Annotated in this window: 119 protein-coding genes (2 of these 119 only partly in view); 45 read left to right on the forward strand and 74 right to left on the reverse strand. The window is 40.8% G+C overall.

All coding sequences use genetic code 11. The features are described 5' to 3' along the window. Positions 1–268, forward strand: the 3' end of a protein-coding gene (locus K348_RS0101245; RefSeq protein WP_029902138.1) for a hypothetical protein. Its footprint begins 554 nt before the window's first position; the window shows 268 of its 822 coding nt (coding positions 555–822); the start codon falls outside the window, past its left edge; the stop codon is at positions 266–268. A 55-nt stretch (positions 269–323) separates the two neighbouring features. On the opposite strand, the gene K348_RS0101250 is transcribed toward K348_RS0101245, so the two are convergent. The 3 genes from K348_RS0101250 to K348_RS0101260 form a co-directional block, all read right to left on the reverse strand. Continuing rightward, the gene (locus K348_RS0101250) at positions 324–1,649 is read right to left on the reverse strand and encodes an FISUMP domain-containing protein (protein WP_156032689.1); all 1,326 of its coding nucleotides are present in this window, start codon (positions 1,647–1,649) and stop codon (positions 324–326) included. Between the two features lie 280 nt (positions 1,650–1,929). Continuing rightward, positions 1,930–2,556, reverse strand: a complete 627-nt coding sequence (locus K348_RS18675) for a DUF6146 family protein (protein WP_051697479.1) — start codon at positions 2,554–2,556, stop codon at positions 1,930–1,932. A 25-nt stretch (positions 2,557–2,581) separates the two neighbouring features. Beyond that, on the reverse strand, positions 2,582–3,097 hold the full coding sequence (locus K348_RS0101260) for a 5'-nucleotidase (RefSeq protein ID WP_029902145.1): 516 nt from the start codon (positions 3,095–3,097) through the stop codon (positions 2,582–2,584). 316 nt (positions 3,098–3,413) lie between these two features. On the opposite strand from K348_RS0101260, the gene K348_RS0101265 reads away from it, so the two are divergent. Both K348_RS0101265 and K348_RS0101270 read left to right on the forward strand, forming a co-directional pair. Next, entirely contained in the window at positions 3,414–4,112 is a 699-nt protein-coding gene (locus K348_RS0101265; protein WP_051697481.1) for a peroxiredoxin, read from the forward strand. Positions 4,113–4,136: 24 nt separating this feature from the next. Then, positions 4,137–5,018 (forward strand): tetratricopeptide repeat protein, encoded by an 882-nt coding sequence (locus tag K348_RS0101270; protein ID WP_156032691.1) that lies wholly within the window; start codon positions 4,137–4,139, stop codon positions 5,016–5,018. 28 nt (positions 5,019–5,046) lie between these two features. On the opposite strand, the gene K348_RS0101275 is transcribed toward K348_RS0101270, so the two are convergent. The 6 genes from K348_RS0101275 to K348_RS0101300 all read right to left on the reverse strand — a co-directional run bounded on the left by K348_RS0101275 (position 5,047) and on the right by K348_RS0101300 (position 9,169). Continuing rightward, a complete protein-coding gene (locus K348_RS0101275; protein ID WP_029902151.1) occupies positions 5,047–6,138 on the reverse strand; it encodes a Gfo/Idh/MocA family protein in 1,092 nt (363 codons plus the stop codon). 87 nt (positions 6,139–6,225) lie between these two features. Then, positions 6,226–6,606: a hypothetical protein gene (locus K348_RS0101280; RefSeq protein WP_029902153.1), complete on the reverse strand. Its 381-nt coding sequence runs from the start codon at positions 6,604–6,606 to the stop codon at positions 6,226–6,228. 35 nt (positions 6,607–6,641) lie between these two features. Then, positions 6,642–7,097, reverse strand: coding sequence for a hypothetical protein (locus tag K348_RS0101285; protein WP_029902155.1), 456 nt, complete (start codon positions 7,095–7,097; stop codon positions 6,642–6,644). 248 nt (positions 7,098–7,345) lie between these two features. Beyond that, entirely contained in the window at positions 7,346–8,113 is a 768-nt protein-coding gene (locus K348_RS0101290) for a YgcG family protein (RefSeq protein ID WP_029902157.1), read from the reverse strand. Positions 8,114–8,142: 29 nt separating this feature from the next. Further along, on the reverse strand, positions 8,143–8,739 hold the full coding sequence (locus K348_RS0101295) for a LemA family protein (RefSeq protein WP_029902159.1): 597 nt from the start codon (positions 8,737–8,739) through the stop codon (positions 8,143–8,145). A gap of 220 nt (positions 8,740–8,959) precedes the next feature. Beyond that, the gene (locus K348_RS0101300) at positions 8,960–9,169 is read right to left on the reverse strand and encodes a hypothetical protein (RefSeq protein WP_029902161.1); all 210 of its coding nucleotides are present in this window, start codon (positions 9,167–9,169) and stop codon (positions 8,960–8,962) included. A 205-nt stretch (positions 9,170–9,374) separates the two neighbouring features. Here K348_RS0101300 and K348_RS0101305 point away from each other — a divergent pair, with 205 nt between their 5' ends. Beyond that, complete coding sequence (locus K348_RS0101305) at positions 9,375–10,232, forward strand: immunoglobulin-like domain-containing protein (protein WP_029902164.1); 858 nt, start codon at positions 9,375–9,377, stop codon at positions 10,230–10,232. Between the two features lie 54 nt (positions 10,233–10,286). Continuing rightward, positions 10,287–11,240 (forward strand): alpha/beta hydrolase, encoded by a 954-nt coding sequence (locus tag K348_RS0101310; protein WP_029902166.1) that lies wholly within the window; start codon positions 10,287–10,289, stop codon positions 11,238–11,240. A 4-nt stretch (positions 11,241–11,244) separates the two neighbouring features. Here the strand turns inward: K348_RS0101310 and K348_RS0101315 are convergent, their stop codons facing one another. Together K348_RS0101315 and K348_RS0101320 are read right to left on the reverse strand one after the other, a co-directional pair. Beyond that, a complete protein-coding gene (locus K348_RS0101315; protein WP_051697483.1) occupies positions 11,245–12,249 on the reverse strand; it encodes a M28 family peptidase in 1,005 nt (334 codons plus the stop codon). Between the two features lie 379 nt (positions 12,250–12,628). Continuing rightward, positions 12,629–13,783, reverse strand: coding sequence for a DUF4185 domain-containing protein (locus tag K348_RS0101320; RefSeq protein ID WP_051697485.1), 1,155 nt, complete (start codon positions 13,781–13,783; stop codon positions 12,629–12,631). Between the two features lie 276 nt (positions 13,784–14,059). Between K348_RS0101320 and K348_RS0101325 the strand changes: the two genes are divergently transcribed. After that, positions 14,060–14,287 (forward strand): hypothetical protein, encoded by a 228-nt coding sequence (locus K348_RS0101325; protein WP_029902172.1) that lies wholly within the window; start codon positions 14,060–14,062, stop codon positions 14,285–14,287. A gap of 14 nt (positions 14,288–14,301) precedes the next feature. Then, positions 14,302–14,598: a hypothetical protein gene (locus tag K348_RS0101330; RefSeq protein ID WP_029902174.1), complete on the forward strand. Its 297-nt coding sequence runs from the start codon at positions 14,302–14,304 to the stop codon at positions 14,596–14,598. A gap of 14 nt (positions 14,599–14,612) precedes the next feature. Here K348_RS0101330 and K348_RS0101335 read toward each other — a convergent pair whose 3' ends face one another. The 4 genes from K348_RS0101335 to K348_RS0101345 form a co-directional block, all read right to left on the reverse strand. After that, positions 14,613–14,924 carry a hypothetical protein gene (locus tag K348_RS0101335; protein WP_029902176.1) on the reverse strand — a complete coding sequence of 104 codons (312 nt, stop codon included), beginning with the start codon at positions 14,922–14,924 and terminating at the stop codon, positions 14,613–14,615. A 42-nt stretch (positions 14,925–14,966) separates the two neighbouring features. After that, positions 14,967–15,857, reverse strand: coding sequence for an AraC family transcriptional regulator (locus K348_RS0101340; protein WP_029902177.1), 891 nt, complete (start codon positions 15,855–15,857; stop codon positions 14,967–14,969). A gap of 436 nt (positions 15,858–16,293) precedes the next feature. After that, positions 16,294–16,422: a hypothetical protein gene (locus K348_RS19485; protein ID WP_255359395.1), complete on the reverse strand. Its 129-nt coding sequence runs from the start codon at positions 16,420–16,422 to the stop codon at positions 16,294–16,296. 112 nt (positions 16,423–16,534) lie between these two features. Next, entirely contained in the window at positions 16,535–18,082 is a 1,548-nt protein-coding gene (locus K348_RS0101345; RefSeq protein WP_029902180.1) for a family 43 glycosylhydrolase, read from the reverse strand. 218 nt (positions 18,083–18,300) lie between these two features. On the opposite strand from K348_RS0101345, the gene K348_RS0101350 reads away from it, so the two are divergent. Beyond that, the gene (locus K348_RS0101350; RefSeq protein ID WP_029902182.1) at positions 18,301–18,735 is read left to right on the forward strand and encodes a thioesterase family protein; all 435 of its coding nucleotides are present in this window, start codon (positions 18,301–18,303) and stop codon (positions 18,733–18,735) included. Positions 18,736–18,803: 68 nt separating this feature from the next. Here K348_RS0101350 and K348_RS0101355 read toward each other — a convergent pair whose 3' ends face one another. From K348_RS0101355 to K348_RS0101365, 3 genes are all read right to left on the reverse strand, one after another. After that, positions 18,804–19,586 (reverse strand): hypothetical protein, encoded by a 783-nt coding sequence (locus K348_RS0101355; protein ID WP_029902183.1) that lies wholly within the window; start codon positions 19,584–19,586, stop codon positions 18,804–18,806. A gap of 65 nt (positions 19,587–19,651) precedes the next feature. Next, positions 19,652–20,146, reverse strand: coding sequence for a DUF2269 family protein (locus K348_RS0101360; protein WP_029902185.1), 495 nt, complete (start codon positions 20,144–20,146; stop codon positions 19,652–19,654). A 31-nt stretch (positions 20,147–20,177) separates the two neighbouring features. Next, the gene (locus K348_RS0101365; protein ID WP_029902187.1) at positions 20,178–22,754 is read right to left on the reverse strand and encodes a hypothetical protein; all 2,577 of its coding nucleotides are present in this window, start codon (positions 22,752–22,754) and stop codon (positions 20,178–20,180) included. A 374-nt stretch (positions 22,755–23,128) separates the two neighbouring features. Here K348_RS0101365 and K348_RS0101370 point away from each other — a divergent pair, with 374 nt between their 5' ends. From K348_RS0101370 to K348_RS0101380, 3 genes are all read left to right on the forward strand, one after another. Then, positions 23,129–23,638 carry an RNA polymerase sigma factor gene (locus K348_RS0101370; RefSeq protein WP_029902188.1) on the forward strand — a complete coding sequence of 170 codons (510 nt, stop codon included), beginning with the start codon at positions 23,129–23,131 and terminating at the stop codon, positions 23,636–23,638. Between the two features lie 280 nt (positions 23,639–23,918). Next, complete coding sequence (locus K348_RS0101375; protein ID WP_029902190.1) at positions 23,919–24,944, forward strand: helix-turn-helix domain-containing protein; 1,026 nt, start codon at positions 23,919–23,921, stop codon at positions 24,942–24,944. 58 nt (positions 24,945–25,002) lie between these two features. Then, positions 25,003–25,563: a hypothetical protein gene (locus K348_RS0101380; protein WP_029902192.1), complete on the forward strand. Its 561-nt coding sequence runs from the start codon at positions 25,003–25,005 to the stop codon at positions 25,561–25,563. 256 nt (positions 25,564–25,819) lie between these two features. Here K348_RS0101380 and K348_RS0101385 read toward each other — a convergent pair whose 3' ends face one another. From K348_RS0101385 to K348_RS0101395, 3 genes are all read right to left on the reverse strand, one after another. After that, a complete protein-coding gene (locus tag K348_RS0101385; protein WP_029902195.1) occupies positions 25,820–26,842 on the reverse strand; it encodes a low specificity L-threonine aldolase in 1,023 nt (340 codons plus the stop codon). Positions 26,843–26,913: 71 nt separating this feature from the next. Further along, positions 26,914–27,843 carry a TIGR01777 family oxidoreductase gene (locus tag K348_RS0101390; protein ID WP_029902197.1) on the reverse strand — a complete coding sequence of 310 codons (930 nt, stop codon included), beginning with the start codon at positions 27,841–27,843 and terminating at the stop codon, positions 26,914–26,916. Positions 27,844–28,160: 317 nt separating this feature from the next. After that, on the reverse strand, positions 28,161–28,730 hold the full coding sequence (locus K348_RS0101395; protein WP_029902199.1) for a hypothetical protein: 570 nt from the start codon (positions 28,728–28,730) through the stop codon (positions 28,161–28,163). A 214-nt stretch (positions 28,731–28,944) separates the two neighbouring features. On the opposite strand from K348_RS0101395, the gene K348_RS0101400 reads away from it, so the two are divergent. The 3 genes from K348_RS0101400 to K348_RS0101410 are packed head-to-tail and all read left to right on the forward strand — an operon-like array spanning position 28,945 to position 31,382. After that, positions 28,945–29,541 carry an NAD(P)H-dependent oxidoreductase gene (locus tag K348_RS0101400; protein WP_029902201.1) on the forward strand — a complete coding sequence of 199 codons (597 nt, stop codon included), beginning with the start codon at positions 28,945–28,947 and terminating at the stop codon, positions 29,539–29,541. 9 nt (positions 29,542–29,550) lie between these two features. Continuing rightward, positions 29,551–30,693, forward strand: a complete 1,143-nt coding sequence (locus K348_RS0101405) for a DUF4932 domain-containing protein (RefSeq protein WP_029902202.1) — start codon at positions 29,551–29,553, stop codon at positions 30,691–30,693. Positions 30,694–30,716: 23 nt separating this feature from the next. Continuing rightward, on the forward strand, positions 30,717–31,382 hold the full coding sequence (locus K348_RS0101410) for a DUF2461 domain-containing protein (RefSeq protein ID WP_029902205.1): 666 nt from the start codon (positions 30,717–30,719) through the stop codon (positions 31,380–31,382). A 147-nt stretch (positions 31,383–31,529) separates the two neighbouring features. Here K348_RS0101410 and K348_RS0101415 read toward each other — a convergent pair whose 3' ends face one another. Beyond that, positions 31,530–32,681: a WG repeat-containing protein gene (locus K348_RS0101415; protein WP_029902206.1), complete on the reverse strand. Its 1,152-nt coding sequence runs from the start codon at positions 32,679–32,681 to the stop codon at positions 31,530–31,532. A 39-nt stretch (positions 32,682–32,720) separates the two neighbouring features. Next, positions 32,721–33,377, reverse strand: a complete 657-nt coding sequence (locus K348_RS0101420) for a hypothetical protein (RefSeq protein WP_156032695.1) — start codon at positions 33,375–33,377, stop codon at positions 32,721–32,723. Positions 33,378–33,919: 542 nt separating this feature from the next. Between K348_RS0101420 and K348_RS0101425 the strand changes: the two genes are divergently transcribed. The 5 genes from K348_RS0101425 (at position 33,920) to K348_RS19135 (ending at position 36,397) form a co-directional block, all read left to right on the forward strand. Continuing rightward, a complete protein-coding gene (locus K348_RS0101425; protein WP_029902210.1) occupies positions 33,920–34,252 on the forward strand; it encodes a hypothetical protein in 333 nt (110 codons plus the stop codon). Between the two features lie 35 nt (positions 34,253–34,287). Next, positions 34,288–34,944 (forward strand): hypothetical protein, encoded by a 657-nt coding sequence (locus K348_RS18680; RefSeq protein ID WP_029902212.1) that lies wholly within the window; start codon positions 34,288–34,290, stop codon positions 34,942–34,944. Beyond that, the gene (locus K348_RS0101435) at positions 34,931–35,515 is read left to right on the forward strand and encodes a hypothetical protein (protein WP_029902214.1); all 585 of its coding nucleotides are present in this window, start codon (positions 34,931–34,933) and stop codon (positions 35,513–35,515) included. Before K348_RS18680 ends, K348_RS0101435 begins: the two co-directional genes overlap by 14 nt. 101 nt (positions 35,516–35,616) lie before the next feature. Continuing rightward, a complete protein-coding gene (locus K348_RS0101440; RefSeq protein ID WP_029902215.1) occupies positions 35,617–36,225 on the forward strand; it encodes a hypothetical protein in 609 nt (202 codons plus the stop codon). 19 nt (positions 36,226–36,244) lie between these two features. After that, positions 36,245–36,397 carry a hypothetical protein gene (locus K348_RS19135; RefSeq protein WP_156032697.1) on the forward strand — a complete coding sequence of 51 codons (153 nt, stop codon included), beginning with the start codon at positions 36,245–36,247 and terminating at the stop codon, positions 36,395–36,397. Between the two features lie 137 nt (positions 36,398–36,534). Here K348_RS19135 and K348_RS19140 read toward each other — a convergent pair whose 3' ends face one another. Continuing rightward, positions 36,535–36,684: a hypothetical protein gene (locus K348_RS19140; protein WP_156032699.1), complete on the reverse strand. Its 150-nt coding sequence runs from the start codon at positions 36,682–36,684 to the stop codon at positions 36,535–36,537. A 1,452-nt stretch (positions 36,685–38,136) separates the two neighbouring features. Here K348_RS19140 and K348_RS0101465 point away from each other — a divergent pair. From K348_RS0101465 to K348_RS0101480, 3 genes are all read left to right on the forward strand, one after another. After that, positions 38,137–39,429 carry a hypothetical protein gene (locus K348_RS0101465; RefSeq protein ID WP_156032701.1) on the forward strand — a complete coding sequence of 431 codons (1,293 nt, stop codon included), beginning with the start codon at positions 38,137–38,139 and terminating at the stop codon, positions 39,427–39,429. A gap of 4 nt (positions 39,430–39,433) precedes the next feature. Continuing rightward, positions 39,434–39,973: a signal peptidase I gene (gene lepB / locus K348_RS0101470; RefSeq protein WP_081852479.1), complete on the forward strand. Its 540-nt coding sequence runs from the start codon at positions 39,434–39,436 to the stop codon at positions 39,971–39,973. Between the two features lie 237 nt (positions 39,974–40,210). Then, a complete protein-coding gene (locus K348_RS0101480; protein ID WP_029902221.1) occupies positions 40,211–41,515 on the forward strand; it encodes an MATE family efflux transporter in 1,305 nt (434 codons plus the stop codon). Positions 41,516–41,586: 71 nt separating this feature from the next. On the opposite strand, the gene K348_RS0101485 is transcribed toward K348_RS0101480, so the two are convergent. Beyond that, complete coding sequence (locus tag K348_RS0101485; protein WP_029902223.1) at positions 41,587–43,122, reverse strand: BACON domain-containing protein; 1,536 nt, start codon at positions 43,120–43,122, stop codon at positions 41,587–41,589. A gap of 265 nt (positions 43,123–43,387) precedes the next feature. Between K348_RS0101485 and K348_RS0101490 the strand changes: the two genes are divergently transcribed. Further along, positions 43,388–43,855 carry a MaoC family dehydratase gene (locus tag K348_RS0101490; RefSeq protein WP_029902225.1) on the forward strand — a complete coding sequence of 156 codons (468 nt, stop codon included), beginning with the start codon at positions 43,388–43,390 and terminating at the stop codon, positions 43,853–43,855. 75 nt (positions 43,856–43,930) lie between these two features. On the opposite strand, the gene K348_RS0101495 is transcribed toward K348_RS0101490, so the two are convergent. Together K348_RS0101495 and K348_RS0101500 are read right to left on the reverse strand one after the other, a co-directional pair. Continuing rightward, positions 43,931–44,644: a LexA family transcriptional regulator gene (locus K348_RS0101495; RefSeq protein ID WP_029902226.1), complete on the reverse strand. Its 714-nt coding sequence runs from the start codon at positions 44,642–44,644 to the stop codon at positions 43,931–43,933. A 558-nt stretch (positions 44,645–45,202) separates the two neighbouring features. After that, the gene (locus K348_RS0101500) at positions 45,203–46,099 is read right to left on the reverse strand and encodes an AraC family transcriptional regulator (RefSeq protein WP_029902228.1); all 897 of its coding nucleotides are present in this window, start codon (positions 46,097–46,099) and stop codon (positions 45,203–45,205) included. Positions 46,100–46,917: 818 nt separating this feature from the next. Here K348_RS0101500 and K348_RS0101505 point away from each other — a divergent pair. Next, entirely contained in the window at positions 46,918–48,060 is a 1,143-nt protein-coding gene (locus tag K348_RS0101505) for an adenylyltransferase/cytidyltransferase family protein (protein WP_029902230.1), read from the forward strand. Between the two features lie 89 nt (positions 48,061–48,149). After that, on the forward strand, positions 48,150–48,881 hold the full coding sequence (locus K348_RS0101510) for a bifunctional 2-polyprenyl-6-hydroxyphenol methylase/3-demethylubiquinol 3-O-methyltransferase UbiG (protein ID WP_029902232.1): 732 nt from the start codon (positions 48,150–48,152) through the stop codon (positions 48,879–48,881). A 5-nt stretch (positions 48,882–48,886) separates the two neighbouring features. Here the strand turns inward: K348_RS0101510 and K348_RS0101515 are convergent, their stop codons facing one another. Together K348_RS0101515 and K348_RS0101520 are read right to left on the reverse strand one after the other, a co-directional pair. Further along, positions 48,887–50,041 carry a metallophosphoesterase gene (locus K348_RS0101515; RefSeq protein ID WP_029902234.1) on the reverse strand — a complete coding sequence of 385 codons (1,155 nt, stop codon included), beginning with the start codon at positions 50,039–50,041 and terminating at the stop codon, positions 48,887–48,889. Positions 50,042–50,147: 106 nt separating this feature from the next. Next, entirely contained in the window at positions 50,148–51,257 is a 1,110-nt protein-coding gene (locus tag K348_RS0101520) for a universal stress protein (RefSeq protein ID WP_029902236.1), read from the reverse strand. Positions 51,258–51,670: 413 nt separating this feature from the next. Here K348_RS0101520 and K348_RS0101525 point away from each other — a divergent pair, with 413 nt between their 5' ends. Further along, complete coding sequence (locus tag K348_RS0101525; protein ID WP_029902238.1) at positions 51,671–52,561, forward strand: PHP domain-containing protein; 891 nt, start codon at positions 51,671–51,673, stop codon at positions 52,559–52,561. A 2-nt stretch (positions 52,562–52,563) separates the two neighbouring features. Here K348_RS0101525 and K348_RS0101530 read toward each other — a convergent pair whose 3' ends face one another. Further along, a complete protein-coding gene (locus K348_RS0101530; protein WP_029902240.1) occupies positions 52,564–54,075 on the reverse strand; it encodes an acetyl-CoA hydrolase/transferase family protein in 1,512 nt (503 codons plus the stop codon). Positions 54,076–54,808: 733 nt separating this feature from the next. Between K348_RS0101530 and K348_RS0101535 the strand changes: the two genes are divergently transcribed. Continuing rightward, positions 54,809–55,801, forward strand: coding sequence for a GlxA family transcriptional regulator (locus K348_RS0101535; RefSeq protein ID WP_029902242.1), 993 nt, complete (start codon positions 54,809–54,811; stop codon positions 55,799–55,801). 390 nt (positions 55,802–56,191) lie between these two features. Here the strand turns inward: K348_RS0101535 and K348_RS0101540 are convergent, their stop codons facing one another. Beyond that, complete coding sequence (locus K348_RS0101540; RefSeq protein ID WP_029902245.1) at positions 56,192–56,932, reverse strand: alpha/beta hydrolase; 741 nt, start codon at positions 56,930–56,932, stop codon at positions 56,192–56,194. A 212-nt stretch (positions 56,933–57,144) separates the two neighbouring features. On the opposite strand from K348_RS0101540, the gene K348_RS0101545 reads away from it, so the two are divergent. Together K348_RS0101545 and K348_RS0101550 are read left to right on the forward strand one after the other, a co-directional pair. Further along, positions 57,145–57,750 (forward strand): hypothetical protein, encoded by a 606-nt coding sequence (locus K348_RS0101545; RefSeq protein ID WP_029902247.1) that lies wholly within the window; start codon positions 57,145–57,147, stop codon positions 57,748–57,750. Continuing rightward, positions 57,675–59,186, forward strand: coding sequence for a DUF5723 family protein (locus tag K348_RS0101550; RefSeq protein ID WP_156032703.1), 1,512 nt, complete (start codon positions 57,675–57,677; stop codon positions 59,184–59,186). Before K348_RS0101545 ends, K348_RS0101550 begins: the two co-directional genes overlap by 76 nt. Before the next feature lie 4 nt (positions 59,187–59,190). Here K348_RS0101550 and K348_RS0101555 read toward each other — a convergent pair whose 3' ends face one another. Together K348_RS0101555 and K348_RS0101560 are read right to left on the reverse strand one after the other, a co-directional pair. Further along, complete coding sequence (locus tag K348_RS0101555; protein ID WP_029902250.1) at positions 59,191–60,201, reverse strand: L,D-transpeptidase; 1,011 nt, start codon at positions 60,199–60,201, stop codon at positions 59,191–59,193. A 591-nt stretch (positions 60,202–60,792) separates the two neighbouring features. Then, positions 60,793–61,410: a hypothetical protein gene (locus K348_RS0101560; RefSeq protein WP_156032705.1), complete on the reverse strand. Its 618-nt coding sequence runs from the start codon at positions 61,408–61,410 to the stop codon at positions 60,793–60,795. Positions 61,411–61,426: 16 nt separating this feature from the next. Between K348_RS0101560 and K348_RS19145 the strand changes: the two genes are divergently transcribed. After that, positions 61,427–61,612, forward strand: coding sequence for a hypothetical protein (locus K348_RS19145; RefSeq protein ID WP_231496723.1), 186 nt, complete (start codon positions 61,427–61,429; stop codon positions 61,610–61,612). 55 nt (positions 61,613–61,667) lie between these two features. Here the strand turns inward: K348_RS19145 and K348_RS0101565 are convergent, their stop codons facing one another. From K348_RS0101565 to K348_RS0101695, 26 genes are all read right to left on the reverse strand, one after another. Then, a complete protein-coding gene (locus K348_RS0101565) occupies positions 61,668–62,708 on the reverse strand; it encodes a carboxypeptidase-like regulatory domain-containing protein (RefSeq protein WP_029902255.1) in 1,041 nt (346 codons plus the stop codon). A 107-nt stretch (positions 62,709–62,815) separates the two neighbouring features. Continuing rightward, complete coding sequence (locus K348_RS0101570; protein WP_156032707.1) at positions 62,816–63,811, reverse strand: hypothetical protein; 996 nt, start codon at positions 63,809–63,811, stop codon at positions 62,816–62,818. A gap of 17 nt (positions 63,812–63,828) precedes the next feature. Further along, positions 63,829–64,818 (reverse strand): hypothetical protein, encoded by a 990-nt coding sequence (locus K348_RS0101575; protein WP_029902258.1) that lies wholly within the window; start codon positions 64,816–64,818, stop codon positions 63,829–63,831. 193 nt (positions 64,819–65,011) lie between these two features. Then, on the reverse strand, positions 65,012–66,034 hold the full coding sequence (locus K348_RS0101580; RefSeq protein WP_029902260.1) for a hypothetical protein: 1,023 nt from the start codon (positions 66,032–66,034) through the stop codon (positions 65,012–65,014). An 83-nt stretch (positions 66,035–66,117) separates the two neighbouring features. Then, positions 66,118–67,128 carry a hypothetical protein gene (locus K348_RS0101585; protein ID WP_029902262.1) on the reverse strand — a complete coding sequence of 337 codons (1,011 nt, stop codon included), beginning with the start codon at positions 67,126–67,128 and terminating at the stop codon, positions 66,118–66,120. Positions 67,129–67,174: 46 nt separating this feature from the next. Further along, positions 67,175–67,795, reverse strand: coding sequence for a hypothetical protein (locus K348_RS0101590; RefSeq protein WP_029902264.1), 621 nt, complete (start codon positions 67,793–67,795; stop codon positions 67,175–67,177). Positions 67,796–67,956: 161 nt separating this feature from the next. Next, the gene (locus K348_RS18685) at positions 67,957–68,784 is read right to left on the reverse strand and encodes a hypothetical protein (protein WP_156032709.1); all 828 of its coding nucleotides are present in this window, start codon (positions 68,782–68,784) and stop codon (positions 67,957–67,959) included. 102 nt (positions 68,785–68,886) lie between these two features. Further along, entirely contained in the window at positions 68,887–69,474 is a 588-nt protein-coding gene (locus K348_RS0101600; RefSeq protein ID WP_029902268.1) for a sugar O-acetyltransferase, read from the reverse strand. Between the two features lie 158 nt (positions 69,475–69,632). Next, positions 69,633–70,142: a hypothetical protein gene (locus K348_RS0101605; RefSeq protein WP_029902270.1), complete on the reverse strand. Its 510-nt coding sequence runs from the start codon at positions 70,140–70,142 to the stop codon at positions 69,633–69,635. A gap of 410 nt (positions 70,143–70,552) precedes the next feature. Next, positions 70,553–70,984 (reverse strand): SRPBCC domain-containing protein, encoded by a 432-nt coding sequence (locus K348_RS0101610; protein ID WP_029902272.1) that lies wholly within the window; start codon positions 70,982–70,984, stop codon positions 70,553–70,555. A 12-nt stretch (positions 70,985–70,996) separates the two neighbouring features. Continuing rightward, positions 70,997–71,389 (reverse strand): VOC family protein, encoded by a 393-nt coding sequence (locus tag K348_RS0101615; RefSeq protein WP_029902275.1) that lies wholly within the window; start codon positions 71,387–71,389, stop codon positions 70,997–70,999. A 33-nt stretch (positions 71,390–71,422) separates the two neighbouring features. Beyond that, positions 71,423–71,851: an SRPBCC domain-containing protein gene (locus tag K348_RS0101620; RefSeq protein WP_029902277.1), complete on the reverse strand. Its 429-nt coding sequence runs from the start codon at positions 71,849–71,851 to the stop codon at positions 71,423–71,425. A gap of 247 nt (positions 71,852–72,098) precedes the next feature. Continuing rightward, on the reverse strand, positions 72,099–72,503 hold the full coding sequence (locus tag K348_RS0101630; RefSeq protein WP_029902278.1) for a hypothetical protein: 405 nt from the start codon (positions 72,501–72,503) through the stop codon (positions 72,099–72,101). Then, positions 72,500–72,808, reverse strand: a complete 309-nt coding sequence (locus tag K348_RS0101635) for a hypothetical protein (protein WP_029902280.1) — start codon at positions 72,806–72,808, stop codon at positions 72,500–72,502. Before K348_RS0101635 ends, K348_RS0101630 begins: the two co-directional genes overlap by 4 nt. Positions 72,809–72,810: 2 nt before the next feature. Then, positions 72,811–73,770 carry a hypothetical protein gene (locus K348_RS0101640; RefSeq protein WP_029902282.1) on the reverse strand — a complete coding sequence of 320 codons (960 nt, stop codon included), beginning with the start codon at positions 73,768–73,770 and terminating at the stop codon, positions 72,811–72,813. Positions 73,771–73,811: 41 nt separating this feature from the next. Beyond that, positions 73,812–74,048 carry a hypothetical protein gene (locus tag K348_RS0101645; protein WP_029902284.1) on the reverse strand — a complete coding sequence of 79 codons (237 nt, stop codon included), beginning with the start codon at positions 74,046–74,048 and terminating at the stop codon, positions 73,812–73,814. Positions 74,049–74,067: 19 nt separating this feature from the next. Continuing rightward, complete coding sequence (locus tag K348_RS0101650; RefSeq protein WP_029902286.1) at positions 74,068–74,472, reverse strand: N-acetylmuramoyl-L-alanine amidase; 405 nt, start codon at positions 74,470–74,472, stop codon at positions 74,068–74,070. After that, on the reverse strand, positions 74,459–74,929 hold the full coding sequence (locus K348_RS0101655) for a phage holin family protein (protein ID WP_156032711.1): 471 nt from the start codon (positions 74,927–74,929) through the stop codon (positions 74,459–74,461). The genes K348_RS0101650 and K348_RS0101655 overlap by 14 nt, the downstream gene beginning before the upstream one ends. Before the next feature lie 93 nt (positions 74,930–75,022). Further along, positions 75,023–75,247: a hypothetical protein gene (locus tag K348_RS0101660; protein WP_029902289.1), complete on the reverse strand. Its 225-nt coding sequence runs from the start codon at positions 75,245–75,247 to the stop codon at positions 75,023–75,025. Continuing rightward, positions 75,247–77,157, reverse strand: coding sequence for a hypothetical protein (locus tag K348_RS0101665; RefSeq protein ID WP_051697492.1), 1,911 nt, complete (start codon positions 77,155–77,157; stop codon positions 75,247–75,249). Before K348_RS0101665 ends, K348_RS0101660 begins: the two co-directional genes overlap by 1 nt. Further along, positions 77,135–77,392, reverse strand: a complete 258-nt coding sequence (locus K348_RS0101670; protein WP_029902291.1) for a hypothetical protein — start codon at positions 77,390–77,392, stop codon at positions 77,135–77,137. The genes K348_RS0101665 and K348_RS0101670 overlap by 23 nt, the downstream gene beginning before the upstream one ends. Continuing rightward, on the reverse strand, positions 77,389–77,793 hold the full coding sequence (locus K348_RS0101675; RefSeq protein WP_029902292.1) for a hypothetical protein: 405 nt from the start codon (positions 77,791–77,793) through the stop codon (positions 77,389–77,391). Before K348_RS0101675 ends, K348_RS0101670 begins: the two co-directional genes overlap by 4 nt. 25 nt (positions 77,794–77,818) lie before the next feature. Then, positions 77,819–78,394 (reverse strand): hypothetical protein, encoded by a 576-nt coding sequence (locus K348_RS0101680; protein ID WP_029902293.1) that lies wholly within the window; start codon positions 78,392–78,394, stop codon positions 77,819–77,821. A gap of 116 nt (positions 78,395–78,510) precedes the next feature. After that, positions 78,511–79,050, reverse strand: coding sequence for a hypothetical protein (locus K348_RS0101685; protein ID WP_029902294.1), 540 nt, complete (start codon positions 79,048–79,050; stop codon positions 78,511–78,513). Between the two features lie 111 nt (positions 79,051–79,161). After that, positions 79,162–80,103 carry a hypothetical protein gene (locus K348_RS0101690; protein WP_029902295.1) on the reverse strand — a complete coding sequence of 314 codons (942 nt, stop codon included), beginning with the start codon at positions 80,101–80,103 and terminating at the stop codon, positions 79,162–79,164. Positions 80,104–80,203: 100 nt separating this feature from the next. Next, entirely contained in the window at positions 80,204–81,379 is a 1,176-nt protein-coding gene (locus tag K348_RS0101695) for an XkdF-like putative serine protease domain-containing protein (RefSeq protein WP_029902296.1), read from the reverse strand. A gap of 305 nt (positions 81,380–81,684) precedes the next feature. Between K348_RS0101695 and K348_RS0101700 the strand changes: the two genes are divergently transcribed. The 5 genes from K348_RS0101700 (at position 81,685) to K348_RS0101720 (ending at position 86,355) form a co-directional block, all read left to right on the forward strand. Then, on the forward strand, positions 81,685–82,899 hold the full coding sequence (locus K348_RS0101700) for an ATP-binding protein (RefSeq protein ID WP_197027612.1): 1,215 nt from the start codon (positions 81,685–81,687) through the stop codon (positions 82,897–82,899). Between the two features lie 10 nt (positions 82,900–82,909). Further along, positions 82,910–83,749, forward strand: a complete 840-nt coding sequence (locus tag K348_RS0101705; RefSeq protein ID WP_029902299.1) for an RloB family protein — start codon at positions 82,910–82,912, stop codon at positions 83,747–83,749. Positions 83,750–83,829: 80 nt separating this feature from the next. Continuing rightward, entirely contained in the window at positions 83,830–84,573 is a 744-nt protein-coding gene (locus tag K348_RS0101710; protein ID WP_029902301.1) for a hypothetical protein, read from the forward strand. Positions 84,574–84,743: 170 nt separating this feature from the next. Beyond that, the gene (locus K348_RS0101715; protein ID WP_029902303.1) at positions 84,744–85,580 is read left to right on the forward strand and encodes a hypothetical protein; all 837 of its coding nucleotides are present in this window, start codon (positions 84,744–84,746) and stop codon (positions 85,578–85,580) included. A 1-nt stretch (position 85,581) separates the two neighbouring features. Continuing rightward, entirely contained in the window at positions 85,582–86,355 is a 774-nt protein-coding gene (locus tag K348_RS0101720) for a hypothetical protein (RefSeq protein WP_029902305.1), read from the forward strand. On the opposite strand, the gene K348_RS0101725 is transcribed toward K348_RS0101720, so the two are convergent. The 3 genes from K348_RS0101725 to K348_RS0101735 all read right to left on the reverse strand — a co-directional run bounded on the left by K348_RS0101725 (position 86,352) and on the right by K348_RS0101735 (position 90,872). Continuing rightward, positions 86,352–88,766 (reverse strand): outer membrane beta-barrel family protein, encoded by a 2,415-nt coding sequence (locus K348_RS0101725; RefSeq protein ID WP_029902307.1) that lies wholly within the window; start codon positions 88,764–88,766, stop codon positions 86,352–86,354. The two genes, K348_RS0101720 and K348_RS0101725, sit on opposite strands and share 4 nt — an antisense overlap. Before the next feature lie 235 nt (positions 88,767–89,001). Continuing rightward, positions 89,002–90,108: a DUF4932 domain-containing protein gene (locus tag K348_RS0101730; RefSeq protein WP_051697494.1), complete on the reverse strand. Its 1,107-nt coding sequence runs from the start codon at positions 90,106–90,108 to the stop codon at positions 89,002–89,004. 32 nt (positions 90,109–90,140) lie between these two features. Beyond that, positions 90,141–90,872, reverse strand: a complete 732-nt coding sequence (locus tag K348_RS0101735; protein ID WP_029902310.1) for a TlpA disulfide reductase family protein — start codon at positions 90,870–90,872, stop codon at positions 90,141–90,143. Positions 90,873–91,053: 181 nt separating this feature from the next. Between K348_RS0101735 and K348_RS0101740 the strand changes: the two genes are divergently transcribed. Beyond that, entirely contained in the window at positions 91,054–92,823 is a 1,770-nt protein-coding gene (locus tag K348_RS0101740) for a WG repeat-containing protein (protein WP_029902312.1), read from the forward strand. Positions 92,824–94,472: 1,649 nt separating this feature from the next. Continuing rightward, a complete protein-coding gene (locus tag K348_RS0101755) occupies positions 94,473–95,141 on the forward strand; it encodes a hypothetical protein (RefSeq protein ID WP_156032713.1) in 669 nt (222 codons plus the stop codon). Between the two features lie 47 nt (positions 95,142–95,188). Here the strand turns inward: K348_RS0101755 and K348_RS0101760 are convergent, their stop codons facing one another. Then, positions 95,189–97,282 carry a hypothetical protein gene (locus tag K348_RS0101760; RefSeq protein ID WP_029902320.1) on the reverse strand — a complete coding sequence of 698 codons (2,094 nt, stop codon included), beginning with the start codon at positions 97,280–97,282 and terminating at the stop codon, positions 95,189–95,191. 107 nt (positions 97,283–97,389) lie between these two features. Here K348_RS0101760 and K348_RS0101765 point away from each other — a divergent pair, with 107 nt between their 5' ends. Continuing rightward, a complete protein-coding gene (locus K348_RS0101765; RefSeq protein WP_029902322.1) occupies positions 97,390–97,581 on the forward strand; it encodes a hypothetical protein in 192 nt (63 codons plus the stop codon). 9 nt (positions 97,582–97,590) lie between these two features. Here the strand turns inward: K348_RS0101765 and K348_RS0101770 are convergent, their stop codons facing one another. The 3 genes from K348_RS0101770 to K348_RS0101780 all read right to left on the reverse strand — a co-directional run bounded on the left by K348_RS0101770 (position 97,591) and on the right by K348_RS0101780 (position 98,897). Continuing rightward, positions 97,591–98,004, reverse strand: a complete 414-nt coding sequence (locus K348_RS0101770) for a hypothetical protein (RefSeq protein WP_029902324.1) — start codon at positions 98,002–98,004, stop codon at positions 97,591–97,593. Positions 98,005–98,094: 90 nt separating this feature from the next. Then, positions 98,095–98,424 carry a hypothetical protein gene (locus K348_RS0101775; RefSeq protein ID WP_029902325.1) on the reverse strand — a complete coding sequence of 110 codons (330 nt, stop codon included), beginning with the start codon at positions 98,422–98,424 and terminating at the stop codon, positions 98,095–98,097. 143 nt (positions 98,425–98,567) lie between these two features. Next, positions 98,568–98,897: a hypothetical protein gene (locus K348_RS0101780; RefSeq protein ID WP_029902327.1), complete on the reverse strand. Its 330-nt coding sequence runs from the start codon at positions 98,895–98,897 to the stop codon at positions 98,568–98,570. Positions 98,898–99,644: 747 nt separating this feature from the next. On the opposite strand from K348_RS0101780, the gene K348_RS0101785 reads away from it, so the two are divergent. Together K348_RS0101785 and K348_RS0101790 are read left to right on the forward strand one after the other, a co-directional pair. Next, complete coding sequence (locus K348_RS0101785) at positions 99,645–99,911, forward strand: hypothetical protein (RefSeq protein WP_029902329.1); 267 nt, start codon at positions 99,645–99,647, stop codon at positions 99,909–99,911. 193 nt (positions 99,912–100,104) lie between these two features. Next, positions 100,105–100,716 (forward strand): DUF4230 domain-containing protein, encoded by a 612-nt coding sequence (locus tag K348_RS0101790; protein ID WP_029902331.1) that lies wholly within the window; start codon positions 100,105–100,107, stop codon positions 100,714–100,716. A gap of 354 nt (positions 100,717–101,070) precedes the next feature. Here the strand turns inward: K348_RS0101790 and K348_RS0101795 are convergent, their stop codons facing one another. Continuing rightward, positions 101,071–101,577, reverse strand: a complete 507-nt coding sequence (locus tag K348_RS0101795) for a DUF6712 family protein (RefSeq protein WP_029902334.1) — start codon at positions 101,575–101,577, stop codon at positions 101,071–101,073. A 115-nt stretch (positions 101,578–101,692) separates the two neighbouring features. Next, positions 101,693–102,547 (reverse strand): hypothetical protein, encoded by an 855-nt coding sequence (locus tag K348_RS0101800; protein ID WP_029902336.1) that lies wholly within the window; start codon positions 102,545–102,547, stop codon positions 101,693–101,695. Between the two features lie 145 nt (positions 102,548–102,692). On the opposite strand from K348_RS0101800, the gene K348_RS0101805 reads away from it, so the two are divergent. Together K348_RS0101805 and K348_RS0101810 are read left to right on the forward strand one after the other, a co-directional pair. Continuing rightward, complete coding sequence (locus tag K348_RS0101805; protein ID WP_036930015.1) at positions 102,693–103,826, forward strand: MBL fold metallo-hydrolase; 1,134 nt, start codon at positions 102,693–102,695, stop codon at positions 103,824–103,826. A 238-nt stretch (positions 103,827–104,064) separates the two neighbouring features. Next, positions 104,065–104,280, forward strand: a complete 216-nt coding sequence (locus K348_RS0101810; protein WP_029902340.1) for a hypothetical protein — start codon at positions 104,065–104,067, stop codon at positions 104,278–104,280. Between the two features lie 73 nt (positions 104,281–104,353). On the opposite strand, the gene K348_RS0101815 is transcribed toward K348_RS0101810, so the two are convergent. Beyond that, positions 104,354–105,460, reverse strand: a complete 1,107-nt coding sequence (locus tag K348_RS0101815; RefSeq protein WP_029902342.1) for a phage portal protein — start codon at positions 105,458–105,460, stop codon at positions 104,354–104,356. A 290-nt stretch (positions 105,461–105,750) separates the two neighbouring features. Here K348_RS0101815 and K348_RS0101820 point away from each other — a divergent pair, with 290 nt between their 5' ends. Continuing rightward, the gene (locus K348_RS0101820) at positions 105,751–106,509 is read left to right on the forward strand and encodes a hypothetical protein (protein ID WP_156032715.1); all 759 of its coding nucleotides are present in this window, start codon (positions 105,751–105,753) and stop codon (positions 106,507–106,509) included. Here the strand turns inward: K348_RS0101820 and K348_RS0101825 are convergent, their stop codons facing one another. The 4 genes from K348_RS0101825 to K348_RS0101840 form a co-directional block, all read right to left on the reverse strand. Then, complete coding sequence (locus tag K348_RS0101825; RefSeq protein WP_029902346.1) at positions 106,510–108,114, reverse strand: lipopolysaccharide assembly protein LapB; 1,605 nt, start codon at positions 108,112–108,114, stop codon at positions 106,510–106,512. A gap of 179 nt (positions 108,115–108,293) precedes the next feature. Further along, positions 108,294–108,710, reverse strand: a complete 417-nt coding sequence (locus K348_RS0101830; protein ID WP_029902348.1) for a DUF3244 domain-containing protein — start codon at positions 108,708–108,710, stop codon at positions 108,294–108,296. 295 nt (positions 108,711–109,005) lie between these two features. Further along, on the reverse strand, positions 109,006–110,304 hold the full coding sequence (locus K348_RS0101835) for an FISUMP domain-containing protein (protein ID WP_029902350.1): 1,299 nt from the start codon (positions 110,302–110,304) through the stop codon (positions 109,006–109,008). Between the two features lie 829 nt (positions 110,305–111,133). Continuing rightward, a complete protein-coding gene (locus tag K348_RS0101840; protein ID WP_029902352.1) occupies positions 111,134–112,093 on the reverse strand; it encodes a hypothetical protein in 960 nt (319 codons plus the stop codon). A 475-nt stretch (positions 112,094–112,568) separates the two neighbouring features. Here K348_RS0101840 and K348_RS0101845 point away from each other — a divergent pair, with 475 nt between their 5' ends. Next, the gene (locus tag K348_RS0101845) at positions 112,569–112,778 is read left to right on the forward strand and encodes a hypothetical protein (RefSeq protein WP_029902354.1); all 210 of its coding nucleotides are present in this window, start codon (positions 112,569–112,571) and stop codon (positions 112,776–112,778) included. Between the two features lie 123 nt (positions 112,779–112,901). Here the strand turns inward: K348_RS0101845 and K348_RS0101850 are convergent, their stop codons facing one another. Beyond that, entirely contained in the window at positions 112,902–114,545 is a 1,644-nt protein-coding gene (locus tag K348_RS0101850; protein WP_081852481.1) for a fimbrillin family protein, read from the reverse strand. 698 nt (positions 114,546–115,243) lie between these two features. Here K348_RS0101850 and K348_RS0101855 point away from each other — a divergent pair. Then, positions 115,244–115,343: the start of a TonB-dependent receptor plug domain-containing protein gene (locus tag K348_RS0101855; RefSeq protein ID WP_197027613.1), read on the forward strand. Its footprint extends 2,522 nt past the window's final position; 100 of the gene's 2,622 nt are visible here — the first part of the coding sequence; it begins with the start codon at positions 115,244–115,246; its stop codon lies beyond the right edge, outside the window.

Consider the following 115,343-nt stretch of genomic DNA (forward strand, 5'->3'; position numbering starts at 1 on the left):
CCACAGATCTTTGATATCACTACCATATAAATCAAATGAGGCAAATAATCCGTTAGAATCATCCTTTCATTCCCACGTAGTATCAGATATCATTGATCCTACCGATATTTGCACATTACTACTATACAAAGATTTCACAGAATGGAAAAAGCACATCGTACTCGGAAAAAAATATGTATCAATATTCGATATGGAAAATGAAAGCCTTAACATAATAACCCGAAAAGAATGGGACAAACTAGAAAAGAATAAAAAAAATAGTGATTAAATAGACAGCCTCATCGATACTACTCAATGAGGCTGTACTTTTATCTTTTATATACTTAATCTTTCTTGCAGCGGACACTTACCAGATGCGTTCTGGTATTCTGGTAGCGCAAGACTTTTACTCCCCTTTCGAAATTGTGAACATTCCGATACCATGCCGATTTATGAACACTAACCTTCGGATCGATAGCAGAACTGCTGGTCCAGAAAAGTGTGCCTTCAGCCCAATACAGAGGGCTCGCAGATTTGACAATGCCTACCAAGAGTGCAAAAAATCCGCCCTGCGATGCCGATTTGCTCACTCCAAGTGTTCGTCCTTTTGGAGAGCATGGCGCCATCATAGCATAACCATGACCGTTAGGATCTCCTTCCGGTACGCCACGCCAGTTGAATCCCGGCAACGGATTACCGAAGCCGTCTTCCATACCGAAATCCCAAGCAGGTTGCCATGGGGTTTTTGTATTCCATGCCTGTACCTCTTCGGCAGTATAGTCGCTGTATAACTGGGCGTTCTCATAGATATGCTTTTCCAGTTCGTTCCATTCCCTGTCGCTAGGTAGATGCCAACCGTCGGGGCAAATGCCTTTCACGAATTTATACGGATTGCCGGGGCTTGAATCCGGCCCTGTAATTTCTACTTCTTCATTACCGGGAGTAGCATTGGCTGACAGCTGCCCCTGATCGATGTTTCCCGGAGCAGTTGCTTCTGTGGTATTGGTTGCCGCATACCAATTGTACAGCATACCCATTTTAGGATTTTCATCATAACTGGTCGAGAGTGTCCAGTCAGTTTCAGACGGATATCCCATCGCAGGTTCTTCAGGATTAAACAAACCTGTATGGAACGGGATATCGGTATTGGAACCGGGAAGCCTTTTTGTACGCAGGTTTTCTACCATCCATGTCCCTGCCGTGCCAAAACGTGCATAACGGTATATTTCCCCGTCTCTGGGATCGACAAAAGTACTTACCAACGGCGAATCGTTATTCATTGTTCTCACCCATTCGCCGCCGTCCCATACATAGAGGCCTTCGCTGCCGCCCATCTGGTTGAGACAAACATTCATATTGTATACCCACAAGCCGATATGCTTTTTATCTATATCGCCTTTTTTCGTTGAGCTATTGTACAGATCATTTGCGGTACCGCTTCCGGGAGTAGTTTCGAACATAGGAAAGAGATTTTTCGTATCCGTCAGGTTGACTCTTGGCATACCGAGCCCACGGTGTGAATTGGATTCCTTATCGCCGTTTTCTTTCAGTTGGAGCAATGCGCCTTTTTCGGGAGCAATATCGGCCCCTAATGTTACCTGTGCCTGTAAATAGTTTTGTATTAAGGTCATTAATAGAAATGACATTAATAAAGATAGTTTTGTCTTCATTGCAGATCGTGTTTTGTGCCGTTTCTAACTCCTTTAAAACCATTATTATCAGTACCTAATGCTGTCAATCCCTATTCAGTCATCTATGTATGATTGGCCGGAGTAGTTTGTTTATATGTTTTTAGAATGTGAAATATGTGTATGTTTATCTGTCTGTATTAACAGTCTTTATCTTTATATAAATCTTATTATGTGCAGCAAATATAATTATTATTTTTTATTTAAAACTATTCAGTATTAAATAAATAGGTTATTATTTTTAGATTTTAATTAAGGAAAACTATCTTCTTTCCAGCCCCAAATCATATTTTTTGTCCATGAAACGGAAAAACATATAAAGCCGGTATTCAGTTTCCAACCCATACTCGTTTTTCGGGTCGTAGTCCACTTTTGCTTCATATACCTGCGGACTGTAGCGCATCGGGTTGTCGCAACGGTAATTCCATTCGCTGACAAGAAAAGTATTTTTTGTCTTTAATGTCGATTCGGAGAAGAAGTTCATCGACTGTTGGGTTGCCAGAAAGGTTTCATAGCCGGGTTCGAGGACAATGGCTTCGTATTCCTGTCCAGAATTTAAACCATCAAAATTTACAGGATCCGGCTCTGTTAATATAAAACAATCCAAATCAAATATAATATCATGAATATTTTTTTCTACAATTATCTTTTTTGTCACATAGCCGACAAGAGAAAATTTTAATGTATCTCCCTTATTTGCCTTAAGTGAATATTTTCCATTTTCATCTGTCCAATATATTATATTTGTATTTTGGTTTAATATAGGTACCCTTTCAACAGCTTGCATGTCTTCTGCATCTACCACTGTTCCCGTCACTGTCAAAGACTGCCCATACATCACCTGCATCAACAGCAATAACAATATAAATATGACACTACCCTTTTTCATGACGCTTATTTAATAGATTATTTCTCTATAACAAATTAATTACCTCCTGCCAGTTATTCGCCCTGATATGCTTTCCATTATCCATTTTTGCATTATGTGGCTGGGTAAACATAATCGTTTTCCCGTCGAAATAGTCGAGATTCTTCGGGTGATCATCGATCATAATATCGCCCTTTACCGAATCCTTTTTGCCGCAGAATATCATTTGCTGCCATGTGATAAACGGATAATGCTCATTGAGCCAATACAGCTTCTCGCTGAGGCTGTCCGGAAATTCCGTTGCCGACGATACTATCAGCACATTATATTTATCGTTGAGATACCTCAATCCCTCTATGCTTCCTTCTATAACGGGCGCAGTACGGAAGAAGCCTTTCGACCTTACATATTTCTCTGCATTGGCAAAGACTTCCATTTCCAATATGCCCTCCAAATCTTTCAGCGAGCGTTTTATTCCCAGTTCTTCGTATTCCATTCTGAGAAACTGAGCATATACATCCGCCAATACGCCGTCCATGTCTACTAGTAATTGTTGTTTCATTTTATTGTCCCGATTTGAAAAGTATAATTTATGAAGATTGTGAAATTCTCTCCTATGTATTATATTCTTTAACAAATATAACTAGAATCCCGCAAAGATAGGCAAAATCTGGAAGAATAGAGTAAGTGTTTGGTGGTGAAAGAATAACTTTTCTTTAGGCTACAAACCGATCATTTTACTCAACGATTGTTGGACGGGTTAAAAACATTTCGTTATTTTTGCCACTGTTGTGCTTAATTTGGTGGTACAACAAAAACAATACATAGGGCGAAATCTTAAAGGGATATCATCATAGATTAATATAATAAAGGCCAAAATGAAAAAAGTAATTTTCCTCTTAATATGTATCTGCGTAATAGGCACTTTTATAGTGGCATGTAAAAAGAAAGAGAGCGCCTCGGAAAGAAACCAAAAACATATTAAACAAATTGAGGCTAATCCTGACAGCCTTGCAAGTGCAAATACACTTGCAGGTATGGCTACTACATTTGGCAAAGAAAAAACTACTGAATTATTTAACAAACTTACTCCCAGAGTCAGGAATTCTGATGATGGCAAAGTTGTGGAACAATATTTACTATTAAACAAAGATTTAAAAATAGGAGATAAATTTGTCGATTTTGAGATGATGGATTCGAATGGACAGCAAAGAAAGCTTTCAGAATTACAAGGGAAAATAGTATTACTTGAATTTTGGGCTTCTTGGTGTGGACCTTGTTTAAAGGATATACCTTCCCTTAAAAATACGTATGAAAAATATCATAAATATGGATTTGAGATATTTGCCGTATCATTCGATATTAAGAAAGAAGATTGGTTGAGAGCTATAGAACAAAATAATTTAAATTGGACTCATGTAACCGAATTAAAAAGTTCCGGTAATACAGCCGGATTTATATATGGTGTGTCCGGTATTCCGGATAACTTCCTGATTGATGAAAATGGAATTATCCAGGGAAGGGACTTAAAAAGTGAGGGACTGGATAAAGCATTAAAAAAAATGATTAAGAAGTAAACAATTAAGATACAATAATAAATTATGAAACAACTTACTCTCATCCTTCTCCTAATTTATTCTATTTCATCCTATTCACAGGAAAATAAAGTCCGCGCCGAATCATTGTCAGCCATGGCAATAGGCAAGGAAGAGGAAGGCGGAAGCATGGAAGAAATAGCGGCGATAATGGAAGAGGCCGTAAAAGCAGCGCCCTCACATGCCGACCTTTACACCATATGGGGATTTCTCGCAATGAGGCGCGCCGAAAAAAAATCAGACACGGCATTATACGAACTCAGCTTCGAAAAGTTTGCCAAAGCAACGGAGATGAAACCCGATTCGCCCGAAATATACGGGCTATGGGCGGGTGCGCTGATATTCTATGCCAACCTGAAAAAAGACGACAGCATATACCAGCAGTCTTTCGACAAGCTGCAAAAGGCAATCGATGCCGATCCGCAATTTATACAGGCTTATCTGGTATGGGCACAAACATTACTGAAACAGGCCATGGATAAAAACGATTCGACATTATACAAAGAATCCATAGCCAAATACAATAAAGTGCTTGAGTTGGATTCTAACTCAATCGATGCCCTTCACGGCAGGGGATTTGCCTGCCTCAGCCTAGGCAAGATAGAAAAAGATTTCAGTAGGTACGGGAAAGATCTTGTGGCATCTTACACAAAGGCCGAGCAGCAGGGCAGCCAGTCTGCAGCCTACAATCTGGCCTGTTACTATTCCCTTACCAAAGAAAAGGATAAGGCTCTGAAATGGCTCGAAAAGAGCATTATCAACCCATATGAAATAAAAATGGGTGTATTGGATAAGAAACGCATCGAGGATGACGACGATTTCGATAACATCCGCCGCGACAAGAAATATAAAGAAATACTGACAGCCTACTTCAGCAAAAAGAAGTAAACTGCCAGTATCACATTTTCTTTTATAATTATAGTTTCACAGCTTTGCCTGTGCGGTTGCTTTCGATAGCAGCATTGAGTATTTCAACTACGATCAGGTTGTTTTCGAGCGATGATAAATCCGTCGGCTTCACCTCTATCTCGCCTCTTACTGCGGCCTTAAGGTAATAGAACGAATCGTTGTAAGGCGCTTTCAGCGCTTCTGCTTTCATCTTCTCTTCTTTCTTATCCCTGTAAATGCGCATATCGGTTCCGTTATCCTGATAGATATAACCCTTTTCGCCGTATATATGCATATCCTTACGGTTCATAGGCCAGTTCCACGATGCCATAATGAGCACGGTAGTATTCGGATATTCGAGCATAATAGTTGCATCATCGTCCACCTTAGGATATACTTGCGGCTTTTGTTGCTTCAGTGTAGCCGATACTTTCAGAGGTTTTTGCCCGTTCATCAGCCATGTGGAAAGATTAGCGCCATAGCAGCCGAAATCGATGACCGCACCTCCCCCGTTCAATACAGGATCGGTAAGCCAGCGCAGGAATTCAGGGCCGCAACCTATCTCTTTCGGCCCCTGATGCCCGTCGTATACATTTATGCGCGATATGCGGCCTACGGCATTTTCGTTTTTCACAAGGTCATATGCCTTGTGATTGGATGCATACCATGTGGTTTCGTAATTTGTCAATACCATTATTTTGTGCTTTCGGGCAAGCTCTGCAATGCGGTTTGCCTGTTTCACGGTAGTGGCAAGCGGTTTCTCAACCATTACATGCACTCCGCGCGGGGCACAGGCTTCTACTACGCCCAGATGGTCATAGATGCTTCCGTATGCAATAACGGCTTCAGGCTTGGTCTTGTCCAGCATCTCGCCCGTATCCTTGAAGAAGAGGCTTTTATCTACTTTGGCAAGCAGTCTTTTGTTGTTCCACAGTGAAGTATCCGGTTCGGATATTCCAACTATCACGAAGTCACCCCTGTCGAGGCGCGAGATTACTTCCCACAGATGCCCGTGCGAAAGTCCGGCAACTGCCAGTCGCAGCGGCTTAGTATTTTGTGCAAAGGAAAGGGATGCAACGGATGCAAGAATGATTACGAGAGCAAATTTTATTGATTTCATGGTATGATGTTTTTTGATGATGATTTACTTTTGATAAATGCACATCAAAGTTAAAGTATTATAAGGAAAAATGTTACTGTTTTTCTTTTAACTTTTCAGAAATTCTTTTGCTTCTTCAATACTAAAAAAAGCTTTCACCTCAAAATATTTTTTTAGTTCAACAGATTGCCCTTCAAGCTCCTCCTTTAAGTTATTGTTCTCACCTATAATAAAGATGATATATTTACATCCCGTTGTTGCCGCAAGAGGAATAAATTCATTAAAAACCCAAAGTGTATCGGCTTCTTCATTTTCAAAGCCATGACGGGTATCTGCCATATAATGACAATCTTTATTTGCTCTCATCACTTCTATTGCATACAGAAGCGGTTGACGATAATCATTGCCTTTGCAAAAATTTTTCCATTCTACAAAAACAACATTCGAATCGGATAAGTAAGAAACATCACAAAATTCTGAGCTGTACATAAAAGTCTATTTTTAATTGCCGAGATCGTTTTCCCTTAATCCAAAAAGGCCATATTATCTCCGGAAAGAAGTTTTTTGTGCCGTTTCTGCCAGTCTTCGAGTGGATATACTTTACCCGACTGCTGATGAAAGGCCGATATATTATAAGTCTTTCTATCGATGTGGAAAACATAAGATGTTTCAAACTTTTCTTCACCATTGAACCCTACATTAACGATATAGATAGAATCGCTGTCTTCAGGAAGCATGTATGCTGCTGCCCCATGTTTTCCTCCGGTTTTCTTCTCTATCTGCTTAGAAAACTCTTTCATCTCGGGCAGGTCGAGTATGACGTCCAAAAGTGAATCTTCGAGGTGGGTAGACAATGTATCGCTCTTAGGAAGTTTCGTAAAATCGTAAACAATAGCTTTGTTTACATCGTTTTTATCTTTTTTACAGGAAAATGTTACCAGAAGTAATCCGACGGATAGGAAAAATAAAATGCTCTTCATAATTCTTTTTGATTATTTGTAATATCTGATTTCTGTCGACAGGCATTATCAGATCAATAGGTTAAGGAATAAAATATGATTTTATAAATAGCAAAAGGAGGCTGTTTTATATGTTTATGTTAATCTTCTTTATTATATTCCGGCGTCCTCCGCATACAAAAATAACTTATTATGACGGTATTTAAAACAAAAACAGGCACAAATTAGCTTATTTGTACCTGTTTTTATGTCTTATATGCGAAAAATAATCAGAAACTGCGTCCTGCTCCGCCACCGCCAAAGCTTCCGCCTCCACCTCCGCCGAAGCCGCCTCCGCTACTCCAGCCACCACCGGAACGACCGCCGCCCCAGCCGCCGAAGCCACCAAAACCGCCTCCGCGCGAGCGTCCGCCGGATGAAGGACCGTTACGGCCGTTTTTGAATGAGATGTATAGGATTATGAGTATGATAATAGCCAATATAATATTCGATATCAGCGAACCCGCCATATCTCCCCCGTCATCTTCATCCGCCTGGAATTCTCCGGCCAGATACTTGATTATTGCCATTACTGCGCTCTTTGCTGCATTATAGTAATCTCCTGTCTGCAGGTAAGGCATCATATACTGGTCGATAATACGTCCTGTGCGTGCATCGGTAAGTATATGCTCCACCCCGTAGCCTGTTGCTATAAATACCTGTCCGCGCTCGTTGCCTATACGCGGCTTTATAAGTATCAGCACGCCGTTATTCTTATCTTTCTGGCCTATGCCCCACTTTTCGCCTAGACGGGCGGCATAGTCAGATACGGCATAGCCCTGCAGGTCTTTTACGGTAACGACAAACACCTGTGTTGAAGTACTGTCGTTATATGCGCGTAGTATCTGTTCCAGTTCGTTGCTCTGTGAAGCATTGAAGGTCTGCGCAAAATCGTTTACCAGCCTCGGTGGCGACATAGGGGATGGCAGATCGTCCTGTGCCTGTAAGGAAAAACTTACAAGGAAACAGATAAATAATATAACGGCTACTCTTTTCAAGAGATGAATTATTAATTCTTAATTATTCATTAGAACTCAACTTTCGGCGCACTCTGAGCCGCTGCATCAGCTTCGAAATATCCTTTCTTCTCGAATCCGAACATACCCGCAAAAATATTCTTAGGGAACATGCGGATGTATGAATTATATTCCCTTACACGCTCGTTAAACTTGTTACGCTCGGTAGATATACGGTTTTCTGTTCCCGTAAGCTCATCCTGCAAAGCTAGGAAATTCGTATTGGCTTTCAGGTCGGGATAGTTTTCCTGCACCATCAGCAAACGCCCGAGCGCTGCGCCCAGTTGTCCCTGAGCCTGTTGGTATTTCTGAATATTTTCTTCTGTAAGTTGGTCGGCCGAAACATTCATCTGGGTAGCCTTTGCACGAGCTTCTACTACTGCCTGCAGTGTTTCCTGTTCGTGTGTGGCATACCCTTTCACTGTAGCCACAAGGTTCGGTACAAGGTCTGCACGACGCTGATAAGCATTCTGAACCTGCGCCCATTGCGAGGTCACCCCTTCTTCTTTTCCTACCATATTGTTCTGCAGCGACTTGCCATACATAAATAATATAAGTCCGAGAACTACAATTACGATAACGGCGATAATACCTTTCGATAATTTCATCTTTCTATCTTTTTTAGTTAAGTATCAATATATTTTATGAGTAAAACAACGATAGTTTATGTTTTGTTGCGACAAAGCAATACAAACCGTAAAAGTATTAAAATATGTTCGTATTGTTTTTATAACGAAGCAGGAAAACGCGCGTGTATAAAAAGAAAAAGACTATCTTACAGATAGTCAGCAAAATGAAAAGATGCGATAATAACCGCAATGAGCCGCTCTAGTTTGCAGTTGGCAACGGAAGTGTGATACTGCCTACTACCAATACAGATATAGTCAGTAAAGCAATGAGGGAAAGGATAATACCTTTTCTGAAATATACATCGAGGTTATTCAGTCCCCTGCGCTTCGAACTCATGTGCCCTACTACCGACACCGACAGCGCCAGTATAACGAGAATAAGCGGAATAGAAAAAAACAGGGCTTCCATTGTTAGTACGTTTTTATTTACAAATTTATGAAATTCGGTTTTATATAAAAAATGTTCTTAATTAAGAATTTGTTTAAACTTTTTTAAAAATACATTCTTTTTATTAGTTTTTACTATCATCGGGCATGTATATGTGAAAATTCATGATTTTTAAGCATTTATTAGTACATTTGTGTGACAACATTAACTCAAAAATCCATTGCTTATGAAACAATGCCCCGTATATAATCAACATATTATCTGGCTTATTGTTCTCCTTTTATTAACGTTTAACAGTTGCAAAAAAGAGGCCGGAAAAGGGAGTCCAAAAGCTGTATTGACAGATACCATAGCCGCAGTGATGCCCTTTACTATGACTATGTCGCCCGATACTTATACACAGAACGATACGATAATTAAAGGGCTCATAACCAACAATACGGCCAGTGAATCCCATTTTGGTGCACAGTATACGTTAGAGGCTCTTAAAGACGGAAAATGGCAGGAAGTAATATATGACTCACAATACCCGATTGCGTTCAACAGTTTAGCATACATAGTGCCTCCGCTAGGTACCGCCACATGCGACACCTACCTGCTGAAGGAATTCTACAACTTCGAATCCGGGAAATACAGGATAAAGAAAGATATAAGGCCTATACTAACAGCCGAATTTATTATCACCGACGGCGAAACAGCAACATCAGACATACAGTTGCAACATTCCGACGGCGATTATGTGATGACTATCGAGCCCGAAATATGCAATATGTCCACCGATTCGGTCACGGTAACCATTACCAATAATTCGCCGATGGAGATTACACCCTATAACCATTACTACATAGAAACCGTAGGCGAAATGGGTTGGGAACGCTACTATTATCCGTCGATGAGAGATCCTATTATGGCAGATAATCCTGTGGTTAAAGGTACTTCAATCACTTTCCGCATACCACTTATTGCGACCAGATTCCATAAATCACTGATTGTACAGGGGTTTAAGCCGGGCAAGTACCGCGTATGCAAGTATGCTAAAATCGACGTCTCGGCAGAATTTACTATTACTGATGATATGAAATAGCAATATGAACAAAGCCTGTATGTTAGAAGTTTATCATAAAATAAGTGGAACGATATGACCACTCAACTATACACAGCGGATATACTCGGCAACGGATTCGAACAGCGCACCCTCCCACTCAAAAACGATTACGAAGGGGAAACTGTGGCAACCCTCGTCCGCAGGCTGGCAGAAGACAAGGCGCAGAAAGCCGTATTCTATGTGCATGGCTTCAACGATTATTTCTTTCAGGCAGAAATGGCAGAGCAATTCAATGTTAACGGGTTTAACTTTTATGCTGTAGACCTGCGAAAATACGGGCGATCGCACTTGCCGAACCAGAAGCTGAACGACATCCGCAATCTGAAGGACTATTACGAAGAGATACTTCTCTCACTTAATATTATCCGTACGGAAGGTAATAATGAAATTGTACTTTTAGGACATTCTACAGGGGGACTTATACTCACCCTTTTTGCCAAAGACCATGCCGATAGTAATTTGTTCGATGCGCTTATACTCAACAGCCCCTTCTTCGACTTCAACCAGAGCAAGCTGGAGAAGTTTTTTATACCTATCGCCGCCTTTTTTGGGAGATTGATGCCAAATGTGACCATTGCAGGCGGATTTAGTGAAGAGTACGGAAAAAGCATCCATAAATCATACAGGGGCGAATGGAACTACGATCTGAAATGGAAACCAAATGTCGCCCCCAAGATAAACCTCGGGTGGCTGCGTGCCATTCATCTTGGACAAAAACAACTAAGAAAGGTATTTCATATTCCTAGACCCATACTGGTACTTCATTCCGCACATTCGGTGGATAATATGAAAGATGAAAAACAAGTATCGACACGAGACGCCATACTCAATGTAAAGGATATAGACCGCATAGCGCGCAATATAAATGGTAAAGTGCAGATTTCGACTATAGACGGCGGATTGCACGATCTTATGCTATCGGGAAAAAGCGTCAGGAAAAATGTGTATGATACTATATTCGGCTGGCTGAAAAAGAAACGGTTATAGAAGTTTATTTCTTACCTTTCTTCATTCTGCTTATCTTGGACGGGCGCACATTATCAATATTCATCAATGCAAAGTAAACGGCATCGATAACACCCGACATCTTTTGTATATCCAGTGTAGCCATTATATCGGTGGTCTGATGATAGTTTTTGTTGCGGTAGAAAGCCGTATTAGTCACCATAAGCGCGTCGAATCCCATTTTCCAGTAATTAAGGTGATCGGAGAAGTCAACGCCCTCTAACTTTGCAGGGGCTTTCAATCCTCTGGTATTAACTGTTTCAGAATCATCGAACCACGATGAAAAATTGTTCACAAACTCCCCCGAACCGCTCCGCCTGAGCAAAAGTATATAATTCCCCTTACTGCCATAAAAAAGTTTCATAGGCTTTACCGGATAGTCCTGCGATCCGCCTTCTTCACTGAAATAGCCTATCATCTCCAAAGCCACCATTCCATAAACAGGGATATTATTCTTTTTGAGGTTATGTGCGTGTATATAACTGCCCATTTGCGGCGTGCGGAAAAACGGAGGTTCTTCCAGTGTATAAGCGACCAGTTCCACGGGCCGGCTCAATTGCTTGCCGTGAAGCATACGCGCCAGCTCGAGGATGCCGACAACACCAGAAGCATTATCGTCTGCACCTTCTTGTTCGCCGCAAACATCATAATGTGCTCCGGCAACTATCAACGGCTTCTGAATTTCCGAGCCGAAGCGGCAGACCACATTCTTATACTCCACGCCTTCGACTTTGTATGTCTGAAAATAAGTGGTATCAGCATAGCGGCTGAAAACAGAATGAATATAGTCGGCAACCTGATGCAATACAGGAAGATTTTCATAATTTCTGAAACCGTCCGTCTTGGTTATAGCGGTCAGATGCTTCTCAATTAACAAAGTATCCGACTGTGAAAAGGAATTATTTACATTAATCATACAAACAGCTATAATAAAGCATTTTAAACTATTGCGAATATCAGCATTTTTATCTTTAAGATTCTTTATTCTCATATATTTTGTGTATAAAATCCTCATCCCTATTATTTCTTTTTGAAATGGTAGTTATCTTGCTGCTGATTTTTTTAATATCCGTCGTGTTAATTATTTGCTAAAGATCTGTACGAACAAATAATATAAAACCAAAAACACATTCAATTCGTATAGTTATAAAGCAAAGTAATACAATTTGTTATACAGCTTTTGAGAACTATTACTTTTATTGATGCAATATCCTCAATTTTGGATGCATAGATGTACAAATATATGATAAATATTGATATGTCCACTGTCCGAAAGAATTTCCCGCAAAAACTCAAAGACGCAGAGATATACTACAAACTTCCAGCGTCTTCACTTCTTGCGAGAAAATATATTATTGAATAAATACATCCTACACCCCAATATCCTCCAACTCGATATCAGCCGACAACAAAAATACATTATACGGATGCCACATCGACATCAGGAAATACAGCTTGTCACCGTTATTTTTTAGCGGGTGCATATAAGCGCAATAAAGCTTAGGATACTCCTTATCGGTAGCAATCACCTTTACATCCGACCACTCTTTCAGGTCCTTCGATTCGCGGTAGACAAGCGTATGCGCTTTGCGCGGTGCTTTCTTGTCAAATGCATGATCGAGCAGGTAAGTTATAATCCATCTCCTTTGCTTCTCCAGATACATGAGAGATGTTTCACCGACAGGCGCTTCGATAACAGGCGTGGCAGCAGCTTCATCACCTTTCACCCATTTATTGTTTTCACCGTTCCAGTACTCATATTTAGTCATGTCTAGAATATCCTTTTCTTTGAATCGTGCCAGATAAGCAGCATCTCCCCTGCCCGACTGCGTTCCTATCATATACACATAACCGTCTTTCTTAGCATAGGCAACCTGCGAAAAATGGCTGTCAGAGTGGAACTCTACTTCCTTTTTCCGTTCCCATGTCTGTCCGCCGTCTTTCGATGCATACAGAGAAGAAAAGTTAGTGAGCCAGCGGCCTGCACCTCCCGCCCATTCGTATATATTCATATAATGAACATAGTCCACACCATCGGCACGGATAGCCCCCGTAGGTATCGATGTATTATACTTGTCACTTCCGCCTGTCTTTGCTCCGGCGCAAATCTCGCGGGCTTTGCCCTCCTCATCCAATGCCATGCTGCTGATTGTCAGACCGTCTTCGAGATCGGTATCTTCAGAGAAAGCGACGAAGTTTGAACGCCAGTTGCCACCATTGCCGCCGCCGTTAGTCAACACCCGAAATCCTTCACCGTTGGTATCACCAAAGAATATACCTATCTTATTGCCTTCCATGTGCCACATGATACCCAGATCGGTACCGTACACATCGTACTGGATGGTATTGTTAGGTGCGGGTATTATCTCATTCGGTAAAGGCTCTCCTGTAAGACGCGCCAGCATCTTGAGATTTGTCAGTTTCATAGGTTTCTTTGCGTCTGCATCTTCGGTGCAGGAAATTAAAGAAAGAATAAAAGTCGCAATAAATAAAGGACTTAATACAATCAGAATGTGTTTTTTCATAGATATAGTAAATTATAATTTAGTGTTTCGGGCTATCGGTAACAAATATAATATTTATCAGTTAAACGTTTAACTCATAAATATTATATTAACAAATTTTATGTTAGAAGTATATTTTTGTCTGTAATCTTTCACCTGTCAGCTCACTCTCCTTTTTTCCTGAAACCGTTAAATCCGACTTTCAGAACATTTAATCCTCTCTATAGGGCTTTTCACAACCGAATTCATTGATGAACTTTACATTTGTATAGTAAAAACAAGTGAAAGTAAGGTGGTATGAAAACAACATTGATCCCTAAGAACGAAAAGATCGACGATGTTACCAGTGGTACAATACCGATCGTCGTGATGCAAAGACGCAACCGGCCGATGCTAAGAAACAATGATGTAGTGAATGCAGGTGTCCGTATAGACCGGCGTGCCATTATGGTGTTGACCGAGCATATCAAAACTGCTATAGAAATGTATTCGGACAGTAAGGGCCAGAAAGGAAATTATTCATAAAAATAATAAAAGCCATGAAAATAGCTCTATTACTCAAAGACGATAAGATTGACGATGCCTACTCGGACACGATACCGATTATCGTACTGCATGTAGACAACAAATCGGTGATGGAAGTAGAAAAAGACATCATCGTAAAAAAAGACGTCAATTACCTTGCGCTATGGCTGCTGACCAAGCGCATCAATGAAGTATATGTGAACGATATAGACCCTATGGTGAGAAAATTGTTCGAAAAACTGGGCGTTACTGTCAGAAGATATGAGGATATAGAAAAGAATCCCATACTAAAACAGTTTATCGCCGTATGAAATGCAACCTACGCTCAATATTCTTTCTCCTTAGGTATGAAGAACTCCACTTTTCCGCATTTAGGGCAAACGTAGAGGTCGAAACTCTCCTTGTTTCCAACCGACTCGAAAATATTGCCTAAAAATCCTACGCGCATCCCCTCATGAAACTTGTAATTTCCCGAAAGGAATAGTTTCACATTACACCGCAGGCATTTCAATTCATTTTTTTCAGCATACATTTCATCGTAGCGTATCACCCGCCCCTCGTGAAGGCTGTAATTGCAGTAGCCGCATACACCCAGATTGTCTGTTAGTTCCCTGTCGCAATTCGGACACTTGTTCATAGTTGTTGTAGTTTTATAGTTTTCAATATCTTAAAGTTCTGTTTACCAGTCTTCCCTGTACTGTACAGGCGTCATTCCCGTATGCTTCTTAAAGAAGCGCCCGAAAAACGAGGCATTGGGAAAATTCAGTTCTTCCGATATCTGCAGAATAGTCATGTCGGTAGTTTTCAGCAGATATTTGGTCGATGTAATCAGTATTTCGTTTATCCAAGAGAATGCTGTGCGCCCCGTTCGTTCCTTTATGATCGTAGATAGGTATTTGGGCGTCAGGCACATTTTATCAGCATAGAATTGCAGTGTTTTCTCATTTTTGTGATGATGAAGCAAGAGCTTGAAAAAAGAAAAGACTTGTTCTTTCTGATACGAATTGGCTTCGCTCTTCATGTCTTTTTCCATTTCGGGTACTTTCAGTTTATTGTAATAAATCGCCCCTACTTCGGTAAGTAAGGCGTATAAGAGCCCCTTTGCCATCTGTATACGGAAAGGATGATCCTTTCGTTTATATTGTGCTACTATGAATGAGTGGAATTCGAGCAACTTAGCTATTTCTTCGTCTGAAAGCGTCAAGCACGGGCACTGGATAATGCTCATCGAAATATCGAAATTGGTAGTCGATGGCATCTCGGTAAGAAAGTCAGGAGAGAAAATCAGGAACTCGGTCATTGTATCTTCGTCCTGCTCGGTGATTTCCAGCACATAATTCGGCAGGATAGTAAGAATGGTATTTTTCCCCATATCGTACTCCTTGAAGTTTATCTTTATCTTCGCCTTACCGCTGATGCAAATGGCGAAGACAATGCCGTCTATGACTACCGGAAAATTGGACGACATAGGCGGTATGTACACCGATTTGTCGGAGACAATAAAATTTTTGATGGCAGACGGATCTACATTATCCGTGATATCTTTCATCTGTATTTTGGATAGTTTCATAGGGGACAGTTATATGTATTCTTGTTCTCTTACAGCATATATAGCGTGTGCTATCCGTATTTCTCAGGTCAAAATCTCTTCTATTTCACAAATATAGGAATATAAGTGTTAGTTTAAATTTTATTTATTCTGTTTTTTTATGCTATGTGCAATTGAAGATTATTGCCCTTTCTTTTATGTTCATTTTGGCATTGGCTCCGCTTCGCTCTGCCGAACGTTGTTTGCCCAAAAACGAACCAAAAGGCTAGCGCTTCGTTGCTCGCCTATCCGAAATCGTCTTATTGCCTAAAACAAATAAACTTGCCTATCGGCAAAATTTGGTTTCACGGCAATTTCACCGTTCGGATAACGGCTGCACAACTAATGCGCGAGAAGCTGACGCACGACGAGAGCTTACAAAAGGGGTTGCTCCACTAGCGCGTCAGCCCTCCGTGCATTAGTTCCCTAGGCGGGCACCTGTCCGGTGAAGACGGCGAAGAAAGGGACGGGGCGATAGCCCGTGTGTCACTTTCAGCCGGCAAGATGTTGACAGGTCGCCGGGGAACGGAGCACTAGCCTTTTGCATCCTTTTGGGCAATGCCAAAAGGATGGACAAGCCCGGGAGGGCGCGTCAGCCAATAATTCAAGATTGATTATTTTACACAAGATGAGGCTCTGATGAAAACAAAATATTAACTTCAATACTTATTCTTTACCTCAAAATTCGAAAACACTCCATTCTTATCTGCTCCATTATTCTCTACGAGCAAACCGATGCGCAAACCACGTCCCCACTTTGGCAGGCCGCTGATATCCACATGCTGTCCGTTTTGCGGAAATATGTGCCACTCGCTGTTGTCGGTTGACCAGTAGAAACGGTACAGACGGGCATTGATAGCCTCAACACGCAGGTATATATCCGTAGCATTTCCCGCGGTAGTAGAGAACAGTTCGGTTTTCTTTCCGTCGTCAAGTCTGAACAGTTTTACCTCGTTACCCGATACGCCCCATGCATACAGTTTTTCCATGCCGGCATATACGGTCAGGCCTTTAAAATTGGAGCCTTTTGCCGATACCTTCACCGACATATTATAATTACCCGTCTGCGAATTGATACCGCGGAAAGTATAGCCTTCTTTTGTATTGGTAACAGTCAGATTACCATTTGCTTTTGTCAGCAGTGGTTTTGTAGAATACATATCCCATTGCCAGAATTTGTCTTTATCTGCCGAAGTGAAATCGTCTGCAAAATCTATATTCCTTTTCTGCACCGTACCTTTAAACGGAACAGGCGCCTGCGTAGTCGGGTTCGTACCATGCCTGAAATACGGCCAGCCTGTGGCATCGTTCCACATCAGTTCGTCGAGTAATACCTGACGTCCCACATATTCGAAATCGTTAGCATTGTACGCATGATAGAGGTAGAAGTAACGGTCGTCGGGGGTCTGTACCAGCGTACCATGCCCCGAGCATCTCCATGCGCTGCCTCCCTCTAGCAGGGCATTTGGCTCGTATTGTTCCCATTCGCCACGCAGGCTCTTTGCACGGGCTAGATGCACGCGATAGTCGCAACGGTTGTCGCAGCATCCGCCAATGGAGTAGAAATGGTAGTAATAGCCGTTGCGCTTGATAATGACCTGACCCTCGTCGCCGCGTCCTATCCAGCCTTTGGTGTGGTCGGTGAGGGTGAAGTGCTCACCCACGAGCGAAAGGCCGTCGGCAGACAGTTCAGATGCTAATATTTCGATCGGGCGCTTGTCCAGCCCGTATGCTTTCCATGTAATATACAGTTTGCTGTCGTCATCCTTGAATATGTATGCGTCGATAGCTTCGTTTCCCCATTCGATGAGCGGCCCGTGGTCGGTAAATCCTTTCCGGATGTCTTTAGTACTGGCTACGCCAATGCACGAAATATTGTCGCTTTTCTTGCGTGCAGTGTAATAGACAAAGAAAGTACCGTTGTTGTAATAGAGTTCGGGCGCCCAGCAGTCGCCTTTTATCCATGCCGGCGGATCGGTAAATACGCCGCCGATGCGTTCCCAGTTGATAAGGTCTTTACTATGGTAAAGCGGATAGCTGGGTACAAATTCGGAAGTCGTTCCCACTGCATAATAATCGTCGCCCACACGTATAAGAGATGGGTCGGGCATATCGCCTGCAATAACAGGATTACGGTATGTTTGTTCTACGTTCTGCGCAGCCAGCGATGCCGATACGAAAAGAAAGATAAGGATTAGTCTGTACATAATTCTTGATTCGTTTAATGTATTTTTTATTCAGGGTATTTATTTTCAGCATGTGAAGATAGAAATTAATCATTAACGGAAAGGAAAACGACTGTTCAAAAATTAACATTATCTGTTCAAGGATAGAAAGTACAGGCAAGAAAAAAATTATTCTAATACCCGAAAATTATTTTTAAATATTATACATTTGCATCGGGTTTAAAATCAATGATGAGAGTATGGAAGAGATAACATTCAGGCATACTTTGCCGTTGCAAATACGCTTTAATGATGTTGATAAATTCGGGCATGTCAACAATGCGGTCTATCTGAACTTTTATGATACGGGTAAGACAAAGTATATCGCTTCGGTTTGCCCCGATGTTAATTGGGAAAAGGATGCGATAGTGGTTGCCCGTCTCGAGGTTATTTTCCATTCACAGATACACGACCTCGACAATATAGCCGTGCAAACTGCCGTAACGGGAATCGGAACTAAAAGCTTCGACCTTGCCCAGCGTGTGATAGACACCAAGACAAACGAGGTGAAATGCAGCTGCAATTCTACCATGGTAACTTACAGTCTGGAATTGCAAAAGACCATTCCGATAAAGGAGGAATGGGTAAAAGCTATTTGTGAGTTTGAGGGAAAGGATGTGAGGAAGAAAAAGTAGAAGCGGTAAGGATAAAAAATAAAGGGAGAATTTTTGTTCTCCCTTTATTTTTATAATAGAATCTCTATTTAGTAATAAACAGTCTCAAACTGTACACGCTGCATTCTGGTTGCCCGCTTGATTCCCTTATCAGGATATTTTTCTTTATTCTCTTTCGTTAAATCTTCCATAAGATAAAAACCGGGAGGCGGGGGCGGTGTCGACTTTTCAGACGCAGAAGCGATGCTCGGTAAATAATATTCATGTACCTTATTATTGTAATTGAATCTGAACATTTTGTCTTCACCTTTTGGTAAAGAAAATGTACCCTCGTATTTCTCCTTGCCTTCTTCATCGGCCATAAATACAAGCTTACCTTCATAAGGATTATCATACATCATCAGATATTCCGCTTTGGGTTTTACCGGGGATGTTCTGATAATTTCCTCTTCAAGTTGCTTTTTCAGTTCGGCATCCTCTACATCAACAGCTGATAATATTTCTTTTACTGCAAGTACCTGATATAGTTTGCTCACAGTAATGTATACTGTGGCTGAGTTGCCCTCGCTATCCGTTACAACAATATTGGCTGTACCCTCTTTCTTGGTATCGAATTTCAGATAGTTATTCTGTAATTCTTCAGCATCGACCACAAGTATTTCCTGATCGCTGCTTTTAGCACTGTAATTACCTTTACCACCTACCAGACGTAAGTAATATGTACCGATGTGAACGTTGAATTTAGTATCGCTGATCTCGCCGCCGTCAATCGTTTGATAGAATCTTATTTCATTATCGTCGTCGCTGCAGGACGAATATATGAAAACAAATAATACGGGGAAAAGCAGGCAGAATAAAGTCGTCTTTTTCATAATAATAAAATATTAATGTGTTCTTTAGGCTTCACAAATATGATAACGGACAAAAAGAAAGAATATTATGCCTTCTTCTTCCATGGCTTCAATACCGAAATAACAATAAAGCTGAACAGGATAATTGTCTGCACTGTTCCCCATGTCTGCGTCATTTTCAGATTGTGGAAATAGTCGGCGCTCGATATCACTTCTTGTCCCAGTGTTTGCGCAAGTTCCACATTGCCGTTTATCCATGGGCCAAGAACGAAAGTGCCGAAAAGTACCTGCACAATAGTAATTATCCACTTCACAGTGAGCCAGTTTTGCTTAAAAAAGCCCCATTTTGTCCATACGCCGTAAACAACGCCTATCAGAATATTGCCCATAGCTCCGGGAATGATCAGGTAATCGTCGATAATCTGCAGTATACGCGAAAACATATACAGTTCGTCACCCGTCTTCGGCTTGCCTGTGAAAGCCAGTATCGTCATCGCCATTGCCCCTCCTATCCACATAATGGCAAGGAAAAGATGTAGCATCTTGAGGTTCTTAAGACCTTTTGCGCCCAGTGTTTTCATAGTAATATATTTTTAGTTCATCGAAAGTTTCTTAAAATCCCATGCCCAGACCGAACATAAACCGGAAATCGTCGCCCGAACCGAACCATGAATATTTGGTCGTAATCTTGTTTATTATAGTTACCCATGCTCCGCCCCCGTAAGACACATGCCATTTCTTCGACGACTCGTAAGGATACCACACCCGCCCGAAGTCGAATCCGGCAAACAGGCCGTATTTCAGCGGGCTGAAAGGATTCTTTATCTTACCCATATCGAAACGCAGGTCGGATATCTGATAGTACGACTGACGGCCTATGAAACGGCTTTCGCGGTAGCCTCGCAGTTCGGTAGATGCCGACTGGTAAAACTCATATTTGTCATTGAATATAGCCTTTCCGTTCATCTGTGTGGCAAGCGTGATGCGGTCGGTGAACTTGAAATTGAACGATACTTTTGCCTGCGCATAAGGGTAATTCCGTTTCGACTGGCCGAGATTCATTTTATATCCGGCAGTCAACGTAGTGGTAAATACAGGAATAAAATCGGACAATTTCTTATTTACATCGTAGGTCAGATTCAGATCGAGGAAATATCGGGTATCGAAAATAGAATCGTTTCCGGCGTAATATTCATTTAGATATCTGTGGTCGGTTTCCCTTATCTTGAATATTTCGAGCCCTGCCGCCCCTATTATCTGCTGGTCGGGTTTGAAACTGTAGTGGAAAGATGGAGAAACGGAGTATTGGTTCACTTTCACACGGTTATACGACTTCTTTTCGTCCTTGAACCCGTCGGTATTGTTACCGAAACCGAAGAAGTTGGAAAAGTTATTAGGTGAACCCACAAAAGCATCTATATAAAAGCTTTTTCGCTCATCATACATCGGGAATATCCCTTTGTACATAAATCCTTTCAGATAGTTGAAGCCGAAGCGGTGCTGATAAGAGAAAGGCGAACGCTTCAATCCGTACTGTGTATAGGTGACAAAACTGCCGAGGCTCAGCCCCCAGTCACTGTCGTATACTCCCCACGGACTGAATGAGATACTGCTGTATTTCGTTTTCGTATAATCGTATTCCATTATTTTATCGTTGTCGGTCACTATTACCCTTGCATTGTTGACGGTATCCAGCACATTCTTTTGCGACGGGTATCCGAATACCTTCGCCTTGCTGTGCGAGGCTATATTATAGTCGTTATCGCCTTTACTAGATAGTATATACACAGGAATCTTATTATGCTCCTGCCCCTGCGATACGAAGCTGTCGTTGCCCTCCATACCATAGAGCCATATTTCTTTTGTATTCTTTTTTGTATAATTATGGGTGAATACAAGGCTGTCGCTACGCTTGTCGTAAATATCGAGACGAATGCTGTCGCGGTGATATTTATCGATAACAAAGCGGTCGTCACTGTCACTACCCGGTATCACAGGATTGAACTGCAATTCTTCGTAATAACGCAGAGCTGTTCCTTCCAGATTATCGCGTCTTACTTTCAGCTTCCTTTTCACTTCATCAGTTTCTTCGCTCTGTATTTCTTTCGGCAGGCGGGCAAAAGCGTCGTCTATCACTTGGTCGGTCAGCGTTGTTTTCAGATAACGCGCCTGTGTGATCCAGTCGCTTTGTGTGCTTCGTGCAGTGAGGGCTACATCGAGCGTGAAACCCAGTTTGTTGAATTTCTTTACATTCTTTATTTTGTCCTTATAGTCGGTAATAAACCCGAGCGAAAGCACGCTCAGCATCTGTCCCGTCAGTTTTCCGTCCACTTTCATAAAGGCGTGGCTTCGGTCGAGCACGATAGGATAATATTGCGTGCGGCCTTCAGCTGTCTGCATCCGCCAGTTCCAGTTTTCGGGCGTTTTGTTCCAGTCGCCTATCAGCATATCGAATATGCGTTCGCGAATGTATATTTCCTGATTTACCGACGATGATTTATCGTCCTGCAAACGCTTGAGCATATCTTCGGTGCTCAGGATATTCTTTTGGTCATTGAGGTCGGGAATATGAGTGATACTCACCAGCTTGTCTTCCAGTTTAATACCGTTTGCTATGGTATCCTGTGTCGCATTTTGCGCTATATAATATATATGCGGGTCGTTCCAGTTGAGCCCCGCCATCCTTGCCAGATAGTCCGAAGCAATGAATGTATAAGGGTTTACAATGGTATAGGCGTCACCTATAAACTCATCCAGATATGTATCCTTAAAGTCTGCCTGATTATACATTTCCTGAAAAAACTCGGACTGTATGAAGCTCGACGAACCGCCCAGCGGCTTTACAAGGAAATTGCGGCCGTTCTTGTCCGTCATATATAATCCGTGAAATTCATCTGCCTTGCCTGTCTCCTCCAGTACGTCGTATAGCGAATTGATAGTGGACGAACTTACGGTGATAGGTATTGTATATAGTTCGCGGTAGTGCTTACCCCAGAAATAATCGTATCCGCGGCTTCGCTTTTTCATCTGCTGCGAATATATGGATTTTCGGATTGTACTGCCCGAATACAACGGAATAGTATCCGTATCCGGTCCTTTTTTCTGGGCATTGGATGAATCGGGCAACAGCACGAGGAGCGTAATCAACAGGGCTGTGTATATTCTAATATTCTTTGACAAACAGTTCACTGCTTATATTTTCTTTTTGTTAAACAATCAAAGTTACTATTAATACCGGTAATTTGTGCGATATTTTTTTCTGTTATATAGAACAAAAATAGAGGTCAGGTTGTTTATAATACTTGAGTAAAAATTAAAATATATTTATTTTAAGGACAAGTATAACGTGTGTTAAATAATAAATAATGCTTTATAACATATTTCAAATGTTAATCATTTTATTTATATTTGCACAATATTGATAGACAACCACATAACAAATTCCCCCCATTAACAATTGTGAAATAATTTTAGTTGCATATGCAATTATTTAAAAAATTATTATATCTTTGCAGTGGTAAGACTAGATAAAATTTGGAAGATAACTATTAAATTGAAGAGTAATGAAGACTAGCAAACAAACACTAGAACGCGACTTGGTATTGATGCAAGGTAATATGTTAAATTATGCGTTGACCCTTACAACAAATCGAGACGAAGCTAAGGACCTTACTCAAGAAACTACACTGAAAGCCTTGAGTAACATTGACAAATATTACGACAATGTTAACTTTAAGGGCTGGGTATTCACAATCATGCATAACTTGTTTGTAAACAATTATCGACGCGTGATGCGCACGCAGACGGTCATTGACCATTCCGACAATCTCTATCAGCTGAATATGCCGCAGGATTCGGGTTTCGATACTCCTGAGGGTGCTTATACATATTCGGAAATAATGAATGTGTTAAATAACTTCGCCGACGAGTACAGAACTCCGTTTACGATGTATTTCACAGGATACAAGTATGAAGAGATTGCCAAAACTTTAGGCCTGCCGTTGGGAACAGTAAAGAGCCGCATCTTCTTCGCACGTAAGAGGTTGCAGGAAATACTGAAAGACTACAGGTAATCAAAGTAGGATTAAAGTAAGTTTAAGCAATAAATTGTAATGGCCTTCCGGTATTTCCGGAAGGCTTTTTTGTATCTAAAGGCCTAAGCCACGTATGACAATATGTATCGATTACACACATTAGGCTTGCAAAATGAAATATAAATAACAATTTTTGACACACGACCGTCAGTTAACATTTAAGTGTAATAATAGTTTATTATATGGGAATAATTTTGTAAATTTGTAAACACGAAGAACTAAGTTGTAATAATGCCTGAAAGGAAAGACAATTGGATTTATGAAAAATGATTTTAATAAGAAGATAGTAACTATACTTAATTCTTATTTTCCTCAAACTAAAGAACTTGCACACTATTTAATGGACATACTCGATCTCAGCAGGGAATCTGCATACCGCCGTTTGCGGAGCGAAGTTCCCTTCACTTTCGAAGAAGTCTGTACAGTGGCGCTTGATCTGGATTTGTCGGTCGACAAGCTTATCGGTATGAAAAATAACGATATAGCCTATTTTGTGCTTAAAATGTATAATGCAACCGAACCGGACGATATCTATCTGGAAATTATTCAGGATAATATAGATTTAATGGAAAAGTTCGGTAAAAATGCAAACTTTAAGATGCTCTCGGTACTGAACAGGCTCCCGTTCGGCTTTACTCTCCGGTATCCGGAGCTTGCAAAATTCTATTATTACAAATTCTGCTTCCATTTAAAGAACGGTACTATGGATGAAGATTTCAGCAGCCTGCAAGTGCCGAAAAAAATCGAAGAGTGTGTGCAGAGATACATGAAAGTGAGCGACAGCATGAGGGGCGATATGACTATGATAATGGACGAGAATGTGTTCACCTACATGCTGAAGGAAATCGATTATTTCAAGCGCAGGGGATTGATCAATGGTGAAGGTTTGGCAAAGCTGCGCGATGCGCTAATGGAAATCGTAGATCTGATGGAGGCCTTGGCAAAGAAAGCAACAAATACGGTCGGGGCCGATATTAAGCTATACCTGTCTTCGATAGATGTAGAGCCAAGCTATGTGTACACCGAATATGGCGACAAAACGGCAATACAGTTCTACTCCCCGTCGGCCGAAGCCGCTACATGCTATAACCCGAAGTTCTGTGCCCGCAAAAAGGAATGGATCGATTCACTGATCAGGTACACCACCCTTATTACGCAATGCAACGAAATGGAACAGATTTCGTTCTTCAATAACCAGCGCAACCTTATCAGGGAAATGGCAGAAGTAAAAGTTGCCGGAGCAAATGTAAAAGAAGAAATATTGTTTTACAAAATAACAGAATAAGCATTATTATAGCACGAAAATAAAACATTTGCCTTATATTTGGAGTTCATAAAAGAATATGGCAATAGAAAAGAAAAATACCGATATTGTATTTTATTCTCACAAGAGGTATAACTACATTATCGGTATTATCTTTCTCATTATAGCCATTGCACTCTTTGTTTCTTCTGTTCTTTTTATCAAAAACAGCATCATGGAGATAATAGATAAAAAGCAGGACGAAGAAATTTCCGGCACTATCGTCGGGCTTATACTCACCTCTCTACTCTTTATAGCTATTACTTGCTTGTTCGTATTAAGGTCGTATGCCAACCTGTTTAATAAAAGGGAAGTAGCACGTCTGGCAGACGACGGGCTGTTCTTTTCCGAAATGAACGGGCGGATGCAGATACATCAGAACTATATAAAATACAGCAATATAGGAAAGGTATACATTGAAAGAACACTACTTCCGGGAACAAAGGTTGTAATAGAAAGCAATGATGAACCGCCTGTCATATTGGCGACAATAAACGGACTACTCCGCACTGCAAGTAAAACCGAGCTTACCGAGCAACTGAATGAACGTCTGATCCAAAGTAAAAAAGCCATTTCAGGCGACTTGAACGATATCATATAGACTTTAGAAAGATTAACAGTGTTAAACTACCTGTCAGTAAGAACTTTATTAACCTGATAGAAGTTTATACTATGTGTAGTTTTGTAAAGTTTGTGTTAAGGTTTGGGAAAGTCAGCGATGTGATGTCGCGGACTTTTCTTTTTTATATATACTCGTCCTCTCGCAAAGAAGCAAAGTCGCTGTTTTTTTTGAAAACTAAAAGCACTTTACTTGCGTCTTCACGCCTTAGCGAGTAAAAAAATTATAAGTATTGCGGTTATTCTCCCGATAATTTCTTTACAAATTCGTCCACCACATCTTCCGGTGTAGCCCACGATGTAATGAACCGCATCACGCTATGGTCTTCATCTGCAATACTCCATACAAGGCATCCGTAATCTTCCTGCATCTGAGGAATGATTGAATTGGATAATACAGGGAAAATCTGATTAGTATCCGAATCTATCGACAAGGCATATCCCTTTGCTGCAAAAGCATTAGCCATTTTAGCTGCCATACGGTTGGCATGACCGGCAAGGTCGAAAATAAGATTGTTGCGCAGCAATTGGTCGAACTGTATTCCCATGGCACGCCCTTTGGCAGTGAGGGCGCCACGTTGTTTCAGATGATATTTGAAGTCTCTTTTCAGTCCGGGGTTGGTGATAACTACAGCCTCACCTAGCAGTGCACCGCATTTTGTTCCTCCGATATAAAATACATCGGTCAGGGCTGCTATATCCGCCAGCGTGAGATCGTTCGATGGGGCGGTAAGCGCCATAGGCAGGCGTGCGCCGTCCATAAATAAGATCAGATCGTTTTCTTTACAGAAAGTATAAAGGTCGGTCAGTTCCTGCTTTGTATATACCGTGCCCAGTTCGGTAGAATTGGAAATGTAAACCATCCTTGTGCGCACCACATGATGTCCGCGTACTTTATTCAGAAAGGGCTTTATATCGGCAGGGCGCAACTTACCGTCGGCAGAGGGAGCGGCTTCCACTTTGTGTCCGGTTGCCTCAATAGCCCCGGTTTCGTTCACATAGATATGCCCTGTAGATGCAGCCACCACCGACTCGAACGGACGCAGTACCGACCCGATAACGGTAAGATTTGCCAATGTTCCTCCGGCTATCATATGTACGTCGGCATCGCTATTGGTCAGTTCCCTGATTATCTTTTCGGCATTTTTAGTATATGCATCGTCGCCATATCCGGCCTGCTGTATGAGGTTAGTTTCGGCTAATGCTCTTAGTATAGACGGGTGGCAGCCTTCGGCATAGTCGTTTGCAAAACTGTATATCATCTTTTTGTAGTTTTTATTCTCTACAAAAGTAATATCTTAAAGAAGAAAAATATGAAGTAGCTGTTTAAATTTTATCCGGCAATTTCTTTAGTACCTTTCGTCCCCCCTTTCAGCAGATTTTCCAATGCATCATCGAGCCTCTCGTATGCAAACCTGTAGTGTAGATCGAGCAGATGTTGCGGCATTACCCGTTGCCCGTCTACAACCATTGTAGCAGCTTCGCCCATTACTGCTTTTACTAAAAACGCAGGTACACGCAGCAGTCGCGGACGATATAGCGTAGTAGACAGTATATTAGAGAAACGTTTATTAGTAACGGGATTAGGTGCCGAAAGGTTAAATACGCCCTGCGCTTCGGGCATTTCCAGCAGGTAAGTCAGCGCATTTACCATATCTTGCAGATGTATCCACGAAATATACTGGCATCCCTTACCCAGAACACTTCCCAATCCCCACCTGAACGGCAGAGCCAGCAGCGGAAGCATGCCTCCGTAACGGTCAAGCACGATTCCCGTACGCGATATGCATACGCGGGTATCTTCGCTTTGAGCAGCCAGAGCAAGGTCTTCCCATTTCCGGCACAGGCGGTGAGTAAATTCATCGTGAGGTGTAGAAGATTCTGTAAGTATATTGTCGCCCTGATCTCCGTAATATCCTACTGCCGAACCCGAAATGAATACTTTGGGCGGAACCTCGCTGGCTTTTATCAGGTCGGTAAGTCGGCGGGTAATCTCCCAACGGCTGTTGCACAGGCGTTCTTTTTGTTTCTTCGTCCAGCGTTTACCGATAATAGGCTCTCCGGCGAGGTTGATAACAGCGTCATACCCGTCGAGGGATTTCATTGCCTGCAACGATGTGCAGAACTTCGCCATATTACCTGTTTTCTTTTCAGCTTTAACGGGATTTCGGCTCAGCACCATGATTTCGTGCCCCTGCCGGTATAAGTTCTTTATTAGTGCGGTACCTACAAGGCCAGTACCTCCTGTAATAAAAATGCGCATAATTACAGATTTAATTTTTTGGACTATCTGTATTATTGAACAGCGGAAAGGGAGGTAATGTTTAGTGGGAAAATGTTAAGAATGAGATTTGTAGTGAAAGATTTTTATTTAACCACAGAGTAAAAGTAGTAGCACGGAGTTTTTTATAAGATAGTGTCAATCGGCAATTCAGAATATAAAAACGGTTTTCTCGCAAAGACGCCGGATTGTTATATATAAAGATTATTTCTCTCAAGGATAACATGAGAAAATAAAAAATGGGGGCAAAAAACAGATATCTTTTGCGTCTTAACGACTTAGCGTGAGCAAATTAAAGCTTACTTATCATACGCATAATCTTTCAACTCGCCCAATTCGTATGCAATCTGGTCTTCCCATTCTTTTTGCTTCACTGGGTCGCTTGCCGAGTTGGTTTCCTGCGTATATTTGCTGCGGCGGTCGAGGAATTCCGACATTACTTTCCAGTTCAGTTCGTCGGCAACCTTTGTGCCCGATATCAATAGCTTACGGTTTTCTTTCAATGCTTTACGCAGTTCGCGGGCATAAACTTCGCTCAGGTCGAAAAGGGTTTGCTGGTAAAGGAGATATTGCTGCACGTTTCCGGTCGTATCTATCTGCGAAGTCGATTTCACCATGTAGTTGCGCACATTCTTATTGAAGTTTTTGCTCAGGAAATTGAAGCGGCTCACATCGTAGTCGATAGCGAACTCGGCCGAAGTAGCTCCGCTTTCCATGCTGCCAGTCTTGATGCCGAAATCGTCGACAATCAGTTTTTGCCTGTCGCTCCAATACATCTTGTTTTCGTCTTTCTTCTGCGAAAAGGCAGTACCTGCAACAAACAGTAAAAGGAATGACGTAAGCAGTATTTTATGTCTGATAGTTTTCATATGAATGCTCTTTAGAGTTCTGCGTATAAATGTATTTAAAATGCTTTTACAGTAAAGGACAAGAGGCCGATTTCTCGGGGCTGCTAACAAAATAAAACTAATTTTATCTTAGTTTAACGAAATCCTTATTTATATCTTCCCGCCTAATCATTTTAACAAAAAATGAGTATCTTGCATCCTTGTTTCACAACTAATCATACAAGCAAATACATATATGAAAGTATCGGTCATACTGGCGCATCCTTATAATAAAAGTCTAAATAATGCCATTGCCGCAACAGTGGCACAGAGATTAAAAGAAAATAATCACACCGTATATTTCCACGACCTTTATGCCGAAGGTTTCAATCCGCTGATTACACCCGACGAACTGATTTCGGACAACTCGCGCGACGAACTGGTGATAAAACATACCCGTGAAATAAGAGAAGCCGAAGGACTTGTCATCGTTCACCCCAACTGGTGGGGACAACCGCCTGCCATTCTGAAAGGCTGGGTAGACAGAGTTTTGCGGCAAGGTATCGCTTACGATTTCCCCGAAGGCGACAACGGCGGCGGTCTGCCTGTAGGCTTGCTGAATGTGCAGGCAGGCATCGTATTCAATACATCGAACACGCCGCAGGAAAGAGAAGATTCTGTCTTCGGCGACCCGCTCGAAAATATATGGAAAGAATGTATATTCGGATTTTGCGGCATACATACTTACGAAAGGCGTATGTACAGGGTGGTTGCAGACAGCACCGACGAAGAACGCAAAACGTGGCTGGAAGATGCGGCAAGTCTTATCAATAAATACTTCCCAAAAATCTAAACTATAAAAATGAAGACAAGAATCCTACTCTCTCTCCTATTATTTGCCCTATCGGTAAATAACATATGTGCCCAGAATAATATTAAATCGCAAGTGGAAGAAAGCGCCGAAATACTGAGTATCATATGGCGGCTAATAGGCTCGCCCGAATATGCCAAACGGGACAATTCCACAGGATTGATAAAAAAATACGACGAGCTGATCGATTCGCATTTTTCCGCATTCAAAGATCATGATGCCCTGCGTATTGCAAAAGAATGCAGGAATAACGGCATAGGTTACGGCGACCTGATGGTATTGGCAATTCATCTCAATAAAGAAAATGGCCGCTTCGTCCTTAATAACGAAATCGATATTTATCTGAAAAAGACAGATAATAAAAGGTGGAACGGGCAACTGGAAGCTTTTGTCGGAAAACTAAACGGCTTTTATAAAGACACCAACTTCAGCGACTTTTTCAATAGCTGTAAATATATTTACACTCCCGCCGAGGAATCCATGAGACAGATTCTGCAAAATTACATGAATCTCTCATGGTTCACCGATTTCTACGGAGTTGCTATCAAAGACGGTACTTTCAACGTAGTAATAAGCATGGTGAACGGCCCTCAGAATTATGGGTTGAAAGTAATACACAACGATAAAACGGAAACGCTGTATGCCGTACTCGGCTGCCATGATATCGACAGCGACGGCAATCCTTGTTTCTTCCCTGTGATAAAACCGATATTCCTCAGTGTACACGAATTTTCACATTCGTTCTGCAATCCGCTGATTTATGACAACGATGAAGTTTATAAGGAATTTGAGAAATCCGGAGAGATTATCTTTCCTTTGATCGAGGAAAAAATAAAAGCGCAGGGCTACAGCAGCTGGCGCGATGTGCAGGGCGAAGCCATAGTGAGGGCATGCGTTATCAATTATTTTAAGAAGTCACCCGAATTGTCAAAGATGATTGCTATTTTCGGTTTGGATCTTATCGGCGAAGAGGTCAAAGCCGGTTACTTCTGGATGGAAGATCTGGTGAAGAAACTCGATGAGTATGACCAAAACAGGGATATATATCCTACACTGGAAAGCTTTATACCTCAAATTGTCGACTTTTACAATAAGCTGGCAGCAGATACGCAGAAAAAGAATCAAAATAAATAATATATAAAAATAAACCCCTCATTATGATAAAACAGGATACACTCGATTTTCTCAGTGCACTCAGCGAAAACAACTACCGTGAATGGTTCCTCGAAAATAAAAAGTGGTACGACCGCGCCCGTGCCGATTTTGAAAAACTGGTAGGCGAAGTGATACAGGCTATCGCTACTTTCGATTCTGAGATAGGCTTGCTGCAACCGAAAAAATGTATTTTCCGCATCTACAGGGATGTACGCTTTTCGCCTGACAAGTCACCGTATAAAACGCACTTCGGCGCAGTGATGCGGCACCACGGATTGGATAAGACATCGGGTTATTACCTGCATATTTCGCCTGAAGAGAGTTTTGTGTCCTGCGGCCATTATATGCTTATGCCCGACCAGCTGAAGAAAGTGAGAAGAGGCATATATGAAGATTTCGAGCATTTTCAGGAGATAATCGGCGAAAAACATTTCAAGAAAGAAATCGGCGACCTGTTCAGGGATGAAGACGCTCTGCAGCGTGTACCTAACGGTTTCGATAAAAATCATCCGGCAGCGGAATATCTCAAGTTGAAACATTTCTATGCTTACAAGCCGCTTCCTGAGGATAAATTATTTAGTGACGCGCTTGTTCCTTATATTAGGGATATGTATAAACTGATGCAGCCGTTGAGCAATTTTCTTAACGATTTGCTATTGGAAGATTAAATAAATATTATTTTCTCGCAAAGGCTCAGAGACGCGAAGAAATGCATTTATTTAAACACGGAGTAAAAGGAGTCGCACGGAGTTTTTATTTCAAACTAAGTTGCCTCTGCGCCTTTGCGAGAGTCCACATTATTAAATTATTAAAACTTATTCAGCCGGAGACAACAGAAGCTGGTGCACACTTTGCTGTTCTTTTGCATCAGCTTTAGGCAAGGGCTGCGCAGTCCAGTGGCGCCGCGATTCGTAGTTGATTTTCGAACCGCTCCACAGGTCGTTTTTGAACTCGTATAAGTAACCGTCTTCATCAATCATATACGATTTATCGCCTATAACGACTTCGCCCAGATAGCCCGACAGCTTTTTCCTCATTTCGCGGAAGTATTTCGAATCGGTATTTATATAAGCATCGGCTTTGTCGAACATCGGAGGAAAGATCACCCTGTTAGGGCTCACAATGCCGTATTTGCCATCGAGTTCGCTCACAGCTATGCTGTCGCCCTCATAGAGGTAACCGATTTTGTCATATATCACCGGCACTACCTCTTTACCCTCGCGGTTGATAAAGCCTTCCTTAAATCCTAGATATGCGCGTGTAGACGACGCACCGTTGAAAGGGGCTATCTTTTTATATTTCGGCGGCACTATTTCGGTTCCGTTACGGTCTATCAGCCCCCACTTACCGTCGAGGCGCACGCAGGCCACATCGCCGTCGAATAGGCGTACAAATTCGTATTTTGGTTCTATGACAACATTATCCCTGTTGTCCGTATATCCCCATTTGTAGTCTACACGTACAGGTATCAGCATATTGTCCTCTACTCTGTCTATGCTTTCGCCGAAATCGTAGTCATAGCCGCCGGGAAGTATGAAAAAGTTTCCCCACGAATCTTCTATTTTGTTAACCAGCAATTTGCCGTCCATATCTTTTCCTAGCCTTACCTTATCGTTCGATACATTATTCATAACGATAAATATCTTCCGCGACCGTTCGAAAACCAGCTCGAAGTAATTCTTTTTATAATCTACTTTTCCCCTGCGTGAGATATAATGCACATATCCCGAATCGGTCAGGCAATACATATTCAGCGAATCGGCGCCTGCAAATTCGATCTTCACAAGGTCTATTTCATTGTTGCGGATATTGAATGCGCGTGTAATGTAATTTTCTTTATTCACATATGTGCCGTTGAGCGACTGCAACGAGCCTAACTCTCCAAAAACATATTTTTTGTGAGAAATACAGGACTGCATCAGGGCAATAGAGCATAGCAAAGCTGCGGTAAATATAAGTTTTTTCATGTTTTTCCGCTTCTGGTTTCCGGTATATTTTAAGATACACTAGTGTTTCAAAGTATTGTCGGCAGAAAGTATCGCTTTTATCTTTGGGCCGGCTTCTGCATCTTTATAGTCCGCAATATAATCATTTTTCATTTTATGACCAACAAATTTCGAATAACAACTATCCGCAGATATAACATATACGCTCGCTCCATACTCCGATCGTGACGACGGCTGGTTGAAAACCACAATCTCATCCGAATCGTAGCGTGCGCCGAATGCACAGTCGCTAAACAGGGCGCTGCTACCCTCCATACGCGCGACAAAATGTATAGCATTATCTTTCACCCGATAAGCATACAATCCCAGCATAGGATAATACGGCAAGGCGATGATAATGGCGGATTTCGTTGCGGCCAGCCATGTAGCAGAAAGCTTTCCGTCGCTGCCTATATAATATAATGAATTGCCGAATTCCATATTCCAGTATTCGTCGAGGGTGATCACACTTTCCAAGTCGTTGTGATTGACAAAGAGGCGGCACTTTTGCAGTACTTGGTCATAGTCTACCTGTAGTATGATGCGGTTTCCGTTAATGATAGTGTCGGCCAGCTGACGGCTGTCTATAGCTGCGGCATAGTTATCTTGCATGGTGTTTTGGCGTCCTGTGCAGGCGGTAAATAATAAAATTGCCAGTATAGTTGTGAAATTTCTCATAATTGTCTCTCTTTAATATATGAGTGTAGTTAAACATGTGTTTTCGCATAGTTTTTGTGTATCAGACTGAATTTCATAGTTGTTACGTGAAGATAATGTTTTTTTTACACATTGGGAAATTTGAATGTTAAAATTTTAGTTTTCTACTATTTTTTTATATTTCTACAATGGAAAATTACAAACGTTCATTTTATTAATAAAAAAAATTGCTTAAACTCAATAATCTAATATTGAACCATTCACTTTAACAATAATAATTCGAAAAAATTTTTATTACCTATATAAAAATTAAGACAAAATACTCATGGAACCAGTATATTATGTATAATCCTTATTTATATTCAATCTAAATATAATTCAAAAATAAACTATTATGGTTTAATATTTTATTTATTCATAAATTTAGTGTAATTTTGAACTAATAAGTAATATAAATATTTAACAAAGGCAATAAACCTTTCATCAAAATTAAAATCAATTATCTATAGGGTACGGAGCAAACTCTGAAAAATTAAATTATCAATATATAAAATACACTAAACATGGGGGCATTAAAAATTGACTGCTATTGCGACGAACAGCAAATGGAAAATATCCTGAAACGCATTGTTTGCCATTTGAACGATGCAAGTGTGAATGAAGTCAGCGACTTCGACGATATGATAGGGAATGTGCGTGTCTGCATCGAATTCGAAACCCATATGGACACCGTACAGATAAAGTTTTCGGAAGTTCTCGACAGTGATTGGAATATTTTATTCGAAGATTCGGCCGTACTCACTTCACGCCTCAAACCCTTGCTGAAAGAGCATAATCGCAATCACCGCGAAGCGTTTGCACAGGCGCACCACATAATCGGCGACCGACGATTTTAAATTTCTCATTGTCAACTATTAATTATTAATTGTAAATGTCTTACATACATCTCATAAATGCCGCTTGGGAGCTGAGAGAACAAGGTATTATTTCGGCGCACGAGCACGATCTGTACAACTATCTTTTGCATAGGTGTAACAGGCTCAACTGGAAAAATCCTTTTAATCAATCCACGGAGGTTGTATGTGCTGTTTTGGGAATCAACCGAAATGCACTGACCAATCGCAGAAACCGGCTATTGCAGGCAGGGCTTATAACCTTCAAGGAGGGAGTTGCCAAAGGCAGGCCTGCCGAATATACTATCAACGGTATCGAAAACGATACACTCGGCGATACTCTGACCAATACGCTCACCGAGGCAGTTGCAGTGACACTTATACCTGCACTCCCCTATACCATTAATAAAGACAAGAAAAGACATGACCAGACAAGACAAAAAGAGAAACCTGCCGGCACTTGTTCTTTTTCTAAACCACTGGTAAAAGAAGTTATCGATTACTGCCGCCAGCGACGCAACAGCATAGATGCCTGTGCATTCTACGACTTTTACGAATCGAAAGGCTGGATGATAGGCCGCAACAAGATGCGCGACTGGCGGGCTGCCGTAAGGACTTGGGAAAAGAAAACGGATGCAGAACTAAACCACGGATCGGCTAAGCATGACAACAGCAGGCGGTATGAAGAGTTTTGAAGATATCGCCGTGGAGATGAGGCGCTTGCAAATGCCTCTCCCGGTAGAAAGAATCGAAATAAAAGTACCCGGTGCGCGGGAGTGGCTAAGCGAAGCATTCAACTACTTCTTGCGGGTAGAGAAACGTGAAATGCAGTGGCTGCCCGAATACGATAAAGTGGCAGACTGGCTGACGGATAACAAGGGTAAAGGCATTTTCCTCTATGGAAACTGCGGACGGGGCAAGAGCATCCTCTGCCGCTACGTGCTGCCTGCTATCCTGCTCGGGTGCTGCCGCCGCGTGGCATCGGTATACGATACGTACGGCATGAACAGCAATATCGACCATGTATTGTCGAAGCATATAATCAGCCTCGACGATGTAGGCACCGAAGAGGTGAGCAACATCTACGGCAACAAGCGCCTTGCCTTTGCCGAGATAATGGACGCCGCCGAAAAGTATAGTAAACTGATGATTGTATCTACCAACCTTTCGGTAGACGATATCCGCAAACGCTATGGCGACCGTGTGCTCGACCGCATAAAGTCGACGACTGTGCGGGTACTGTTTGAGGGGGAAAGCCTAAGATAATTGACAGTAGACAATTGATAGTGCACAGCGAAACTAGTAATTAACAATATCGCAAAATGTAACTCGTAACTAGTAACTCGTAACTCAAAAATAAAAATAACATGAAATTAGGTAACAGCAACGGAAACAACACAGGTAAAAAGTATTTCATCCGCGGGCGCGACGATCAGAAGGAACCCAAGCCCGAGAACCGCAGAAAAGCTGACAAGTTCAATGAATGGTTTGCCTGCAACCAGCAAAAGCTGGCCAACTTCCTGATTGGGAAATACTCGTACGACGAAGATGTATTTTACAATACATTCATGCGCATCAGCGAAAAGATTTTATACACAGGCATGTCGATAAGCGACTATAAGGCATACTTTCACCGCTCCTACTTCACCAATTATATACAGGACAGCGAAAAGGAAAGCCGTTACATCGCCATGCCTGCATACAGCAATCTTGAGGCTCACCACAGCAACCCTTACGAAAAGGAACGCATGCAGGCACAGTTGGAGTCGGACATTTTCGACTATGTATATCATCGCTACGAGCTGCGCGAATTCGAACTATTTAAGATGTATATCAGCCTGAAGCCTGCGATCAATTATCATACCCTGGCCGACATCACCAAGATACAGGCGCATAATATACAGCGCATCGTTTCTAAAATACTGACCGATATACGGGGGAATAAGGTACTGGTGAACAGGTACAGGGATATATAACACATTAAACACGAATGCTATGTACATAATCAGGGAAATAATAATAACAGGTATCACCCGCCTGCGCGTAAACCTCGAAACGAACGACATCGAAGTTATCCGCAGCGAATGCGCCCGCACCTATAAAGTAGCTAAAAGCAGGGTGAAATTCGTATACGACGAAAAGGAATAAAAAAATAAAGGTTTTAGACTGATACCAGCGCTAAAACCTTTATCTGATTACTGAATTTTTAACTAGTCCGGCCGCAACCGGGAAATAAAATCAAAATGAACAAGATTTTGACTCATTTTTTATGTTTTGTGTTTGTTTTAGTTGCTTAAGGCCCTCAATTCCTTTGACATAACTTCCAGTTCTTCGAGCAACATATCCATGTCTTCTTCTGACATAAATTTGTGTGCATCTTCGAACCGCTTTCTGGCCATGTGAATTTCGTTAATCAGTTCTTCATGTCGGCTCATAGCTGTCATTTTTTGTTAATAATTCGGGTTAGCACCTGCAATAAAAAGCAAAAATAGCCTCAATTGCAATGTAAAGTTAGCAAAATTTGCTAAGTCAACATTACAAATATACATATTTTTTAATATGTTTTTTAGCATATTTTTATTAACAAACTAATAATCAGCACATTTAAAAAGGTGTTAGCTTATCCTATTATACTATATTCGTCAATAGATAACCAAGGATAAAGAAGGCAAAAACGGTATTTATCTCCAAAATCATTTAAATGAAAAAAAATTACACATTGTAATTCGTTTAGTTCGAGGATATTAAAAAATAATTAAAAAATAATTTAAATATCTGAAAACTTTTTCATTTCAGAAATGTTTATTATCTTGACGACGAATATCAGAATTAAATTGGTGCAAACATTATTTCTCAGAAAAGTAATATTTGCCGATTATATACACACAATAATAAATGAGAGTTGAACTTGATCTGTCGCCCGGAGATGGACTTGTCCTTATACCGGTTGTACACTTCACAAAGACATATATACTTGCTGAAAAGGATATATTAGGAATGCGTTCTTAATATGTCCATCGAAGGCTTGTTGTAATTTTTATAACAGGAAGCTGAATTAAAAAGCAGACTTTTCAACCTTTTGATAGATAGCACAAAAACTTTTGCTCCGTATCCTCTAAATAATTTTATGAAAGGATACGGAGCCTTTTATGATATAAAGTGAGAGGCCACTTCCATCCCGGGAGCGGCCTCTCTGTGTTTTGAAGAGATTTTTGAGTAATTTAGAGTAATGTATTGTAACAATTAGAACACAAATAAACTTTTATTATATCGTTTTTATATTAACCTAAAAAATTAAATCTTTATGTAGATTGTATTTGTATTGACGGATGCGCCGGGCTATTATTCCCACTTTACATCTATATTATTATCCGAAGACCTGACTTACTATAACCATTACAAATTATATCCGGCGCTTCCATCAACATACTTACTACAATATTATACTACCGTCAAGTTTAAGAAACAGGAAAAATGAAACTAACCTTAACAAACCCGCAGGAAATCTTATCACATACTACGTATTCCTGTTTCATTTTTTTACACCTTAGCTGATAACCTCACATCTTTATTTACTTTTATCCCAAACCTTATTTTTACTTTTAACTACATTTCCTAATCACATAACAAAGGTCGCTCAAAACATAAGGCAAAAAAAGCCCTGTAAGACGGTAATAATGTCCTAAAATTCCTTTTTTGCATAAAAGCGATTAAAATGCAGACATGTAACATGTTCTGTTTTTCGGGTCATCTGTTCTGATATTCCTTTCATTAACTTTCTTGATAAAAAAGTTACAAAAAGATCAAGGCAAAATGAAGAACAAGCCGATAGATGCGTTAGTAAAAATATTTCACTACCTTAACACACAAAACCGAAGCTATAAACTATGAAGATTATTCTCCACTACATATTATTATTTTTCACACTCCTATGTTGTAGTCCTGCAATGGCACAGTCGGCACGAAAAACCCCACCCTATATATCTGTGAATGAAACATTGCAAGGCACAACAACACTCAACGCTATGGTTTCCCAAAACGAAACCATATATGCAAATATAATATGGGTGGACGATACCCTGCGATACTTCAACTATGCCAATATGCTGGAACCGTACGAAATCCCCATACGTAAAGGCAAGCACACTATACGGCTCAGAAATAATGCTTTCGAAATACTGCTGAAAGATTTCGAGATAAGTGATATGATGCGGACAAATCTCACAATATTTCCACGACGGATTACAAAAGATAAATCCCTGTATACCCGCAAACCGTCGAAGCTGAAAGACGAAGAGGTGCAGGCAATGATTCCCTTCCTCAGCGTAGTATACGCATCCGGCTTTGAAGATATACTCACCTATAAAGGGAAACGCTATACAAACTCTACCTGCGAATTATTCATACCCGAAGCAGACGACAGCATCACTATCACCCCCAAAGGCAAAGCGCCCTATACCGTAGCTTTACGAAAGGGTATGGTCTACCATATGTCTGACGGCACTTATAAGCCGATAGAGGATATCCCGCGCATATTGAGGACATTGACTCTCTCGCGGATTAGGTCGCCACAATTATATAATGACAGATATGTACAGAAAATCCCGTACTACAATACCTATAATCCGAGTAGTGTACGATTGAGAATATCTTCATTCTACCAAAAATGGAATACCACTCCGCAATACATTATGCTGATAGACAAAACCGGAAATAATTCACAGGTATTCAGAGGCGACCAGACAATACAGGCATATCTACCCGAGGGAGAAACCAAGGGAATGTTCGATATATATTTTCTTTTTGGCGACCGTTCTCTGTATAAAGAGGCGGTGACAATAGAAGCAGGCAAAGAAAAAACATTGGAGCTTGAAGGTGATGCTAAACGCTTTACCGACGAAAAAGAATTTGCCTACATCTTCGATAGGCTGGCACAAGGCAAACGCAAGGTGAAGGTACTCCTGCTGCACAAATCGGGCAATGAGGGAATGGAAAACATCGTGGTAGAATCTCAGCTTGCAAGAGACATGCAAACAACAAATTACGACGGGGTAGCCATGTTGGAAGTCAACCCAAACAATGTAGACGAAAAGATTATCGTACACGACAAACGGGCCGGAGACCTTCAGCAAATGGATTATTTCGGCCAAAAAGAAATCACTATAAAATTCCGCGAATAATAATATGAAAAAATCAGCACTTTATTTTGTGATAATCATTGCTCTTACTTGTTGCAACCTTATCAATCCCCGTTACAAGATGATGACGGACATCATGCTGCCCAACATAAACCCGGGCGATTATGTGAAGCTGGACAAGGAAGCCGACTCCTTTACCTATGGCGACATCGTACTATATGAATTCGGCATGGATGACGATTCGCAGCCGATGACGGGAATATACCGCATTGTCGGCCTGCCGAACGACAGCTTTGCCATAAAGAACAATATCTGCATCATTAACGGTGTAGAGAATAAAAACAGGCTGGTAAGGAAAGGCAACGCTGCCGACCAGCACGAAGAAGTTTTTCCCAACGGGGTAAAGGTTTCTACGCTCTTTCATCAATTGGATACGGTATACGGCACAATGAAAGCTATAAAGATACCCGAAGGACATTATTTCGTAATGGGCGACTACCGCAGCAATTCGGGCGACAGCCGCCTGCATGGCCCTGCTCCTGAAGGCAAAATATGGGGAAAAGTGACCGAAATAATAAGAAATTAAGACCTATCTGTTATCCTTTTATTACGGAATGAGTATATTTGTTCCGTAATATAAGATTCTTATCAGATGAAATGCCAAGTCTGCATATAGCTTATTACTATTGAAATAACTGCCGGAAAAACCTTTCCGACATATCCTGTATTTTCTTTACAGGGCGAAAAAACGTACATTTTATAAATCAGCAATTATCCCGCATTCCTTTCTATGCGGCAATATGGCTATTTCAATAGTAATAAAATGAATTTTACATATAAGCAGATCTGGCTCATCAACTTTCCTGTAATGATGAGCATCCTTGTCGAACAACTGATAAACATAACGGATGCAATTTTTCTCGGCCATGTAGGCGAGGTTGAACTCGGCGCATCGGCTATTGCCAGTATTTACTATCTGGCTGTGTATATGCTCGGATTCGGCTTTGGCATTGGACTGCAGGTAATGATTGCCCGCAGGAACGGAGAAAAGAATTACGAAAGTACAGGCAGGGTATTTTTTCAGGGATTGTATTTTTTGGCTCTGTTGGCTGTCTTTCTTTTCATCCTTAGCAAAGCCCTCTCCCCTCTCCTGCTTCATCGCCTGATCAGTTCGGGTGAGGTATACGATGCTGTGATGAAATATATCGACTGGCGTTGCTTCGGCTTGCTGTTTGCCTTTCCGGCACTGGCTTTCCGCGCATTTTTTGTAGGGACTACCAATACAAAGATGCTGACATTGAATGCGCTGGCAATGGTATCTGTTAATATTCTTTTCAACTACCTGCTGATATTCGGCAAAGGCGGCTTTCCTGCACTGGGAATCACAGGGGCTGCAATGGCATCGTCACTGTCGGAACTTGTCTCGCTGCTTATATTCCTTATATATATTGCCTGTATGAGCAACAGGCAGAGATACGGGATCCGCCCTGCTTTCGACTGGCAACTATTGCGGCAATTGCTGCGTCTGTCGGTATGGAGCATGCTGCAATCGTTTATCAGTGTGGCGCCGTGGTTTCTGTTCTTCGTCACTATCGAGCATTTGGGCAAGAGCCAGCTGGCAATCGCAAATATAGTGAGAAGTATTTCTACACTGTTTTTTGTTATTGTCAATTCATTTGCCACTACTACAGGGTCACTTATCAGCAACCTGATCGGCGCAGAACAGAGTGATTATATACATATGGTCTGCCGTAAAGTCTTAAAATCGGGATATTTATCGGGAGTACCGATTATACTATTAGCTGCGGTTTTTCACAATCAGGCAATAGGTATATATACGGAAGATGTAGCATTAACAGAAGCAGCATTCCCCACATTTATGGTTATGCTGGGTAATTATTTTATGGCGCTGCCCGCATATATTTATTGCAATGCCGTTACGGGAACAGGAAACACAAGGGCTGCTTTTCTTTTCCAATGCATAACGATTGTTTTTTACCTGCTTTACCTGTGGATGATAAGCAATTTTGAGGATGTTTCGCTGACGATGTACTGGCTGGCGGAGTATATTTTTGTGATATTATTGTTTGTGTTTTCGTATGGGTTTATGAGGTGGAAGTATTTTTGATGTTATTCTATAATGAAACAGTTCGATAATTGATTATCGAACTGTTTCATTATAATTGATTCTAATTCATCCTACTTCGGCACCTGAAATGAAAATTTTATCACACTCAACTCATGGCTGTCGAAATCCAACAAGGTGAATTCGAGCGGATGAATGTATTCGCTTCCCTCTTTCTTAGCTTTCTTATATGCCTTCACAACATCGAGATGACCTCTCTTTATCTGTTCTTCCACATTATTATTGAAATAAACATAGCTGATATCGGCAGCATCGAGAAGAGCCTTTTCTTCCGCTGTGGGTTCGTATCCCGTGTTTACCACCTTGTCTATTATTGCTTGCAGATCGCGCGAATCAGTATCGGATTCCACTATCAGTAATCCGAGATTGCCATAATCTACACTCGCTACATAAGATACTCCTTTTGCCCGGTCGGCAGCTTTCAATTCCTCTTTGATAAGTTTGTCGGGCAAATCCACATCAAGTCCGAAAACTTTCCGTTTGAAAGAATAAATCATACCGTATTTCCTCTTCATTTCCTGTTCCTTGTACGATTTTCCCGAAATTAAAACATCGAGCTCCACTCCCAGATTGGCAATACCCACAGCGCGCAATTGCCTGTAATCATAAAATTCGGTCACATCGTTGTACTCACTAACAGACTTTTGCGTAGATATTTTTTTGATAATTTCCTGTGCAAATGCATCCTGTGCCGCCCATGACGGTTCGAAGGTATCTGACGTTCCACCCACGGAAACACTTGTGGAAACAGTTACCGGATTGAATGTATAGCCTGTGAATACAGGTATGTTTAAGTGCGATCCGGCATTGTGGCTTATCAGGTTGCCCAAATATATCTTGTCTTTTATAGATGGATTTACCAACAGGGACTTTGCTTCTATACTATAATCGTCTCTTGCCGAAGTAAATGTCAACCTGCTGTATTTAAAAATCGGCAGTGTAGGACCTTGTATATAATCTTTGAGCCCGGACTGGTAAACAAACAACTTTTGTTCTATATCATTACCCCCTTTTATAAGAAGTTCAAAAGCTCTAGCCTCGGGGCTGCGGTTTTCCTTGATGGTAAGGACAACCTCCGCCGATTTGATACCTTCGGTAGGATTCACAGTTATCCAGGCGGGTATATTAGTTATCTGCCATGCACAATTGCTGGTTATCTTTACAATTTCCTGCTTACCGGACTGAGATATCTCCAGCCTGTCCTTATCCAGTTCGATGAACGGGTCGCCGTCCATCCTGCTCAATTGTTCAACTTCGAGTGTACGGGTTATTTTGCCTCGGGTAAATACAAGAGAAGTATTTCGTTTCGAATCGCCGTTGTTTTGTTTTGCCGAAATATTGACTGTTGTAGACTTGTCGCCAAAGGCAGGATCTATGACAAGCCATTCGGGTATGCTTTCAATTTCCCATAACCCGTTGGCGGTGAGTGCGATTTTTTGCTCATCGCCTGTAGCAGTAAGAGTTATAGCGGTTTTGTCAATTTCTAAGTTTTCTTTTTCTTCCTCTATCTCATTATCATTATCACATGAGATAAACATTGCCGCAAATAATAGGGCCAACAGCGGCAATAGGATTTTATTCTTCATCATCTTTCAGGTTTAGTGTGTTAGTTCTCAGATCGTCAAATTTACATATATTATAAGAGACAGTACTACACTTTTTGCTTAATTTATTTAATTATAAAGAAAAATACAGCACAATTAACGAATGATTTGATATAATACTTTGAAACGATGACAGTTTTATTATTTTTGCAGTTAAAATATGACTAAGATCAAGTTTTAGCAACGATCTTTATTTGGTAATATCAGTAAATATCAATATTTTTATACTGTATTTGTTAATTAACTTTCTATGGCAAAATTAATTATTAATTCCTACAGCGAATTTGAGCAATATGTAGGCAAAGAACTGGGAACTTCGGAATGGTTGAAAATCACACAAGACCGCATAAATAAATTTGCGGAAGCAACCCTCGACTACCAGTGGATACACACCGATCCTGAAAAGGCGAAGGCAGAGAGTCCATTCAAGAACACTATTGCCCATGGCTACCTGACAGTATCTATACTTCCCTACCTGTGGGATCAGATAATGGAAGTGCGCAACATAAGGATGCTGATAAATTATGGTATAGAAAAGCTGAAATTTAACCAGCCCGTAGTTGTCGACAGCGAAGTGAGGATGAAAGTAAAACTGGCATCGCTGGTCAATCTGAGGGGAATTGCCAAAGCTGAACTAAAGGTTGTCCTTGAAATAAAGGATTGTCCTAAAAACGCATTCGAAGCTACAGTTGTATTCCTTTATCATTTCAATAATTAAGCATTAAAAAGCATTAAAATATAGATACCCTGCGCTTTACAGTGCAGGGTATTATATTTTTACAGTTGACTGTAATTATAATACCGAATTGTAATTTATAGATGCTTTAATGATAGCTTTCCACTGAATAGCCTCTACAGGCACGTCCTTTGGCTGGTATTTTGTATTGTAGCCCGTAAGGCGCACATAGTCCTTGCCCAATTCGGAACGCTCGATATTTTTTATTGTGAGGTAATCCTCCCCGTCGATAACGATGTATACGATATACATCTCTCCCCAGTGAATATTTTTGGTATTGTTCGCCGACTTGAAGCAGACGATATCGCCCGGCTTTATCATCGGATACATGCTGTCGGTCTTCACAAAGCTGGCACCGTCGCATGCCTCTACATTCGGGATGGAAAGGTAGCCGTTGAATTTTCGCTTGTCGTTATACGAAAATATAGGCACGAATTCGGAAGGTGATTCCACTTCCAGAAAAGTCTTTTCTGATACCATCGACGGATCTATATTCATCGCCGAAGCATATTTGTCCATAAACGACTTCATATTGCCGTAGAGAGAAAACACCGACGATTTCGTCATATCGCCCTCGCCTGTTATCAGCCACTCGAGATTGAGGTCGGGATATGCGGCATATATCTTGGCTATGGTATCTCCTGTTATACCGCTTTTCTTATCGAGCGTACCGTTGGAGACTCCGGTTTGATTATAGAATTTGTTTTTACTAATACCTTGCTTTTCAATAAATTGAATGACTCTTTCCTTTTGGGTTGTATTTACGTTCATTATGTGTATTGATGTTCTATTGCAACTAAATGCAGGGCGTTTTTATCCCTGATGGCAGCCTGTAAGATTTGGTACAAAATTAGAGTTATTTATTGACATATCAAACAAGAATTTACTTAACGGCATCTTAAAACTGAGAGCAAAAAACTTAAAATATAGAAATTATACAGCATGCTATTTCGTGATGAGGAATATTTCTTTATATTTGTAGAAATTTTAATCATAGATAACAAAACAACGCGGTTATATATTGTTGTTTAAGCAAACAAAGATTGGCTTTGAGTAGTAGGATAAGGAGACAAATTGAGCAATTTTTCTATAAAAAAAATCTAACGAAAATCATTCCGATCATTATTGAGCCGCCATACAAACTATGATAAATTAGTGGTAACGATTTAGAACCGAATCCCGGGAGAATTTGATCCCTCCCCGATACGGATGTTATCACGAAATATACAGATTACATATATACAAAATAAACGAGCCCTGCGAATCTCACGACTCACAGGACCCAACCTTAACACAAACTTTACAAAACTACATATATACTTCTTTATTTCATTTTATCATCCTGTATTGAGTAGGTGATAAACCTGTATGCTTCTTGAAGAACCGGCTCAGTGAAGCCTGATTCGAAAAATTGGTCTTTACCGTAATCTCCTGTATATTCAGGGCGGGATTTTTCAACAGCGTTTTTATTTCCATGATACTGTACTCTACAAGCCAGTCTTTGGCCGGCCGGCCGCTGATATCTCTCACTACCGATGTCAGATATTTGGGCGTGATGTGCAGCTTCTGAGCATAAAAAGCTATTTCCCTGTTTTCCCTGAAGAATTGCATTATCAGCAGGAAGAAGTCGTAAGTGATCTTTTCTTTACGCGTCTCTCCGTCCGAGTTTGCATCTACCTCAATCAGGTTGTTTTTATAATTATGATAAAGATCGAGATAGAAAAGCCTCAGCAGATTAGCGATGTATTCCCTCTGGAACAGATCGTCCGTAGGCTTCACCCAGCTGTGTATAAGGCGGTAATACTCCGAAAAGCGGTAATACTCATCCTCTGACAGTGTATAGTGATGTTTTCTTCTCATGTGTATGAAGAACAAGGGTGAAAGACGTGATATACTGCTTAAGACCTCATTTATCAATGCTTGCGATACTGTGAAGTAGTCGATTGAAAAATCATCGCTCTTCTCTTTTATCGACACCAGCTGCCCCGGCAATATTACCAGCAGTTCGCCTTTCGACAAAAGTTGCTCTTGCATATATATATCAACTTTCGCTGAGCCCTCCTGGCACAGCCCTAAGATACCTATCGGAAGGTACGTTTGGGTATATGATACAGGAAGTGTTGTCTCTCCCATGCAAATATTGAAATCATTCCCAAATGAATGTACAGATCTCCCTTTGCCCTCCGACAGAGTTTTACCTCCATACATTTTTACTTTTTCTCCCATCTTGATCCTAGCTCGCCTCCATTACGGGTGCAAATATATAACTTCATTTCTTACGATTTTCATGTTGTGGAAATATGGTATAACTTTTCGGAAGTATGGTATCCATTTTTCCTCTTTTTGTGTAAAAATTCTGTGATAATTGACAGGGAGTCCCCTGATTTTGTGTATAACTCAACTCTTTATTGTGTATTGTGAAAATTATATTGTCTCCGTTTGTAATTCTATTACAAGTACAAAATTAGTGAAAGAAATACTCAGATTATACTTTTGATAAGATATATTAGCTAAACCATACAGGTTTTATCTAATATAAACAATAAAGAAAAAATCTTTACATTTAATAAGTAAAGATTCCCGATATTCTAAAACAATAATTGGAAGTTTTCTGAGTCCGATTGTATAGAGGCTACATTTATATCATGGTCACAAGTAGCACCACCCCCTTGTTTTCCACTCTGTAGCCTTATACAATACTTACATCTGTAATATCGCAGGTATTATCAGTGTTCTTTTATTATGATATATCATGGTGTAAATCCGCCGCGGATAATATTGTTTATCCGTTATAACCTGTTATTTTCAATTAATAAGAAGTTGTGAATAACCGTTTCATGATATTATAATGCCCAATTTGTGATTGTCGATACAAATATAAATAATATTTAGAAAAACCCATACTAATATATATAAAAACTATATGGTATTTACAACTTTGATGACCTGGAATACTAATTTTCTTTCCTGTAAACACCTGCTAAAGAGATAAACATAAATAAAAGTCCTATATTTACAATCTCAAACCATATAGTAATCAACGGATGAAAAAAGTTTTTGTCAGCGGATGCTACGACATGCTCCACAGCGGGCATGTTGCATTTTTTGAAGAGGCTGCCACCTATGGCGACCTTTATGTAGGCATAGGCTCCGACAAAACGGTGAACGAGCTTAAAGCCCGCAAAACCGTCAACAATGAACAGGAGCGGCTCTACATGGTCAGTTCGCTCAAGTCGGTAAAAGAAGCGTGGATAAACAGCGGTAGCGGACTTATCGACTTCATGGACGACATCAAAGCGCTGAAACCCGATATATTTTTCGTAAACAGCGACGGGCACAGCGCCCTCAAAGAGCAATTGTGTAAGGAGTTGGGTATAGAATACATAGTCAGCAAACGTGTTCCGCACGGGGATCTTCCTATTCGCTCGACTACCGCACTGCGTGAAGAATGCCATATACCCTACCGTATCGATCTGTCAGGCGGATGGCTCGACCAACCCAATGTAAGCAGCCTCTGCGCAGGCCCTGTACTCACAATCTCCATAGAGCCGGATTATGAGTTCAATGACCGTAGCGGCATGTCTACCAGTTCGCGCAAAAAGGCTATAGAACTCTGGCAGGTGGATATCCCCGCCGGAGATAAAAAGAAACTGGCAATGACACTTTTTTGCTTCGAGAATCCTCCCGGCACGAAGTATGTAAGCGGTTCGCAGGATTCGCTGGGCATAGTTATGCCGGGGCTGAACAGGCTGCATTACGACGGTAGCTTCTGGCCGTCCGAAATAGAGAGTATATTGGATGAAGATATTTTAGGCTGGCTCGAAAAACGGCTTTGGCTGGTACCGTTATATCCGCGTCACGACGATTACGATGTGCTGTCCGATACGAATATTACTGCCGAAAAGGCGAAGAAACTCAGTGACGCTGCCATAAATGCATGGGATGCACTCAAACGAAAAGATACCGAATCCTTCGGTAAGGCTGTACGCGAAAGTTTCGAAGCACAGATAACAATGTATCCGCATATGGTAAGCGAAGATATATTTAAGGTATTAAATGAATATAAAGACAAAGCGCTGGGCTGGAAACTCAGCGGCGCAGGCGGTGGCGGATACCTTATATTTGTAAGCGAAACGCCCTTGGAAAACGCAATTCAGATAAGGATACGCAGGGGCGATAGTTATTGAAATTCTGTGCTACTCCCTTAATTCTGTGTTTGATTTTAAAAACTTTTTTGCGCCTTTGCACCTTTGTGAGAATCAATAAAAAAAACATTATGAAAGAAAATAAATACGATAACGACGAATTCTTCAAACAATACAGCCTCATGTCCCGCTCTGTCAACGGACTCGACGGTGCCGGTGAATGGCATATACTTCGCAACATGATGCCCTCTTTCGAGGGGAAGCGAGTACTCGATCTCGGCTGCGGGTTTGGCTGGCACTGCATATATGCCGCAGAAAAAGGCGCAGCATCCGTTGTAGGCATCGATATATCCGAAAAGATGATTGCCGTAGCAAAGGAGAAGAACGCCTCTCCCGTTATCGAATATAAATGCATGGCTATAGAAGATTTCGAATACAAACCGGAATCATTCGATATAGTCATCAGTTCGCTGGCATTCCATTATTTGGAATCATTTGACGACATCAGTAATAAGGTATCCCGTTGCCTGACGGCAGGCGGCACATTTATCTTCTCGGTAGAGCATCCCATATTTACGGCATACGGAACGCAGGACTGGTATTACGATGATAAGGGGGAACGCCTGCACTGGCCTGTCGACAGGTACTTTACAGAGGGAAGGCGCGTAGCGAATTTTCTGGGCGAAGATGTTATCAAATATCACAAAACCCTGACTACCTATCTCAACGGACTGCTAAAATCGGGCTTCACCATAAAAGAAATAGTAGAACCCGAACCCGACAAGAATATGCTCCATATCCCCGGCATGCGCGACGAACTGCGCCGCCCTATTTTCCTGATAGTATCTGCCGTAAAGGGTTAGCCTGCTTACTTCTTCCGTAGGGTAATCACCGTGATTTCCGGCCATGCGCCATAGCGGAACGACAGTATAGCCGTGCCTATACCGCCGTTTACATACAAGGCCTGCTTGCCCTCTTTGTACATTCCCCACCATTCCTTATATACAAAGGATGCAGGAGAAAGTCCGAATAGTGCAAACTGGGTAGCATGCGTATGTCCGGCAAGCATCAGGTCGACATCCGTTTTCAGCACCTCGCGGCGCCAGTGTGTAGGGTCGTGGCTGAGCAGTATCTTAAAGTCCTGCTTCGTTGTGCCCTGCATAGCCTTTTTCAGATTGCCGTAGCGGGGAAAAGGCGGTGCGCCGTCGTTCTCCACGCCGATAAGGGCTATTTTATCTTCTCCTTTCGTGAGATATGTGTGATGATTATTCAGTAGTTTCCAACCGAAAGAAGCCTGCCGCCGTTTCAGGTCTTGCAGATTCTTTTTCTGGTCGTCTTTGGTTTTCCATCCGCGGTAAAGCCCGTAGTCATGGTTACCGAGTACCGAATACACGCCGCCCGGCGCTTTTATGCCCGACAGCACCTTATCGAATCCGTTCAGTTCGGTGGCAACATTATGTACAAGGTCGCCCGTTACCATTACAGCATCAGGTTTCTGCGCATTAACCAAAGACACTACCTTTGCCAACGGCTTCGTATCGCCTTTCCATTTGCCAGTGTGCAGGTCTGATATTTGCACAATGCGGTAACCGTCGAACGATGCAGGCAGATCGGGCGAAGAATATTCTACTTCGCGCACTTCGAATCGCGTTTGTCCGGCCGTACTTCCGTAAATAACGATATATAATACTCCCAGACTGGCAAGTACTCCCACAACAGTAAAAGGATATACTTTCCATTTGAAGAAGTATCGCAACGGTAAATCGAGCAAACTGATAACGAAAAAGATGATCTTCGGCAATGATAGGGCCATGAATACCATTGAAAATACTTCCCTGTGACTACTGCCGCGCCCACTGGAAAAGAAGAAATAATACATGCCTGCCAGCAATACGACAGAAGGTATGAACCAAAGTATGCGCAAGAGCATATTTTTAGTCAGCTTCCTTATATATAATATGAAAATATAGATATCAGCAAGCAGAAGAGCCACAAAGCAATAGGTAAATATCCGTCCCAGCATGTATTGTTTTTAATTTAATCCGCAAGATAAGCATTTATCCAGAAAAAAATCCGGTAAGTCATTGCAACCTGCCGGATTTTCACGGTTAATTAATGATTTAAAAGAATTAACCCCTAAATATAAGGAGGTTAACATCAAAATTCGTTAAAAGTTTGCGGGAAACGCTCGGCAGGAAGATACGCCCGAAAAGGTTTCTCCGTTTCGTATTCAGAGCCACAATGTTCACCTGCTCTTCCTTGATGAAAGAACTCATTGCCAGCACCATATCGGGTGCATCAATCACTTTATATCCGACCTGCACTTCGGGATATTTCTTCCTGAAATAATCCTCCATACCGGCCATCTCGCTTTGCGTCCATTTAGCCCCGCTCTTATCTTTTGCATTCACATGAACAAAGGTAATCTTCACCGACGGGAATGCCTTTAGTTTTGTAACGAAATAGTCGAACGACTCCAGATCGCGTTTTTGAAAATTAGTAAGGAAGGCTATGTGCTTGATATCCTCCATTTTTGCAAACTGTGAGTTTTCGGGAACTACCATTACCGGCACGTTCGTCATCTCGATAATATCGGCCGTCACATTACCTAATATACTGTGCTGGCTGTTGCTTTTTCCCTTTGTTCCTAAGACAAGCAGGAACGGCTTGTATTCGTCGATAAAGTTTTCAATTTCTTCCTCCACGGGACCCTCACGCAACGAATAGGAGTAATTCACCGACGGGAAATCTTTTTCCGAAATCTTCTTATCTATTTCGTAGCAAAAATCCAGCATCTCCCTGCGCGCACTGTCGAGCATATTTTCGCCATCGCTCGTATGCACCGCATCGGCAAAAGGAAAAGTAATTGGAAAACGCATTTTGTATACATGCAGAATCTTCACCTTGGCATTCGCCTGATGAGCTATTGCAAATGCAATCCGGCAGGCTTTGAGTGAATAAGGGGAAAAGTCGATAGGAACAAGTATGCGTTTACGTCCGTCGTCTATTTTCTGTATACGATCGTCATTGTAACGAAAGAGATGCGCGCTTTCTATAATCGTTAGCGCCTTTGTCAAGTCCGAAGCACTTATCCTTACAGCGATCGCACATGAGCCGTCAGCCTCTTTGTCGCTCAAGTCGACGAGAATAGAGTCTACGCCCATGTCTTCGAGGGTGTATTTCAGTATACGTGCTTTTTCGGGGGTATGGATAGCCAGAGTTATCAGTTTGTCGTCCATATCTTTTTACCTTTAGTTTTTCAGATTATTGCCTGACAGATCACGGTTGCAATCCCACATTAACCGATGATACCGTCTTCTCTAACAAATTTACTAAAAACTATTGAAAATAAAAAGGGATATTTATATGCTTTTTAACAAAAAGAAACAAGCTTTTACTTAGTTTTACCGTTGGTCAAAATAGTTATGTATTTCTCGTCGTCGCATTGCGGTTCCGGCCTCTGTTCCGAAGGCGGGGTACCCGTTCGGCGAAATAGCCTCCCCAACCTCTCCTAGGAAAGGGTTCTTTCCTCTCCTTGGGGAGGCTAGGAGGGGCTGGTCGCCGAGGAATGAAGCTTTGATTTTGTAACTTTTTTATCAAGAAAAAAGTTTATAGAACCTTTAATCCTATATTTGCATTAAACATCCACAACATGAAAAAAGCCGACTTACACATCCACACCCTATACAGCAGCGACGGAGAACATACAGTATCCGACATATTAAATATGTGCCTGAATGCCGACATCGGCACATTCTCCATAACAGACCACAATACAGTTGGTGCTACAACAGAAGCGGCAGCATTAGCATCAGAGAAAGACATCCTTTTCATCTCAGGCATCGAAATCGACTGTAACTATAAAGGAAACGACCTTCATCTCCTCGGATACGGCATCGACTGGGAAAGTGAGGATTTTGCCCGCCTCGAAGCATCTGTGTCGAAACTCGTTCTGGATTCGTTTTCACAAATGGTAGATAATCTGCTCGGGCTGGGATTCAATGTTGATGCCGAAGCCGTAATGAACAAAGCCGACGGCAAACTGCCCTCGCCCGAACTGATAGCCGAAGTGATGCTGTCGGACAAAAAATATGAAACTCCTCTTCTCAAACCTTACATGGCGGGTGGCGAACGCAGCGATATGCCGTATATCAATTTCTATCTCGACTATTTTGCACAGGGAAAATCTGCCTATGTGCCCATCACATATATGGACTATAGCGATGCCCTGCAACTGGTAACCGACAACGGCGGCATCCCCATCGTAGCCCACCCGGGACTGAACTTTAGAGGGAAGGAAGAAGTAATTCCCGAACTTCTCGACAAAGGTGCGAGAGGTCTGGAAGTATTTAATAATTACCACGATACGCAGCAAATACACTATTTTGCCTCATTGGTAACGGAGCGTAAGGCATTAATGACCTGCGGCAGCGACTTCCACGGTAAGACAAAGCCACTGATACAGATAGGACAATACAAATTCGACGATAAGTATAAAGAATATCTTGATATTTCGGTTACCACAATAGCAGAGCGGAAATAAGATTACTTCCGCACAGTTTCTTCACATATATTTTCGCCTATCTCCGCATTGCGCATATCGCCCGTTTTCATAAAAGCCTGATGAAACGAAAAAGCATAATCGAGATTGACAGGTGTTTGCCCCACAGCCCCGCTTGCCAGATAGCTGCGCAACAGCGGGCGATAATCGGGATGCGCACAGTTTTCGATAATACATTCCGCACGTTCTTCAGGCGATTTTCCGCGCAGGTCGGCCACTCCGTATTCAGACACAATTACCTTTACCGAATGCTCACTGTGATCCTGATGTGATACCATCGGCACAAAGGCGCTGATATTACCGTCCTTGGCAGTAGACGGCGTCAGGAATATGGAAATATAGGCATTGCGGGCAAAATCTCCCGAACCGCCGATACCGTTCATCATACGGCTACCCATGACATGCGTAGAATTGATATTGCCGAAAATATCTGCTTCGAGAGCTGTATTCATGGCAATTACGCCCAAACGACGGGCAATTTCAGGGTTATTGGAAATCTCAGATGTGCGGAATACTATCCGCTCTTTAAAAAATGGCAGGTTGCTGTAGATACGTTCGATACACGGATTGCTGACCGTAAGTGTTCCGCCGCTGGCAAAAGTGACGCGTCCCGCTTCCATCAACCCGATAACGGCATCCTGTATCACCTCGGTATATACTTCAAAATCGGGAATATCTTTACTCTCTCCCATGGCTGCCAGTACGGCATTGGCGATATTACCCACTCCCGACTGTATCGGCAGGAAAGTATCGGGAATTCGCCCCTTAGCCATTTCTTCTACTAAGAAACCGACTACATTACGCCCTATCTGCGCCGTTATTTCATCCACAGGAGCGAAACCTCCGCCCTCGTTGGGCTTGTTTGTATGCACTACTACAATCTTATCGGGATCGATTTTAATATGGTCTTTTCCTATGCGGTCACGTACGGAATAGACAGGAATTTCTCTGCGGTGCGGCGGGTCGGATAATTCAATCAGGTCGTGCATACCGCGTAATTCTTTAGGATGCCAGCTGTTAAGCTCCACAATCACAATCCTTGCCATGCGCGCAATCGTCGGGCTGATACCTACGCCACAGGTAGGAACTATTTCGCCGTCTTCGGTCACATCGCTGGCCTCTATGATAGCGATGTCTACAGGGCCGTAAAAGCCATAGCGCAGGTCTTGAGCCATAGTAGACAGGTGCAGGTCGAAGTACTTCACTTCTTCACTGTTTATGGCATTCCTCAAATCCTTGTTGGTCTGGTATGGTGTGCGGAATTTGATAGCATGGGCGCGGGCGAGCGCACCGTCGATACTGTCGCCTGTGGATGCTCCGGTAAACATCCCTATTTTGAAGGGGTTGCCTTTTGCATGCTCTTCTTCGGCACGCTTGGCAAGTGCCACGGGCACTACTTTGGGGCAGCCTGCATGTGTGAAACCGCTGAATCCGACATTGTCATCGTTATTGATAAGGGTTGCTGCCTGTTCGGCAGTCATGAATTTTAGTGGCATATTGTATTCTGTTTTAAATATTCTTTCTGTTTATTGTTCATTTTGGCATTAGCCAGTACAAAATTACATTAAATACTTCTTGTCCTAAATGACAATAATCAAGCAGATTCTGCCATATATATTTGTTACAAATGTTTTATTAGAGTTTCTTTTTTGTATGATTTTTTAAATTTGTTCATGTCTGCCGCGCCCTCCCGGGCTTGGCTTTCATTTTGGCATTGCCCAAAACGAAACAAAAGGCTAGCGCTTCGTTCCTCGGCGACCCAAAACTGTTTTACCGGCTGAAAGTGACAAACGGGCTATCGCCCCGTCCCTTTCCATGCCGCTTTCAACGGATTGGGTGCCCCGCCTGCGTCACTAATGCGCGGGAAGCTGACGCACTAATCAGCAATACCATCAAAAGCTTATTTGTGTGTCTCGTCGTGCTTTAGCCTGCGCCGTTAGCTTTAAGTACGGGGTACCCGTAGGGTGAAAAAGGCGTAAAACGAAAACGTGTTTGAGCTTATCTTTCAATTCGGATTTAACACGCTTTAGAGCGAGTTTTTTCGTTTAGCCTTTAAGCCCGTGGCGGGTCGGACATTGAAGCGGGGCGCTAAAGCGTTTTTGGTTCCTTTTGGGGATTAGGCCAAAAGGAACGCAAGTAATCTCCGATTGCGCGCAGTATAAAGAAAATAGAACATTTTATTTCAACTCTTGATTTACTTATTATTACATTTGTAAAAAGACCGAAAATATGACCGAAAACAAACATATAGCATTCCTTGTAATACCTGATGCCACCCTGCTCGATATCACAGGGCCTTACGAAGTATTTACCCAAGCCAATGAGTGCCTGCACAAAAGAGATTTGTCAGACGCATATATACTCCATACATTATCAGCCGGAAAGAGCAAGGCAGTGCGGACAGCTTCGGGAATGACCCTACAATGTGAAGATTACTACAATAAAACAGATTATGAAATTGACACCTTCTTCATACCCGGTATGCCTAATTCGATGCAGCACCGTTATTCTCTGGATAAGAAAGTATTGCAATGGATAAATAAACAATCAAAAAAGGTACGTCGTATCTGTTCGGTATGTACAGGCACTTTCTTCCTTGCCGAAGCGGGAGTGCTGAACGGAAAGAATGCGACAACGCACTGGGAATTGTGCGACAAGCTGCAGCACGACTATCCGGATATAAAAGTAAATGCAGAGCCTATTTTCGTAAAAGACGGGAATACATATACTTCGGCAGGAATCTCCGCCGGAATGGACTTGGCGCTTGCACTTGTGGAAGAAGATTTCGGACGGGCGCTTGCTCTCGAAGTGGCAAGACAAATGGTACTCTATCTGAAACGGCCGGGCAGCCAGTCGCAATACAGTTCGGTACTGACGCATCAGGCCGTAGATTACCGCCCTATACAGGATATTGAAAGCTGGATAATGGAGCATCTGACCGATGACCTGAATGTGGAACGTCTGGCGGAACAGGCATCAATGAGCCCCCGGAATTTCGCCCGTGTTTTTACCCGCGAAACGGGAATCACTCCCGCCCGATATATAGACAAGTTACGTATCGAAACCGCCTGTCGCTATCTGGTTGAGACCCAGCTTTCGCTAAAGGAAATAAGCGATGCCTGCGGTTTAGGCAGTCCGGATAATATGAGGCGTGTGTTTTTGAAGTATCTGCAGATATCGCCTGCCGATTACAGGAGGAATTTCGGGACTACGGTTAGTTGATTTATCAGTCTCGTAAAGGCGCTAAGACGCAACATAATTAAATTTTATAATGTCAATCAAAAATTAAAGTAGAACTATCTTATTCAATCAACTCTTGTAGTGCGTCAGCCCGCGCCATTAGCTTTAAGTACGGGGTACCCGTAGGGCGAAAAAGGGTGAAAAACAAAAACGTGTTTGAACTTATTGTCTAATTCGGATTTTACAATTTATTGAGCGAGTTTTTTTGTTTAGCCTTTAAGCCCGTTACGGGTCGGACATTGAAGCGGGGCGCTAAAGCGTTTTTGGTTACTTTTGGGGATTTGGCCAAAAGTGACGCAAGCAATCTTCGATTGTGCGCAGCATAAAAAAAGGTGTTCACATCAATTAAATAACCAGAATAGAAAGATACCCCTACTCCATTTCCTTTATCAACAATATCCCACTCAGAATAGAACTCACCACATCCGCCTTTTTCAGCACCATCAGGTGGTCGCCGTCTTCAACGGGAAAAGCATTGCGGATGTTTTCGTATGGGAAAATCTGATCCAGTGTGCCATGTATGTGATAGAGATGCTTGCAATTTTCGGCAGGTATCCATTCGGTGATCTGTTTTGTCGCCCACTTGACATATACGGGGTCTACATAGGTCATTACCGAAGCCAGTTCACTAGTAGGCATATTGTATACCAGCCTGTTGAATGCGCTGGTAACGAAGTCGGTAGACGAATACAGGCGGTTGGGCACCCTCTCCACCAGATTAGTCATTCTTACCGCCCTGAACAGTGCGGGGATTTCCGTCCGGCTCTTGAATGAAGAGATAATAACACTTTTGACAGGCGACAGGAATTTGTTCATCTCCTGCATGATCACCGCCCCGAAGGAATAACCGACAATAACAAACGGACGGCTGGTATCTATCGCCTTAGCCATTTCGCGGGCATACTCTTCCAGCGATTCATCGGGGCGCGGGATATGCCATTCTATACATTTCTTGTTGAAGCCTTTAGGCAGTTTCAGTTTATCGAAGACACTACAGTTGTAGCACATGCCCGAAATGAAATACACATCCGTTGCGGTATCTTTTTTCCAGATACTCCTGATGCTTTTCCAAAGGTTTTTCAGCGGATTGGGTTTCTTACTCTCTTGTGCCATATTTCAGTATGTAGTGTTACGTTAGGGCATATAAAGATACAGTTTTTTACCGGATGATAATCATCTCGCCTGCAATCATTTTTGTAAAAACTTTATGTTAAAAATGATAATCTTTTATAAACATCAGCCGTGCTTTTACGTTAAAATATAGGTTTATAGTTTTATAAACTTTAAATTTGTTATACAAACTGAGAATAGTAAACTCATTGAAGATGAAACTCCTGCGCAGCTTTATACTCCTTGTTCTCATACTTCTTCTCCCGATGCAGGCATGCGTTGAGAAAGAATATAACTGGAGCGAACTGGATACTTCCGGCATCATCAGTATACCCCCTATCCCGCTCGGCAGCATGGATACCTTATATATAGAAGGCCTGCCGCAGGGCGATGAATCGTGGGGCATACCTATTCCCGACGGCTCTGTCATCATTCGCTATACGATGTACAATCTTTTCGACCCCAATGCCATTAAGAAATTTTTCTATGAGGGAAACCACGATGTGGAGATTTCGGCAAAGATCGATTTTATGATAGCTGTAAAAGGTATTTATCTGGATATGTATTTCAATATTCTGGATGAGAACCAAAATAAAATAAAAGAGATAATTATACCCTCGCAAAGGGTAACTCTCGGAGAAAGTCAGAGCTTTACGGTAAAAATAGCTCCCGAATATATGAAATACATGACCGATTCTTCCGACCTACGGATATATTTCGTCCTGAGTTCGAAAGATGCGACCGTATGGATAAGCGACAAGGACTATATTTATATATGGGATGCCATAATCAAGACAGGCGGCTTTTATTACGAACTCTGACGCAAGGAATAATCAATGACATGCATATTTCTGTAAAATTACATATAGTCCTCATCCTATCCTTAATGATATTTTCTGTAAAAACAGGGCGGGCACAGGTTACCCAGTCGGATTATTTTATGGAAACGTCTTACCTGAGAAACAGCCTCAATCCGGCACTACAACCCGAACAGGGGTATCTCGTGGTGCCCGTAATGCCGAATATAGGCGCCAACCTGCAGACGAACAGAATAATGCTGGATAACTTTACATTCAAAGGTCCTGACGGCAGGCGTGTAACCTTTATGCACCAGAGTGTAGGTGTAGATCAGTTCCTCTCGAAGCTGACACGCAACAATTACATGAATGTGGATGCAAATGTGAAGCTGTTCGGCTACGGATTCTTCAAAGGCGACCACTACTGGAATATAGACTTAGGTGTGAGGGCACATGCCGATATTAATATACCTAAACCGTTCTTCGAACTTCTGAAAAGAGGCTTTACACAAAACGAACAATCGCGATACGACCTTTCCGATCTGAAATCGACAGGCTATAGTTTCATAGAACTTGGTGTATCACATTCGCGCCCATTTCTCAATAAAATGCTGATACTGGGTGCAAAAGCAAAACTGCTGGGCGGACTGGCCGACTACAGGCTGAATGCCGAAAGTCTCAGCATAGATGCAGGTCCCGACTTCTGGAGGGCAAAATCCAAAGCTACCCTTATCGGGTCGGCGCCGGGTGTGGAACCGCGCTACGATGAAAAAGGCAACCTGGACGGGTTCCGCTTCGGGCACTTCAATATTCCCGGCTTCGGTCTGGCTGTCGATCTCGGTGCGGAATATGATGTAAAGAATATATTTCCTGCACTGGAAGGATTGAAAATATCGGGTTCGATAAATGATATAGGCTTTATCACGTGGTCGAAAAACAACTCCATTAGCCTGCAATCGCCCGAAACGGAAGTTACTGTATCGCCAAGCGATTATTCGATATACGAGAGAGACGGTTCGTCGGTGTTCGATGTATTCGAGGATGCGCTCGACGATATAAAGCAGGCCATAAACCTGAAAGGAGATAAAAGGCGTGCCAGGACTTCGATGCTGCGCATGAGCATAAAAATGGGTGTCGAATATGAAATAATAAAAGATAAGTTATCGGCAGGAATTCTTTATACAAAACACTTCCGTAACTATTCGGATATATCGGAATTTACGCTATCGACTAATTATCGCCCATGCCAATGGTTTGCAGGCAGCCTGACTTATTCGGTCAACCATAGCCGGTTCGATACATTCGGGTTAGCCATGCATTTTGTACCGTCACGCGGAGTGAATGTCTTTATAGCAAGCGACTATGCCGTGCCGCATATATCTTCCGACTTCCTGCCTACTACCAGCCGCGCCCTGAATATACAGCTTGGCATCAGCATACCGATAGGGCAAAGGCGCTAACCCCCTACTCTATTATAAATACGATTGTAGCCTCTACCGGAAAGTTATCATAGACAAATTTAGCATGTGAAGTGGCATTGCGGACACACATATGCGAGCGGGGCGTCGTACCCAGCGATGCGCTGTATTCTATCAAAGCCGTGCGCGGTGCATTCACGGGTACACCGTGTATATAGCCGCCATTGGTAAAGCGGTTGGCATAAGGGGCAAAGCCGCCGTTGCGCGTAGTACCGTCGACAAGAAAATACATCTTGCTTTTCTTTTCCTGTATAACAAACATACCGAGCGGTGTTTCCTGCTGGTAAGGCGGGTTATGAAGTCCTGTGGTAGCGGGATTCATGCTGCGGACAAGCCATTTATCGTCTTTCTTTTCCAGCGTCATAATGTTTTCATTCACGCGGTCGACAAATATGGCATGGGTGAACGAAAGGCTGTCGTGTATTTCTTTTACATATTTCTTCGGCACGAACCATTCGCCTGATATATATACTGTTTCCAGCTTAACGAACTTATCCGTACTGTCGGCCTGCTGCGTAATCTTCACCAGAGAGCCGTCTCGGCCGTATCGTTCTGCGGTAATGGTATCTTCCAATGCAAAAAGAGGCACTCCCTGAAAACGTTCTACGCCGTAATTGTCGGCAATACGTTTATACACATTGCGCTTGTATTCTTTTACCAGAGATGCTTCGCCGTTGTTGTTCCTGTAGTTTTGCAGGACGCCCCACATAGCGGGTTGCTGCTGTACTGAATCGAGGAGCCTGAGTCCGGCGCGTATCTTTTCCCATTTGAATGAACGGGTAGTATCTTTATAGGGATATGTATCTTCGAGGGTATATTTGTCGTAAAGCAAATCCTTTTCTACGATAACCGTGTCGATTTTCTTTACTTCTTCTTTTTCAACTTTAACCGAATCTTGTTGCTGAATGTCGTTTGTTGCTGTTTCGGCGGGCTTTTTGTTGCACGCATGTAAAATAAGGAACCCAATAATTAAAAGAGCCGTAGTAATTCTTGTCATATGTATTTGTTTCGTTGTGAAATATCAGTCTGTATCAGGTAAAGGTAATATTATATGCTCTCCTTTAATAACCTTTCAATCCGATACAAAGATAATCTTTAGTATTGAAACAACAAGAGGGGGTTTTTGTTCTTTTATGAGTTTATTTTGGCTACAAGCCATACTGCCGGATATTAGTTTTCAAGTATCTTCTAATTAAAATATTTTTTAGTATAGTTCAAAACCTACTTTATATTTAGAAGACTTGATTCATAACTGCCGCGCCCTCCCGGGCTTGTCCTTCATTTTGGCATTGCCCAAAACGAAGCAAAAAGCTAGCGCTTCGTTCCTCGGCGACCCAAAACCGTTTGCCGTCTGAATCAAACATATGGGCTATCGCCCCGTTTGATTCTAAGCCGCCTTCAACGGATTGGGTACCCCGCCTGTGTCACTAATGCGCGGGAAGCTGACGCACGACTGGGCATAGTTTTGATTATTTAAAACTCGGCAGCATCTTCGCGTCTTTGCGATAAAATCTTTTTTATATCCTTATCTGCATCTGCTGATTAGCATTGTCTAAGCTAACCAAAATAAATCAGAAACTTAACAAACTTACAACTTTGGAGAGGAAATAGCCCCTCCCTTGGAGGGGTTGGGGAGGCCAACCCGCTTCCATTCCTTTACTTTCAGTATAAATTTATCGCTGTCCAGTATTTTCACCACATTCTCAACCTTTGCCGTGGCGCCGTTTCGCAACAGATATATATTGCCTGTGACTCCTACCTGATTGCCTGCGGCTTTATTCCATTCCACATAGTTTTTTATCTCTTTCAGGTGATAAGTGCGGTCGGAAGTAATCAGTACCGGGTTTCCGTCGCGGAATTCCGCTGTGCCTTTCAGTGTTGCCTGTTCGTCCGCAGGAGCATTGTCCAGTCTCCACTGCGCATTCCTGATAAGGCGGTGGACTCCCATATAAGTGCCGGGAGGTATATTACTGACGGGGGCGTTGCTCCAGTCAGTTTCATGCAGATAGCCACTGACAACGACTTCGCGCTCGAGCAGGGAATCGGGCCAATGCGTTATTCCGTCGATAAGGTAAGGTGTATCATCAGCTATTTTTAATTCGGCTCCGGCTTTGGCATTGATTGCCTTTCCTGATAGTATTACTCTCTGGCTATATAGAGTGGTATAGCCTGATAGAAGGAGAATTATTAAGATGATATATTTCATTATCCTATTGATTTTTATGCTCATTCTTTTACTGCGCGAATTACTTCTTTTCATTTTGGCATCGCCCAAAACGAAACAAAAGGCTAGTGCTTCGTTCCCCGCCGACCTGTCAACGGCTTGCCGACTGAAAGTGACAAACGGGCTATCGCCCCGTCCCTTTCTACGCCGCCTGTACCGGACAGGTGCCCGCCTTGGGAACTAATGCACGGGAAGCTGACGCACGACAAGAAATAATAATTTATAAAAATACAAATCCCCTACCAGCGACGGCCGCCCCATTGCACAGGCTCTTCTTCGAGTTCGACACTCATTACTTCATAATCAATTTTTACGGCCTTTTTCTTATATCCCAAATAAGTGAATATAAGTGTATCGCCATAACGGGCATCTATCGTAAACATGCCGTCTATATCGGTATATGCCTGCGTCTTCGTTCCCATAACACTTACTACTACACCGATTAAAGGCTCTGTATTATCGCGCACACTACCTGTGACGCACGTAAACTCGGGCGTAATAAGTTGTATATCCGCTACAGGCCCGTCTGCTATGTGTATACGAGGAAAAGCACCGGGCTTGGAAAACAGAATTTCGTCACCTTTGGATGCTTTTATGCAGTAGCGTCCGGCAGCATCGGAGACAGTGCTTTCGCCTGCCGTCTTATTTACAATATAAATATTGGCGTATGGCTTCCCTTCAGGATTAGTAACGGTTCCCTCTACAAAGAAACTTGTACGGGCAATTACCACTGTGCGATAGGCGAAACCGCCCGATTCCAGTCTGTTGCGGGTGCTTTTCTGTATATCGAGGGAGGCTATATCTGAGGGAGTAAGGCGGACAAAGGTATCATAAGGTACCGTATCGCTGTCTATGACGTATATGGCATCGAACGGCTTATGCTGTACCAGATGCAGGTCGCTGGCAGGCAGGACGTATTCCCTTACGTTGCGCATCGAACTGATTACTTTTTGGTAATATGTATCGTTAGGAACCTGCGCGTCTGTTTCTTCTTCGGGCTTTACGATCCTTACATCGGGCATCTTCTTAATGGCAGTAATACGCTGTTCGGGATAGTCGCGATAGGTAAATAAGAGCTGGTCACCTTTAGATGCACGTATCTCATAGTTCCCGTCGAGGTCACTGGCTGTTCCTAGCCCCGAATTCTTATTCACGACGGATACTCCCACAAGGCTGAAACCGAGTTCGTCCGACACCGTGCCTTTCACAGCGAATGTTTGCGCATGGCTGCACAGGGCGAAAACGAAGAATAGTATTGTCAGGGGGAAGCGCCTTCTCATATTGTTGGTTTTGTATTTGTGTAAAGATATAACTTTTTGCAGAATATTATAAAAGCGCACGGAAATGAATTCGGTGCGCTTCTGTTTATTAATATGTATGTAATCCTTTATTTTTCTTTCACCAGATATGTCGGATACATCTTTTTTATTTTTGTGCCGCTATCGTCTGTGTTATTGGCCGAATTGCTGTAGTCTGTAAATACGCTCCTACTCTTAAAAGTTTCTATTACTTCAACCGGAAAATTATTTTCATCGTTATATTTATATGTATATTCGAACACATTGGTGTTCACATTCTCCCACTGCTGAACCGAGCCGTCAGCAGTTGCACCCGGATACTTTTTCGATACCTGCCTGTATTCCATAGAGGTGATCTCAGTGCTCATCTGGTGGCGCATTACGTCGGCAGGGAAAAAAGAAAGGAAGAGCAAAGAATATTCGAGAGGTATGAGAGAATAAATATTCGATATTTTCGACTGGTTAACCACAGGTGTGAAAACGGTATATAGTTCCAGATAACCGTCTGGTATTTGCATCGACTGATCTATAGTGAAAGTCTGCACATTACCTTTATCGTCGTATTTTAAATCATAGGAAAGATCACTCGCACTTTCGCCTTGCACGCTAACCTTCACGATATGTCCCGATGCCCATTCGTATGACTGCGTACGGTTTGTTCCGTTGCCTGCCGAAGCATATTTTATAAGTTCTGTTACCTGACCACTGTCATCATATACAAATTTAAATTGGTATGTCCGTTCTTCCTCGTCCTCGTCATAATCATAGATATCTATGCATTCAGTAACCGCGGTATTCCCACTACGGGTGAGAGTAAAAGAAACTCTGGAATCTAATTCCCCCTCATCGTCATAAGTCTGTCTTACGGCCTTGGTCAGCCTGTCATTCTCATCATAGGTAAATTCAAGATAAGGGAGCTTCTTGTTTTTTATCTCCGTTTCTATTTTTGTAAGCAGAACGTTCTTGGTAGTTCCCGGCTTGGGATCGGGTTCAGGATCGGGTTTCGGCTGTGTGTCATCGTCACTGCAGGCTGCAAAAAAGATTGCTACGAAGAGCAAACAGAATAAATTTCTTAATTGTTTCATAAATTTTGTGTAGTTAATTATTTCATCTCTTTTACCAGATATGTCGGATACAATTTCATGACTGTAATTACATTATCCTCTTCAAAGTCTTCGTCCGGATTTAGATAATCTTTAAATTTAGTTGTAGTAGTCAGGGTCTGGGTTACTTCCGACGGCAGGCCGTTATCCTCATATACGTATGTATATTTATAGTTATTCAGCTTGTCTTTTTCACCCAAAATATCCAAATCCTCGTAATTTTCATTCGGATAGGTTTTTTCTGAATATTTATAATCGAATGATGTTATCTCGTTACTGATCTGGCTGCGCATAAGGTCGCCCGGATACTGAGCGAGGAAAAGCAATGTCACTTCGAGAGGTATATGCGAAAAGAAATTCGTTAGCTTCGACTCGTTTATTGTCGGTGTGTAGGTTTCTGTATTATAATTATAACGGTCATATTCTCCTTTTACTAATGCTGAAATACTAAGCGGTTGCGGAATACCCTTATCGTCGTATTTTATTTCATAAATATTAGCCTTGTTACTTAAAGCATCCATATTCACCTCTGTTATCTGTCCATAGGCCCACTTGTACGTCTGCGACTCGCTTTTTGTTGTTCCGTCCGAAGCGTATCGAATCTTCTCTGTTATCTGACCGTTTTCGTCGTATACAAATCCGAATTTGTTATGCACCTGATTGTCGGGCGCGGTAGCCAAAACAAAGGAAGCATCGGCAACAGCATTGTTTTTCCCGTTGCGGGTAAGGGTAAAAGACTCGGTAGATACCAGCACCCCGTCTTCGTAATTCTTTTTTACGGCTGCTGTAAGCAGGTCATTGTCATCGTATGTAAATTCCATATACGGTACTTTCTGGTTATTTACCTGCAATTCTATTTTTGTGACCAGTATTCTTTTTGCAGGATCGGGGTCGGGATCAGGGTCGGGTTTCGTATCATCGCTGTCGCTGCATGCTGCGAAAATGACTGCAAAAGCCAGCACCCAAAAGAGGTTCGTTGATTGTTTCATAATTTTTGTGCAGTTAATTTGGTTAATTAAATGGTATCATAACCGATACTCCGGACATATGGATACAAACTTAATAAAAAAAGATATATTGTGGATAAATGTTAAATTATAAAATTCATTTTGGATTATGTATATAAAAAAAGCGCACGGTAGGTTGTGAGCCCGTACGCTTTTTCAGATAGATTAAGTTGTTTTATTTTTTGTCTTTTTCTACAAAAACCGGATATAGTTTGGCAAAATAAGGCTCATGATTTGTTTCTGAATCATGATCAGAATTCTCATAGTCGATAGTTATATGCCTCGATGAATATGCACGTATAACTTCTGAAGGCAAACCACCATCGTCGTATTTATATGTAGTCTCGTAGAATAATTCGGTTGAATATTCCGAGAGCAAAATTTCTTTCGACGAGTTATTATAGTTTTTATATTCAGATTTAAAAATCTCCTTCGATATTTCATTTACACATTGGCTTTCTATTACCTGATAATCGAAATCCTCTTCGCCATCACCATCTACAATAAAAACATATTCTTTTGGCCATAATGAGAAGAAATTCGTTTTCTTAGAAGTATTAACGAAAAAGCTGAAACTGCTGTTATGCGTGTTATCGGATGGGATATCCTCGGGAAGTCTCGAAATTGTAATGAGTTTTGCATTACCTGCCGCGTCAAATTCTACTTCTGCACTTTCCGAATCATCTTCAAGTAAAAGCTGTTTATCTATTCTGATCACCTTACCGTCAGCCCATGTATACGTGAATACAAACTTTTTTGTTTTATCATCCGAAGCATAAACTATTTTTTCGATAATGTTATTCTTATCATCGTATATAAGCTCCATTTTGATTCTGCTTTGAGCATCCTCATCGTCATCCTCACTTTCATCATACTGCATGATAGCGGTAACCGTATTTCCATTCCTTGTCAATGTTGTTGTTGCAGAATAATCTAATTCTCCATTAGAATTATAACCATTTTCCACAGCTTTACTTAATTGATTATTATCATCATAAGTAAATACTCTGTAAGGAAGCTTTTTATCACCTATCAATATATTGATTTCGGTCATCAGTGTTACTTTCTCTGTCGGGGTTTCTCCACCGCCGTTATTTCCACCATTCTTGCCTCCGTTACCATTGTTGTCATCGTCGTCTCCACATGCAACAAACAGGCACACACATAGTGCCCAAAGCGTTGTTTTAATAAATTTCATAAATTAAGTTTTGATTAATAGTAATTCTCTTATTTGTCTTATTATTTTAAATATAAACACTTAAATGCCAGAACTATGACATATTATTTTTTGTCTTTTTCTACATATGTAGGATAAAGTTTTGTTACTTCAGGCCCTTTGGTTGAGCTGCTATTATTCGTATCATCTATATAATCTTCTATGCTGTATGTACTTAATTCACTCTCGGTGAATTCTGTAGATAAATCGTTTGCATCATATGTATAATTATACTCGTTGGTATGTTCGGAAACAGTTTTACCTATCAGGTTAGTCATATCCGAATCCGAATATTTTTTTCTCTCCCATGTACTAACAAATTTAGTAACTTCATTTGCCGACTGCGCTTTTAAAAATCCTTCTCCATCATCTCCCGATACGATTAACGAATATTCGATAGGCATTAGAGAATAAAGCCTTTCCGGCTTCACTTTATTCACAGAGAGAGTATATGTATCTGTATCTATGTTCAGGAAGCTCTGTCCTGATTCCGTATATACTACTGTTATTGGCAAGGCATTCCCGTCGGCATCGCGTTTCACTTCGTACAAGTCCGCAATTGGTTTGCCTTCTTCCGATTTACTTACTTTCACTATCTTTCCGTTAGCCCAAGTATATTGAAATACCTCATCTTCTGTACCGTCCGAATTATAGATTTTCTTTTCGATTATGTTGCCGTTATCATCATATTTCATTTCAATCTTTTCTGCTTCATCCTCGTCTTCTTCTCCGGCAACAGTTTTGGATACAGAAGTTATAGTCAGTAATTTTCCGCTTCTCACGAAAGTCATAGTAGTAGCGCCTTCGAGAGTGCCATTTTCAAAATGCTCATATTCCACTACTTTTGTCAGTTGATTGTTGTCATCGTAAGTGAATTCAAGATAAGGAAGCTTTTTATCACTATCCATTTCCATTACCTGAAGTTCTGTTATCAGTGTTACTTTCTCTGTCGGGGTCTCTCCACCGCCGTTATCTCCACCATTGTTGCCTCCGTTACCATTGTTGTCATCGTCGTCTCCACATGCAACAAACAGGCACACACATAGTGCCCAAAGCGTTGTTTTAATAAATTTCATAAGTTAAGTTTTGATTAATAGTAATTCTCTTATTTGTCTTATTATTTTAGATATAAGTAATGGAAGATGTATAGCTATCAGAAGCTGTCTGTTCTTCAATACTTATAGGCAAGACATTCCCGTTTGTATCCCATTTTAGTTCATATAAATCTTCAAACGGTGTCTCATCCTTTGCTTTGATTATCTTTACTATCTTACCTTTAGCCCATGTATATTGATATACTTCTTGGAGCCTGCCGTACGAGTTATATCTTTTCTTTTCAATGATGTTGCCGTTGTCGTCGTATTTCATTTCATACTTTTCGGATTCATACAGGTCTTCCTCTCCGGCAACATCCCTGAATACTGAATTCACAGTCAGCAGTTTTCCGTTTTTCACAAATGACATTGTAGTAGCGCCTTTGGCTTTGCCATCAAAATATTTATATTCCACTACTTCTGTCAGTTGATTGTTGTCATCGTAGGTGAATTCAAGATAAGGTAATTGTTTCTCTTCAATAGTTTTTTTCAATTCTGTAATCAGCGTTACTTTCTCTATCGGAGTTTCTCCGCCGTCATTATTACCGCCATTGCCTCCGTTATCGGTGTGGTTGTCGTCATCATCTCCACACGCAGATAACAGGCACACGCATACAATCGCCCACAGTATAGTATTCAGTAATTTCATGAACTTGTGTAATTTATAAAAATTTACGTCTCGTTTGTTTTGTTAAGATACGGGTGCAAATATAATTCTTTATTTTATTAAAAATATGGTAAAATTTGTTTTTAACAGTAAGGAAGTATAATGAAAAAGCGCGGTGGTGTGCCGCGCTTGTATAGAATATATCAACAATCAAACTCATAGCCCGACTCGCCTGCACATCTTACTATCTCGCCCTCTACGGCCTGCGATGAAAGGAACAGTTCTACCCGCCGCGACTCATAATCGCGCCCTACACTGAATATGAAATCGATGCGTCCGTCCTCGTCCAGATCGCCCATCCACAAAAGTTCTACAAATGTATCGTTGAAGGACGGAATAGCAATAAGCAGTTGTTCTCCCTCTACGCCATGTTCCGAGAGGTACAGGCGGTAGTTTATTACCTCGTCCCAGCGTGCAGGCTCTTCATTGTCACCCATATAGACCTTATCCTCATTAACTGTAACCCCGTCGCCACGAAGCGTGTATATCCGCCCGTTGAAAGTATATGTATATTGTTCGCCCACCCATATATGCTTATTCCTTTCGTTTACAGGCAGGCTTTTTATATGGGCTTCTTTCGGCTGCAACCCTTTGATAAGGAAAAAGCTACCCCGCTTGGATGCTATATAAGTCGTGGAATCCTGCAGGCAATCGTCATAAAATTTTCCGACCTCCAGTTCGGCCTTATGTAAATAATATTCGCCGCTGACAGTATCGCGATAGAAATCGTACCACTCTTCTTCAAACATATGTGCATAGTCTTCCGGCTCTGTTCCGCGGTATCCGGCCGGCTCTACAAAGCCGATATTACCAAAGCTGAAATCGGGCAACAGTAATGTATCGGGCTGTATATTTATGGATTGTACAGCAGAGATAATGCTGTCGGTATCGGAAGCCTGTTCTTCGGTATTGGTCTTGCGGCAGGCGGCTGCGGAGATGACAAGAAGAAGTAAATATATAATGTATCGCATATAGTTCATAATATTTGTGTCTTGTTTTATAAAGAACTCTGTGTTAATCTTTTTGCTCTGTGTTAAAATAAAATATTTCTTTCCGCTCTGGCGAGAGAAAATCTATGCCATCTTATATTTCCCCTTATCCTCGTCCGTAATCTTACGTATCACCCTGCACGGGTTACCCACTGCCAGCACTCCTTCGGGAATGTCTTTCGATACGACACTCCCCGCGCCTATCACGGTATTGCTACCGATATTCACTCCCGGCAATATATTCACCCCTGCACCTATCCATACATTGTCGCCGATGGTAACGGGATAGGCATATTCCAGCCCTTCGTTGCGCTGCTGCACATCGAACGGATGGCCGGCCGTATAGATGCCCACATTGGGTGCAATAAATACATTGCTGCCGATGGTGACCATAGCCCCGTCGAGAATGACAAGATTCATATTGGAAAAGAAATTCTCCCCTATCTCGATATTGTAACCGTAGTCGCAATAGAACGGCGGTTCTATAATAAACTCTTTTCCGGCACTTTTCAGCAGCCCGCGTATGATTTGTTGACGCTCTTCTGTCTTCGAGGGGTGCAGATGATTGTAGTGGTATAGAATTTCTTTGGCTTTTTCCCTGTCGGAGATTATTTCTTTATCGTAATTGGCATTGTATAGAAGGCCTTTTGCCGCTTTCTCTTTTTCCGTCATATATTCTTTTCGGTTTGCTAATTGTTTAAAATCAGCGCCTAAGATAGTTAAATTAGACAGATTATCTGTAAAGGACAATCAGGTTTTTACATACGACAAAGAGGCAAAGGAAATTCCCCTGCCTCTTTTACGTGCATTCAGCTCTTTGTTTAATAATTCTACTTAGTTATGGTAACGACAAACGATTCGTCCGAATATCTCTTGCCGTCCACATATATTATTTTATGTACCGAAGGATCGGTCCTTTTTTCATTCCATGTAATGTAAAGGTCGAATTTTATGTCTGTCTGTGTACCGTCGCCCCATTCTATTGTGAATTTCTCATCCCTATAGTTACTTTCAGGGCTGAACTCGCCGAAAAACAAGGCATTAGAGCCTTCTTCGAGCTGGTATGTCCTCAGATCTAACGGGTCTGGCATATTATATTTAGGTGTTTTCCTGTTAAATTCCTTTCCGTCATATTTGACTACGATATCATTGTCGAGAATATTCTCTTCCGTTTCGGGATTGAGCAGATCATGTCCTGACTGATCCACGACTTTAAATATAACACTGTAGTTAATGAAATCCCAGATTATGCGATCGCCGTCATCTTCCTCTAATTTTTCATCTGCGCAGCTTGCAAACAAAAACATCACCGAAGCGAGTAACAGAAGTGCTTTATTCATGACATTTTTTTTGTATAATTAAGTTAACGAGTACATCTATATATAAGATGCGCAATGGGTTAAATAAGTTGCATGGGATTTTAACTTTTTTGATTGATTTTTTAGTAAAAAATATTCCTTTAATTTTAACGCGCCTGTCGGCTTGTTTTTCATTTTGGCATTGCCCAAAACGAAACAAAAGGCTAGCGCTTCGTTGCTCGCCTATCCGAAATAGACTCAGGAAATACACCCAGCGGAAGTAGCATAGAACGAAACGGGGCGATAACCCGTTCCCTTTCAGCCGCTAAGCCATTGGTGGGTCTGCGAGGGTTAAAGCCTTATTTTTGTAATTTTTTATTAAGAAAAAAATTATAAAAAAAACGCAGGCAATACCCATTACCCGCGTCTTTACTATATACTACCAAAACCGTTTACTTTTCGTTTATTTCCACATAATACTTGAAGCGGTCAAGAATAGCCTGCCAGCCCTCGCGCTGCTGCTCTTCGGAGTTTTCGCCTTCGAGTTCGAATGTTTCGGTGATTATGGAGCCGTCGGCCTCGTTTTCTTCGAAGTGAACATGTACCTGCCGGCCGTCGCCAAGGATATAATCTATCTGTTTATTGATTTCCACATTGTCATATATCCCTTCGAAGTTGAAGCCTTCGCTGGCATCTAAAGCTTCCATGCGGTAATTGAACCGACCGCCCGGTTGCAGGTCGCTAACGGCACTGGTGGTATGCCAGCCGTCCGAAGCAGCATTCCATTGCATGACATGCTCGGGGTCGGTCCAGTAGTCCCAGACTATATGAGCAGGTGCATGCACCTGAACCTGAACTGTAATAGATTTTCTTTTCTCTTCCATCAGTTTATTTTATTATTTCATAGAGTGCAACCCGAAAATATTGCCTTCGGTATCTACGCAGAGCGATATAAAACCGTGTTCGCCAATTGAAAATTTCGACTTATGTATTTCGCCTCCTGCCGACCTTACACGGCTTTCTTCTACGGCGCAGTCGTCGCAGCCGAAATATACAACGGTGCTGTTCGCCCCTGCATCCATATCCTTCATCCAAACCAATGCTCCGGGAGCATTGGGCGCATTCTGGTCTTCGGCATAAGGAAAAGTTACCATTTTGAAATCCGTGGAGTTCTCCATCGGCATATCCGACAATTTCTTTTCCAATACTGTTTCATAAAAATTGCGCGCCCGATCGATATCGCTTACATATATTTCGAACCATACTACCGGATTTACAGTTGTTGCCATGTCGTTAAATTTAAATTGTTACTAAATACATACTCATCTCGCTAAATAGTCTTTCAGGTTTTCACCCAAAATCTCTTCCCATCCCTGTTCGTGATCTTCCCGTGAAAATCCTTCGCCTGCATCTGCAAAGTTTTCAGTTCCGAAGTGGGTCAGAGTCACTTCCGTACCTTCGGGTACAGATTCCATTTCCCATTCTACGACCGATTCGCCTTCGCTGTCTTCAGGGTGTGTCCAAGTATAGACAAGCTTTTTTTCGGGTTCGATTTCAATTATTGTACATCGGTGGTGATATGTGCGCCCGTCGAAAGTTACGCTGAAATTAAATTCAGAGCCTTTGTGCAGGGTGAAATCATCGATATCGAAATACCATTCCCGCATCTTGTCCTTATCGGTAATCGCTGCCCATACCTTAGATACCGGAACAGGATATGTTTTCTTTATTATAATAGGAGTGTTGTTCATGAAGCGAAAAATTATGAAAGTTACTACTTCTCTTTTCGGTATAAACAGAGCAGAGATTGTGTATGTTCAAAAGTCTAAGTTAATAATAATGAAGCAGTAGTTAATTTTAAATCTTATTGATATATGTTCATATATCTGCCCCGTTTTCTATACTTTGACACAATAAAAAACAAGGGTAAAATCCGATCTTATACTTTGTGATAATAGAAAGGAATTTACCCTTATTTAGTGTGAAGTGCTATAAGAATCAGATTTTTTTCCTGAGCCACCTCACCCCTACCCACCCTGCCAATATCAGCAACAGTATTCGCCCGCACCATACCTGAAAAGACTGGAACGAACTGAGGCGGTTTACTTCCTTCTCCACCTCGACCGGATATGGCACCTGAATAGTATCGCTGACAAATACCGAATCTCTGAGAATTTTATCCCTGTACAGATATTTATATTTCTCCAGCCAGACTGTATCACCCTTTATTTTTATCAGCACCGAATCGTGCAGGTAAACCGAATCGCGCCACAACCGGTCTTTATATTCCGTGCGGACAGACTCGACGGGGACATGTACGATCCGTGTTTTACATCCGGCAAAACAGATCATTAGAACCGTCGGGATTATAAGCCCCGACAGTATTCTGCACAGCCGTATCATGCGAATGTTCTTAATGGTGTGGCAGGAGTCTCTTCGGTGAAATTCTTAAAAAGAGGCTTGTATTTCTCTGAAAGGAATTTCACATTGAATAAATAATCACTCCATACGGGTTCCTGTTCGGTACCGGTAATATTACCATCTTCATCTATGGTGTTTACATGTGATTCATTCATATCCACTACCCCGATAATATCTATCGAAATATACCAGTCGTCATAATTCTGCAAATCGGTAAGGTCGGCAACGCTTTTGAAAGCTTTGATTAATGAGGTTTTGTTTTTACATGAATAGTATTTTGTTTCCATGACTAATATATAATTAATAGTTGTATTCTTTCATTATTCATGATACTATGAATATTCCATTCTCCTTCAGGCACAGTCAGGTTCTTTTCATCTTTGTTGGTTTTGATATACACCGCCGACTCTTCGGTCATAGTATAGCTCATCAAGTCGGCGCTACGGGTCGCCTGAGAAGTTGTTGTAGGAATATATGATGTCGCTTCGGTTCTATTTCTTTCCTGTTGAGGCATAGCGTATCTGACTGCCTTATTAGCATTATCAACAGAATTTAGACCCGGATATAAACCCCAAAATCCATTGTTGGCAACGTTTTCTAATTTGTAAGTTACTATCGAAGCTGTACCATCGGGTGAATGGTTGCAGTATTTTTCTGCCTGAATTCTTCCCGGAGATATACTTGCATTTCCATATAATACTTCACCAATTCCGACAGCCCCAGATATTTCATATCCTTGTGCGTTATATGCCATAATGGAGCTCGAACCTCCGAGTTGCTTTTTAAGCGCAATACTTATTATCATTGGAGAGGTACTGTTCCATCTTATTTGTTGGAAAGAATTACTGTTATTGCTTGCAATCTGTACAAAATCTTGATATCCGAAAGCTAATTCGTCAGTCTGTGTTATTGTGATATTACCGAGATTCCCCGGGCCAGTTCTTATAAAATAGTTTGTCGATTGAGGCTCCATTAATAATCCTGGTATGCCCGTCAGATAATCTATTCTCGGAATATTTACCGCTGCTGATTTGATAGTGGAATCACAATCAAAATAAGTAGCACTGGTTGCCCTTGCAAAATCAAATACCACAGGCTCACCCGTCTTATTATCCATTGCATATACTTTCCCTTCCGAAACGGCGACAGGCAGCAGTATTATTTTTGCATCACTCTTTATCCGGGGATCGAGATCGTTATATAGCTTCCTTAACTGAGCCTTGTCGACATCGACATGTAATGCCGACAAGGCTGAGATATATTTATCGAGGACGCCTCCCGATCCCCCTCTCAGAAAAAAAGAGCTTCATTGAGCTTTTCATCCACATTCTGCGGAGTCAGTACTTCCCCGTTGAGTTCTATATCTTCTATTCTTTCGGATAGAAATGTGCGACGCGTGCTCACATGCTGTAATATGACCGTATCGTCACTTGCAATGATATAATCTACCGAGTTAAAAGGTTTTTCGTACTTATTGTCTCCTGTTACAAAAGTAACGTTCTTTGCATTTGTTGTGATTTTTAACATGATTGTTTGTTTTTATTGATTAATATCTGAATTCTTTCTTCACATCGAAACAAGGGCAGGCTTTTGCTGCAAATTCGTTATGTCCGTAAACTCTTGAGCCGGGATACTTAGCTTTCAGATCGTTAACTAAATTTATCAGTGCCCTTTTCTGATTTGCCGTCCGCGTATCCTTCGGCTTGCCACTTTTGTCCAACCCGCCGATATAACATACACCTATCGACGTGGCATTCTGTCCGAGGCAGTGCGCCCCGATAAGCGACTCGTCGCGTCCCTTATGCACAGAGCCATCGAGATAAACGACATGGTGATAACCTATTTTGGCAAAGCCACGCTCTTTATGCCAGCAGTCGATATCTTCGGCTGTGAAATGCTGCCCCTCCTTTGTGGCGGAGCAGTGAAGAATTATTTTATCAATCTTTCTCATTTTCTTCGTTATTTTCCAGTTGTTTTTTAACAATGTCGGTGATTCCCTTTATCAGGTCGTCTTTGTTTTCGAGGATCGTGGTAAGTTCTTCGATGCTTCTCCCAAACCGTTTCTTATCCTTATCGTGCGCCTTCTCCAGTATCGATTTGGCTTCGATAAAGATCAGGAATCCTGCAGCAATAAGCGTCACATAGGGTTCTGCATAGAAGAACATGCCTATGCAGTCGAACATAAAGGCAAACAGCATCAGGGCATAGTACAGCACAGCTTTAGTTACTGTTCGCCTTAGCCCATACGATGTACGCACCTCGCCCCTCTCTTTAGCCTTGCGCCAGCCGCTCACCAGATCGAGCGATATGGCAATAGCTACCAGCAGCCACATAATGGCTACAATGGCAAGCTTGATGCGCAGGGTAACAAAGTCTTCGGTAAGGAATGATTCTATGATTAGTAACACGTTATTATAATGATGAATTATAAGTTATGAATTATGAATTGTTTAGATAACTGCCTACCCCAGCTATATAGCCGGAGCAGGCGGTAGTTAGTTTCAGAGAAATGTAGCCCAGTTCCGTCCTGCAGGGCTGGTATCAATAGATATAACACTTATTCGCGGTATTTCGCTGTCTTCAGCATTCTGTTTTTCTACCATTACTAAGGATATACCGGATATTTCGCTGTCTTCGGCATCCGATTTATCTATTAAAACAACATTTAGCTGTTTATCTGAAATATCAGCTCCCTGTGGTGGTAATCCATTTTCCAAATCTGCCATTATGTTATAGGATTAAGTGTAGTTATTTTCAATCTTAATTGCATATAGCTTCCTTTAATCGGAAAAGCAGGCAATAAGCCTCCGGCAGAGCCTTTAATCTCATTATAAAAATCCGGATGTCCCGATGCAATATATTTCCCATCCCTTTCCTGCATTTCTACGGCTATACTGGAATTATTTTTCATGATACATCTCGGATCTTCAGGTATTACATCAAACCATTTAGGCTTTTGCTCATTTTGCCAAAAGGAAGCATCCGTAATTTCCTGAGTAGGATTATCATAATCTTCTCTCCAACATCTGCGCAAATGAACATTGCTTCCCGTAGGAATAGAGAAATTCAGCACTCCTTTTACCAAAAATGAGCCGCCAACAGGATATCTTTTTCCATTATAAATAACAACATCTGTAGCTATGGCATCTTCCCGATCGGAATTATGCTGTACGTAATACCAATAATTTTCCTGTAAGGTACCTGTCGTTATTTTTGATGAGGGAACCTTTCTTACTATACGCATTTGAATCGTTTGCGCCACAGTTTTATCTGTTATTTCATAAACTGCTGCATTTCCCTGAATGTCAGAAAACATTGTCTTACCCGGAATACCTCTGAATAGGTTATTCTTTGATGTAAGATTTGTGGTATAAGTAACTCCATCATATGTAATTGAAGCCGGCAATTTATTCGAAGACCTTACAATATAATCTCTGGCTGTTCCATCCTCGTAAGGTATTATAGATGTAACCGGTCCGGATAAGGAAGGAGTGTTATCAAGAAAAACCCCATATTCTACAGGCAGATTATTTACTATATTTATCTTATTTAATTGTTGTTTACCCCCCAGATATATAATATTTGATGTCACGTAAGCGGTACAAGGATTGGTGATATCAATATCAGAACTGAAAGTAAAAGAATCAGTATCAATATTGGCTTTATCATTTGATCCTGCAGGCGTAATACTGTTAGGAAGAGTCATATCTGTGGAAATCCTGACATTCAATATTCGGGGTTCATAATAACCCAAAGTTATATACCGCCTTTTCTCAAAAGCATGAATCATTGAATCATTGAGTACAACTCCGTCCAATGCAGAGTCTTTAGAAAATATCCAACGGCCAACAGCCAGTTCTTCGTCGAAATCTAAAACAGAAGAGGCCGTTATATTTTCTTTTGTACATCTATTTACAAATTCATCTCGAAAATCCGATTCGGTAGGATTGGATATTACATTATTATCTGAATCGGTAGGTAGAAGTGGACTAAAATCAGCTTCTTTCCCTATCTTGAAACGACAATCATTAAATCCGATATAATTTTTCTTATACGAATCTATTAATGCCTGCGTTACAACCACATCACATTTGTCTACTAAATTCAGGTTTCCGGAGGGAATATTCATTCCTTTGACACCTGTATAAGAACATCTTTGCCCTGAATAGTCAGGTATTCGAAACAAGCATTTATTGTAAATCAGGCTCCCAGCATCCTTTTTACTGAATAATCCGTTTATTTCACAATTGGTGAATGTCCATGATACCGTTCTCATATTGCCGGAAGAATCCTGAGTTACAGCGCCCACAGTCATATCTTTCGCTTCAAAAGTTGTTCCGTAAATGCTGCCGTAGTTTACATGCATAATACCGGTTAATATTGTCTTATTAATACCTGCACCTTGCATTTTATGATTTACAGTGTTCCCTACTGTGGGTGTAAAATTTATGTGATGTTTTCCTCCACTGAAAACAAATACAGTAGATGTGTCGGTTGAAAGTCTGCAAGATGAATTTGCCGGATAATCCCTTGTTCCGAGCGTACCAATCCCCATATTCGATATATAGAGTACTTTATATAATTTTTCCGCATCTAAATTATTCAGATAATATTTATCCTTCCATGTCCATCTCATAGTCTGTCTGTTTTTTAGTTATAATTACTCTACCGCTCTTCAATACCAGTATATTGTAGTTTTCTACATCTGCCGAATCAGTTTCATATCCTCCAATCACATTTCCGTTTTCATCTGTTGTTTCTACATATCTGTGATCTTCATAAAGACTTTTAAACTCTTTTGGCTGCTTATCAAAAAACACATTATCGTCTACCAATAATGTCATATCGTTTTTCTTTATTTCATATATCATGGTAATTCTGCTTTAGCGTAAATGAATAAATAAGCTGTTTCTTCCTCTTTTTCAAATTCAATAGAGAATCTTACCTTCGTGCATTTATCAATTTTTTTATTTACATGAGCAAGATCTGTAAATTTTTCATCACCAATTGTGAGTGCTTTCACATTTAGTGGATCTACTTTATAGATAGTCATTTCTTCCCCAATAAAGATTTCTATTTCTTTATTTTCCATCGTCAGGGCGATGCGCCGTTCGAGTTGCATCCTTTCTAAAGTATCGAACAGGCAACTGCCCGATTTCATCACTCCGCCTTTTTCCTCTTTCGCACCAAATACATAAAAACCCTTCGGGTCGTCTATTAAATTCAGTTCCGATAATTTTACGGGGTCTAATTTTCTTGTATCATTAGCCATTTCTTTATGATTTAGTTATTTGTTTTTATTGCTTACCAGTTTCTTCTACCAGCATGGCATATTTGTTGTCTTCGGTCATCACTATGCGCCTGTCTTCAGTCCCCAATACAGGAATAGTATTGAAGCGTGAGGCATCTGTTTCGAAAAGCGGATATACAGAACTCTTACTTATAGTTATCTGGTATCCTGCCGTTTCTCCCGTTTGCCCTGTTATCTGCGAAAAGTTGAGAGAGGCACCTCCATCGCTGCCGAAGCAATACATCAATCCCTGCGATGTACGGAAAGCTACCAGATGCTTATTGGCAGCTGCCAGTAACAGACCCGATGACTTCTCGCCACTCAGTGTATTTACAAATGTGGTCAACGTCTGCTTGTACACATCGTTCTCCTGCATTTCGGTAAAAGTGCTTTCGTTGACGGCGCCGATCTCCACAAAAGGCGTTCTTACCGATATCCTCTCCACATAGCATTTGTCGAACAAGCCTCCTTCTACAAAATAATATGTTTCAAAATCGCGTATATCTAGCAGATAGATATTGGTTATCCCACCGGGATTGTAATCGCAGGTATGGGTTATATTTTGTAATAATCTGCAAGTCATTAGTTTTTTTAGCATTTAGCTATTAACTCATAGCCAATAGCAGTTAATAAATAGATTAAGCCGTCAGCGAAAGCCCTTGGGGCTACAGGCCAACGACTATAAGCTAAAATCTGATATTACGGTGTTGTCACTGTCTTATCTGCCACTGCAGCGATTACATTCTCGTCTTTTAAGAGTTGCGCCATGGAGATTTCTGTTCCGGCCATAGTCACAGTCCAACCGAAAGCATCGGCATCGGCTGCGCCCGATGCATAGTTGAATGCTGTAGCACTCAAACCATTGTAACGGCCAAGCATGATAGCGCGGTTCGACTTGTCTACCACAACAACTGTGTACTTACCCAAGCTCAACGCCAAGTCCTGATTTAGCAGTTCGTAATTGTAGTTGCTAATGGTAAAGTTTACGGTGTGGGTACGGTATTTACCACCATTGCCGTTTATTGCAAGTTCGTCGGAAAACGAGGCTGTATTGTCGGCAAAGTCGATACTGTAGGCTTTTGCATCGCCAGCAAGTTCTATTTTCTCAATCCCGCCGTCGGTATTTGGTGTATACTCGTTTTCGGGATCATAGTTGATAAGATATACTGCTTTGATACCAGCTACCGTGTAGTGGCAATTATCTTTTGTAATATTGGAAGCTAATTTACATCCTGACATAGTCTTATTTTTTAATTTGTTAATTTGAATATTAGCATATTAGCAAATGCATCGTCTGAATATTATTTTCATTTGCTAATTTTCGAATTTACTAATTGAATATTTAATTATTTATTTACTGTAGAACACCACTTCGTCTTCGAACGGAATAGCAAAACCTAAGCGTAGACGTCCGTCAATGAAGATTTTGTTATCCTGCGGCGCAGCGAATTGTCCGAGGCGGATTTCTTCCAGATCGCTCAACAGGTCTGTTCCAAGCAGGAAGTTCGATGCTTCGGCTACTACCATGTTATTATCGCCGATACCTTTCACCGGAACGATTTCAGCGCCGAGGTATTTCACTACATCATTTTCTACGATGAAGTTCGGATTCACAACCACATTTGCACCGAACACACCGCCCAAAGCGATTTTCACTTTCAGCAAAGTAGCATATGACACGTAAATATTCAGGCTTTCCTTTTCAAGTCCGGCAGCAGCAACATCTTCGGGAAGTGCGGCAAATGCCTTACTGATTTCGTCCAGTACATTGTCTTTTGTAAGGGTTACGCCTGCTAATTTTACCGCTTCCGCACTGTCGGTCAAAACTTTGATTACTCCGTCGAAATCATTGCTGTTTGCTGCACTGTCGCCGTTGAAGATTTTAGCTTCTATTTCGCCACTCAGTTCATTAGCCAAAAGAGCCATTGTTGCTTCTTCGAGAGAGTCGGGCAACTCCTGATTTTTTGCACCGGGACCCATCATCCAGATAGTGCGTTTACGCTCTAGGTCGTCGAGGCACTGTTCAAGATTGATTTTGTAAGTCTTTACCTTCAGTTCCTTTTCGCTCAGTTTGGCTATCTGTTTAGGATCCCATGCACAGTCGCGCGAATCGGCCTGCAGGATGTTTCCGGCAAGGTCTATAAGGTTGAGCTGTGTAGATTCCTTCACGCCGATAATCGGGGTGATTTTTCCTTTTTCGATAAGTTTGCCACCGAATACGGCTTTTGTAAACCAGTCCATATTTGAGGACGGCTGGTAAGTCAGTGACGAGATGTCATAAATGTTTGCCATTTTTTTATTGATTTAAATTGGGTTATTATTATTTTTTAAGCTGTTAGCCATTAGCTGATGGCTGTTAGGTGTTTTTAAGCTAATAGCTAAAGGCTACAAGCTAACGGCTTTTACGTTGTATAGTCTGATTAAGCACCATCGCCATACGTTCGGCAGTAGTCATTTCGCTTACATCTTTCGATATATTAGACAGCTGTACGGCAGGACGTGCCGACGGAGTTTTGCGGCGCATTTCTTCTACCTGCCCTTTGGTGTCTTCGAGCATACCTTGCGCTTCCTGCAACGCTTGTGTAAGTGCATCGATAGTCTGCTGCATCTCGGCAATCTTGGCTTTGAGCGCTTCGGCTGTTTTCGGGTCGAATTCTGCGAGTCGGTGACGTGCCTTGTTGCGACGGAGTGTTTGCGGAGCTTTTGTTTCTTCCGGTTTGGTTTTGTTTTCGGAAGCTTCGCGGGTTTCTATAAATTGCCCTTGTTCGTCCACTACAAGCAGGTTGCCGTTTGCCAGCTGATGTTCACCGGCAGGCATCTGTTCGCCGTCGAGCGTGGCAAAGCCGTCTTCGTCGACATAGGCCTCTGTGCCGTCGGCCAGTACGAACACGACGTAAGGCACGCCGCTGGTAGTGGCATCGGCCTTTTTCACCGCCTCGATGTCGAGCAACAGGCTGGCCAGACGGCCGAGCAATGTTTGTTTCGGTTTCTTTTTGTTCATTCTTACATTCATTTGATTTTTAATTTTGGAAATATCCGGTTGTTGATTGAAGAAACCTTCCAAAGAGAAGCCTTTGACGTGGCCGGTCACCACCTCTGTGTTCCAATATTGCTCGTCCTCGACCTTGTAGCTGCACATCAAGGTCCCTTTGGGAAGGTCTTCAAATCCTAATGCTTTCGATTTGTCGGTCTGCGGGTCTTCCACTATCCATAGTTCGGTGAGGTAGTTGCCCGAGAGTTGAGTCTGATGCTGGTGCGTAGTATTGTGCAGGGCGATGCCTGTACGCATCATTTTATGTGCGATTTTCTCTATCTGTTCAGCCGAGAAGCGGATGTAGTAGTCGCCCAATTCGGGGCTGGTGCGATAGATCAGCTGGTCGGGTTTGAGTACTACGCCTGTGAGTATACGTTTCTTGCTGTCACGGTTGAGGAATACTTTGGCAGCATCGCGTTTCAGTGCTACGAAATCGACCTCATTGGCCGGACAATCGACAAACGATATGGCGCAGATGCCTGTCATGTCGTCTTCGTTGTCGTCTATAATGCAGTTGTAGATAGGTAAGTTCATAGATTCTCTGCTTTTTTTAAGGTATAGATAATTGAGTTGGGGAAAAATGCAGAGTTGGGGGAAATAATTTAGAACATGTTAAGATTTATGAAATACTTTATCTATGATGTGAAAAATTCACGTGAAAAACTCACGGATAAAGAATTAATTATATATTTGCGCAATATTGCACTTAATCAATTACTTTTTGCATTATGTTATTAAAATTAAAAGTCAAAAATTTCCTTTCTTTTTACGAAGAGGTTGTCTTCGACATGTTCCCTAACCCTAAGCGCACTACTTTAGATCATCATGTTTATACAAATATGGATGTACCTTTATTAAAACAGGCGGCTTTGTATGGTCCTAATGCTTCTGGAAAGTCTAATTTATTGAAAGCAGCAGATTTTATTTTGAATTTCGCTTATAATGAGAACTTTCTTGATATATCGGATACCAAAATAAAAGATGTTAAGTTTGCATTAATTGAAAATAATAATAACCCTATATACATATCTATTGAATTTTTCATAGAAGGAAATTATTTTATCTATGAAATTGAAATTAATAATAGTAGCGTTGAAAAGGAGGCATTATATATATCGGGCATCGGAAACAATGATAATAAAGTTGTATTTGAACGTTGTAAAAAAGAAATAACAACTGGCACTAAAATTAATAAAGACATTAAGGAAGCTGTAGATAAAATGATAACAGATAATCCTTTTTCATCTATCCTTTCCTTGAATAATAGATTTCCAATAATCAAAAATGAAAAAGCTAAACTTGCTTATAAGTGGTTTTCTGAGAAAATGGATGTTTTACCACTAAATAGGGATGTGCCAAGGCTTGTGAATCTTTTTGCTGAGAATCATGAGATGTTGATTTTTGCAAATCATCTCATTTCCAATATTGGTTTAGGGGTAGATGCAATTGAAGTAGAAGAAAAAAATATAATTGATTTATTAAATGAAAACTCCGAATTGTATGAAGAAATTTCAGGCTATTACAATGAAAAAATAAAAACAGGAAAAGCAGATGGATTTTCCATTACTAGAGATAAGAAAATATTTATTTCTGTTGAAAAGATAGATGACGAACCTATTGTTAGAAGATTACTATTCAGACAATTAGGATTGGATAATTACGTTGGAAAATTAGGTCTTCATGAACAATCCGATGGTACAGCTCAATTACTAGATTTAATTCCAGCTTTGTATTACATAGTAAATGAGCCATGTGTTTATTTCATAGATGAAATTGAACATAGCATACACCCAACATTGGCTTTTGCATTGCTTAAATATCTTTCAAATACCACAACAAAAGGGCAGCTTATCTATACTACACATCAAACAAAATTGATGGATCAGAAAGAACTTTTGAGGCCCGATGAAATTTGGATAACTGAAAAGCATCAAGGAAATTCAGTACTCTATTCACTAAATGATTTTAAAGAACACAATTCAATTAATCTTGAAAATGGATATTTAGATGGTCGTTATGGAGGTATTCCCGAAATAGAGGATCTAGGATCATAAATCGAATACTATGGATGAAAAAAAGAAAAATCCGTATTCGAAAGGTGAAGGCTTCCGAGAATTACGAGATGTAAAAAAAACTGATGATCAAAAGATTAATACAGCTCTGGAAGTTGCTGTTGTATCCGCTTCCATTGAAAGTCCAAATGGATATTATAAATCTGAAGGAACTATCGACCAATCTCTTTTTATAATAATATCAGGAGGTGATAAACGAGAAAGAGATTATTTTCATGTATTTAAAGGGGAAGATATTCGAAGTATAAAAAGGTTTCCTCGAATACATATTAAATTTATATCAAAAGACGGACAAGGTTTACATCCGAAACAAATGCTTGATAAAGCTATAGAAGTGAAGTCATCTAAAAGAACTGAGATATTAACGGATAAGTACTTTTTAGTAACTGATGTTGATGAATTTAGAAACGATATTTTAAAGATTATTCCATTATGTAAACAAGAAAATTTAGAACTTATTATCAGTAATTACTGTTTTGAAATATGGCTGTATTATGGAAAATCTAGTACAAAACCGATTAAATATATAATACCAGCAGATAAATCTAAATGTAGCCAAGAGTTTAAAAAATTTGTACATGAAGAATCAAATGGTGGAATTGATTCAAGAAAAGCCATTTTTGATATAGAAAATGCAATAAAAAACTCTGAAACTAATTACGAAGAGGATGAAGAAGGTATACCCCATATTTTTTCAACCACTATGCATAAACTTGCGAAAGAAATGTTTATTTTTATTGGTGATGATTTGAAAAAATATATTGCTGCACAGAAAGAAAAAGAAGAAAATTTCAGAAAAAGATATATTGCAGCTTCAAAAACTCTGGAATAATCATTCCGGAGTTTTTTTCACCCCTCAAAATAATTAACTAGCTTTAGCCCACAAAACTAAAACACATAAAACAAACTCAAATGAAACACTTATTATTAGCGATATTTTTCCTCTCCGCCACTTTCATTTACAGTCAGGATAACACTACCGATACACAGGCACAGCTGGACGAACTCAACAAAGTGATAATGAAAGCCAACCAAGAAAAAGCTCCCGGCAAAAAAGACAATAAGAAAAAAGATAAATCAGAATACACTTTCTACGACTATTATGCAAGAGCTTTAACCGCCAAGAATAACAAAAAATACGAAGACGGCATTTATTATTACAGGAAAGCGACCGAAGCAGACGGCTTCGAAGGGATGAGCAAAAAAACACGCATGTATTCTTATTTCAACTGGGCTTATTGTTTGTATAATATAGCCGTGAATGATGAGAGCATTGACTTTCACAAGGAAGCGATTGACAAATATGCCATAGCTCTTTCTATCGACCCCGACTATTCTCTGACCTACAATAATATAGGCGCTTCGATTCTCGATCTTGCTGTTCTGAATAAAACATTGGAAAAAGAGAAAGAGATAATAGACGCTTACCTGCAGAAATCATATCTGCTGGGTGAAAAAGTATATTCAGTCTATAATCTCACCCGTCTTTATTCTTTATTGAACGAGAAAGATATGGCTTTCAAATGGTTTGAAAAAATGGTCAGAGATACCGACAGGACAAGATCTACAATAGATTCGTACCGGTCACTGGACAACCTGCGCAATGATCCATATGATCAACGATATGAGAAGTTGCTGGAAAAATACCGCAAATAGGCCAAATCAAAAAAAATATCAATTTTTTCTACCCTGTTTTATGGAATATTTGTGAAAATATGCTCCATATAATATAAAACAAATATAAATCGATATATTTGTAGTAAGGGGGATGTGCGTCGGACTGTTTTTGACAGCGCATTTTGTGAATCTACATAATACTGAAAGACATGGTGAAATATGTAAAATATCCCATATTCTCCTTGATAATCCTCGCGACTGCCGTAGGATTACTCTCTTCTGTATATGAAAATGCCGCTGTAAAGGAAACCCGCCGATTCAATGCCGACACATTCCGCGAGACAGGATACAACGATGACGAATTGAGCTTGTTCTGCGATGTGGCGTTTATGCATGAGAACGTCCGTGTACGCAAATGGAACAGGGATATAAAAGTGGAGATAAAAAATATAGCAGACCTTTCGCAAAAATCAATAGATGAAGTAGATTCTGTAATTGCCATACTTGCACCTTTAATTGCCCCATTGAAAATGGAACGCGTAAACAGAGGTGGCAACCTACTCGTATACAGGCGGGTACCCGAAGTTATCTCTAATAAGCTGCCCGAATCGGTCTGCCTCAACGGACTGTCGAAAGTAAACCGCAAATCATCCTATTCGTGGGCAATAAATTTTGCCATGGTATATGACGGCTGCAACTCCAATTCGCAAACGCTGATGCACGAATTTCAGCATGCACTGGGGCTGGATCACCCGATTAAAATATACCCGTATTATGTCACTATCGGCAGGTCGGTAATACCTCAGTTCTTCCGTTCGCAGGACGAAGTGAGGGCTATGCTTCGTGAACCGTTCTATATCTCAAAGGAAGAAAAGACAGTATTGAAAATGCTTTATTCATCGGAAATAAGACCGGGGTTGCATGTAGAAACTTTTGCACAGAAAATGGGCTTCACCGACGAAGAACGTAAACGCATGATACCGGATGTGAACAAGCGCCCTCGGATTATTATCTATCCTGAGGAAGAGAAATTACTTCGAAAATAAAATGCGCAAAGGCTATATAAAATATGTTGTAATAATCTTCATAGTAGCACTTACCGCATTAGGTGTAACAGCCGATTTTCACCGTCAGTCGGAAGACAGGCGCATACAGGAATTTGATGTTGAAAGGTTTCGAGAAACAGGATACACCGACGAAGAACTAAGCCTCTTCTGCGATATAGCATTCAATCGCGACGGCGAACGCATCCGCAAATGGGAAACTGATCTGAGGGTAGAAATCGAAAACATTGCGGAACTCGGAGATGAAGCCGTTGACGAAGTAGATTCGGTGATTTCAATACTACGACCATTAATAGCGCCGCTGAAAATAGAACGGGTTTCGGAAAAAGGAAATGTTATAGTCCACAAGAATGTAGAATTGACTCTGATAAATAAACCCCGACAAAAACCTACTTATACCAATGGCATTGCCCGCATCAACGAAGCCACGGATCATTCGTGGAATATAAATTTCGCCCATATCTACGACGGGCCTACAACCGGCACTCAGACGCTGATGCATGAATTTGAACATATACTCGGATTGGAACACCCGATGATGCTTTACGAGTATTATCTTACCATTGGCCGTTCGTCTATCCCGCAGCATTACAGCGCTTACGGCGATTGGTTCCGTTTCCACAGGATGCCGTATTATATTTCGCCACGGGAAAAAGCGGTGATAAGGATGTTGTATTCTCCCGAGATAAGATCAGGATTGAAAAGGGATGAATTTATTAAAAGGATGGGGATAGAACTCCCCGCCTCCCCTATTTAATGGTTCGTTCCCTCAAACAAATCATGATTTTCCCTACTTTGCCCGTTCTTCACCTTGAAGTTGTTGAACGTATAGCTGAGGCTTAACGTTACCAACGGATAATTAGGACGTATACGCGTCACCGACTTCAGATTGGATGTATTGATATTGCTCACATAACGCGCCGAGTTGAATACATCGCGGAACGAAAGCGTAGCATTCAGCTTACGGCTGAGCAATTGCTGACGCACCGCAAGGTTTATATACCAAAACGAATCCGTTTTGCCCTGCGTGGTCACAGACGGGCCTACGAAGTTGCCGTCGAGCTGTATGCGGGTATATTTGCCTGCATCGTATGAGTTGTTGAGCGTAATTTCGTAGTTGTTGCTGGTTTCGTCACTTCCTCCACTCAGTTTATATTCATTCTCCACTTTGTAATGGTAATAGCTTCCGTTCAGGTTGATACCCCACTTGCGTGTGGCCTGTACCTGCGCGCTGATTTCAACCCCTGTAGAATAATCGTGACCGACGTTAGCCATAGAGTCCAACGTCACTCCCGCTTCGAAAGGCACACGCAGGCGTTCTATCTTATCTTTGCGGCTGCGATGAAATACCGAAGCCGAAAGCACATGTTCACCTATATTCTTTTTATAATTCACCTCATATGAATTGATATACTCATTGCGGATATCGGGATTACCAATCTCGGCAGAATAATAGTCGCGATAGGTAATATACGGCTCCATGAAGAATAATTCCGGACGGGTGATACGGCGCGAATAAGAAGCCAGTATCTTGTCGCCTCCGGGCAGGTTGTAACCGAGATGTACCGACGGAAAAAACTCGAATTTGTCGTATGTACGGTTAGCCCATTCTTTCGAACTGCGCAGTACACGGTGTGTATGCTCGCCGCGAATACCGAGTTGGAAATCGAAATTCTTGTAACTGTCGGCAACAATGGCGTAAATGGAATGTATGCCGTATTTGAAATAGAAAGTATTGTAAATATCGTCGCGCCAGTAAAATTCTTTCTTATCGGGATCCCAGAACTGCATGCTGTAGTCGCCGTCTTCGAGGTATGAGAAGTATTGATAGCCTCCCTCAATACGTCCTGTTTCACGATACGGGAATATATAGTCTAGATTGGCACGCATTGTCCAGCGGTGCTCGTCTTCCCATGCGCGGTGCCCCTGCTGGCGTTCGCCCTGACGGTTGAACAGGTCGCTCTGAAAATATTCCATGGCGTCACCGCCGTATTTGAGGTAATAGCTACCTGTCAGGTCGTGACCTTTGTCATTGAATTTGTGAGCAAAGCCGATAGTTCCCTGATAATATGTTTCGTGCAGGTCATAATCGTCCTTACTTATATAGTCGCCATATTCAGCCTGTCCTTCGGCTTTTGTCTGCTCTTCCCTGTAATCGAGATCGCCATTGCGGGTACGTCCTCCGTAACCACCCTGCAGATCGACATTAAAGGTAGTTTTCGGCAATGTATACATCCAGCCTGCCTTGAGTGAGTAGTCGAAGTTGTTACTCTTGCGCGGCCCGTCAGAATCGGATATAGTAGTCACATCGGAAACGATCGTCGTCTTTTCCTGTTTGAATTTACTTTTGCGAAGCCGTTCCATCCATGTACCTCCGGCATACCAGCGCATGGCTTTATCTTGCTTGGTAACGAGAAAGTCCACGCCACGCGACAGCATTGTGCTTCCGGTGAGGTTGACCATACCGCTGAGCCCCTGCTGCGAATGTTTCTTAGTTATGATATTGATAATGCCTACATCGCCCCCCGTATCGTGGCGGGCAGACGGTGTGGTAATGATCTCGATGTTTTCGATATGCCCTGAAGGTATTTGCTCCAATGCCTGCGAACCGCTGAACACACTCGGCTTACCGTCTATATATACTGCAAAGCCGCTGCTGCCCCTGAATGTCACTTCACCTTCGGCATCGACACGTATCGAGGGGGTATTTTCCAATATATCGACGGCCGAACCGCCGCTTGCCAGCAGATTGGCAGACGCTTCGATCACTTTCTTGTCCAGCTTGTAGATTACCTGTCGCTTCTGAGCAACAATCTCTACTTCGGCAAGCCCGTGCTCCAATGGCCTCATGGCTATAATGCCGAGGTCGACCAATCGGTTTGATGCATTGAGTACGATATCTGCACGTGTATACAGGTCGTATCCTACAGCACGCACCAGCAGGGAATATTCACCGTCTTTTATATCCGAGAGGGTAAATTGGCCGTCGGGTTCGGGTAGTGTATTTGCTATGGCTGTTGTTTTTCCTTTTTCTACAAGGATAACATCGGCATAGTCGATAGGTGTATTTTTTTCAGCTTCCACCACTTTCCCTTTGATGCGGGGAACGGTAGCGAATGTAGTCAGTGATAGACACGCGAATGTCAATAAGAATAAAAGGCACTTCATCTTCGTTTATCAAGGTATTTAGTTCAAAACGCTGACAAAGATAATCCGAATACCGAAACACGTATCTTATAATTTATGTACAAATGTTAAAGAAAAAAAACGTGGCAGGGAAATATAATGATTTGTCACGTTTTTTATTCAGCCTGTTGCAAGTATCGATATTTACCGGAAGATAATTGAAATTAATCGTTCTATTATTACTATCAAATTTATCACTCGTTGGATGACCAGTTTGTCAGATTCTTTCCGATAAAGCATTATAAAATTCAGCGAGTTTCGGCATATAACTCTCAAATGTCGGATATGTGTCCCGTTGCTTGTCGTAACTTTCCAGTTCGGAAACAACTTCTTCTATAAAAGAAAGGCCCATCCAGTCTTTTTGCAGTTTTATTTCAGCATCTATCTCCGACTGTGCAAAATCATGGTCTTTCATATACTTGATTACGCAGGCCCTCACTAATGCTTCGTCAAGCAATGTTTTCCAATAGGGGGACATTCCTACCCGATTGCCCTCTTGGCTTTTTAGAGCAGAAAGTATAATCTCTCCGCTTTCCCGAAATGAGTCTATATATTTTTCTGTCAGTGGATCTACATGTGGATGATCCAATTCATGAAGTAATATCAGTAAAGTTGAAGTGTCAAAATTTGGAAATTTCTTATCATATACGGGCATTCCTTCATTATCTGTCTCCCATACACTCATAATAGCATATGCCGTTTTCCTTCCATCCGCAAAATACAAAGGTGGTCCATAACAACTGGCTCCGTTACCTAATCCAATTATTAACGAAAAATTATCAGAAGGTTCTTCTCCAAAGAAGTTACTGTACCAATTCATATCAACCTGTTCGGTAATATAGACAAATCGATCGACGGTTGCATTATATAAATCAGCATTGTCCCTGAAGAATTTATCGAACTCTGTATCTTTGACAAACTGCGGCAGCAACGAAGCAAATTTTTCGGCAGTTTCTTTATTCCACCCTGGATGTACCTCCCAAACTTTACTATTAACATCTGTCAATAGTTTCATGTTATCGTCGAGGCGTATAGCCATTTGCATAACAGCGTCCACATCTGTTCCATTCTCTTTTACAAGCGATCTGGTATACTGTATCAATTCGTGATCTTTGTACTTTCCAAAATATTGCTCAATTCTATCGACATAAAGTTTAAATTCTTGAGAAGAGTACCCCGGCGCTTCCGCCAAACGAAAAACGATTGCTAACAACTCTACCCTTTTGTCAACTATTGGTCTTTCCAAAACAACTTTTTTTTCTTCTTTTACAACGCATGCCTGAAAGCAAAGCGTAGCTAAAATGACTAATAAAATTCTGTTCATGGCCTTTTTTATTTTTTATTCCACCTTATATATCACTTCATATATTTTGTAATCCTTTTTTCGATATAATTACCCTGATTGTATACATAGCCTTCCCACCTGTCCATTACATTGCCATCGGGTGAAATAAGGATAAAATAAGGTATACTTACACCCTTATATTCAGTGAAAACTCCGGTACGGTTAGTTCCACCATCACTCCAGTCCAAATCCTTTATATTATGTTTCTCCGATGCCCGCTTCCATATATCGATATCCCCATCGAGATTGAGGCTCACTACATGTAGCTTATCTTTATATTTTTCTTTGACTTCGTTTATCTGTGGTAAAATTTTAATACACGGCCCACACCACGAGGCCCAGAAATCAAGCAGAACATATTTCCCTTTCAGGTCAGACAGTTTGTGAGCATTGCCGTCGAGGTCTTTAAAGTCGGCATCGATCGCCGGTTGCCACCGGATAGGTTCTTTAAGCAAAGCCGGCAGTAATATATCTTTTATCTTTTTCCCTGCAGGTGTTTTTTTGTCGGCATCGGTCATCCGTGCATAAAGCATAAATACAATTTCCGAAAGCGCGTCGTCCGGGTCTGCGCTTACCTGTTGCGCATAAGGCTCCAGCTTTGTCATCCATTCTTCCGAGACAGGAGTTTCCGTCAATGATTTAAGAACCGGGTCGTCACTACCGGCCATCTGGGCGGCGGCTGTTTGTACTCTTACTACCAATGCAATAGAAAGCAAAATGAGAAGTGTAATCGTTTTTTTCATGATATGATTTATTTCATTATTTCACAAATATAGTAATAATACTAAATATTCGTACAATAGCGTATAAATAATAATCGATTGGCTGAAGAAAAAAAATATGCAGATAGTAAGACTTCCCTTTTTATAAAAAATGTATATTTGCTACTACTTAAAACAAATTGCAACACATCCCTTTACATATATGAAAAACCTCTTACTCATCCTTACAATATTCCTCCCCACAATCTGCATCCACAGCCAACCGGGCGCATCAATCAAACCCGAAATCATACTCGAACGGGAATTACCAGATAGTATCCGCTACGGTACTGTAGATTCGCTGAACCAGACAGTGGTACCATTCATTTACGAGCACCTGACCGTGTTCAACGAACGTTTTTATGCTGCGCGTAAAGGGCAGAAATGGGGACTTATAGACCGCAGGACAGCTCAGGAAAGCACACCTTTCATATACGATATATTCGAAGTGATGCCCCTTAAAAACCGTTTCAGTGATAATATAACCCAATACGGGCATCACGGAATATTACCGGACAGATACCGCATTGCCAGAAAAGACGGACTACAAATACTCATCGATAGCGACGGCAGGGAAGTATTCGGCGGACGCTACGAAATGCCGGGTGCTATCAACGATTCTGTTATCATTGTCCGCATCGACGGCAAGTGCGGACTGATAAGCACCGAGGAGAAAATCGTTTTGCCTGCTGTTTACGATACTATCTGTATGATAAGAGGAAACAGGTTTGCCGAAGTGTATAAAGACGCTAAAAAATCATATTATGATCCTGAGCATAATGAGTTCCTGAGCACTCTCTTTTACGATATCAAAGCAAACATAACCAGACCCCAAGATTATAATTTCAGCAACCACATAGAAGATGAAATTATAGAAGATAAGGAAGGAAAGAAAATCGGCTTGGACGGATTCGACTACTTTATATATAGCGATGAACATAACCTATTCATAGGAAATAAAGGATTCAAAAGTTGCCTGATAAGCCGGGATAAGAAAATGCTGACTCCGATGTACGACAAAATATATTTTATAGAAGGCTATCCTATAATGATAGGCGAAGACAATAAGTTTGCTCTTGCTAATGAAAGGGGTGAGCTTGTCACTCCCTTCTTCGATAATATAAGCAATGAAAGCGACGGCATATTCGTAGGACGTAAAGGCAGGGTTAAGAGCGTCTTCGACAAGAACGGCAAAGAGATATCGCCCGAAACATATTATGAAAAAACGGGCTTACCTATCGAAACCGATTCCGATGATAAACTCTCCTATTTCACAGATCTCAGCGGCAAACGCTTGTCACCGCTTTATCAACAGATAAACCGGCATAACCGCAACCACTATTCCATGTCGGCCAAACGGAACGATTCGTTCGGGCTGGTAACGCTACAGGGCAAGGAAATCATTCCTTTCGATTATGTACATATATCGGGCTTTATAGGAAATGTGGCTTGGGCAACGGCAAAAGGCAGCGACAAGAAAGCGCTGATGGACTATACCGGAAAAATTCTTACTCCGTTCATTTACGAATTTGATGGCAACAATCCGTTTATGGTAGCCGATAATATAATTCCTTATTGCCGCGAGGGTAAATATGGTTTTATGAGCACATCCGACGGAAAGGAAATCACTCCACCCGAATATGATTTTATATCTTTATACGGTCTAGACTTTATCAGGGTAACAAAAGGTAATAAACCCGGACTGTTAAACCGATCCCTGCAGGTAGTAGTGCCCCCTGTATACGGATATATCTTCGAAAGGTATGGAGACTACTTTGTGGTAGGGGATATAACAAGAGACCTGAATATCCGGATGGGCGTATACCATGACGGCAGGCTGATGATGCCGGAGATGTATAAAACCATTACAGTGCTTGGCAGCAATGAATTTGTAGTTACGAAATGCATAAACGATTCTCGAAAAACTAGATAATAACATTAGCGAAAATTACGTTAAATCATCTTAAGTAAAAAGCTAGGTGTCAATAGGTTAATTTAGCATTTTTAATGCGACGTTTTAACACAATATATTTCATTTTTCACATCCAGTTTATTATATTTGTAATACATACAATGGTGTAAGAGATCATAAACTTACTTGGTTAAAAATGGGCTGCCATTGAAAACAATACGGAACTGTAATCCGCGAAATGGCAGCCTTGGCGATTCAATTACGGTCAGATGCACGCCTGACAAACTAAATACTAAAACTAAACTTAATACGGGAAGCGTGCTTACTTTTAATTAAACACTTATATAATCGCCTTAACCAACTTTTTAAACTTCACATTTCGGTTTTTTAGAACAAGGAAGACTTGCAATATTATAGATGTATTGTAAGTCTTTTTTGTGTTGAAAAAGCTACCCGGTAACAAAATTCTTTTATTGCGTCATTTTAACACTAAATATTTTTATTTTTCCCTATTTTGTGCTACATTTGTAATGTAAGTACTGGTTATCAATCATTTTGAATGAAACGAGTCCTTAACTGCCGGGAGCGAGTTCTCGCATTGCAACAAATTTTTCGGAACAATTTGATTAGAGTACATTTTAATCCTTATCCGGCAGGACAAACATATCCTTTTCATTCGTATAACGCTAGTACATCCCACCTTGACTTACTATATAAAACACACATTAGTGTTACTGCGGGCGAGGGCTTGCAATATTTTCATATTGCAAGCCTTCTATTTCTATACATACCAAAGCCTCCCGAAAAAAAAATCTTTGGAAATCAGCACCCGTAACAAAATTTTGAAATCTTGCAAACTTAATGCGTATTTTTAACACAATTTGCTTTCATAAGAAATAATTTATGCATACATTTGATAGAGTAAAACAGGATTTATTAGGTAGGGACAATAAAAAAATACTACTATTAAAAAAAATCTATTTTATCTTTCATTTTTATCTGCCTAATACAAATTTATAAAACTATGCAACCCGTGGGGGCAATTGAAAAGCCTGCTATATCGCCATGTTATTGCAGGCTTTTTCACGCACATACAATCCTTCTCCATTCGCCTGTATCAACAGCTTTAGATATAAAAATAAATTATTGAGTATTTTTTACACAATATATGCTGTTATATCACTGAAAAATGGTATTTTTGTATGTAGACGAAGACAAGAACCGATCAATTGAAGCCTCAATGATCTGCCAGACACTCAATTTTCTTTATGCCCGTATTAATAATATTCAGATTATTAAAGGAACCCGCATGAAAAAAGTGATACAATCTCAAAACCCGGCTTTTAGGTACCGCCTGCTGCAACGGCTTCGGCGCTTCTTCGCTTTTAAGATATAAAGGATGAGGGTAATGAAAATTATCCCCGATTATTCTCTTTCCATCCTTTTAACGCAAATTTATTAAACTAGAGCCTGATTAATCTTTTATAAAAGCCTGCAACTAATGTTACAGGCTTTTTCATTGTGATTATTAAACTTCCGCCCGATTCTTTAGTCTATATTTGTAGGAAGAAGCTGTTAGCCTTTAGCTGATAGTTTTTAGCAAAACGAAGATAAACAAGGCTAATAGCTAATAGCTAATGGCTAATGGCTATCGGCTAAAAGCTAACCATATGAAACAATTTACGCATACATTCGCTAAACTCCCCCTACGGCAGCTGAGGGGCTTACTATCCCTGCTACTTATCCTGTCCCTCACCGCCTGTGGAGACAAGGACGACCCCTATAATCCCAAACCAGAACCGCCTGTAACACCCCCTACCCCGCCTGTGGAAAAAGAGAATATCGTCTTCAACTTCGACGGCAACATCATCCGTGCGGGAAAGACTACTGCAGGTGATGCGGTATTCAATATCGACGGCGATTATATCCGTGCGGGTGGAAGCACAACGGGCGACATCGTCTTCAACGTAGACGGCAAGCTGATACGTGCCGGAGCGGAAAAGACAGGCGATGTGGTCTTTAATATCGACGGGGATTATATACGCGCTGGGGAAAAGCCTGACGGGGATATTGTGTTTAATAGGGATGGGGTGTTTGTGAGAGGGGGAGAGGATGAGGTAAGTGGAGTTGTATTCAGGATGATAAAATGGTTAGATGATGATTATAAAATATATCAAGGAAATAATAAATCTGGTCAGCCAGTATTCAGGATGATAAAATGGTTAGATGATGATTATAAAATATATCAAGGAAGCAATAAGTCTAGTCAATCTGCATTCAGAATGATAAAATGGTTAGATGATGATTACAAAATATATCTCGGAGGTAATTATTATTAGTATTTTTTCATTACTGGGGATTTATCATCCCCAGCAAACAAAAATAATTATATTCCCGACCAGCCGTCTACATGTACTACTTCATCCTGTGCCCGAATAATATCTGTAACTGCTACTTTCGGCGCAATCTTTATAGATTTAATTGCATCTATCAAGGCTTCATTATCAATAGAAGAATTTGGTTCTATAGCAGGTACTTGTCCGCCTGATTCGAATTGGCGGCGGAATGGCGGTTCATATCCTTGTGATGTTTTGGCAAAGAAACCTGTCATATCAGCGGCTGATAGTTCTTTGCGTTGGGAGTTTATATAGCGTACCAAACCCAGATTTTTACTAGTCGATTCGCGGTTTACGACATACTCGCCACCTTCCACTTCTATATTTGTACCCTCTATGCGCATACCGCCTTGTGAGTGACGTTTGCCATTTAGCATGCCGCCGTCTTCGAGTTTGGCTAATTGGGCGGTCATTTTAACTATCTGTGCAGCACCAATAGCAGCATGTATTGCAGCTATTGCCTGTCCAATAAAAGGCCCTGCTGTTAAGGCTTTAGTAACTGCTGCTGCCACATCTGCTGTCGCTTCTACAATTTTTCTACCCAGTTCTATTTTTTTTCTATCTCTTTCGGCTTTTTCTTTCTTTTTTTGTTCCTTTTCCTTTTGTTTTTCTATTTCTTTTTCTTTAGCAAGATTATCTTTTTCAGCCTGCTCTAGTTTCTTAAGTTGCTCTATTTCATAATCGGTCATTTGCTTACTGCTATCAGCCTGCTTATATCTCAGCATTTGCAATTCAGCAGAATAACCTTCTCTGTTTTTAGCTACATTAGCCTGTTCCTCATCTAATTTTTTTATTTCATTATCAATATCCTCAACTTTGGGAATAAACTGGTCTGCAAGCCAATCTGCACCTTTACCAAATTCTTCTTTAAATTTCTTATTCTTTTCAGATAGTTCTTTAATCGTTTTTTGACTAACGTCCACATAATCTTTTAATTGCTGTATACGCAGTCCATTTTCTTTTTTCGATACTTCAGTTGTCGTCTTCTCTATCTTCGCTATTTCAACAGCATACATTGCCATTGTATTTTTCTTTTCATTCTGTACCTGTTTCAGGTTATCGGCATCGTTCTTATTCAATGTCTCCAATGCTGCGAAATATAATTCAGCATCTAGACGTGATTTTTCAAGTATTTTTTTATACTCCGCTAATTGAGTTTTTGCTGCTGTAATATTTTCCTTTGTCAATGCAATATCGGTTATTCCTCCATTTTTTTTATTTTCGGCTACCTTAGCGGTTATTTCCGTTATAGCATTATCTATAAATGTTGTGGTAGTTGATAATTGTGTTTTGGAGTTTTCCGTCAATTTGTTGTTCATATCTTCATCGATAGCCTCTATACGTTCGGCTTTTGATTTCTCCAGTGCTACACGCTCTTCAATTGATTTAGCCTGCTCTATAGCTGTATCGTAAGTTGTACGGGCTTTTTGTTTCTCCAGTTCAGCTGCTTCCAGAATAAGGGCTTTCTGCTTTTCATAGGCATGCCCCATAGTACTTATTGTTTCCTTTGCTACGGCTGTCATCGCCTCTTTACGCTTCTCATAGTTTTCCTTTACAGCTTGCAGTGTCGCATCATCCGAATTTTTAATGAACTCAGCTCTCTTTGACTCAAGTTCTGTTACATCTATGTTCGCAGCTTTATTCCTGACAATAAGTTCGTCTATACCCTTCAACTGCTCTTTCTGCCTTTTTTTTCCTTTTTCAAGTATCTTCTTTTCCTCTTTATCATAGAATTCATATAATTTGGTCATTGAAGTTTTTTTGTCGCCCAATGCAGTGATTTCAGCCTGAACATTCTTCATTTTCAGCACATTGGTTTCCAAATCGCTTTTAGCCATTTTCCTATTCAACTGATTTATCCTTTCCATATCGGGGATGATATGCTTAACAGATGCGACCATCACTTGGTCTAATGTTTTCAGGCTGTCTGTAGCAGGATTCAATACATGCTTAAAAGCTTCGCTTATTTCTTTAAAATTATAAAGAGTATCTTTCGATTTATCTTTTATTTTATCCAGATTCTTATAAACAGGTTCGAATCCTTCTCCTTCGATTGTTAATTTTAGTACTTTTTCTGTTGCCATAAGTTTTTTACTGTATAGATAAATCTCTACAAATTTGATTGTGATTATTAAACTAAATTCAATTTTAACAGTCTATATTTATAGCATGAATTATTAATAGAAAAACTATGAAAAGAAAACTTGCCACAACATTATTTATTTGTGTCCTTTATTTATTTTCAGGCTGTAAAGTGGTGGATGGGGTAACAACTGCATGGTGGGATTATACTCATAAAGATTATGAGTACGAAGAAGTTACTGTAAAAGATCAGGAAACGGGTAAGGAGAAAAAAATCACTATAAAAAAAGAAAAGAAGTAGAGGTAGTATTTATAATGGTTGTATATCCGACTGTGTAGCAGACATATTACCCATATTGGTCATCATACGGGCATAGCCTTCCATCACCACAGGCAGTTCTTCTACTTTCGATTTCACAGAAGCCAGAATGCCTTCACCCGAATGCTCTATACGCTGTGCCAGCCGTTCGCCCTCTTCTATATTCTTTTTTATCACCTGCGATACATGGGTGCTAAGCTCGGTCACAATTGCCTCTATCTTGGATATCTGTAATACGATATGTTGTGTTAATTCCTGAAAATTATTTTTATAAGCATCCGCCAGTTCTTGCGCCGATGCCGGCATTATTTTTACTTTTGCATCTACCTTATCTAAACTGTCTTTTAACTTATCTGCACTATCAGTTCCGTTAATCTTAATTGAAAGTTCTTTTATCTTTGCCATAAGTTTTTATGATATAGATAAAGCTTTCGCAAAGCAATAAAAATCCTGAGAGTTTTCTATCAGGATTTTTCAAGTTTAAGCTAAAACAAATTATTTATTTTTTTTTATATTGATATTTCTATTTCTATTAGGTTTTAGATTTGTTATAATGTAAGTTGGCACATCATTATAATTTATATAACATTCATCATAATAAAGGCTTTTAGAAAACGGCCTTTCTATCTTACTATTCTCATAAATAAAAAACGTCATTTCATTTTCTTCCGCACCCTCTGCCTTTTCTATATTCAGGGTGGAGAGGTCTAAGTTCACAGGAGAGGCTTGTGCCTTGCTTACAAAGTCCACATCTTTCACTAGATTACCTACTAGGGCTATTGCTATCACGGTTAACACAATTTTGGTGTAGAGGTCTGTTTTCATAATTCAGTTTTTTACTTGTTAATATGATTACAAATGTAGAGGAATATTTTTAATGCGGGGAGAAAATCACAAACGAGGTGGAGAGAAATAATAAAAAGCCTGAGAGGTTTTCTCAGGCTTTTTTAAGTTTAAGCTAAAACAAATTATTTATTTATTTTTATATTGATATTTCTATTCCTATGAGGTTTTAGATTTGTTATAATGTAAGTTGGCACATCATTATAATTTATATAACATTCATCATAATAAAGGCTTTTAGAAAACGGCCTTTCTATCTTACTATTCTCATAAATAAAAAACGTCATTTCATTTTCTTCCGCACCCTCTGCCTTTTCTACATTCAGGGCCGAGAGGTCTAGGTTCACGGGAGAGGCCTGTGCCTTGCTTACAAAGTCCACATCTTTGATTATTATTACTGCTAAGAATACGGCTATCACGGTTAACACAATCTTGGTGTAGAGGTCTGTTTTCATAATTCAGTTTTTTACTTGTTAATATGAATACAAATGTAGAGTAATATTTTTATTGTGAGAAGAAAATCACAAGCGAGGTGGGGATAAAAAGTCACAAGCATACCAATACTTATATTCTCCCCAAAACCCAAAATAATTGCTTTCCACAAAAAGACCAGAGTATAATAATTTTTTATCCACCAATAAAAATAATTTGCAAATTTTTCTCACATCTGACAAAAAATGAGGGTGACTTATGCGCTGAGAAGAAAAATTTAGTTTACCTTTGGCATTTAATGATAATTTATAGAGCCTAAACCTAAAGCATGAGAAAATATCGAAACTTACCCCTGCTATCTGCCTCGAAAAAAATCGGTTGGCTCATACCGGCAGCAGGAAATCAAAAATTATCTATAAAACAGATTGACCATTGCGGTTCGGCAACACTGCCGGAAAGAGTCAATCCCTATATTCTCCCTCCATCTTTATATTTTTGCCTCAAAGCCCACTAACACCCGCTTCTGGGAGTAAAGGCAAAAGGATACTACACATCCGTATAAAGGAAATCTTTTGGAAATGGCTTCATACTTCACCATAAAGGCCGGAATCGATCCGGTCTTTCTTTTTTCGCTCCCGGACACACCTAAGTGTTAAAATTACTCTTTCCGAAAAATCATTATCACTATTTTTCATAATTTACAAAACTATTGCCCCGCCAGTTTGTTAACTATACAAACATAAAATGGCGATATATAAATTTCACAAATTATGAACACAGAAGATAAAGATAAAATCCTCACAGATAAAGAAAGAGAAGAGATTACTCATCAGGATGCCGATCAGGTATTCGGTGACAACAATCATGCAACCCGCATCAAAGCCTCGGAACGGAACGAAGACGAAACAGACGAAGATCCGGCCAGAAGGACAAGGGATATACTGAAAGAAGCCCGCGAAACAAGGGAAAAACTCAACCGCCAGTCGAACGAAGTCAGAGACTACGGACTGGATGCGCGCGAGACACCTCTATCGTAATAACAGCATAAGTTGCATTTGGGGGATAAAGTGCAATTTGTAATAATACCTCTGTCTTTCTGCACCTTGTATGCGGAAAGCAGAGGGATTATGTTTTTTAGCCCTTACAGCACTGCCCCGCCCTACCCTTTCCGAATAAAGAAAAAACCGGTAACTTTATACCCTTAAAATAAAAATATCTTAAAATAAAGATATGGCATATTACAAATCAGCAAATACAGGTTTCAAAAGCGGCCTGATCATTCTCATCCTCGGCATAGCCGCGGGCATGATGCTGATGCGTATGTGTACACACAAGAGCGAAGACAAGGTGGAAGTATCCCACAACATAATAGTGCAAAAGATAGAGAGCCTCGGCAATCTGGAAGTTCTCAAATATAATATACAGGACATGGTGGAATATAAAAAGATACGCCAGTGGCTACCCAATGCAAAGACCGCCCTTATCGTATCCGGCGAAGTGATCTGCTGTGTAGACCTCACCCGCCTCCGCCCTGAAGATATTTATACCTCCGGCGATTCTATCCGCCTCACACTGCCCGCTCCCGAAGTCTGCCATGTGAATATAGACCATTCGGCATCGCGTATCTATGATATGCAGTTCGGCCTGTGGGAAACAACCGAAATAGCCGACGAAGCCTACCGCCATGCCGAAAGCCAGCTGCGTGAACAGGCACAAAAACTGGACATGGACAGTAAAAGCCGCGACAATACAGTGAATCTGCTGCGTCCTATACTGCAGGCTATGGGATTCAACGATGTGATGATCACTTTCAGCGGGAACAGTAAATACAAGGAAAAATAAGCGTCAGCAAGCGATGAAACATTTTTAAACTCTTCACCCGTTCACATTAACGAATATTAATACAAATTCACAGAACAAATTGACGTTATTTTACGTTATAGTATATGTAGTTTTGTAAAGTTTGTGTTAAGGTTGAAGAGGTCTGCGATGTGATATCGAGGCCTTTTTCTTTTTTTATAAACCTCGTAAAATAAAGTACGGGCCATACGACCCGCACCAATCAAAAATCAACAGTTTCTTTTTATCATTCCACTTGAAAGTTGTGCCCGTACCCCGGCGCTCAATCCGCTGCGGTGTTTTGCTACATGGCGGCGTACACAAAAGATTGCAGCAAATAACGGCCGGTACCCTGCTTCATTTCTTCGGGAAGTAAAAACCACTGTCGAATCCCTCTTTCTGCTCGCATTTGCCTGCCGGCTGCCACAAGGGATAATTCGCACGGCATCCTTCGAGGAAAGATGTAAGCTGCGCTTTCAGCACGTCGGCATCGTTCTTTATCCACTGGCGGAGTTGTGCAAGGTCTTTAATATCGACACCCTTGCTGTTTTCGCTTTCGCGCACGGTAATCCCTTTATTCACAATGGTTGCCCAGTGGAAAGGTAGAGCCTGATAGACGGCATAGAACGACAGTGCGGGAGCTATCTTTAGTATCAGGTCGCTGTTTTCAGCTGTAAGGCTGTTATCTGCAATCTGCCGGCAGAGTTCATCGGCCAATGGTCGCCCCAGGACGGGAGTAATATGCAGTTCCTGTGCAATGCTGATGTAAGGAACGAACTCTGTAATATCGGTATTCGATGTTACGGGCGAATGTAGTTTAAACAGTTTCTCGTTTATCAAAGGTATTTGTATTAATTCACTCATAGCTTTTTATAGCATAGATAAATCTTTTTGATTTTGATAATGCTTTATAAAGAAAATTCCTGTAAAACGTTGTATTTGTCTTACAGGAATCTTTAATATTAGTTCTCGTTATACTTTATTCAGACTTTAGCGTAAAGGTAAATTTCATAGTGGCTGTCTTATTTGTATTCAGGTCTTTCGCCGTAACTGTTACAGATCCCTCTTTTAGAGGTGTAAATACTACTGACTTCGGATTATTGTATGAGTCGTTTGGACCACCTTTATAGTCTTTGAGTACAAGAGATACGACTGTAGGATCGGAACAAGACACTTCATAATTGCCATTACCGGAAGCAATATTTACGATTTGTGGGTCACCCGGCCTATCCATAGTAATATTAAATACATCACGATCCCAGAAAATGTCGAAAGCTTCCACAACATTTACAAGATATCCGCTTTTCCTCCAGAAATCTTCTTTTATAACAATTCTTGTCTGGCCTATAACATTCCCTTTTATGCTATGAGCGCCCGCAGCTTCCGATAAAGTTATAATATTTTCGTCCTGCACTGTCCATATATATTTATTTGCTTCATAGTCGCTATGCAGTTTTCTTGTCTGACCTTTCAGGACATCAACAATCTGATAAGTAGTAACGGGATCAACAATAGTTTCATTTATGGTTACATTAATCTCTTTTTTGTTCTTATCCTTATCGGTCAAAGTCACAATTGCACTTCCCGGGCCATAGCCTATAATATACAGCGCATTATCCTTTATTTCTACTTCAGCTACATCTTTATTCGAAGAAACAGCGGTATACTCCCCTGCTCCCTTCTCAATATCAACTTTAGCATAACCATTTTGTTTGCTCAACTCACATTTTGTAGTACTAACTTTCAGGTTCTCCACATTTTCATCATCATCGCTGCAGGCCATAAACAAAGAGCCTATAAACAGCATGAGGAACACTTTTTTTAATAATTTCATGATTTTAATAATTTAAATTTGGCATTTATTACCTTTAATTGGTATTGTTATTGAACGGTCAAAGTTAAGTAATATTATATGGCATTTATCAAAATTAAAAAAAAGTGGCACGGCCTTTGTATAAAAAATATTAAAATGACACTTCATGGCACCGAAAACAAAAAAAAGAATAAAAAAGACGATGATTATAACACTCTCAATCATAGCAATATTGGCAATTACAATCATAGTATTTGTCAATCAGGCAAGCTTTGGCCGCACACCAAGCGGTGAACGTAAAGAACGGGTACTTAATTCCCCTAACTACCGCGACGGCAAATTCCAGAACCAGAGTCCTACAAAGCAAATAACCAGCGACAAAGGATATCTGAGCCTCATGTTCGATTTTCTCTTCGGTAAACGGGAAAGGGTCACACCTGTCAGTAAAATCCCTGTAGTAAAGACAGACCTGCAGAATATCGACAGGGATAAGGATATACTTGTCTGGTTCGGCCATTCGTCCTACTTCATGCAGGTAGACGGCAAGCGCATCCTTGTAGATCCTGTGTTCAGCAAAGCGGCTTCGCCTGTCTCATTTGTCAATAAGGCTTTCGACGGTACTGACATATATAAGCCTGAAGATATGCCCGATATCGATTACCTCGTCATTTCGCACGATCACTGGGATCATCTCGACTACAATACGGTGATGAAGCTTAAAGACCGCATCGCAAAAGTCATTTGCGGACTGGGCGTAGCCGAACATTTCGAGCGCTGGGGATTCGATAAAAGCAAGATCGTAGAACTTGACTGGAACGAAGATTCATCACTCGATACAGGGTTTTCGGTTTATTGCCTGCCAGCACGGCATTTTTCGGGTCGTGGACTCTCACCGAATCAGTCGCTTTGGGTATCATACTTGTTGCGCACCCCAAGCATGAACATATATATAGGTGGCGACAGCGGCTATGATACGCATTTCGCTAAAATAGGCGAACAGTTCGCCGATATCGACTTCGCCATACTCGAAAACGGACAATATGACAAAGACTGGAAATACATACATATGATGCCCGAAGAAGTGGTACAGGCAGCAAAAGACCTCAATGCTAAAAACCTGCTCCCTGTGCATTCATCGAAGTTTGCACTCGGAAATCATGCATGGGACGATCCGCTAAAAAGGGTTACTGCCGCTGCCAAAGGAGAAAATGTCAGGCTGATGACCCCCATGATCGGAGAAGTGGTGAATCTCAAAGACAGCACTCAGGTATTTAAAGAATGGTGGGTAGGGTTGGAGTAATAGTATAGTTGCCGAATCGAGAAAATGATATAATAATATATTAATGAGAAAGCATGAATTTATTTTTAATTCATGCTTTTTTTGTATAAACTATCTCTAACTGTATCTATTTCTTTATAATACTTAAATACATCTAATTGAGAAATCCAAACCGCCGTAGCATGTGTTATATACCTACCATGGAGAATAATAAAAGACTCCAGATAAATCAAAATATTCACAAATAAAATTTACGGTCATGGACAAAGATCAAATGAAGAATGATGTTGACAGAGGCATCGACAAAGCTGGTTACAAAGCAGAACAAGCTAAAGAAAAAGTAGAACAAGGTTGGGACAATGCAAAGCATGAAGCAAAAATCAAGTCTAGCGAGCTGAAAGAAAAAATGAACGACAAGGCTCATGACATGAAAGATAAAATGCATAGAGACGACGAAAACAAAGATAGAATGTAATCTGATACATCATCTAAAATAAAAAGCACTGAGTTATTCAGTGCTTTTTTTCGTTTGGCGGTGTAGGGATTGATTAAATATTACTCTCGACCGACAACTCCTTTACAATATCCAGATCATCGATCATCAAACGCTTATAGCCGTTATTGATACTAAAAATACTGAGCGTATCCAGTATCTTGCGGCGAAGCTGTTGTATGACCGTCTGGTTATAAAGCACATACGAATTGATAATCTCATTGGCATTGCCACTGAGGTTGCCCGATCCCGAAAGTCCGGCCAAAGTAGGCGAGGTAAGACGATGAGCCGAAATGATCTTCTGGAAGATAATCTCATCCACGTTGTTGTACAGGTCGGCATTGTTGCTGGCAGTGTACGAAGTCACCACAGGCTTTATTTCCTGACTTTCGCCCCAAAGTACCACGATGCTGTTTGCACCGTTAGTTCCTGCATAACTGTTTTCAATATCGCGCTGAAATTGTGCTTTCTGATCTTCTGCCGGATTACTCGGCATGGTGATAATGGTAGACGGCACAAAACCGTTGTTGATCGAATTGCGGTAGAATTTACCCAGCAATCCGTCGGCCTCGATATAGTTCAACGCTGAATAATACTGAGGCACAGGATAGTAGTCGAGGCTCGGCTCATAATCCTTGTAATAGAAAAGGTAAGGAACGCCTTTCTGCATCTCTTCCGAACCGTAAGCTTTTATCTCTACAGGAGCAAATTTGCCGTAAGTCTTACGCCAGTCGTTCGATAAGAAGAAACTAAGATAAGTGCCGTATTCGTTTACCTGCCCTACCCTCACTTTGCTGAAGTCGGTATGGTACAGGCTCACCGTTTTGCCGTTCTCGTTCAGTATAGCCTGAAAGCAGTAGCCGCCGAAAGTTACGTAATCTTTTGCCACTTTTTCTATCAGCGTGTCCCAGTCTTCCAGAGGATTGGGCTGTCCGTAGTATTCGCCGTCTTTCACTCCCGTACCGCAGATGTAAGTCACCTTATTCTCTATCACTGCCTTGTTGATAGCCGATTCATTATTCAGTTCGATAATACGTTGCGGCAGTAGGTTGTCGCGGTCGTAGCTGATCCAGCCTTTTGTGTTGCGGGTAAATGTAGGGTAAGATTTTACCGATTGGGATAGTTTAATCACTGCATAATTCATATTTCCTGTTTTTTGCATTGGTGTTTTTAGAGTATAGATAATTTGTTTTGATTTTGATAAAAGTGGGAGATTGCTAATACTTTTAGGAATTAACCAACAGTAAAAAACAAAGGAATTAAGATGTAAACGTAGTTCATTTTCGGATAATTGTTAACTTTGGGGCTGGCAGTAGATAGTGTAATATGAAATAAATCCAATTATTATGAAATGAATATGCCTTTCCCTTTTGTTACTTTACAGTATCATAATGGGTTATGGTCAAAGTAACGATAGCATTTCATCCTGCCTTAAACTCACACAATAATATCATGAAAAAATCTATTCTCCTTTTCTTCTTCTTTCTTCCGCTGATATCTTTATTCGCACAGGAAGAGAATGTCGACCTTCTGGATATATTCCCCGCAATTATCGACAAGGGCTCAATTAAACAAACAAACGAAAAAATATCTCTGCGCATACACAAAGCAGACAGCAAAGAACTCGAAACAAACCCGCTGGCTGTAATCCCCGACAGAGAATATACCTCCGGTGTAGCAAAACAGTTGCAGACACGACTTGTAGTAAGATTACAGGCATTAAAGGGAGATTTTGAAAAGGAAATACATCAGTTTGTTGAATCGCACCCCGATCCTCAAGATATCGACGAAACTGCCGTAAGTGATTTTTTAATAAAAAAATTCGAGCCTGTAATATTCGATATACTCGAAAACGATTTCAACCTGAGCCACCCTATGGCATTGTCATTATACAAAAGTGTGCTTCTCGAAAAATTCAGCCCTAAACCGACGGGCAGGCAGCTAAGTGACCTGTCCTACACTATCGAGATCGACTGCAAAAAGCAAACAATGGAATACAAATCGGTCATTTTCAAATATTCTGACGGTACTCTGGAAGAATTGCAACTAAAAAACGAGAAAAGAGACATTAAAAATTCCGATCCGCGGGGCATGATCTACCGCCTTAGCGAAATTATTGAGCGAGTTTTTCCGTTTAGCCTTGAAGCCCGTGACGGGTCGGACAAAAGGAACGCAAATAATTTTAATTACGCGCAGCAACAAAATAAATAACTAATTATCTTCAGTAAAGAGAATCTCTACAACATCGTTTTGCGGCATACCTGCCTTTATCAGTTTGTTTTTGAGGTCTAGTTTGCGGAAAGCCATATTGTCTTTGTGCGGGTTCACGCCCATAATCACGGCCACTTCGCTACGTTTGTATCCGATGTTATAGAGCATAAACAGCAGCAGTTCCTTGTCCTTAAGTATCGACAGGGCATTTTCGCCGTACGGTTCCTTGCTGAAGTGTTCCTTGCCCAGCCTGATAAGCTGTTCGTTGGTGTTGTGGGTAAAATCGCGCACCATATTTTTCATCCGCGAATACAGTTGCGGCTCTTCCTTTACGCCCAGTTCACGCGCCATGGCTTTTACAGTTTTGTCTATGGCAGACCATTCGGTGATTATATTGCGGTAGATGCTTTGCATATATACAAGGCTCTCCTCGTGCTGTTTCAGCAGTTTGTCCTGTGCTTCCATTTTGGCAGCCAACAACTTGTTTTTCTCCTGCGTACGCTGGTTCTCGCGGCGCATATTTCTGAATACAAAGAATATGATAATAGCAATGATAAGGAAAGCCCCTACACCGCAGGCAATATAGATATAAGTATGTAGCCGCAGACTGTCCAGTTCTTTTTGGTGAAGAACATCTTTATATTTACGGGCAGCTTCATCCAAATTATCTTTTAAATTGTCACTGTTGATTTTTTCTGTCGATTCATTAAATAACTTACCATATTCCAAAGCCGATTTATAATCTCCTTTTTTTTCATAAAATATGGATAATTCTTGATAGCTTTCCTGTGTGGAATAAGCAAAAGTAAAATCTGCCAAATGTTCTTTTAGCTTCTCCGAACAGTATTGAGCAGAATCGAGTTTATTAGCATCATTATATGTTCTCAGTAAAGTAAGGTAAATTCGCCCCGCTTCTTCATCACTCTGCGTTTTTTTCAATGCTTTATGCATCCATATTGCAGCCTTATCATATTTACCGGTATTAGTATTTATCATTCCCAGAATATGTGAAAAGGTAGCCTGATAAGATATATTGTCAAACTCTTCAGCTATTGCTAAACCCTTATTTGCATAAATATATGCTTCTTGGTGATTTTCTAAAAGATTGTGGGTAACAGATAAAAACCGTAGAGCTTGAAGCCTTAAAGTCCGGTTTTTTTCATTATCAGGATAAAAATCTAAAGCTCTCTTGTAATAAACATTTGCGCTATCTCTAAGTCTTTTTCTGTAATAAGTTTGGGCTATAGAATGTAAACTCTTAGCAGCTAAAAGACTGTCATTTATATTTACTGCATAATGATGAGCAAGCATATAGTGCTCCAATTCTTTTTCATGTATATTATTTAAGTAATAAACAGTTGCGGCGTAATAGTTTGATAATGCCGAATAACGGATATCATCTTTTTTATCGAAATATTTCTGTGCTTTATAGATAAGTGTATCCTTACTAACATTTTTACCTAAGTGTCTTTTAGCCTGCATATCATTTACGATATACTGCATATAATATTTCTTATCCATCTTTTCAGGGTCTTCAATAGAAGATAAAAGCCTGAAAGCCTCAGCAGGATCCTCCTCGATGACTGTTTGGGCTTGTTTTAACAATTCGACCGAGTGGTTTTGCGTGTTGCAAGAAAAAAATAAGATAATCAAAAAAAGGTAAAGCCAAACGCTTCTACCTAACACTACTTTCCCCATTTGTTAAAATAAAAATGAGCAGAGGAGTCCGGGATTTCCCTGCCGGACCCCTCTGCTTATTATTTGTGTATAAAATTCAAAAAAGTTCAATCAATTTCAAAGTCTCCGTAATAGTATTTCAGTGCACCTGTCGCATCTTTAAACGATATTGTATAAGTACCCGGCGTGAGGGCAGTTACATCTATCATTTCTTTTGCAGATAGTGCTGTATTTACGTTTGTTGCGATGCAAACATTTCCTGTTTCATCTTTTATCTCTACTGTTACGATTCCGAATATTTCGAAGAAAGTAACTTCCATTGTTTCATTCTGAATCAGGAATGCTTTAACGGGTTTTATAGGTATAATACGTCCTGACTTAGGTGGATTCCCTCCATTTCCGCCGCCACCTTCTTCTCCACCTCTAGGGCCGAGATCTACTTCACCATCACCATGTATTGCAGCAAATGCGATGCCGCCAATACACATCATGATAAAGGCCAGCAAATAAAATTTGGTTCTCATAACTCTTGATTTTTAATGTGTTAGTGTTCCGTTGCAAGATTTTGTGCAGCCTAAAAATATACCAAAATTTTGTTTTCTCATACACAATTCCATCCCATATAGATTTTGAACCATATTTGTCATCCCTACATATTACATAATCAGATATTTACAAAAAACAATATAATACAAAGATATAGTTTTTAGCCAAGAGTTGGGACGAATGAATACTGACATTTTTTTATACAAAAAGGTGAAAATACTTGTCTAGACAACCTTTTCACCTTTTCCTGTTTCTTATTTTTGCAGCGTGCTGTTATTCGTCTTTTTTGCACCTTACCGAGAAGTATGCCCTCACACCGCCCGGATGCAACTCATGACGTGCAACATATTGCTTGTTGTATTTATAGCCCTGATAAACTCCTAATGTCCTGTACCAGAAGTTTGTATTCGGAATACTGGCGTTGCTGCTTGTCATGAAAGATGTAGCTACTCCATACTCATCCACACCGAAAGAAAGCGCCCCCTCATAAGCCAAGCCTACCATAAGGGCTTCGAAACCTCCCTGTACGCTCAACAGGCTACGACCCTTTATATCTCCTGTGTAGGGGCTGTCGGGAAGCGGGCAAGGGCTCAGCATGGCCAACCCATGGCCTTGTCCTTCGACCGACGAACCGCGGGGAGTAGTGGGTGTGCCCTCTTTCCATGTATCCCATATGGAGTTCCACTTCAACGGATTCCACGTTGCAGCTTCGGTGGTAGTGTATGTACTGTATCTATGCGGATTGTTATATATTTCTTCTTCGAGGTCGTTCCACTCCCTGTCGCTCGGCAGATGCCAGCCCTCTGGGCATATTCCTCGTATCCTGCCATTGGGGGCAACGGATTCTACTTCGTTGGGTCCAGGAGTGGGAGTATCGGTTTGCGCCTGATTTTTCGTCGAGTTATTTTCCAAGTTTGTTGCCGCAGCCCTGTTGTACAGCAAGCCCATAGACGGCATCATTGTGAAATATGTATCGTTGGTACCGTCGATAACTCCCTGTGGATTGTTGCGGGGGGCGGGGTAACAAAAATATCTTTCGGTATCGCTGGGTGTAGCGTTGTTTTTAAGGCCGGGTGTGCCGTCTACGTATGAGGTCGCCCTCAGGTTTTCGGTCATCCAGATACCTGCCATCCCGAATCTTCTGGCCTTGAAAGGATTACCGTCCTGATCCTTAAAATGCATCACATTGGACTTATCCTGACCCAGATAAATCCAGCGTTCGCCGTCCCATATGTACAGCCCGTCGCCGATATAAGGACTATCGCAGACCGAATTGGCTACATTGTAGACCAGAAGCCCCGTATGGGCATTATTTTCCTTATCTCTCCTGCCGCCGACATTGCTGACATAGTCGATAGTGTCGCTGAACATGGGATAAAGCCGCGTGAAATCTGTGAGGTGAACCCGGGGTGCTCCCAATCCCTTTTCGGAATTAACGCCCTCAGCGTTTGTTTGCTTGAGGTCGAGCAATGCCCCGTTGTTGGGAATGATGTCAGAACCTACTGTTACCTGCGATCTGGCAGTGCCTACAGTGCATAGGATGCAAAAAAATAGAATTATCTCCTTTTTCATATTGTGTAATTAAAGTTGTTCCGCAACATATATAAGATAATAATGGAAAGGAAAGTATTTAAACCAGACAAGTTTTAATAATGTATGTGTTCAAGTGTATCCGCCGCAAGAGTTTATTTACATATTATAATCTCCGTAAAATATAAAAATAAAATCTTTAAAGGGATGTCTTCTGGGTCGTTTAAATATCCAATCTGTCTCTATATATTAATAATGTATAATTTGTCTTATCGGTGCAAATATACTTATTTATATTATATTACAAGCAAAATCACTGTCCCTTTTTTACATTATTTTACATTGAGTCAGTGGTAGATAAATAGCTACGAAAAAAAAGCATATGAAAAGGAAAAACGCAGATGCGACATGACATATTGATTTGACATACGAAAAGCCTGCGATTTTAAAGCAGACTTTCCCAGGAAGTTTAATAAATTCGTGTTTCGCAATATGTGTAAGGAAGGAAATTAAATTGAAGATGACTAACTTAAATACACATTTTTGCTATGGCTCAGAGGTGCCATGAGGTGTATTTTTCAGCAATGTAAAAATACATAATCGTCCTTTTACCGATAAATTTATTATCAGAATAATTTACATTTTTGGTGGAAAAACGATTGAAAAAAATCTACAAAAATGGAAAAACTAAGATTATGTATATCATTTTTTTCACAAATATGGATTCCTTCCTCTACAAATTCCATATATTGGAATTTACATAATTTTTTCCCCGAATGTGAGTAATGCCGGATATTATATTACCAAGAGTGAGTGTATTTCATGCTGTATTTGTATGGTATATATCAAAAAAGGTTTGTAAATATCCGGATTACAGAGTACTTACCAGTTCGCGCTGCTTGTTGAAGAAGCTTTTTCTTGCTATTTCACCGCTTTCAGATATCAGCATGGACGCCCTTTTGAGTGATTGCATCCATTGCTGCGATTTATCGAATGCTATCGTGTCACTACTGGCAATATCATATAGCGTAAATGCACGTATAGTGCTTACCTTATGATATTTGGAACTGACATACGAAAAGCCCGCTTCGAAATTGATATTCGAGAGGTAAATCTCAGTCTTATTGCCTACGCGGTTTATGCCTGTGGCCGCCTGAATTTCTAAATCGTCGAGGCAGGCAAAGAGGTCTTTCTTCAATAACTGCATATCGTTCTCGTTGATAAGTTCGATCGTATTGAAGTATTTTATATCGTCTACCAGATTTTCGAATATCCTGCGATCGAAGATATAGGATGTCTTTTTGATGTACAGGAGCAGTTCTGCCATTCTGTTCAATATCTCCAAGACCTTAAGGCCGCCGTTGACCTCTTCATATTTTCTGGTAAGTTTTTGGTTATCGTACTGGTACATCCACTTGAAGAGATAGAACCGTGTGAGATGCGGATGCCCGAGGTGTATGGCGTCGGGAAGTATTTTAGCGGCTATCGCCATTTCGGTATCCGTATTATCTTTTATATATTCCAGAAAGTCGGCGAATTCATTTATCAGATCATAATCGATTTCCTGTGGATCGGCAAAATTGGCTATTTTGAATACAAACGGCCGCTTGAGAGCCGAAACTGCTTTGAGGGCATCGAGAGACAGCCCCATATTGTATGCCAGAGTGGATGCTTCTTCCAGCGAAAACTGGACTTCTCCCCTCAATCTTCTGTAGGCGGCTTCTTTTCCTATATCAAGAAAATCAGTCAGTAAGTTTACTAATTCGGAATTGTTTGGTACCCGGTTTCTCAATTCTTCGATCAACTGATCGTGAAGTGTCTTCTTATTCATAATTGCAATATCCTGATTATATAATATTTACGCAAAAACAAATTGCTTCATACATTTTATTATCTCCACAAAAATGCAAGCTGTGTTTATTCAAAGATACAAAATATCATCATATTTCATATATATACGGCCCAAATCAATCATTATATTACAATTTTTCGGCATCAGATAACATATCTTCACTTTCTGAGCGAATATATTAAACGATCGGCGTCGATATAATAATTATGTCAATTTAATAAATATATTTGCAAAATAATTGCCCAATATATACCACCTTGAATATTAATAAAATACTAATTTAGAAAGTCTGCACAGCCTCCCGTCTAATGTCAAGCTGGTAGATTATCTCATGGACAAGCTCGGTATCTGAAGTGAATCTACTTACCGGAGGCTCAGGGGCAATATCCCGTTTACGTTCGACCAGATAAAAATACTGGCGACAGACCTTAATATTTCGCTCGACTCGCTCATTATGCAAAATAATACAGAACTCGCCCTGTTCAGGCTGCAAACAAATAACGACACCGGTGCAGAACAAAGATATATGACGATGCTCAAAAAAGTAAATGATGTACTGAATAAACAAATGGGAGCTAAAGATATGTGTACATATGTGACAATGAATAATATGTATGATGTGTTTATTGCTAAGCAGCGCGAGTATCTGAATACGATATTATAATAGTCTCTTTTGTAGATGCTTATGGAAATAAAAGGCTATCATACAACTCCTGAGAGAAAATAAAGGCCGGTTACAGCATATTGTAACCGGCCTTCTGTTCTACCCTGAATAGTCACAGGTACATTATTTCCAAGTGGTATATTGTATAGCTATTTCTAAATCATTTGATGGTATTGCACCTTCAAGTTCTTCTACAGAAGCCCAGGTTCTGCTAACGAGATAATCTTTTGCATTATAAGTTAACCTATATTCTATTTTTTTTCTGCCAGTTACAGCATCATACTCTTTTTCTTTTGCATTGTTATAACCAAAAAATGGATATAGTGTTTCATAATAGATCATACTGAAATACTCGAGCAGCCATTTTTCAGCCTTCATATTCAAGAATGGGGATTTTTTGTTGTCGTAAGTATAAAATGTTGCATCTTCGATAATGCTCGGTTTATACCAGCGTCGTTCCAATGCATTTTTATTGGCATCTATCTTTTGAGTTAATAAATAGTTATCTTTTATTGTATAATCAGAGAATTCGTTATCATCAACTTTGCTCAGGTTTCCCTTGTCATTTATAAAAAGAGTAGCGCTACTTTGAGTATCACAGTTTGTAGTCTTTTCTATTACAACCTTATCGGCATAGTATGTGAAAGTAGCATCCGTAATCTTTGGAACAGGATCGCCTTCTTTTCCTCCCGAAGGGAAATAATCTGTCAGTTCCCATCCAATAATCTTGCTATTCTTTCCGTCGTACTCAAAAGCGTAGTCAGAGTGGTGGCTTAATATATTATCATAACCAATTCTAGACCATATTGCCATTGTTTTCACACGGTTCAAGTCATCATATACAAATATATATCTTTTGGTAATATCATCATTTTTTTTGTAAGTGATCTCGGAAGGAAGCATTTTGTCTTCACCAGGTTCGTTTGCTTCACCGTTGATATCGTCGCCGGGTAGCCAGTCTTCAACTTCTGTACCTATATCTATGGCTTCACTTAAGTTTACTTTCAGATTGAATGTATATTTTGTACCCTGTTTGAAGGTCAATTCCTTATCGGTAGTGTAATATACCACTTTTCCCGATTTCAAAACAATCTTTAACAGATTTGTACCGTTGGAAATTGTTTGTGGAACAACGATACCACCGTTTTGCCCAATTTTCACTTCCTGTATTGCCGACACATCTCCCAAAACTCCCGTACGGCGATTAAATTCCGTTGCTGTAGCAGCATTTACCACGCTTACTTGTGCATTGGTCAGATCCGGATTGCCATTGCCGGCAGACAGCTTATAAGTTATCATCGATAGTTGGTGATAAAATTTAAGGGTAATAGGGTTTGTTGTAGACGTCTGCTTAAATTGGGGACAGAAAAGCAGATCAGAAGCATATACATTCGCCACATCCGTTTGGTCAGCAGCAACAGTGAACCGGTATGTATCGTTAACCCCCTCTTTGTATGGATGATAAGCAGATATTGTCACCTGATTGCCATTGCTTGGAAAATAAAGCGTTTCACCCGCAAGATTTCCTTCGCCATCGGCTGTATAAGAAATATTTTGCTCGTAAGTGGCGGTCGGGGCTGCATCTTCGGAGATAAAGATTCCTACTTTCTGACCTTCTGCTACCTGAGTGCCTTTGTAGGTTGACTTAAAATTAGGAAGTTGGGATGAAAACCGGATTTCTTTTTGCCCGGACAGCTCATTGTCTTCAATGTTACTACATGATGCAAAGAAAGCAATCATGGTAACTAAAGCTAGTAATTTTTTCATGATGAATTAGTTTTGTTGATATTATTGCGTAAGTGCCTTATGCCTAGTAAATTATTTGTGACTGGACATTGCAAAGTTAATAAACTAAAAGAAATGTACAAATCTCTTTATCAATATTTTGAACTTCATTTTAATTTTTCTCTTGAGGAATATTGTAAATGCTTTGCAGAAGCTAGCTATCTTATAAGTACTTCTCAGAGGAAAAGGTATATATATAAGAAAAGGTTGTCATCGCGACAACCAATCTTCTTTATTAACCTTTAATTCTAATACCATGAAAAACACATAATATTAACATAAAAGTTGATAAAGTTGTTCGATTGATTGTTTCTATCCCCCTATAGACATTGTCAATAATCCATTGTTAATCAGCCATTAAATTAAACATATCAGTATCCATTCCCACTTTTTTCCGCCATTTCACAGGTATAGATAAAATACTTTCTACTTCATACAAAAAAATAAAAAAATATTTATCTATTTCTTTTTAGTCTGGTCTGGTCTTGTCTTTTCTTGTCTTATATAATGGTATAGCCCAGCGTATAGGTAAGAGTAAATGGAAGTGTATAGTCATGTGTATAATAGAATGTATGTTTAAGGCTACTGAAATAATGTGAGATGTAATGAAAAAATAATTCTTTTATCTATATTTGTTAAAATAAATGACCCTATATACTAATCACTATCCGGAAACAAATATGAAAAACCTAAAATATCTCTTTTTTTCCGCTTTAGCATTCATATCCGCTTCCTCTTATGCCCAGATGGCAGATTCGATTGCAGCCAATTTCATCAGGC

Origin of the sequence: Prevotella sp. 10(H) (genome assembly GCF_000711235.1) — a bacterium.
GTDB lineage: Bacteria > Bacteroidota > Bacteroidia > Bacteroidales > Dysgonomonadaceae > Dysgonomonas.

Bases quoted from the DNA above. Each gene is read 5' to 3' on its own strand.
- K348_RS0101250 (WP_156032689.1), bottom strand. From the start codon at position 1,649: ATGAAGACAAAACTATCTTTATTAATGTCATTTCTATTAATGACCTTA.
- K348_RS18675 (WP_051697479.1), bottom strand. From the start codon at position 2,556: ATGAAAAAGGGTAGTGTCATATTTATATTGTTATTGCTGTTGATGCAG.
- K348_RS0101260 (WP_029902145.1), bottom strand. From the start codon at position 3,097: ATGAAACAACAATTACTAGTAGACATGGACGGCGTATTGGCGGATGTA.
- K348_RS0101265 (WP_051697481.1), top strand. From the start codon at position 3,414: ATGAAAAAAGTAATTTTCCTCTTAATATGTATCTGCGTAATAGGCACT.
- K348_RS0101270 (WP_156032691.1), top strand. From the start codon at position 4,137: ATGAAACAACTTACTCTCATCCTTCTCCTAATTTATTCTATTTCATCC.
- K348_RS0101275 (WP_029902151.1), bottom strand. From the start codon at position 6,138: ATGAAATCAATAAAATTTGCTCTCGTAATCATTCTTGCATCCGTTGCA.
- K348_RS0101280 (WP_029902153.1), bottom strand. From the start codon at position 6,606: ATGTACAGCTCAGAATTTTGTGATGTTTCTTACTTATCCGATTCGAAT.
- K348_RS0101285 (WP_029902155.1), bottom strand. From the start codon at position 7,097: ATGAAGAGCATTTTATTTTTCCTATCCGTCGGATTACTTCTGGTAACA.
- K348_RS0101295 (WP_029902159.1), bottom strand. From the start codon at position 8,739: ATGAAATTATCGAAAGGTATTATCGCCGTTATCGTAATTGTAGTTCTC.
- K348_RS0101300 (WP_029902161.1), bottom strand. From the start codon at position 9,169: ATGGAAGCCCTGTTTTTTTCTATTCCGCTTATTCTCGTTATACTGGCG.
- K348_RS0101305 (WP_029902164.1), top strand. From the start codon at position 9,375: ATGAAACAATGCCCCGTATATAATCAACATATTATCTGGCTTATTGTT.
- K348_RS0101310 (WP_029902166.1), top strand. From the start codon at position 10,287: ATGACCACTCAACTATACACAGCGGATATACTCGGCAACGGATTCGAA.
- K348_RS0101315 (WP_051697483.1), bottom strand. From the start codon at position 12,249: ATGAGAATAAAGAATCTTAAAGATAAAAATGCTGATATTCGCAATAGT.
- K348_RS0101320 (WP_051697485.1), bottom strand. From the start codon at position 13,783: ATGAAAAAACACATTCTGATTGTATTAAGTCCTTTATTTATTGCGACT.
- K348_RS0101325 (WP_029902172.1), top strand. From the start codon at position 14,060: ATGAAAACAACATTGATCCCTAAGAACGAAAAGATCGACGATGTTACC.
- K348_RS0101330 (WP_029902174.1), top strand. From the start codon at position 14,302: ATGAAAATAGCTCTATTACTCAAAGACGATAAGATTGACGATGCCTAC.
- K348_RS0101335 (WP_029902176.1), bottom strand. From the start codon at position 14,924: ATGAACAAGTGTCCGAATTGCGACAGGGAACTAACAGACAATCTGGGT.
- K348_RS0101340 (WP_029902177.1), bottom strand. From the start codon at position 15,857: ATGAAACTATCCAAAATACAGATGAAAGATATCACGGATAATGTAGAT.
- K348_RS19485 (WP_255359395.1), bottom strand. From the start codon at position 16,422: ATGCAAAAGGCTAGTGCTCCGTTCCCCGGCGACCTGTCAACATCTTGC.
- K348_RS0101345 (WP_029902180.1), bottom strand. From the start codon at position 18,082: ATGTACAGACTAATCCTTATCTTTCTTTTCGTATCGGCATCGCTGGCT.
- K348_RS0101350 (WP_029902182.1), top strand. From the start codon at position 18,301: ATGGAAGAGATAACATTCAGGCATACTTTGCCGTTGCAAATACGCTTT.
- K348_RS0101355 (WP_029902183.1), bottom strand. From the start codon at position 19,586: ATGAAAAAGACGACTTTATTCTGCCTGCTTTTCCCCGTATTATTTGTT.
- K348_RS0101360 (WP_029902185.1), bottom strand. From the start codon at position 20,146: ATGAAAACACTGGGCGCAAAAGGTCTTAAGAACCTCAAGATGCTACAT.
- K348_RS0101370 (WP_029902188.1), top strand. From the start codon at position 23,129: ATGAAGACTAGCAAACAAACACTAGAACGCGACTTGGTATTGATGCAA.
- K348_RS0101375 (WP_029902190.1), top strand. From the start codon at position 23,919: ATGAAAAATGATTTTAATAAGAAGATAGTAACTATACTTAATTCTTAT.
- K348_RS0101380 (WP_029902192.1), top strand. From the start codon at position 25,003: ATGGCAATAGAAAAGAAAAATACCGATATTGTATTTTATTCTCACAAG.
- K348_RS0101385 (WP_029902195.1), bottom strand. From the start codon at position 26,842: ATGATATACAGTTTTGCAAACGACTATGCCGAAGGCTGCCACCCGTCT.
- K348_RS0101390 (WP_029902197.1), bottom strand. From the start codon at position 27,843: ATGCGCATTTTTATTACAGGAGGTACTGGCCTTGTAGGTACCGCACTA.
- K348_RS0101395 (WP_029902199.1), bottom strand. From the start codon at position 28,730: ATGAAAACTATCAGACATAAAATACTGCTTACGTCATTCCTTTTACTG.
- K348_RS0101400 (WP_029902201.1), top strand. From the start codon at position 28,945: ATGAAAGTATCGGTCATACTGGCGCATCCTTATAATAAAAGTCTAAAT.
- K348_RS0101405 (WP_029902202.1), top strand. From the start codon at position 29,551: ATGAAGACAAGAATCCTACTCTCTCTCCTATTATTTGCCCTATCGGTA.
- K348_RS0101410 (WP_029902205.1), top strand. From the start codon at position 30,717: ATGATAAAACAGGATACACTCGATTTTCTCAGTGCACTCAGCGAAAAC.
- K348_RS0101415 (WP_029902206.1), bottom strand. From the start codon at position 32,681: ATGAAAAAACTTATATTTACCGCAGCTTTGCTATGCTCTATTGCCCTG.
- K348_RS0101420 (WP_156032695.1), bottom strand. From the start codon at position 33,377: ATGAGAAATTTCACAACTATACTGGCAATTTTATTATTTACCGCCTGC.
- K348_RS0101425 (WP_029902210.1), top strand. From the start codon at position 33,920: ATGGGGGCATTAAAAATTGACTGCTATTGCGACGAACAGCAAATGGAA.
- K348_RS18680 (WP_029902212.1), top strand. From the start codon at position 34,288: ATGTCTTACATACATCTCATAAATGCCGCTTGGGAGCTGAGAGAACAA.
- K348_RS0101435 (WP_029902214.1), top strand. From the start codon at position 34,931: ATGAAGAGTTTTGAAGATATCGCCGTGGAGATGAGGCGCTTGCAAATG.
- K348_RS0101440 (WP_029902215.1), top strand. From the start codon at position 35,617: ATGAAATTAGGTAACAGCAACGGAAACAACACAGGTAAAAAGTATTTC.
- K348_RS19135 (WP_156032697.1), top strand. From the start codon at position 36,245: ATGTACATAATCAGGGAAATAATAATAACAGGTATCACCCGCCTGCGC.
- K348_RS19140 (WP_156032699.1), bottom strand. From the start codon at position 36,684: ATGAGCCGACATGAAGAACTGATTAACGAAATTCACATGGCCAGAAAG.
- K348_RS0101465 (WP_156032701.1), top strand. From the start codon at position 38,137: ATGAAGATTATTCTCCACTACATATTATTATTTTTCACACTCCTATGT.
- lepB (WP_081852479.1), top strand. From the start codon at position 39,434: ATGAAAAAATCAGCACTTTATTTTGTGATAATCATTGCTCTTACTTGT.
- K348_RS0101480 (WP_029902221.1), top strand. From the start codon at position 40,211: ATGAATTTTACATATAAGCAGATCTGGCTCATCAACTTTCCTGTAATG.
- K348_RS0101485 (WP_029902223.1), bottom strand. From the start codon at position 43,122: ATGATGAAGAATAAAATCCTATTGCCGCTGTTGGCCCTATTATTTGCG.
- K348_RS0101490 (WP_029902225.1), top strand. From the start codon at position 43,388: ATGGCAAAATTAATTATTAATTCCTACAGCGAATTTGAGCAATATGTA.
- K348_RS0101495 (WP_029902226.1), bottom strand. From the start codon at position 44,644: ATGAACGTAAATACAACCCAAAAGGAAAGAGTCATTCAATTTATTGAA.
- K348_RS0101500 (WP_029902228.1), bottom strand. From the start codon at position 46,099: ATGGGAGAAAAAGTAAAAATGTATGGAGGTAAAACTCTGTCGGAGGGC.
- K348_RS0101505 (WP_029902230.1), top strand. From the start codon at position 46,918: ATGAAAAAAGTTTTTGTCAGCGGATGCTACGACATGCTCCACAGCGGG.
- K348_RS0101510 (WP_029902232.1), top strand. From the start codon at position 48,150: ATGAAAGAAAATAAATACGATAACGACGAATTCTTCAAACAATACAGC.
- K348_RS0101515 (WP_029902234.1), bottom strand. From the start codon at position 50,041: ATGCTGGGACGGATATTTACCTATTGCTTTGTGGCTCTTCTGCTTGCT.
- K348_RS0101520 (WP_029902236.1), bottom strand. From the start codon at position 51,257: ATGGACGACAAACTGATAACTCTGGCTATCCATACCCCCGAAAAAGCA.
- K348_RS0101525 (WP_029902238.1), top strand. From the start codon at position 51,671: ATGAAAAAAGCCGACTTACACATCCACACCCTATACAGCAGCGACGGA.
- K348_RS0101530 (WP_029902240.1), bottom strand. From the start codon at position 54,075: ATGCCACTAAAATTCATGACTGCCGAACAGGCAGCAACCCTTATCAAT.
- K348_RS0101535 (WP_029902242.1), top strand. From the start codon at position 54,809: ATGACCGAAAACAAACATATAGCATTCCTTGTAATACCTGATGCCACC.
- K348_RS0101540 (WP_029902245.1), bottom strand. From the start codon at position 56,932: ATGGCACAAGAGAGTAAGAAACCCAATCCGCTGAAAAACCTTTGGAAA.
- K348_RS0101545 (WP_029902247.1), top strand. From the start codon at position 57,145: ATGAAACTCCTGCGCAGCTTTATACTCCTTGTTCTCATACTTCTTCTC.
- K348_RS0101550 (WP_156032703.1), top strand. From the start codon at position 57,675: ATGGATAAGCGACAAGGACTATATTTATATATGGGATGCCATAATCAA.
- K348_RS0101555 (WP_029902250.1), bottom strand. From the start codon at position 60,201: ATGACAAGAATTACTACGGCTCTTTTAATTATTGGGTTCCTTATTTTA.
- K348_RS0101560 (WP_156032705.1), bottom strand. From the start codon at position 61,410: ATGAAATATATCATCTTAATAATTCTCCTTCTATCAGGCTATACCACT.
- K348_RS19145 (WP_231496723.1), top strand. From the start codon at position 61,427: ATGCTCATTCTTTTACTGCGCGAATTACTTCTTTTCATTTTGGCATCG.
- K348_RS0101565 (WP_029902255.1), bottom strand. From the start codon at position 62,708: ATGAGAAGGCGCTTCCCCCTGACAATACTATTCTTCGTTTTCGCCCTG.
- K348_RS0101570 (WP_156032707.1), bottom strand. From the start codon at position 63,811: ATGAAACAATTAAGAAATTTATTCTGTTTGCTCTTCGTAGCAATCTTT.
- K348_RS0101575 (WP_029902258.1), bottom strand. From the start codon at position 64,818: ATGAAACAATCAACGAACCTCTTTTGGGTGCTGGCTTTTGCAGTCATT.
- K348_RS0101580 (WP_029902260.1), bottom strand. From the start codon at position 66,034: ATGAAATTTATTAAAACAACGCTTTGGGCACTATGTGTGTGCCTGTTT.
- K348_RS0101585 (WP_029902262.1), bottom strand. From the start codon at position 67,128: ATGAAATTTATTAAAACAACGCTTTGGGCACTATGTGTGTGCCTGTTT.
- K348_RS0101590 (WP_029902264.1), bottom strand. From the start codon at position 67,795: ATGAAATTACTGAATACTATACTGTGGGCGATTGTATGCGTGTGCCTG.
- K348_RS18685 (WP_156032709.1), bottom strand. From the start codon at position 68,784: ATGCGATACATTATATATTTACTTCTTCTTGTCATCTCCGCAGCCGCC.
- K348_RS0101600 (WP_029902268.1), bottom strand. From the start codon at position 69,474: ATGACGGAAAAAGAGAAAGCGGCAAAAGGCCTTCTATACAATGCCAAT.
- K348_RS0101605 (WP_029902270.1), bottom strand. From the start codon at position 70,142: ATGAATAAAGCACTTCTGTTACTCGCTTCGGTGATGTTTTTGTTTGCA.
- K348_RS0101610 (WP_029902272.1), bottom strand. From the start codon at position 70,984: ATGGAAGAGAAAAGAAAATCTATTACAGTTCAGGTTCAGGTGCATGCA.
- K348_RS0101615 (WP_029902275.1), bottom strand. From the start codon at position 71,389: ATGGCAACAACTGTAAATCCGGTAGTATGGTTCGAAATATATGTAAGC.
- K348_RS0101620 (WP_029902277.1), bottom strand. From the start codon at position 71,851: ATGAACAACACTCCTATTATAATAAAGAAAACATATCCTGTTCCGGTA.
- K348_RS0101630 (WP_029902278.1), bottom strand. From the start codon at position 72,503: ATGATACGGCTGTGCAGAATACTGTCGGGGCTTATAATCCCGACGGTT.
- K348_RS0101635 (WP_029902280.1), bottom strand. From the start codon at position 72,808: ATGGAAACAAAATACTATTCATGTAAAAACAAAACCTCATTAATCAAA.
- K348_RS0101645 (WP_029902284.1), bottom strand. From the start codon at position 74,048: ATGTTAAAAATCACAACAAATGCAAAGAACGTTACTTTTGTAACAGGA.
- K348_RS0101650 (WP_029902286.1), bottom strand. From the start codon at position 74,472: ATGAGAAAGATTGATAAAATAATTCTTCACTGCTCCGCCACAAAGGAG.
- K348_RS0101660 (WP_029902289.1), bottom strand. From the start codon at position 75,247: ATGGCAGATTTGGAAAATGGATTACCACCACAGGGAGCTGATATTTCA.
- K348_RS0101665 (WP_051697492.1), bottom strand. From the start codon at position 77,157: ATGAGATGGACATGGAAGGATAAATATTATCTGAATAATTTAGATGCG.
- K348_RS0101670 (WP_029902291.1), bottom strand. From the start codon at position 77,392: ATGATATATGAAATAAAGAAAAACGATATGACATTATTGGTAGACGAT.
- K348_RS0101675 (WP_029902292.1), bottom strand. From the start codon at position 77,793: ATGGCTAATGATACAAGAAAATTAGACCCCGTAAAATTATCGGAACTG.
- K348_RS0101680 (WP_029902293.1), bottom strand. From the start codon at position 78,394: ATGACTTGCAGATTATTACAAAATATAACCCATACCTGCGATTACAAT.
- K348_RS0101685 (WP_029902294.1), bottom strand. From the start codon at position 79,050: ATGTCAGGATGTAAATTAGCTTCCAATATTACAAAAGATAATTGCCAC.
- K348_RS0101690 (WP_029902295.1), bottom strand. From the start codon at position 80,103: ATGGCAAACATTTATGACATCTCGTCACTGACTTACCAGCCGTCCTCA.
- K348_RS0101695 (WP_029902296.1), bottom strand. From the start codon at position 81,379: ATGAACTTACCTATCTACAACTGCATTATAGACGACAACGAAGACGAC.
- K348_RS0101700 (WP_197027612.1), top strand. From the start codon at position 81,685: ATGGATGTACCTTTATTAAAACAGGCGGCTTTGTATGGTCCTAATGCT.
- K348_RS0101705 (WP_029902299.1), top strand. From the start codon at position 82,910: ATGGATGAAAAAAAGAAAAATCCGTATTCGAAAGGTGAAGGCTTCCGA.
- K348_RS0101710 (WP_029902301.1), top strand. From the start codon at position 83,830: ATGAAACACTTATTATTAGCGATATTTTTCCTCTCCGCCACTTTCATT.
- K348_RS0101715 (WP_029902303.1), top strand. From the start codon at position 84,744: ATGGTGAAATATGTAAAATATCCCATATTCTCCTTGATAATCCTCGCG.
- K348_RS0101720 (WP_029902305.1), top strand. From the start codon at position 85,582: ATGCGCAAAGGCTATATAAAATATGTTGTAATAATCTTCATAGTAGCA.
- K348_RS0101725 (WP_029902307.1), bottom strand. From the start codon at position 88,766: ATGAAGTGCCTTTTATTCTTATTGACATTCGCGTGTCTATCACTGACT.
- K348_RS0101730 (WP_051697494.1), bottom strand. From the start codon at position 90,108: ATGAACAGAATTTTATTAGTCATTTTAGCTACGCTTTGCTTTCAGGCA.
- K348_RS0101735 (WP_029902310.1), bottom strand. From the start codon at position 90,872: ATGAAAAAAACGATTACACTTCTCATTTTGCTTTCTATTGCATTGGTA.
- K348_RS0101740 (WP_029902312.1), top strand. From the start codon at position 91,054: ATGAAAAACCTCTTACTCATCCTTACAATATTCCTCCCCACAATCTGC.
- K348_RS0101755 (WP_156032713.1), top strand. From the start codon at position 94,473: ATGAAACAATTTACGCATACATTCGCTAAACTCCCCCTACGGCAGCTG.
- K348_RS0101760 (WP_029902320.1), bottom strand. From the start codon at position 97,282: ATGGCAACAGAAAAAGTACTAAAATTAACAATCGAAGGAGAAGGATTC.
- K348_RS0101765 (WP_029902322.1), top strand. From the start codon at position 97,390: ATGAAAAGAAAACTTGCCACAACATTATTTATTTGTGTCCTTTATTTA.
- K348_RS0101770 (WP_029902324.1), bottom strand. From the start codon at position 98,004: ATGGCAAAGATAAAAGAACTTTCAATTAAGATTAACGGAACTGATAGT.
- K348_RS0101775 (WP_029902325.1), bottom strand. From the start codon at position 98,424: ATGAAAACAGACCTCTACACCAAAATTGTGTTAACCGTGATAGCAATA.
- K348_RS0101780 (WP_029902327.1), bottom strand. From the start codon at position 98,897: ATGAAAACAGACCTCTACACCAAGATTGTGTTAACCGTGATAGCCGTA.
- K348_RS0101785 (WP_029902329.1), top strand. From the start codon at position 99,645: ATGAACACAGAAGATAAAGATAAAATCCTCACAGATAAAGAAAGAGAA.
- K348_RS0101790 (WP_029902331.1), top strand. From the start codon at position 100,105: ATGGCATATTACAAATCAGCAAATACAGGTTTCAAAAGCGGCCTGATC.
- K348_RS0101795 (WP_029902334.1), bottom strand. From the start codon at position 101,577: ATGAGTGAATTAATACAAATACCTTTGATAAACGAGAAACTGTTTAAA.
- K348_RS0101800 (WP_029902336.1), bottom strand. From the start codon at position 102,547: ATGAAATTATTAAAAAAAGTGTTCCTCATGCTGTTTATAGGCTCTTTG.
- K348_RS0101805 (WP_036930015.1), top strand. From the start codon at position 102,693: ATGGCACCGAAAACAAAAAAAAGAATAAAAAAGACGATGATTATAACA.
- K348_RS0101810 (WP_029902340.1), top strand. From the start codon at position 104,065: ATGGACAAAGATCAAATGAAGAATGATGTTGACAGAGGCATCGACAAA.
- K348_RS0101815 (WP_029902342.1), bottom strand. From the start codon at position 105,460: ATGCAAAAAACAGGAAATATGAATTATGCAGTGATTAAACTATCCCAA.
- K348_RS0101820 (WP_156032715.1), top strand. From the start codon at position 105,751: ATGAAAAAATCTATTCTCCTTTTCTTCTTCTTTCTTCCGCTGATATCT.
- K348_RS0101830 (WP_029902348.1), bottom strand. From the start codon at position 108,710: ATGAGAACCAAATTTTATTTGCTGGCCTTTATCATGATGTGTATTGGC.
- K348_RS0101835 (WP_029902350.1), bottom strand. From the start codon at position 110,304: ATGAAAAAGGAGATAATTCTATTTTTTTGCATCCTATGCACTGTAGGC.
- K348_RS0101840 (WP_029902352.1), bottom strand. From the start codon at position 112,093: ATGAATAAGAAGACACTTCACGATCAGTTGATCGAAGAATTGAGAAAC.
- K348_RS0101845 (WP_029902354.1), top strand. From the start codon at position 112,569: ATGCAAAATAATACAGAACTCGCCCTGTTCAGGCTGCAAACAAATAAC.
- K348_RS0101850 (WP_081852481.1), bottom strand. From the start codon at position 114,545: ATGAAAAAATTACTAGCTTTAGTTACCATGATTGCTTTCTTTGCATCA.